The sequence below is a fragment of the Endozoicomonas sp. 2B-B genome, from assembly GCF_053470045.1.
Genome location: NZ_JBLZMU010000001.1, coordinates 6,507,398 through 6,621,991 on the forward strand (window position 1 = coordinate 6,507,398; position 114,594 = coordinate 6,621,991).

The 114,594-nt window shown below is 49.0% G+C and carries 110 protein-coding genes, 4 tRNA genes and 3 rRNA genes (1 of these 117 running past the window's edge); 34 read left to right on the top strand and 83 right to left on the bottom strand.

Annotation, left to right across the window (positions count from 1 at the left end; translation table 11 throughout):
• Positions 1–371: 371 nt before the first annotated feature.
• The 4 genes from ACOMHB_RS23070 to ACOMHB_RS23085 form a co-directional block, all read right to left on the bottom strand.
• On the bottom strand, positions 372–2,162 hold the full coding sequence (locus ACOMHB_RS23070; RefSeq protein ID WP_448218387.1) for a DUF2357 domain-containing protein: 1,791 nt from the start codon (positions 2,160–2,162) through the stop codon (positions 372–374).
• Between the two features lie 15 nt (positions 2,163–2,177).
• Positions 2,178–4,682 carry an ATP-binding protein gene (locus tag ACOMHB_RS23075; protein ID WP_448218388.1) on the bottom strand — a complete coding sequence of 835 codons (2,505 nt, stop codon included), beginning with the start codon at positions 4,680–4,682 and terminating at the stop codon, positions 2,178–2,180.
• A 385-nt stretch (positions 4,683–5,067) separates the two neighbouring features.
• Positions 5,068–5,985 (bottom strand): hypothetical protein, encoded by a 918-nt coding sequence (locus tag ACOMHB_RS23080; protein WP_448218389.1) that lies wholly within the window; start codon positions 5,983–5,985, stop codon positions 5,068–5,070.
• 16 nt (positions 5,986–6,001) lie between these two features.
• Entirely contained in the window at positions 6,002–6,238 is a 237-nt protein-coding gene (locus ACOMHB_RS23085) for a helix-turn-helix domain-containing protein (RefSeq protein ID WP_448218390.1), read from the bottom strand.
• A gap of 129 nt (positions 6,239–6,367) precedes the next feature.
• Here ACOMHB_RS23085 and ACOMHB_RS23090 point away from each other — a divergent pair, with 129 nt between their 5' ends.
• Genes ACOMHB_RS23090 through ACOMHB_RS23100 form a run of 3 tightly spaced genes read left to right on the top strand, consistent with a single transcriptional unit; the run spans position 6,368 to position 9,519 of the window.
• The gene (locus tag ACOMHB_RS23090; RefSeq protein ID WP_448218391.1) at positions 6,368–7,588 is read left to right on the top strand and encodes a DNA-methyltransferase; all 1,221 of its coding nucleotides are present in this window, start codon (positions 6,368–6,370) and stop codon (positions 7,586–7,588) included.
• Positions 7,589–7,639: 51 nt separating this feature from the next.
• Positions 7,640–8,665: a ParA family protein gene (locus ACOMHB_RS23095; protein WP_448218392.1), complete on the top strand. Its 1,026-nt coding sequence runs from the start codon at positions 7,640–7,642 to the stop codon at positions 8,663–8,665.
• Positions 8,662–9,519 carry an SIR2 family protein gene (locus tag ACOMHB_RS23100; protein ID WP_448218393.1) on the top strand — a complete coding sequence of 286 codons (858 nt, stop codon included), beginning with the start codon at positions 8,662–8,664 and terminating at the stop codon, positions 9,517–9,519. Before ACOMHB_RS23095 ends, ACOMHB_RS23100 begins: the two co-directional genes overlap by 4 nt.
• 36 nt (positions 9,520–9,555) lie before the next feature.
• Here the strand turns inward: ACOMHB_RS23100 and ACOMHB_RS23105 are convergent, their stop codons facing one another.
• From ACOMHB_RS23105 to ACOMHB_RS23135, 7 genes are all read right to left on the bottom strand, one after another.
• Positions 9,556–9,789, bottom strand: coding sequence for a hypothetical protein (locus ACOMHB_RS23105; protein WP_448218394.1), 234 nt, complete (start codon positions 9,787–9,789; stop codon positions 9,556–9,558).
• Positions 9,790–9,801: 12 nt separating this feature from the next.
• Positions 9,802–11,643 carry a hypothetical protein gene (locus ACOMHB_RS23110; RefSeq protein WP_448218395.1) on the bottom strand — a complete coding sequence of 614 codons (1,842 nt, stop codon included), beginning with the start codon at positions 11,641–11,643 and terminating at the stop codon, positions 9,802–9,804.
• A complete protein-coding gene (locus ACOMHB_RS23115; RefSeq protein WP_448218396.1) occupies positions 11,644–12,834 on the bottom strand; it encodes a hypothetical protein in 1,191 nt (396 codons plus the stop codon).
• Positions 12,834–16,382, bottom strand: coding sequence for a hypothetical protein (locus ACOMHB_RS23120; RefSeq protein WP_448218397.1), 3,549 nt, complete (start codon positions 16,380–16,382; stop codon positions 12,834–12,836). The genes ACOMHB_RS23115 and ACOMHB_RS23120 overlap by 1 nt, the downstream gene beginning before the upstream one ends.
• A gap of 81 nt (positions 16,383–16,463) precedes the next feature.
• A complete protein-coding gene (locus ACOMHB_RS23125) occupies positions 16,464–16,943 on the bottom strand; it encodes a hypothetical protein (protein ID WP_448218398.1) in 480 nt (159 codons plus the stop codon).
• Positions 16,944–16,998: 55 nt separating this feature from the next.
• Positions 16,999–17,388 (bottom strand): hypothetical protein, encoded by a 390-nt coding sequence (locus tag ACOMHB_RS23130; protein ID WP_448218399.1) that lies wholly within the window; start codon positions 17,386–17,388, stop codon positions 16,999–17,001.
• Positions 17,388–20,375, bottom strand: coding sequence for a tape measure protein (locus tag ACOMHB_RS23135; protein ID WP_448218400.1), 2,988 nt, complete (start codon positions 20,373–20,375; stop codon positions 17,388–17,390). Before ACOMHB_RS23135 ends, ACOMHB_RS23130 begins: the two co-directional genes overlap by 1 nt.
• A gap of 116 nt (positions 20,376–20,491) precedes the next feature.
• Here ACOMHB_RS23135 and ACOMHB_RS23140 point away from each other — a divergent pair, with 116 nt between their 5' ends.
• Entirely contained in the window at positions 20,492–21,268 is a 777-nt protein-coding gene (locus tag ACOMHB_RS23140) for a nucleotidyltransferase domain-containing protein (RefSeq protein WP_448218401.1), read from the top strand.
• Positions 21,269–21,324: 56 nt separating this feature from the next.
• Here ACOMHB_RS23140 and ACOMHB_RS23145 read toward each other — a convergent pair whose 3' ends face one another.
• From ACOMHB_RS23145 to ACOMHB_RS23180, 8 genes are read right to left on the bottom strand one after another with little or no spacing between them, the layout of a single operon-like run.
• A complete protein-coding gene (locus tag ACOMHB_RS23145; protein ID WP_448218402.1) occupies positions 21,325–22,068 on the bottom strand; it encodes a phage tail tube protein in 744 nt (247 codons plus the stop codon).
• A gap of 25 nt (positions 22,069–22,093) precedes the next feature.
• Positions 22,094–22,495, bottom strand: a complete 402-nt coding sequence (locus ACOMHB_RS23150; RefSeq protein WP_448218403.1) for a hypothetical protein — start codon at positions 22,493–22,495, stop codon at positions 22,094–22,096.
• On the bottom strand, positions 22,488–23,090 hold the full coding sequence (locus ACOMHB_RS23155) for a hypothetical protein (RefSeq protein ID WP_448218404.1): 603 nt from the start codon (positions 23,088–23,090) through the stop codon (positions 22,488–22,490). The genes ACOMHB_RS23150 and ACOMHB_RS23155 overlap by 8 nt, the downstream gene beginning before the upstream one ends.
• Positions 23,074–23,373 (bottom strand): hypothetical protein, encoded by a 300-nt coding sequence (locus tag ACOMHB_RS23160; protein ID WP_448218405.1) that lies wholly within the window; start codon positions 23,371–23,373, stop codon positions 23,074–23,076. The genes ACOMHB_RS23155 and ACOMHB_RS23160 overlap by 17 nt, the downstream gene beginning before the upstream one ends.
• Complete coding sequence (locus tag ACOMHB_RS23165) at positions 23,358–24,353, bottom strand: major capsid protein (RefSeq protein WP_448218406.1); 996 nt, start codon at positions 24,351–24,353, stop codon at positions 23,358–23,360. The genes ACOMHB_RS23160 and ACOMHB_RS23165 overlap by 16 nt, the downstream gene beginning before the upstream one ends.
• Positions 24,350–24,730 (bottom strand): head decoration protein, encoded by a 381-nt coding sequence (locus tag ACOMHB_RS23170; protein WP_422137686.1) that lies wholly within the window; start codon positions 24,728–24,730, stop codon positions 24,350–24,352. The genes ACOMHB_RS23165 and ACOMHB_RS23170 overlap by 4 nt, the downstream gene beginning before the upstream one ends.
• Positions 24,731–24,781: 51 nt before the next feature.
• Positions 24,782–25,768: a head maturation protease, ClpP-related gene (locus tag ACOMHB_RS23175; RefSeq protein ID WP_448218407.1), complete on the bottom strand. Its 987-nt coding sequence runs from the start codon at positions 25,766–25,768 to the stop codon at positions 24,782–24,784.
• Entirely contained in the window at positions 25,746–27,239 is a 1,494-nt protein-coding gene (locus ACOMHB_RS23180; RefSeq protein WP_448218408.1) for a phage portal protein, read from the bottom strand. Before ACOMHB_RS23180 ends, ACOMHB_RS23175 begins: the two co-directional genes overlap by 23 nt.
• Positions 27,240–27,278: 39 nt before the next feature.
• Here ACOMHB_RS23180 and ACOMHB_RS23185 point away from each other — a divergent pair, with 39 nt between their 5' ends.
• Positions 27,279–27,623 (top strand): hypothetical protein, encoded by a 345-nt coding sequence (locus ACOMHB_RS23185; protein WP_257287963.1) that lies wholly within the window; start codon positions 27,279–27,281, stop codon positions 27,621–27,623.
• Here the strand turns inward: ACOMHB_RS23185 and ACOMHB_RS23190 are convergent.
• From ACOMHB_RS23190 to ACOMHB_RS23200, 3 genes are read right to left on the bottom strand one after another with little or no spacing between them, the layout of a single operon-like run.
• Positions 27,620–27,820 (bottom strand): phage head-tail joining protein, encoded by a 201-nt coding sequence (locus ACOMHB_RS23190; protein ID WP_317146038.1) that lies wholly within the window; start codon positions 27,818–27,820, stop codon positions 27,620–27,622. The two genes, ACOMHB_RS23185 and ACOMHB_RS23190, sit on opposite strands and share 4 nt — an antisense overlap.
• A 3-nt stretch (positions 27,821–27,823) precedes the next feature.
• A complete protein-coding gene (locus tag ACOMHB_RS23195) occupies positions 27,824–29,671 on the bottom strand; it encodes a phage terminase large subunit family protein (protein ID WP_448218409.1) in 1,848 nt (615 codons plus the stop codon).
• Entirely contained in the window at positions 29,668–30,156 is a 489-nt protein-coding gene (locus tag ACOMHB_RS23200) for a hypothetical protein (protein WP_448218410.1), read from the bottom strand. The genes ACOMHB_RS23195 and ACOMHB_RS23200 overlap by 4 nt, the downstream gene beginning before the upstream one ends.
• 154 nt (positions 30,157–30,310) lie before the next feature.
• On the opposite strand from ACOMHB_RS23200, the gene ACOMHB_RS23205 reads away from it, so the two are divergent.
• The 3 genes from ACOMHB_RS23205 (at position 30,311) to ACOMHB_RS23215 (ending at position 32,138) form a co-directional block, all read left to right on the top strand.
• Positions 30,311–30,484 (top strand): DUF6900 domain-containing protein, encoded by a 174-nt coding sequence (locus tag ACOMHB_RS23205; RefSeq protein WP_257287957.1) that lies wholly within the window; start codon positions 30,311–30,313, stop codon positions 30,482–30,484.
• A 19-nt stretch (positions 30,485–30,503) separates the two neighbouring features.
• The gene (locus tag ACOMHB_RS23210; protein ID WP_448218411.1) at positions 30,504–30,983 is read left to right on the top strand and encodes a DUF3489 domain-containing protein; all 480 of its coding nucleotides are present in this window, start codon (positions 30,504–30,506) and stop codon (positions 30,981–30,983) included.
• A 507-nt stretch (positions 30,984–31,490) separates the two neighbouring features.
• Positions 31,491–32,138 (top strand): GNAT family N-acetyltransferase, encoded by a 648-nt coding sequence (locus ACOMHB_RS23215; protein ID WP_448218412.1) that lies wholly within the window; start codon positions 31,491–31,493, stop codon positions 32,136–32,138.
• On the opposite strand, the gene ACOMHB_RS23220 is transcribed toward ACOMHB_RS23215, so the two are convergent.
• From ACOMHB_RS23220 to ACOMHB_RS23275, 12 genes are all read right to left on the bottom strand, one after another.
• The gene (locus ACOMHB_RS23220; protein ID WP_448218413.1) at positions 32,135–32,503 is read right to left on the bottom strand and encodes a 3TM-type holin; all 369 of its coding nucleotides are present in this window, start codon (positions 32,501–32,503) and stop codon (positions 32,135–32,137) included. The genes ACOMHB_RS23215 and ACOMHB_RS23220 overlap by 4 nt on opposite strands.
• On the bottom strand, positions 32,500–32,943 hold the full coding sequence (locus tag ACOMHB_RS23225; RefSeq protein ID WP_448218414.1) for an N-acetylmuramoyl-L-alanine amidase: 444 nt from the start codon (positions 32,941–32,943) through the stop codon (positions 32,500–32,502). The genes ACOMHB_RS23220 and ACOMHB_RS23225 overlap by 4 nt, the downstream gene beginning before the upstream one ends.
• 16 nt (positions 32,944–32,959) lie before the next feature.
• The gene (locus ACOMHB_RS23230; protein ID WP_257276409.1) at positions 32,960–33,235 is read right to left on the bottom strand and encodes a flagellin; all 276 of its coding nucleotides are present in this window, start codon (positions 33,233–33,235) and stop codon (positions 32,960–32,962) included.
• Positions 33,201–34,478, bottom strand: coding sequence for a site-specific DNA-methyltransferase (locus ACOMHB_RS23235; protein ID WP_448218415.1), 1,278 nt, complete (start codon positions 34,476–34,478; stop codon positions 33,201–33,203). Before ACOMHB_RS23235 ends, ACOMHB_RS23230 begins: the two co-directional genes overlap by 35 nt.
• Positions 34,479–34,663: 185 nt before the next feature.
• Positions 34,664–35,044 carry a DUF6362 family protein gene (locus tag ACOMHB_RS23240; RefSeq protein WP_317144898.1) on the bottom strand — a complete coding sequence of 127 codons (381 nt, stop codon included), beginning with the start codon at positions 35,042–35,044 and terminating at the stop codon, positions 34,664–34,666.
• Positions 35,045–35,346: 302 nt separating this feature from the next.
• Complete coding sequence (locus ACOMHB_RS23245; protein ID WP_448218416.1) at positions 35,347–37,455, bottom strand: AAA family ATPase; 2,109 nt, start codon at positions 37,453–37,455, stop codon at positions 35,347–35,349.
• A 50-nt stretch (positions 37,456–37,505) separates the two neighbouring features.
• A complete protein-coding gene (locus tag ACOMHB_RS23250) occupies positions 37,506–38,159 on the bottom strand; it encodes a hypothetical protein (protein WP_448218417.1) in 654 nt (217 codons plus the stop codon).
• A 2-nt stretch (positions 38,160–38,161) separates the two neighbouring features.
• A complete protein-coding gene (locus ACOMHB_RS23255; protein WP_448218418.1) occupies positions 38,162–39,004 on the bottom strand; it encodes an ATP-binding protein in 843 nt (280 codons plus the stop codon).
• A complete protein-coding gene (locus ACOMHB_RS23260) occupies positions 39,001–39,468 on the bottom strand; it encodes a hypothetical protein (RefSeq protein ID WP_448218419.1) in 468 nt (155 codons plus the stop codon). The genes ACOMHB_RS23255 and ACOMHB_RS23260 overlap by 4 nt, the downstream gene beginning before the upstream one ends.
• Positions 39,465–39,734, bottom strand: a complete 270-nt coding sequence (locus tag ACOMHB_RS23265) for a helix-turn-helix domain-containing protein (RefSeq protein WP_317144893.1) — start codon at positions 39,732–39,734, stop codon at positions 39,465–39,467. The genes ACOMHB_RS23260 and ACOMHB_RS23265 overlap by 4 nt, the downstream gene beginning before the upstream one ends.
• A 165-nt stretch (positions 39,735–39,899) precedes the next feature.
• Positions 39,900–40,835: a hypothetical protein gene (locus ACOMHB_RS23270; RefSeq protein ID WP_448218420.1), complete on the bottom strand. Its 936-nt coding sequence runs from the start codon at positions 40,833–40,835 to the stop codon at positions 39,900–39,902.
• Positions 40,813–41,991, bottom strand: a complete 1,179-nt coding sequence (locus ACOMHB_RS23275; protein ID WP_448218421.1) for a hypothetical protein — start codon at positions 41,989–41,991, stop codon at positions 40,813–40,815. The genes ACOMHB_RS23270 and ACOMHB_RS23275 overlap by 23 nt, the downstream gene beginning before the upstream one ends.
• Positions 41,992–42,208: 217 nt before the next feature.
• On the opposite strand from ACOMHB_RS23275, the gene ACOMHB_RS23280 reads away from it, so the two are divergent.
• The 4 genes from ACOMHB_RS23280 to ACOMHB_RS23295 are packed head-to-tail and all read left to right on the top strand — an operon-like array spanning position 42,209 to position 44,627.
• Positions 42,209–42,412, top strand: a complete 204-nt coding sequence (locus tag ACOMHB_RS23280) for a hypothetical protein (RefSeq protein WP_448218422.1) — start codon at positions 42,209–42,211, stop codon at positions 42,410–42,412.
• A complete protein-coding gene (locus ACOMHB_RS23285) occupies positions 42,402–42,881 on the top strand; it encodes a DUF2924 domain-containing protein (protein ID WP_448218423.1) in 480 nt (159 codons plus the stop codon). Before ACOMHB_RS23280 ends, ACOMHB_RS23285 begins: the two co-directional genes overlap by 11 nt.
• Positions 42,850–44,211: a recombinase family protein gene (locus ACOMHB_RS23290; protein ID WP_448218424.1), complete on the top strand. Its 1,362-nt coding sequence runs from the start codon at positions 42,850–42,852 to the stop codon at positions 44,209–44,211. Before ACOMHB_RS23285 ends, ACOMHB_RS23290 begins: the two co-directional genes overlap by 32 nt.
• Positions 44,202–44,627: a hypothetical protein gene (locus tag ACOMHB_RS23295; protein ID WP_448218425.1), complete on the top strand. Its 426-nt coding sequence runs from the start codon at positions 44,202–44,204 to the stop codon at positions 44,625–44,627. Before ACOMHB_RS23290 ends, ACOMHB_RS23295 begins: the two co-directional genes overlap by 10 nt.
• A 349-nt stretch (positions 44,628–44,976) precedes the next feature.
• Here the strand turns inward: ACOMHB_RS23295 and ACOMHB_RS23300 are convergent.
• From ACOMHB_RS23300 to ACOMHB_RS23315, 4 genes are all read right to left on the bottom strand, one after another.
• Positions 44,977–45,053: transfer RNA gene (locus tag ACOMHB_RS23300), tRNA-Arg, on the bottom strand.
• Positions 45,054–45,072: 19 nt separating this feature from the next.
• Positions 45,073–45,160, bottom strand: a tRNA-Ser gene (locus tag ACOMHB_RS23305).
• A 103-nt stretch (positions 45,161–45,263) separates the two neighbouring features.
• Complete coding sequence (locus ACOMHB_RS23310; protein WP_448218426.1) at positions 45,264–46,097, bottom strand: SDR family oxidoreductase; 834 nt, start codon at positions 46,095–46,097, stop codon at positions 45,264–45,266.
• A gap of 204 nt (positions 46,098–46,301) precedes the next feature.
• A complete protein-coding gene (locus tag ACOMHB_RS23315) occupies positions 46,302–46,811 on the bottom strand; it encodes a lactoylglutathione lyase family protein (protein ID WP_317144884.1) in 510 nt (169 codons plus the stop codon).
• 99 nt (positions 46,812–46,910) lie between these two features.
• Between ACOMHB_RS23315 and ACOMHB_RS23320 the strand changes: the two genes are divergently transcribed.
• Positions 46,911–47,831: a LysR family transcriptional regulator gene (locus ACOMHB_RS23320; RefSeq protein WP_448218427.1), complete on the top strand. Its 921-nt coding sequence runs from the start codon at positions 46,911–46,913 to the stop codon at positions 47,829–47,831.
• On the opposite strand, the gene ACOMHB_RS23325 is transcribed toward ACOMHB_RS23320, so the two are convergent.
• Entirely contained in the window at positions 47,813–49,303 is a 1,491-nt protein-coding gene (locus ACOMHB_RS23325) for a DNA recombination protein RmuC (RefSeq protein ID WP_448218428.1), read from the bottom strand. The genes ACOMHB_RS23320 and ACOMHB_RS23325 overlap by 19 nt on opposite strands.
• A 160-nt stretch (positions 49,304–49,463) precedes the next feature.
• Here ACOMHB_RS23325 and ACOMHB_RS23330 point away from each other — a divergent pair, with 160 nt between their 5' ends.
• Positions 49,464–50,021: a DUF1415 domain-containing protein gene (locus ACOMHB_RS23330; protein WP_448218429.1), complete on the top strand. Its 558-nt coding sequence runs from the start codon at positions 49,464–49,466 to the stop codon at positions 50,019–50,021.
• Between the two features lie 64 nt (positions 50,022–50,085).
• Here the strand turns inward: ACOMHB_RS23330 and ACOMHB_RS23335 are convergent, their stop codons facing one another.
• Positions 50,086–53,220 (bottom strand): cytochrome c peroxidase, encoded by a 3,135-nt coding sequence (locus tag ACOMHB_RS23335; protein ID WP_448218430.1) that lies wholly within the window; start codon positions 53,218–53,220, stop codon positions 50,086–50,088.
• 229 nt (positions 53,221–53,449) lie between these two features.
• Here ACOMHB_RS23335 and ahpC point away from each other — a divergent pair, with 229 nt between their 5' ends.
• On the top strand, positions 53,450–54,013 hold the full coding sequence (ahpC, locus tag ACOMHB_RS23340) for an alkyl hydroperoxide reductase subunit C (RefSeq protein WP_422135518.1): 564 nt from the start codon (positions 53,450–53,452) through the stop codon (positions 54,011–54,013).
• 73 nt (positions 54,014–54,086) lie between these two features.
• Positions 54,087–55,676: an alkyl hydroperoxide reductase subunit F gene (ahpF, locus tag ACOMHB_RS23345; RefSeq protein ID WP_448218431.1), complete on the top strand. Its 1,590-nt coding sequence runs from the start codon at positions 54,087–54,089 to the stop codon at positions 55,674–55,676.
• Positions 55,677–55,810: 134 nt separating this feature from the next.
• Here the strand turns inward: ahpF and ACOMHB_RS23350 are convergent, their stop codons facing one another.
• From ACOMHB_RS23350 to msrP, 9 genes are all read right to left on the bottom strand, one after another.
• Positions 55,811–57,265, bottom strand: a complete 1,455-nt coding sequence (locus ACOMHB_RS23350; protein WP_448218432.1) for an NAD-dependent succinate-semialdehyde dehydrogenase — start codon at positions 57,263–57,265, stop codon at positions 55,811–55,813.
• 519 nt (positions 57,266–57,784) lie between these two features.
• Positions 57,785–57,900, bottom strand: a 5S ribosomal RNA gene (rrf, locus tag ACOMHB_RS23355).
• 203 nt (positions 57,901–58,103) lie between these two features.
• A 23S ribosomal RNA gene (locus ACOMHB_RS23360) occupies positions 58,104–61,196 on the bottom strand.
• Positions 61,197–61,527: 331 nt separating this feature from the next.
• A tRNA-Ala gene (locus tag ACOMHB_RS23365) sits at positions 61,528–61,603 on the bottom strand.
• A 17-nt stretch (positions 61,604–61,620) separates the two neighbouring features.
• Positions 61,621–61,697 (bottom strand) — tRNA-Ile (locus ACOMHB_RS23370).
• A 141-nt stretch (positions 61,698–61,838) separates the two neighbouring features.
• Positions 61,839–63,393, bottom strand: a 16S ribosomal RNA gene (locus ACOMHB_RS23375).
• The 16S, 23S and 5S rRNA genes sit together here with 2 tRNA genes alongside, the layout of an rRNA operon.
• Before the next feature lie 557 nt (positions 63,394–63,950).
• Complete coding sequence (locus ACOMHB_RS23380; RefSeq protein ID WP_422135521.1) at positions 63,951–64,529, bottom strand: hypothetical protein; 579 nt, start codon at positions 64,527–64,529, stop codon at positions 63,951–63,953.
• A gap of 90 nt (positions 64,530–64,619) precedes the next feature.
• Positions 64,620–65,198, bottom strand: a complete 579-nt coding sequence (locus ACOMHB_RS23385) for a protein-methionine-sulfoxide reductase heme-binding subunit MsrQ (RefSeq protein ID WP_448218433.1) — start codon at positions 65,196–65,198, stop codon at positions 64,620–64,622.
• 10 nt (positions 65,199–65,208) lie between these two features.
• On the bottom strand, positions 65,209–66,252 hold the full coding sequence (gene msrP / locus ACOMHB_RS23390) for a protein-methionine-sulfoxide reductase catalytic subunit MsrP (RefSeq protein WP_448218434.1): 1,044 nt from the start codon (positions 66,250–66,252) through the stop codon (positions 65,209–65,211).
• A 244-nt stretch (positions 66,253–66,496) separates the two neighbouring features.
• Here msrP and betB point away from each other — a divergent pair, with 244 nt between their 5' ends.
• Together betB and betA are read left to right on the top strand one after the other, a co-directional pair.
• Entirely contained in the window at positions 66,497–67,960 is a 1,464-nt protein-coding gene (gene betB, locus ACOMHB_RS23395; RefSeq protein WP_448218435.1) for a betaine-aldehyde dehydrogenase, read from the top strand.
• A gap of 23 nt (positions 67,961–67,983) precedes the next feature.
• Positions 67,984–69,654, top strand: a complete 1,671-nt coding sequence (gene betA, locus ACOMHB_RS23400; protein WP_448218436.1) for a choline dehydrogenase — start codon at positions 67,984–67,986, stop codon at positions 69,652–69,654.
• 59 nt (positions 69,655–69,713) lie between these two features.
• On the opposite strand, the gene pssA is transcribed toward betA, so the two are convergent.
• The 3 genes from pssA to cuyB form a co-directional block, all read right to left on the bottom strand.
• On the bottom strand, positions 69,714–70,538 hold the full coding sequence (gene pssA / locus ACOMHB_RS23405) for a CDP-diacylglycerol--serine O-phosphatidyltransferase (protein ID WP_422135526.1): 825 nt from the start codon (positions 70,536–70,538) through the stop codon (positions 69,714–69,716).
• A gap of 74 nt (positions 70,539–70,612) precedes the next feature.
• Positions 70,613–71,545, bottom strand: a complete 933-nt coding sequence (locus ACOMHB_RS23410; protein ID WP_448218437.1) for a LysR substrate-binding domain-containing protein — start codon at positions 71,543–71,545, stop codon at positions 70,613–70,615.
• A 43-nt stretch (positions 71,546–71,588) separates the two neighbouring features.
• A complete protein-coding gene (cuyB, locus tag ACOMHB_RS23415) occupies positions 71,589–72,290 on the bottom strand; it encodes a cysteate racemase (RefSeq protein ID WP_448218438.1) in 702 nt (233 codons plus the stop codon).
• A 222-nt stretch (positions 72,291–72,512) separates the two neighbouring features.
• On the opposite strand from cuyB, the gene ACOMHB_RS23420 reads away from it, so the two are divergent.
• The 3 genes from ACOMHB_RS23420 (at position 72,513) to ACOMHB_RS23430 (ending at position 74,157) form a co-directional block, all read left to right on the top strand.
• Positions 72,513–73,223 carry a phosphorylase family protein gene (locus ACOMHB_RS23420; RefSeq protein ID WP_448218439.1) on the top strand — a complete coding sequence of 237 codons (711 nt, stop codon included), beginning with the start codon at positions 72,513–72,515 and terminating at the stop codon, positions 73,221–73,223.
• 69 nt (positions 73,224–73,292) lie between these two features.
• The gene (locus ACOMHB_RS23425; protein WP_448218440.1) at positions 73,293–73,493 is read left to right on the top strand and encodes a YqaE/Pmp3 family membrane protein; all 201 of its coding nucleotides are present in this window, start codon (positions 73,293–73,295) and stop codon (positions 73,491–73,493) included.
• A 4-nt stretch (positions 73,494–73,497) separates the two neighbouring features.
• A complete protein-coding gene (locus tag ACOMHB_RS23430; protein WP_448218441.1) occupies positions 73,498–74,157 on the top strand; it encodes a DUF2959 domain-containing protein in 660 nt (219 codons plus the stop codon).
• Positions 74,158–74,398: 241 nt separating this feature from the next.
• Here the strand turns inward: ACOMHB_RS23430 and ACOMHB_RS23435 are convergent, their stop codons facing one another.
• The 3 genes from ACOMHB_RS23435 to ilvC form a co-directional block, all read right to left on the bottom strand.
• Entirely contained in the window at positions 74,399–75,307 is a 909-nt protein-coding gene (locus ACOMHB_RS23435) for a DMT family transporter (protein WP_422135531.1), read from the bottom strand.
• Between the two features lie 90 nt (positions 75,308–75,397).
• Positions 75,398–76,330, bottom strand: coding sequence for a DMT family transporter (locus ACOMHB_RS23440; RefSeq protein WP_448218442.1), 933 nt, complete (start codon positions 76,328–76,330; stop codon positions 75,398–75,400).
• Positions 76,331–76,657: 327 nt separating this feature from the next.
• The gene (gene ilvC / locus ACOMHB_RS23445; protein ID WP_422135533.1) at positions 76,658–77,674 is read right to left on the bottom strand and encodes a ketol-acid reductoisomerase; all 1,017 of its coding nucleotides are present in this window, start codon (positions 77,672–77,674) and stop codon (positions 76,658–76,660) included.
• 185 nt (positions 77,675–77,859) lie between these two features.
• Between ilvC and ilvY the strand changes: the two genes are divergently transcribed.
• Positions 77,860–78,723, top strand: coding sequence for an HTH-type transcriptional activator IlvY (gene ilvY, locus ACOMHB_RS23450; protein WP_422135534.1), 864 nt, complete (start codon positions 77,860–77,862; stop codon positions 78,721–78,723).
• Positions 78,724–78,746: 23 nt separating this feature from the next.
• Here ilvY and ACOMHB_RS23455 read toward each other — a convergent pair whose 3' ends face one another.
• The 11 genes from ACOMHB_RS23455 to ACOMHB_RS23505 all read right to left on the bottom strand — a co-directional run bounded on the left by ACOMHB_RS23455 (position 78,747) and on the right by ACOMHB_RS23505 (position 89,222).
• Positions 78,747–79,940: a hypothetical protein gene (locus ACOMHB_RS23455; protein WP_448218443.1), complete on the bottom strand. Its 1,194-nt coding sequence runs from the start codon at positions 79,938–79,940 to the stop codon at positions 78,747–78,749.
• A gap of 86 nt (positions 79,941–80,026) precedes the next feature.
• Complete coding sequence (locus tag ACOMHB_RS23460; protein ID WP_448218444.1) at positions 80,027–80,281, bottom strand: hypothetical protein; 255 nt, start codon at positions 80,279–80,281, stop codon at positions 80,027–80,029.
• A 124-nt stretch (positions 80,282–80,405) separates the two neighbouring features.
• A complete protein-coding gene (gene ilvN, locus ACOMHB_RS23465; protein WP_422135537.1) occupies positions 80,406–80,897 on the bottom strand; it encodes an acetolactate synthase small subunit in 492 nt (163 codons plus the stop codon).
• On the bottom strand, positions 80,897–82,615 hold the full coding sequence (locus ACOMHB_RS23470; RefSeq protein WP_448218445.1) for an acetolactate synthase 3 large subunit: 1,719 nt from the start codon (positions 82,613–82,615) through the stop codon (positions 80,897–80,899). The genes ilvN and ACOMHB_RS23470 overlap by 1 nt, the downstream gene beginning before the upstream one ends.
• A gap of 681 nt (positions 82,616–83,296) precedes the next feature.
• Positions 83,297–84,364, bottom strand: a complete 1,068-nt coding sequence (locus tag ACOMHB_RS23475; protein WP_448218446.1) for a hypothetical protein — start codon at positions 84,362–84,364, stop codon at positions 83,297–83,299.
• A gap of 138 nt (positions 84,365–84,502) precedes the next feature.
• A complete protein-coding gene (locus ACOMHB_RS23480) occupies positions 84,503–84,802 on the bottom strand; it encodes a hypothetical protein (RefSeq protein WP_448218447.1) in 300 nt (99 codons plus the stop codon).
• Between the two features lie 78 nt (positions 84,803–84,880).
• Positions 84,881–85,153 carry a type II toxin-antitoxin system YafQ family toxin gene (locus ACOMHB_RS23485; protein WP_448218448.1) on the bottom strand — a complete coding sequence of 91 codons (273 nt, stop codon included), beginning with the start codon at positions 85,151–85,153 and terminating at the stop codon, positions 84,881–84,883.
• Complete coding sequence (locus ACOMHB_RS23490; RefSeq protein WP_422135541.1) at positions 85,153–85,413, bottom strand: type II toxin-antitoxin system RelB/DinJ family antitoxin; 261 nt, start codon at positions 85,411–85,413, stop codon at positions 85,153–85,155. The genes ACOMHB_RS23485 and ACOMHB_RS23490 overlap by 1 nt, the downstream gene beginning before the upstream one ends.
• Positions 85,414–85,731: 318 nt before the next feature.
• Positions 85,732–85,917, bottom strand: a complete 186-nt coding sequence (locus ACOMHB_RS25765) for a hypothetical protein (protein ID WP_487247189.1) — start codon at positions 85,915–85,917, stop codon at positions 85,732–85,734.
• 198 nt (positions 85,918–86,115) lie between these two features.
• Positions 86,116–89,034, bottom strand: a complete 2,919-nt coding sequence (locus ACOMHB_RS23500; protein ID WP_448218450.1) for an ankyrin repeat domain-containing protein — start codon at positions 89,032–89,034, stop codon at positions 86,116–86,118.
• Positions 89,031–89,222, bottom strand: a complete 192-nt coding sequence (locus ACOMHB_RS23505; protein WP_448218451.1) for a hypothetical protein — start codon at positions 89,220–89,222, stop codon at positions 89,031–89,033. The genes ACOMHB_RS23500 and ACOMHB_RS23505 overlap by 4 nt, the downstream gene beginning before the upstream one ends.
• A gap of 109 nt (positions 89,223–89,331) precedes the next feature.
• On the opposite strand from ACOMHB_RS23505, the gene ACOMHB_RS23510 reads away from it, so the two are divergent.
• Positions 89,332–90,411, top strand: coding sequence for an IS91 family transposase (locus ACOMHB_RS23510; RefSeq protein ID WP_448218668.1), 1,080 nt, complete (start codon positions 89,332–89,334; stop codon positions 90,409–90,411).
• Positions 90,412–90,600: 189 nt separating this feature from the next.
• Here ACOMHB_RS23510 and ACOMHB_RS23515 read toward each other — a convergent pair whose 3' ends face one another.
• Positions 90,601–90,921: a hypothetical protein gene (locus ACOMHB_RS23515; RefSeq protein ID WP_448218452.1), complete on the bottom strand. Its 321-nt coding sequence runs from the start codon at positions 90,919–90,921 to the stop codon at positions 90,601–90,603.
• Between the two features lie 126 nt (positions 90,922–91,047).
• Between ACOMHB_RS23515 and ACOMHB_RS23520 the strand changes: the two genes are divergently transcribed.
• Complete coding sequence (locus ACOMHB_RS23520; RefSeq protein WP_448218453.1) at positions 91,048–91,251, top strand: hypothetical protein; 204 nt, start codon at positions 91,048–91,050, stop codon at positions 91,249–91,251.
• A gap of 12 nt (positions 91,252–91,263) precedes the next feature.
• Here the strand turns inward: ACOMHB_RS23520 and ACOMHB_RS23525 are convergent, their stop codons facing one another.
• Complete coding sequence (locus ACOMHB_RS23525) at positions 91,264–91,662, bottom strand: type II toxin-antitoxin system MqsA family antitoxin (RefSeq protein WP_448218454.1); 399 nt, start codon at positions 91,660–91,662, stop codon at positions 91,264–91,266.
• A gap of 229 nt (positions 91,663–91,891) precedes the next feature.
• Here ACOMHB_RS23525 and ACOMHB_RS23530 point away from each other — a divergent pair, with 229 nt between their 5' ends.
• Together ACOMHB_RS23530 and ACOMHB_RS23535 are read left to right on the top strand one after the other, a co-directional pair.
• Positions 91,892–92,059 carry a hypothetical protein gene (locus tag ACOMHB_RS23530; protein WP_448218455.1) on the top strand — a complete coding sequence of 56 codons (168 nt, stop codon included), beginning with the start codon at positions 91,892–91,894 and terminating at the stop codon, positions 92,057–92,059.
• Positions 92,060–92,567: 508 nt separating this feature from the next.
• The gene (locus tag ACOMHB_RS23535) at positions 92,568–92,987 is read left to right on the top strand and encodes a DUF4124 domain-containing protein (protein ID WP_448218456.1); all 420 of its coding nucleotides are present in this window, start codon (positions 92,568–92,570) and stop codon (positions 92,985–92,987) included.
• A gap of 50 nt (positions 92,988–93,037) precedes the next feature.
• Here ACOMHB_RS23535 and ACOMHB_RS23540 read toward each other — a convergent pair whose 3' ends face one another.
• The 9 genes from ACOMHB_RS23540 to ACOMHB_RS23580 form a co-directional block, all read right to left on the bottom strand.
• Positions 93,038–93,259 (bottom strand): HupE/UreJ family protein, encoded by a 222-nt coding sequence (locus ACOMHB_RS23540; protein WP_448218457.1) that lies wholly within the window; start codon positions 93,257–93,259, stop codon positions 93,038–93,040.
• A gap of 51 nt (positions 93,260–93,310) precedes the next feature.
• On the bottom strand, positions 93,311–93,976 hold the full coding sequence (ureG, locus tag ACOMHB_RS23545) for an urease accessory protein UreG (RefSeq protein ID WP_422135548.1): 666 nt from the start codon (positions 93,974–93,976) through the stop codon (positions 93,311–93,313).
• Positions 93,977–93,987: 11 nt separating this feature from the next.
• Entirely contained in the window at positions 93,988–94,656 is a 669-nt protein-coding gene (locus tag ACOMHB_RS23550) for an urease accessory protein UreF (protein WP_448218458.1), read from the bottom strand.
• On the bottom strand, positions 94,646–95,140 hold the full coding sequence (ureE, locus tag ACOMHB_RS23555; protein WP_448218459.1) for an urease accessory protein UreE: 495 nt from the start codon (positions 95,138–95,140) through the stop codon (positions 94,646–94,648). The genes ACOMHB_RS23550 and ureE overlap by 11 nt, the downstream gene beginning before the upstream one ends.
• Positions 95,141–95,254: 114 nt before the next feature.
• The gene (locus ACOMHB_RS23560; RefSeq protein ID WP_448218460.1) at positions 95,255–96,388 is read right to left on the bottom strand and encodes an RNA-guided endonuclease InsQ/TnpB family protein; all 1,134 of its coding nucleotides are present in this window, start codon (positions 96,386–96,388) and stop codon (positions 95,255–95,257) included.
• 133 nt (positions 96,389–96,521) lie between these two features.
• Positions 96,522–98,228 carry an urease subunit alpha gene (gene ureC, locus ACOMHB_RS23565; RefSeq protein WP_422139067.1) on the bottom strand — a complete coding sequence of 569 codons (1,707 nt, stop codon included), beginning with the start codon at positions 98,226–98,228 and terminating at the stop codon, positions 96,522–96,524.
• Positions 98,228–98,548 (bottom strand): urease subunit beta, encoded by a 321-nt coding sequence (locus ACOMHB_RS23570; protein WP_448218461.1) that lies wholly within the window; start codon positions 98,546–98,548, stop codon positions 98,228–98,230. Before ACOMHB_RS23570 ends, ureC begins: the two co-directional genes overlap by 1 nt.
• Before the next feature lie 13 nt (positions 98,549–98,561).
• A complete protein-coding gene (locus tag ACOMHB_RS23575) occupies positions 98,562–98,864 on the bottom strand; it encodes an urease subunit gamma (protein ID WP_422135553.1) in 303 nt (100 codons plus the stop codon).
• 65 nt (positions 98,865–98,929) lie between these two features.
• Positions 98,930–99,862 carry an urease accessory protein UreD gene (locus tag ACOMHB_RS23580; protein ID WP_448218462.1) on the bottom strand — a complete coding sequence of 311 codons (933 nt, stop codon included), beginning with the start codon at positions 99,860–99,862 and terminating at the stop codon, positions 98,930–98,932.
• 286 nt (positions 99,863–100,148) lie between these two features.
• Here ACOMHB_RS23580 and urtA point away from each other — a divergent pair, with 286 nt between their 5' ends.
• From urtA to urtE, 5 genes are all read left to right on the top strand, one after another.
• Positions 100,149–101,456, top strand: coding sequence for an urea ABC transporter substrate-binding protein (gene urtA / locus ACOMHB_RS23585; RefSeq protein WP_448218463.1), 1,308 nt, complete (start codon positions 100,149–100,151; stop codon positions 101,454–101,456).
• 245 nt (positions 101,457–101,701) lie between these two features.
• The gene (urtB, locus tag ACOMHB_RS23590; RefSeq protein WP_448218464.1) at positions 101,702–103,327 is read left to right on the top strand and encodes an urea ABC transporter permease subunit UrtB; all 1,626 of its coding nucleotides are present in this window, start codon (positions 101,702–101,704) and stop codon (positions 103,325–103,327) included.
• A gap of 63 nt (positions 103,328–103,390) precedes the next feature.
• Entirely contained in the window at positions 103,391–104,539 is a 1,149-nt protein-coding gene (gene urtC / locus ACOMHB_RS23595) for an urea ABC transporter permease subunit UrtC (RefSeq protein WP_448218669.1), read from the top strand.
• The gene (locus ACOMHB_RS23600) at positions 104,532–105,362 is read left to right on the top strand and encodes an ABC transporter ATP-binding protein (protein WP_448218465.1); all 831 of its coding nucleotides are present in this window, start codon (positions 104,532–104,534) and stop codon (positions 105,360–105,362) included. The genes urtC and ACOMHB_RS23600 overlap by 8 nt, the downstream gene beginning before the upstream one ends.
• A 37-nt stretch (positions 105,363–105,399) precedes the next feature.
• Positions 105,400–106,095 carry an urea ABC transporter ATP-binding subunit UrtE gene (gene urtE, locus ACOMHB_RS23605; RefSeq protein ID WP_448218466.1) on the top strand — a complete coding sequence of 232 codons (696 nt, stop codon included), beginning with the start codon at positions 105,400–105,402 and terminating at the stop codon, positions 106,093–106,095.
• 60 nt (positions 106,096–106,155) lie between these two features.
• Here urtE and ACOMHB_RS23610 read toward each other — a convergent pair whose 3' ends face one another.
• The 3 genes from ACOMHB_RS23610 to mrcB form a co-directional block, all read right to left on the bottom strand.
• Complete coding sequence (locus ACOMHB_RS23610) at positions 106,156–106,467, bottom strand: YqcC family protein (protein ID WP_422135559.1); 312 nt, start codon at positions 106,465–106,467, stop codon at positions 106,156–106,158.
• 135 nt (positions 106,468–106,602) lie between these two features.
• A complete protein-coding gene (locus tag ACOMHB_RS23615; RefSeq protein ID WP_422135560.1) occupies positions 106,603–106,905 on the bottom strand; it encodes a tetratricopeptide repeat protein in 303 nt (100 codons plus the stop codon).
• A 92-nt stretch (positions 106,906–106,997) separates the two neighbouring features.
• Positions 106,998–109,343: a penicillin-binding protein 1B gene (gene mrcB / locus ACOMHB_RS23620; protein WP_448218467.1), complete on the bottom strand. Its 2,346-nt coding sequence runs from the start codon at positions 109,341–109,343 to the stop codon at positions 106,998–107,000.
• Between the two features lie 215 nt (positions 109,344–109,558).
• Here mrcB and ACOMHB_RS23625 point away from each other — a divergent pair, with 215 nt between their 5' ends.
• Both ACOMHB_RS23625 and ACOMHB_RS23630 read left to right on the top strand, forming a co-directional pair.
• The gene (locus tag ACOMHB_RS23625) at positions 109,559–110,692 is read left to right on the top strand and encodes a P-loop nucleotide/nucleoside kinase family protein (RefSeq protein WP_448218468.1); all 1,134 of its coding nucleotides are present in this window, start codon (positions 109,559–109,561) and stop codon (positions 110,690–110,692) included.
• 152 nt (positions 110,693–110,844) lie between these two features.
• Entirely contained in the window at positions 110,845–111,105 is a 261-nt protein-coding gene (locus ACOMHB_RS23630) for a TfoX/Sxy family protein (protein ID WP_422135563.1), read from the top strand.
• A 5-nt stretch (positions 111,106–111,110) separates the two neighbouring features.
• Here ACOMHB_RS23630 and ACOMHB_RS23635 read toward each other — a convergent pair whose 3' ends face one another.
• Positions 111,111–111,869, bottom strand: a complete 759-nt coding sequence (locus tag ACOMHB_RS23635) for a HesA/MoeB/ThiF family protein (protein WP_422412359.1) — start codon at positions 111,867–111,869, stop codon at positions 111,111–111,113.
• 26 nt (positions 111,870–111,895) lie between these two features.
• On the bottom strand, positions 111,896–112,288 hold the full coding sequence (gene gcvH, locus ACOMHB_RS23640; RefSeq protein WP_448218469.1) for a glycine cleavage system protein GcvH: 393 nt from the start codon (positions 112,286–112,288) through the stop codon (positions 111,896–111,898).
• A gap of 277 nt (positions 112,289–112,565) precedes the next feature.
• Between gcvH and ACOMHB_RS23645 the strand changes: the two genes are divergently transcribed.
• A complete protein-coding gene (locus tag ACOMHB_RS23645) occupies positions 112,566–113,111 on the top strand; it encodes a DinB family protein (RefSeq protein ID WP_448218470.1) in 546 nt (181 codons plus the stop codon).
• 15 nt (positions 113,112–113,126) lie between these two features.
• On the opposite strand, the gene ACOMHB_RS23650 is transcribed toward ACOMHB_RS23645, so the two are convergent.
• Positions 113,127–114,594: the 3' portion of a bifunctional lysophospholipid acyltransferase family protein/GNAT family N-acetyltransferase gene (locus tag ACOMHB_RS23650; RefSeq protein WP_448218471.1), read on the bottom strand. The gene runs 311 nt beyond the window's last position; only the last 1,468 of its 1,779 coding nucleotides appear in the window; the start codon falls outside the window, past its right edge; the stop codon is at positions 113,127–113,129.

Sequence of the window (114,594 nt, forward strand, 5' to 3'; positions counted from 1 at the left end):
TACGTCGGGAGGTAGAAGTCATCGGGTCTTCAGTAATACGGAGGTCTACAGGGGCGGGAAAGGGAACGCATGTGCAGACGCCGGGTACTGCTTGACAAAGGGCTCCGAAGGGTATGATCTTAGCACTTAGATTGCCCTAGAAGATTTGAGCGCCTCTAGTATGGTGCTTTGCGAGTGATTCCTGGTAGTCTCGTTGCTGCTGATGCGATACCTCAATAGGACTTCCCCAGCGAAAAGCCTAAAGGATGATATCTTTGGGAAAATAACTACCAGAAAACATCATTCGCGAACACTCAAAAATGGCTAGGGATGAGGGTTCTTGATGGAGTGGCCTGAGTTTGCAATAGTATCGCAACACCTACGACACATCTTCAGCCCTCGCATATCTCCAAAAGTCGTTCAAGCAAAGCTTCAAACCCTATACCCCTAGTCGAACTTAAAGGTGATAGAGATAAAGCCTGTGCTCCCAAAGCTGGAATCTGTGAATGTTGACCAAAAACATTGAATGGGGCCACATGAAGATCCATAAATTCATCATCAACATCAGGATATAAAATTATCATAGCTTTAACAGCTTGCTTGTTGTCCCAATCGCAAAGTCCATGAACATATTTCATCGTACATTCTGGTAGGTATTGATTGAACGCAAGGCTTCTTGTTGTGTACTTAGCATCCAATACTAATAGTATGCTTGCCTTGCCCTCCTCCCTAACCTGAAGGACAATATCAGGCGACCTTCTAGAATATTCATAGTTTCTAGATTTTCCAAGTCTATCACTTCGGGAACTGAGCTCTGACCTATGCTCTGTATTAACTATCTTACCAGCATTTCTATGACCGACCATCCAATAAATCGGCTCGTAAAATAGAGAAACATCTTTATCATATATAATTCCTCTCCACATACTTCCGATAGGTCTATTATAGTACTCATCACTGCTGTCAATACACCAGCGCTTCACCCTTAAAACGGTATAGTACTCAAATATCTTGGGCATCGAGTTAATCGCCAGAAAAAGGTGATGTGACCTCCAATCAACTGAATTATTCTGATACCAACTTATAATCATTCTAAACAGCAATAAATAATGTCTGTTACCTCTGACTTTTGCTGTTATTTTTGGCATACCTTCTTCAGTAGGTTTTACAGGTAGATATCTTTGATAAATAGACTGTATTCTTGCAAGACGCCTTCGACAGTTTTGAATGGTTGTTATATGATGGCTATTAATTTTATGCATCCACGACTTCATGCAAGAATAAAAACTAACATAATCTTGATGCGAATTTTTTGACTTGGCCGTATCCACCTGGGTGTAGTTATCTAGAACTTCTTGGCTAAAATTCAATAGATTTCCAAGGTAATTATGAAGCACACGGTTTTCATATATATCAGTATGATCCTGCATCACTGCTGTTTGCAATTCAGCAGCGAAGTATGCTCTGTTATCAAATATCAAATGGGCTCTATCTCTATCATTAGTTTCCTCAAGTACAGATAGATTTTCAACTAACCAAGAAATACCTTGCTCATGCAAGACATCTACTTCCTTTCCCCCTTTAATCGCAAGATTAGATACTAGTGATTTCAAAGGACGATGCAGTATGTGCTGTGTTATCTCTTCAAGTATTTCAGTATCTTTCAATAATTGCTCAATTACCTTATGAGGTCTTTCTCCTCCTTCTGCAGCAGCAGCATGTAACTTTGTTGCCCCAAAGTCTTTATGAAGTTGTCCGTTAGTTTCTGTCAAAATGAAATCAATCATTTTTTCAGCTTGCTTAGCCGTAACTTTTCTCGCCAATACCTCTATGGGAGCCACTTCTATAACTTCTGCTTGCTCTTCAGTTTCAATATGCAATCCTAGAAAAGCCATGCCAAAATAGTTAAAAAATAAAGCCTCACGCTTACCATTTTTCCTGTACGCAGGAAGTAACTCATATTCTAGAAAATTGGAGTTTTTACTCTGTGAAAAAGCATAAGTCAACTCACCTACACACAGAGATACGCATTTGCATGGTTTATCTAATCTTAGAAAAAAAGCAAGAGCCTCAGTTTCAAGAATATAGGGTAAAGATTCTTTCACCACCTGGGCCTCACCCACAGGTAGTGTAAATCGAGTCCCCTTTCTCTTTCCATCCAGAACCTCTAAATAAAGTTCCATAATTAAATGAGCTCCCTAGAAGAAGTTATAACTTCCAACATAGTCATCACCTTCTATCAAAATGCCCTCTAAAAGCTCCGATGTTCTGGAGAGGTTGTTTTGCGCTGCATGGTCTCTCAATTTTTCCAAGCGATCCTTAAACTGCTTTCCATAACCATTTATCATAGGCAGAGCATGCTGAGAGATTGCAAAATCAGCTGCATATTTTCTATCGATATATTTGCAAGCAACCTCGTAATAAGCGAACATTGCATTTCTTTTTCGCTTACTAACGGTAATTGGATTACCGAAGTTTTTGTCTTTTTCCTCTAATATGTCATAAAAGCTAGTTAGCATAAGAGGTTCATCCTCTAGCAACTCATTTGGCACACCAAAGAAGGTCTCAAGTTGCACAAATGGAACAGCCCCATTTAAAGAAAAAGAATTACCTTCAGTTTGTGATGAAAGAAGTGGAATATCCATTGAGATCACTGGCACACGGTCACATAATCTAGGTGAAAGAGTTTCTGTAGTATGATCATTATTGATTGTTGCTACAAATCTAAGATTGTTACCGGGAGTTAGATACCGGTCTTCGCCCTGCATTCCTGTATCAATAAGTCGATTGCGCCCTTCACCATCACACATAGCTAAAAAGTCTGACCAATAGTGCTCAATAGGGCTAAGATTAGCTTCGTCAAGAAGAATCATTCTTAGGGAATTTTGGGCTCCTTTTTCTTTACTATGTTGTAAAAATTGGTAAACCCCTGTTTTAGATGGTTGATAAACTCCCTTCAAGCTGTTGTAAAAACCGATAAAGTCCCTACCCGATACCCATCCTCTACCAACAGGAACATTCAAGAAATTAGATGTGTCATTTTCAATCTCTAACAATCCATGAGCTTTCGCCAACCTGATTGCTGTAGATGTTTTACCAGCACCAGGCAAACCTTTAAATACAGTAAGAAAAGATTGTTGTATAGTAATTATAATATTTGCCATTTCTTCATAGGAAAACTCTCGACCTCGCTCATCAAATTTTTCTACAAAAGCCTGTATTAAATCACCTCCTTCACTTGGGAACTCACTTGCCATTTTTACCGTTAAATAATTTACTTTATTATTTTTTCTATTGTATGAATGCCCTTGTAAAAGATCTAGTATAGTTTTTATTTCAGTCATTTCTTTTGGTAAATCAGGACTCTTTAATTTTGCCTCTTGGGCTTTTACCGTATCTCTTAACTCACTTTCTCTTCGCGTCAGAAACTTCACTTCATCTTTAAGCGTGTGAGCTTTATCAAGAAGATCAATATCACCAAGCATTTTATCGTGTTTAGCCGACAAATCTTCTAATTTTTTATGTTTATCTTGGATATCCTTTTCTAGGTTTGCCATACGCTTCTTTCTTTCTCTTTTTAAATCATCATCAGACTTATCCTTGATACGTTTTATCTCCTCTTCAGCCTTTTGTTTGGCTTCAGCAATAAATAGTTCCGCCTCCTGCTCCTTCTTCATTTTTTTTGAAGATAAATCTCTGATTTCCATCTCCAAAGCTTCTTTTTTTGCACTCAACTCTGGAAGATAATTGTTTGCCATACTAGGATTTTTTTTGATATAACTTGTGAGAAATTCCTTTCCCTCAGCCCCCCTTAAGTAGTTGTCGACAATTTCTTCACCGGCTTCACTTGCTCCTAGATACTGATCTAATAGTTTTTTGAGCCTATTGATCCTTTCACTATTTTTAGCCTGCTTTTCTCTCCTTAAAACTTCAGCTATTGTCTTTTTTAATGTTTCTGCTGCTTTTCGGCTAATACTAGGACTACTTTTCCCAAATTTATTCTTTGAAAAAAATGTTATTAATTGCGTATCCGTTATGTAATCTATCTGACTAATCGACTCACTTAGCTTCTGTGATAACATTTTTATTGATAATAGATAACCTGCTGTAATTTGGGGATCTGATGAAAATCCAGGCTTTAAAAAAATACCTTTATTTATTAGCTCATCAAGATTAATTCTGGCAATATGATGCGTATGCAGTTTAAGCGCAACTTGTGAAGAGGGAGCCACAGTTACTTGATCATCAACAACATCAGCAGTGAAAGGCCCATAAACATTATTCTCACTCAATATAAAAAACGCACCTTGTGGAGGGGTACCTAAATAATCCCAAAGCCCTGTACTTCTTTCAGGGAGACTAGAATTGATAACTGGAATCATTTGATTTGTTTCAAGAGGCTTTGCTTCACGCCCTGTAGACCAATGAGAGTGGTGCCCATGAGATAATCCTTCAAGACTCCTATCTTCGAGCAAACTAAACCCTTCTAATAAGAAAAGTTCACCTTCTTTAAATTTTTGCTCGATATTCTCATACCCTTTACTTATCCATACTCCTCGCCTAGGAAACTCTTCTAAGTCTGGTAGACTGACGACCCCATCATGTCTATTTCTTGTAAATACTATTTTTACAGTCCCTTTATCAGGGGAGCCCAATGCAGTATCTTTAACAACAAGTAATTCTACATCCGCAGCTTCGTACATCCTACTCACCTTTTCTTACGATTTAAAATCTAAGTAACTGAAACCTAATTGAAAACTTCATTATTAATTCTTACTAATATTGTCTACTTGGACAATATTAGTAAGTGTATTTAAATTGAATAAGCCGCATATAGACTCCTTCTTTTCTTCAAAGAAATATTAAAAGTTAATGAATGAAAAGTAGACGAAAAACATGCATTCATCGAAACAGTCATTATTTTTTGAATTCAATGAAAATTTATACACGCTACCGCTCTTTGCACCATTTCTCAAAAACTAAGGTTTGACTCCTCACAATAGCCCGAAGTCGCCTACTATCTAGTTGAGAGTCTGGGTTAATACTAACTCTCCCAGAGCCCACGGTGACAGGTTAGTAGTAGCCACCTCAATGTTCCTTCGGCCTATCCTCTCCACAAGGGCCAATCTCATCTGCTATTAACTTCAGCAACTCCTCCCCATTCTCACCTCGATACACCTCAAACTGTTTTCTTTGCTTGTTGAGCGCTTCCTCGATAACCTGTTCAGTTTTTATTGGACAATACAGCCCTCCAGACTCACTCAGATACTCAACCTTTCTAGAAAAATCATCCGGTGAAAAAGCCAACTCAAGCATTGGCAAATTAATGTTATCCTGATACTTGCGTCGTTCAAGTTCCTGAAAACTTCCATTTCTGTTAGACGACGGCCAGATTCGAGAAGAACAGGAGTCCTTATCTATTGAAGTAACAAAAACACCCGCATCGATCTCCCCTTTTCGAAACAAGTTGTTGAGTTTGTTAAAGGCTCGATAGGCACTGGCTGTATTCCCAGTCTCAAACTCAACACCCACTTTGATCTCTCCCGAAAAAGCAGTCTTATGAAAAAAGTCGTGCAGATTTGTATCAATCGAATCCAAAGAGAAACATTGTCTTTGTACAAACATGCCATAGTACAGCGGGAAAAGCCTCGATAGCTCATATTCAGGAAGCTGGCTGAGCCTAATGTAAGCCTCCAAAAAAGGGACTACGTCGCTTTTCTCCAGGTGATATCCCAGACCTTCCCCTGGCAACACCCCAAACCCATCAATGTCCTGCCCATCAATACACGTTTCACCCTGCCACCCTGCATGCAAGGCCAGATTGCTCTGAAAGGCCTTGGAAATGAAGGAAGCGGAATTCACCACACAGGGTGACACCCCACCTTTGCGCTTGCGATAATACCAGGGAGAATCATTGATGATGAATTGATCTCCCTGCGTCACAATTCCTGTGAGAGCCGATGTGACTATAGTAGATACAGCTCTTTCAGCTTTCGCGTCGGCCAATGGGAGATTATTTCTTTTATGGACTTTCATTTTTCAGATAGTGAAGCGTTCGATCGAGTAGCAGGGAAGGGGTGAGGTCCAGCGCGTCAGCGAGGTGTATGAGAGTGCTCAGGGTGGGTTGGCGCAGGCCACGTTCCAATAGCGATATATAGGTACGGTCTACACTTGCTTTCTCAGCCAGTTTTTCCTGTGATAATCCTGCTGCTTTACGCGACTCCCGCAAAGCATCTGCGAATGCATCTTCAACACCCAAACCGTACAACCCCAACTATTTATAAGCATTGTAATAATGGTGTTGTGACGACTAAAGTACGACGGACTATAGTCTTCAGGACTCTTTATTTTTGTGTTACCCTTGGAAAAATATTTAACGAGCCGGGTCATGGGATACTCTAATCAATTTTTTAACGCTTTAGGGGTGAGCAGCCACTTACAAACAGAGATCAAGGCCCTCGCCAAAAGAGCGCATATCCCTGTCAGCCGCCTCAAGTATTACAATGATCATAATATTCTGCCCTCAGGTAGCGACCTCGATAATATTCTCCACACGACAGGCATAGACAAGCTTGAGCTGATGCTTAAGATGGGGCGTTTGGACAGAGAAACTATTGCAGCTCTGCAAGAGCATGCAAGCGGCATCTGCAGCCTTATTAAGGATAATCACGACAGTAACAGACAGCTGAAAACTCTCCCCTATGAAAAAACGCTCGAAACGAATTTGGGGACGCTTTACCAGGGAGACTGTCTATCAGTTCTAGCAGATTACGAAAGTGACTGCGCCGACCTTGTTTTCGCGGACCCTCCCTTCAACCTGAACAAGCTCTATCCATCAGGCATGGATGACAACGTCAAAACAGAAACGTACCTGGACTGGTGCCAAAAGTGGATCGAAGAATGCATCCGCATACTGAAACCGGGTGGTGCTCTTCTTATTTGGAATCTGCCCCGGTGGAATACAGCCCTTGGTGATTTTCTCGATGGCAGAATGACGTTCAGGCACTGGATAGCCGTTGACATCAAGTACACTCTGCCCATCCAGAAAAGGCTTTATCCTTCACACTACTCCTTGGTCTACTACATAAAAGGTGACAAGCCCAATGCCTTTCATGCTGACAGGCTTCCCATGCAAACCTGTCCCAAGTGTCATGGTGACTTGAAGGACTATGGCGGCTACAAGGACAAAATGAACCCCTTGGGCATCAATATTTCAGACGTCTGGTTGGACATCCCCCCAGTACGCCATACCAAGTACAAACGAAGGGCTGGAGCTAATGAGCTATCCCTCAAGCTACTTGACCGTATTATTGAGATGACCACCGATGAAGGTGATCTCGTTGTGGATCCATTCGCGGGTAGCGGCACCACGCTGATGGCAGCTGAGCTCAAAAAGCGTCGTTGGATGGGTATTGAATTAGGACCATCTGACGATGTCATTAACCGCTTTAATCATATTAAGCGGGAGCGGGAGATTCTTGAAGGGTATCGAGAAAACTTAAACGCCCTTTTCCCTGAGCCCATCAAGCGCCAACGGGAAGCTAAAGGCCTCTGGACATGCGAAAGCGTGAGAAAAGCGAAAGACAAACAGGCCTCTCTTGAGCTCTGATATACTCTCGATACTTCTGTCTGCGTGAGTCTACTTTTCAAAGGATGAGAGATGAAATCAATCGTTTTCTTCAATAATAAAGGGGGTGTGGGAAAAACCACCTTGGCATGCAATCTGGTCTCGTACCTCAATATCTCAAAATCAAAGCGAGTGCTTCTCGTTGATGCTGACCCTCAGTGCAATGCCACTCAGGCCATTCTTGATGATGACATTTCCGAAAGCATCTACCTGGGTAAAAATTCTAATCAGAGCACACTCTACACCTGCTTATCACCACTAGAAGATGGTGAACCAGCAATAAACCTTAACATTAAGCCCTTTCTCGGAACAAAAAACAATTTTAAAACTGATCTTATTCCAGGTCACCCCAAGATGTCGATCATTGAAGACAGACTCAGTGACGCCTGGTCTGAGCTCCGTGCTCGGGAAACACGGGGTTATCGTATTACAAACTGGTGTCATCAGCTGATACAACGCTTCGAAAGAGAATATGACCTTATTGTATTCGATGTTGGTCCTTCCTTAGGGGCATTGAATAGATCCGTCATACTGGCATGTGACTATGTCATCACCCCTTTTGGCTGTGACATTTTCAGCCTGTTAGGTGTGAAAAACATCGCAAGCTGGATTAAAGCCTGGAAGCATGAGTATGATAGCTCGATAAGTGAAACCAAAAGCCACAAACCTAAAATATTCGAAAAGTTTTCAATCATTGATGACACCGATGCCAAATTTCGATTTGCGGGGTACTCAGTTCAACAGTACGTCACCAGAAAGTTTAAGAATGGCCCTCGCCCTGTAAAGTCATATGACAAAATCATGTCCGAAATTCCCGATATTGTTAAAAAAAGCATGGCGTTTATAGCCTCAGATCGAAGCAATAAATCTTACGAACTCGGGCACATACCCTACTTGTACAGCCTTGTCCCTATGGCTCAAGCAGCAAAATCTCCTATTCACTCATTAAAAAGCTCTGATGGTGTGGTTGGCAGCCAATATGCCCAGGTTCAGTCGTATGCAGACCTTATGGAGACCCTTTCCAATAAGCTGCTTAGAAACGTAGGAGAGGACCATTGATCCATTGGCCTAAGAACCTCATACGTGAAATTGCCCATCGAAGGGTCGCCCTTTTTTTGGGAGCAGGGGTTTCATCTTCATCTACAGATAATCAAGACAACAACCCGAAGAGCTGGAGCGCTTTTCTCTCAGAGGCCTCAAGCCTCATAAAGGGTGACAGAGCAAAGAGAGAAGTCTCCGAACTGATAAAAAACAGGAACTACCTGCTCGCCCTTCAAGCTATCTCTGACGAATCAGATCCATCTGATTATCATGCGCTATTGAATGAGAACTTTAATAATCCAGGTTACACACCAAGCAAGCTGCATGAAATCATCATGAAGCTTGATTCCAATATTGTCATCACAACAAACTTTGACAAAATCTATGAAAATTACTGTGAGTCAACCTCACAAGAAGGCTACAAAGTAGTCACATACGACACAGGTAACCTAGGCGACCATCTCAGATCAGACCAGAGAGTTATTATCAAGGCTCACGGTACAATCAATGATTTCCAAAAAATGATTTTCACGAAGTCGCAGTATCATAAAGCCAAAGCTGATTACCCCCATTTTTACGAAATCCTAAAGGCCATACTGCTCACTAAAACCTGCATATTTATAGGTTGTGGCATGGACGACCCTGACATCTTACTGATGCTTGAAGATGTTAAAATCACATCATCCAGTACCTTTCCTCACTATGCCCTTATTAAAGCCAACAGCCACAGTAAATTTGCTATCCGCGATTGGCAAGAAACATACAACATCAGAGCACTAGAGTATGGGCCTGAACATACCAACTTGATAGATGATCTTGATGAACTATTTACCGAAGTTGAGGCAGTGAGATCAATAACACTTGGGACATAAGCTTTAGTTTTTATCGGAGAACTAAATCAAGCTTTGTCAAACAGACGCTTCGTAAAAAGGGAGATCCCCGGCAATGCCAACAATCTCACCGTTTCTGATAATGACTTTTTGACCGGGATTCGAGGGCTCCCCCTTGACTGTTATTATAGTTCCGTCTCTTAAGGCCGCACTGCTGGAACCATTGCCATGGTTCGCAGCGATGGTAGCTATGACTTTGCTTCCTCCCGGGATCAGTAATTTGAACTGCTGCCAGATGTTGGTAGTAGCCATATGCTTCTCCGGTTAAAAGTGGCGTTCGAGTTCGATGCTTTGACTGACTCTTCTCGGACTTGTAGTGATGCTGGAAGACAGGCATAGAGCTCTCCACTTACCAGGGACATCCTGCACCTCAACCAACTGTCCTGGTTCAATCAGCCCGGGAGCGTTATTGCTGTCTGTGAGCGGGATCTCCAACGTGATAATACTTTGATGTCCTCCTTTGGCCAGCTCGTTCCTACCGCGCTCGGTGTTTACCTGAGTTTCTGTCAGCCAGTCTTCCAGAATGTCTGGTGCCGGGTTGTCACCTGCAGTGCCCTGGCGTTTAACGTTGACTGCGACACCAGTGTGGGTGCCCGATACATAGACGGCATTGTATTCCGGCTCTGGCCGCCAGCTGGCGCTGAGGTTAATGACCATGCTGGCCGGTACGATCTTGTCCATGGTGGCAGTGTTCCAGCTCCAGGGGCTGGCCGGATAACGGGGTTTGATGTTCAGCTGGTCAGCATCCCTGGAAGGAATGATCACGGCACCTGCTGTGCTGGCCAGTCTAGCGATGACGGTCATGGCGGTTTCGCTCTGGTAGCTGAAGCTGCCACCGGGGATGATCCAGTCGGGTGTGCTGTAATCATCCAGTTCCGGATAAAGTGCAGAGAAGCCGGTGTTGGCGAGCTCTTCAGTGATCGCCTGTTTGGCATTGAGGTTGCTGCTGTTGGACTTGCTGCGCTGGGGTGCGTAGGGTGCTGCCAGCAGCTGTGTACGACTGGTTCCGTATATCGAGTATTTTTCTTGACCGAACGCTCTTGAGCCGGTGTAGCGCTCCACAATGAAGACCCACTTCCAGCCATTGATGTCGACCTCGATCTGTTTGGGGCCATCCTGATCGGGTTCTACTAATGCCAGGCTGCTGGCCCCCCAAAGCTCACCACTGAGTGCCCAGCTGAAGCTATCAATGTCGAGGCTGATGTCCATGTTGCTCATCTCGATCGGTGTCCTGTCGGGCAGTGTCACCACACTGATGGTGTTCATAAGCAGATAAGTCTCTCTGAGTTCTGGTTTTTCGGGTTTTGGCTTTTCGATGACATCGATCTCGCCGCCATAGTCACTGTCGACTGTGTCATCTTTGGCTTTTCTGCCGGGTCCCCATGGGATGATGACGGGTTCATCCTGAGTGCGGTTACTGCTGAAGGCTGACTGCTGCAGAGAGTCTCTTGGTTGGATGGCTTGATTCGGAGCACTCTCACCCAAATTGAAATACACCGCTGGGGTGGTCACTGGTGAGTAGCGTCGAGACTGAAAGTTGAAGTTCAGCAGTGCGGGTGCTGGTATCTGGTAGCCACTGATCGTGATCTGATGCGCTGGTCCGTACTCGTCACTGCGATCAAAGCGCTCAGTGTTCTGCCGATCTCTCTGCTTACCTTCCTGCCACTGTTCAGAGCTTTGCTGCTCTCTTGCCTGAATACTCTGATCCCTGGACTCATGGATGCTTAGATCGTTGGCAGGCGGTTGTTGCCAGAGAACCTGTTGCTGACTCTGGTGATCACAGACTTGCTGGTGACCAATTCTGACTGCTTCCTCCAATTCAGGCACCTTGCCCCAGAACAGTCCTAACTGTGAGGTTTCCAGAGTGTTGGCCTGATGACTACTTTGCTGAACACTGGCCTGAATCGTCATTGAGTGCTGGAACGGTCCCCGGGCAGATATCTGGCAGGCGTTACCTGTCTGCCACTGGCTCTGACAGACACTGACGACAGTGGGCGGTGGAATAAAGGCATAGGTTGGCTGCGGATAAAACTCAAAAAGGGAGGCGGGTTGATAAGCCTCCCGGGTAAAGCTGAAGTCTTGAGTCTTCTCAGGAAAGTAGGCCACTTAACTCTCCGGTACGATCTCGGGTGTCACCGGGCCATGAGCCAGGGGGCGAGTGTAGGGCTTCGCTTTGAACTGAGCGGTGCCAATGGCCTGAACACTGTCATCAAACCACCAGGTGGGTTCGGTGCTGTCACCTATACCGGACACTGTGCAGAGGTAAACATAACCCTGGAAGTCGGCCGGGCGGATAACGTCGCCTACCTCGTAGACCGCATCGCCTTGCCAAACTTCGCCATAGTTATCCGTGGCCACCACAATCACGGCTCCTTCATAGGGGCTGGTGTCCAGTGAGTAGCTGCCGCTGATGCTGTCGCTGAGCACACTGTTCAAAACGGCATGTTTTGTTTCCTGGCTGCCATCGACTGCCAGTTGTGCCTGAGTGATGGCAAAGACCTGGCGAGCTACTGGCAAATCGTCTTCCATAACGGTGCCCTGGATGCGGGTGGTGTTGCCATTGCCAGGGATGATGATGCCACCGGCTCTGCCTGAAGAAGGTGGAGCGTTTGTGTCGGTCCAAACGACGTTGGTGGCGTCGGTGTTAGTCCAGACTAGTTCGTATTCCTGACTGTTTGACTGGCCCTTAATCTTCAGTGGTGCATTGACATCTTCAAAGTCAGAAGTCCAAACTACCCCCGTACTATTAGGGATTAGTGGTGGTGCGACAGGTGGACTATCCCAGTCATCAGTGATGACCAATTTTGAGATCAGCACTCCCTTTGCATTCCCGGTCGCTGTCGTATCTCCGCCCAGAATGACCTGGGTATATCGGTCAAAAATGCTGTACCTCCCGAATTTGGAAGATACGCTTTGGGCGACACCGTTATAGTAAATATTAACTGCATTACTACCACCACCTGAATCTCCCTGAACCACTATTTCAACCAGTTCGTCCATTGGGATGACGTTATCGCAGTATCCTCTCAGCACTAATGTACTGTCTCGGGTGCCGTACACTTTGATCTGGCTATTCTCACAGTAGATTCGGGTCTTATAGCGGGACGGGCTATTGTTGGAATCAGACAAGGCGGTCAGCAACGGGATGTTCTTGTCAGCATTGCTGCTGTCTATATAAATCAAAGCGTAGAAATAAAGCCTCCTGTTTGAGCCAAAATAAATACCTGCATTCTTGTCTGTAACAGGACCTTCCAGCCGACCCAGAGTGTTCTCTTTAGCGAACCATATCCCTGCCATCAGTCAGCATCCCCCCGAATCTGCAGTGTGAACTGATCACTGGTTTCGGTGCCCTGTCCGGCCAGCACAGTTCGACAAATCCACACCGGAGCCAGACAACCGTCTGTATCAAAACGAATAACATTGCCCACAGCCCATCCGGTACCCCAACCCTCAGCTTTGATGGTGAAGTAGGGTGTACCAGTTTCCGGGTTAATCGGTGCGGCATCAGCGGCAGTAGTGGCCGTATCAATAATCCCGAGCTTCTCTTCCACAATCTGGAAGGCGGAGCCGGACGTGAAAATAATGGCCCACTTTCCGAAGATGGCTCCTTTGTTGGTCACCACCAATGGATAGTTAATGGTGTTGTACTGGGCAGTGGTATTATCGCCGATGCGCTCATCGGTCCAGTTGGGATCGCCACCGTCCCAGACTTTCTGACTGAAGAAGTTGTGAACCCTGGCCTGCAGGTCACCATAAACCACAGCACTGCTGACTTGGGTTTCATTGGCTGGTAAGTTCCAGGGCACCGGAGCGATGATGGTGATCTCGCCATTTATCTGCACGTCGCTGGCCACGCTCATATGCTCGACCCGATCCTTGATGGTAAACGGCGCTGTCAGACTGTTGCTCTCTGCATTCTGAAGCAGCAGTGGGTCGGCAAAGGTCACGGTGCCTGCTTCACGATCCGTCGTGTATTGGGCTGGATCGAGGGTTTGGCCCTGGCTGTCCTCCACAGTGATCTCTGCCTGATGATCACGGTTCAGGGTGACCAGTTGGCCCGCTATGGGTGTGCCTGCATCGGTATTCTGGGTGTGGCTGATGACCACAATATCCCCCGGCCGATAAATCGGTACTTGGCCATCGGGTGGCAGCCTTACCGGGTCCAGACCGATCAGCTCGGCATCCAATGGCAGGCTGGTTTCCACAATGCAGTTGTAGCGCACACTCTGTGGAATGACATAGATAGGATCGGTGCCATCGGTGAAGGTCAGCTCACACCAGCCGGTGGTGGCATCCATGGAGCCCTGAACCTCTGAGGTGACGATGTCGCCGTTAAAGTCGGCGCTGGCGGTAATGATCTCGGCATTATCCACACGCACTGCAGTGAGCTGCAGGCTTCCGGTCCGGATGGGTGCACCTGGTGTCCTGAAAGCCACTGCATCGACTTTAAAGCCACCGGAGATGGTGGCAGCTGCTTGCACTGTTGCTGTGTTGACGGTGCCAGAGGGATAGACGGCCAGTGTCGCCACGCCTCCGGTGTAATCTATGGTTCCCACAGATGATCCTGCATTAGTCTGACTGCTGACGTTTTTGTAGAGCACACCGTCACGATCAAAGTAGAGCTCACCGTTCCATTCCAGAATGACGCTGCCGGGCAGTAGTGGGTCTTCAATCAGAGGCAGCAGGTCAATGGTCAGCTCTGGCGTACTCAGGGTATCGGTATTCGCCTGATGGCTGAGGCTGTTGCTCTGGGCCTTGCTGGTAACTGTGCTGCCTGAGAAAACTTCGGTCTTGGTGGTGTTGGTGTAACTCAGTCGGTATTTGTAGACTTCTTTTCTGAGTGTGTATTCTGGGTAGCTGTAGTTCTCTATCGCCTGAAGAGTGAAGTCACCGGTCTGGTAATCAATCGTACCGGCAATATCACGCCAGTTACTGCTGCCATCGTCTGTGTAACTTTTAAATCGCTGAGACGTGGTCTGATAGGTGGTGTAGTCACTGCTGCGACTGCTGGCATGCTGTGGCACATTGCTTTGTCGATCCACCGAAAACTGAACCTGAACGGAACCCGGCAAGAGCGGTGCACCGGAAATGGTGCCTGTTATTAAACCGGAACCATCCACTGCCACATCCACAATACCGCCAGCCACTTCGCCTTCTTCGTACTGAATCTCGATCTCGGTGCCCTGGTCTGGCAAAGCATTCAACACAAAGCCCAGCTCACCCGAGGCGTAGTAGATACTGCCTGATCCATCGCCCGTCAACAGGCCGTTACCCTGATCGGTCAGGGTCTTGGTTTGCTCACTGGCCAGATAGGTGATGACGACACTGCCCGGCTTGATACCTGGCTTCGCAGTGGTGTGCCGAAACGAAAACTTATCCACTGCCACTGAGCCAGTTCGCAGAGTGATTTCGTCATCCGCCTGGGCGATATAACTGAACACCAGCTTGCTGTCGGGATCGGGCAAACCATCCAGAGTCACGGCCACGCTGCCAGTGCTAAAGTCCATAGTGCCTGAGCCTGAACCAGCCAGCAGACCATTGCCCGGATCGCTCAGGTCTTGCCACTTGCCCAGAGAGATATAGCTCACCATCAGGGTGCCAGGCTTGGGCTTGGCCCCGGCAAAGTTGAAGGTATAGTTAAAGCCACGGTTCTGGGAGGTGATGTCCAGGGTGCCACTGATGGCGGCTCCGGTGATGCCAGTGGCAGGCTGGTATAGGGCAGTAGCCGTACTGGTATAGTAACTGCTGTTTCGCCAGACGTTAAGCTCACCACTGTCATAGTCAATGGTCAGGTTGCTGTAGTTATTGGACCCGCTTTTGTGTACCAGCTGGCCAGTTTTGTCGTCTTCGAAGGTGCCACCTTCTAACGACAGAGTCACGGTTCCTGGCAAGGCTCCCGTCTGCAGAAAGGCCCTGCTCTGGTTGCCGGAAAGATGCACAAAAGAAAGGCTGACATTGCGTTGTGCGGCAGAGGTGGCCACCATCCTTTTGGCGGTGTAGCCCCCGTATTGATCGACCACCGGACTTTCAACCCGGGCGCTGGGCACCAGAGGTGAATAAACACTGTTGACCTTCAGGGTCAGATCGCCCTGGTTAATGGCTGCTTTGGTTGGCTGGATGCCGTAGTAGCGAGAGGTGTCTGCAATCTGTGTTGATTGCACTGAGGTCTTCGCTTCACTGGCTCCTTGTCCATCCACTGGCATGACGGTCCCTGCAGGTGTCACAGTGCCACCGGCAAAGCGATCAATCAGGGCCATACTGATTTCCATATCCAGCCGCCGACGTTCAAAGTCGACATAGCTACCTTCGCTGTAGGCATAGGTGAAGGTTTCGATGCGGTGCTCTACTTTGGTGATGCGGACGTACTGCTCTTTTTTACTGTCACCGTTGTACAGTCGATAAACTTCACCAATTTCCGGCAGGGCTTTTTCTTCTCGCTGAATGCCGACAATGCTGCGCTGGCCTACCAGCTGATCACCCAGCAGTTCAAAGCTGGCTGATGTGCCCGGCACCACATAGGCTTCGATCCGGTCCCGGGCAGCATTGCGCTCATCGGTCTGGCTGTCGGTGTTGAACAGCAGCACACTGACATTGTCGTCATCCGGTGCGTCGGTGAGGATGATATGACTGCCCAGATAAGCATCGTTGTTGTCGGTGCTGATGCCGATGTAGGCTTTACGCAGGGCGACATCGCCGATGGTGCGGTCAATCCGGGAGATGTCCTGAAAGAGGTTATTCACATTTCCGTCGATCACCACAGTGCCAGTGGCCCGGCCACCGCCATCCTCCTCGTCACTGAGACGCTGGCTTTCAAAGAGTTTCACATCATCGTTGTTAATGGGCATAGAAATTCCTTTTCTTTAGACGAAAAAAAACCACCCTAATGAGTGGTTTTTATGCTGGAGAAGGATTAAATAAGAATTCAATTACCAGTACGGAGACCCTTCCAAGTCTACTCCCTGCATTCTTATACGCATGGACGTACTCTGCGTAATAACTTTATTTTCAAGCAAAAATGCCATCACTTCTTCAGAGTTTTTATTGGATAAATATTCCAGAGAAAGCCCTTTACCTTTCATCCGATTAACAATTGAAGTGTACCAAACCTTATCCTTTCGAGCCCTTTCTTCGTCTGCATCCGAATTAGGATTTAACCTTGCCTCTGCTAAAGCAGTGTTGATTTCTTCCAGTTCTCTTTCCAACAACGATTTATCTGAAACAGATGTTGCAGTTGGCTGCAAGTTACTCTTTTTGGACTCTGGAGCTTCTTGTTTGGTTTCTTCTGGTTTTCTTTTGCAGGCTTTTTCAACTTTTCGAGATTCCCAAGAAGCATCATTTTCAGGCGCTTCAGACTTCTCGGGTTCAGAAAATGTAACCGACTTTCCCTCTGTTTTCCTTATATCCATCAGCTGACTTCCTTGTTCTGCTAGTCCTGACAGTATAGTTGTCGAGATAACCATTTCATGTGCCTTGAACTACCAATAATCGAAGAGAGAGTTGATAAAAATGATGGTCATCAGGATATGCAGAAGGTAGAACCTGCCTTGCTTCAATTGGGCTACCGTTAGTTCGGTCAAAAATGACAGTAAATTGACGCCCATCAGGAAGTTTCAGAAGCATGCTTTTATTGGCTAATTCACTGAGAGACTGCAGTTCAACGACTGTTGAACGATCTACCCAACCGGCGTCCAAACCTCCCGATAACTCTATGGGTCTACCCGATTGTTTTGACTGCTCCTGAACCAGCAAGCCTCCGGTCAGGCTGCGGTCCTGACTCTGCGCCACCGGATTCCAGTCGAACTCATTGATCCATAACAAATCGTCGGGCAGTATGATGCTATCCAGTGTCATCAGGCAGACCTCATTCCGGCATTTTTCAGAGCTTCCAGCAGTCGTTTTTCATCACCCGGCTTAACGCCAACATCCACCTGGCCGCCCGGGTATTCCAGACGAATGACTTTCTCTGGTGTTCTACTTTGGTTGAGCTGCCGTGGGCTTTGAATGCGTGATTTTTCCTGTTGAGTCAGCTGCTCCCTTTGCTTTTGTACTTTCTCTTGCTGCTGAAGCTCATACTGGCGCTGCTTCTCGGCCCGGATTGATTGGTTGAGCGAGAGCGCCTTCTGCAGATTACTTACCGCCTGAGCGTCTCCGTCTTGCTTGGCAATGGCCAGCTCCAGTTCGAGATCTTTTTTTCGGGCTTCATAGCGGCGTTGCTCGATATCGCCCTGTCTACCCTGGAGGCGGTCCAGTTCATCCTGAAGGCTATCCAGTGTGCCTTGGGTGCTGTCAGACAGCCGTTGCATACTGTCGTTGGCTTGCTCGATGGATTGATTCAAACGATCCAGGTCTTGCTGGTCGAGTAGGTTCAGACTGTCAGCCAGATTCTGACCATCGCTGGCCATCTGTTGGGCAGAGACAGAGCCGTTTTCATAGCTTTGTACCAGGTCTTCCAGGGCGATCTTCTGCTCATAAAATTCAGCTCTTACTGAAGCGGCGTTGGTGGCTGTATCCTTCATCCAGTGTCCGATGCCGGTGGTATCCAGTCCGACATTGGCAGTGGCCAGAGCCTGGACTTCCTCTTTGGTTTCAGCCAGTGTCGCTTTCAGCTGTCCCAGCTCACCCAGAGTGTCAGTGGTATCGATCTGAGTAGCGCCTTGCATGTTGAGGAAAGTGTCTTCTGCCTGTGCACTCAAACCATAGAGCTCAGAGGTGATGTTGTTGTAAAAACCCACTAAACCATTGAGTGTGCCGGATGCACGTTCTGCCCCTTGTGCTTGTTTATCACCGGCCTTATTCGCGGCATCGCCCAATGACCGGGCTGCATCTGCAGCTGAGTGGGCACCGTCTTCCAGCTCGGCCAGTTTCTCTCTGCTGGCTGCCAGTGCTTCGTTGTATTGCTCCTGGGTCAGGGTACCGTCAGCGAAGGCTTGAGACAGTTTCACGGCCAGATCAGCCAGCTCAGTGCGGGTTTCGGCGGCATTGATTTGCTTCAGGGCATCGGCGGCATCGGTAAAGACTTTCTTGGCGGTCTGGCCGGATTCAACGTAGACCGAGTTAAGCTTGACGACATCTTGTTCGACAGATGCTGTCGTTTTTTGGCTTTCATTACGGATGGCTTGCTGGGTACTTTGGCTGGATTGAACAATCGCTTCACCCAGCGACTGCCAGTTGTTGTTAATGTCCTGCACATCTTCTTTTACTGCTTCCCTGAAACCCGCCGACACTGCTTTCAGTGATTCACCAAAGGATTGGAGTTTTTGGGCCGACTCTGTCGCGCCTAATGCATTCAACAGACTGCCCATCCCTCGGGAAACGGATGAGATAACTTCGCTGAACACCAGTCCAAAAGACTTAACAGCCAGGGTAAAACCATTAAACAACAACTGGACAGCATTACCCGTCAGAGTGAAGGTATTGTTGAGACTGGCCAGTGTGGAAGCAATACGCTGGCTGGCAGACTGAATGCTGGCTACCACTCCTTCAAACGTAAGGCCAGTAAAGTTAGCCTTGATCGCCTCACCCATCTGCACAAACGCATCACTGATAGACTGAGCCAGTCGAGACAGACGACCATCTTCAGACATAATACTGATCTGGTCCGAAAGGCTTTTAAGTTGTTCCTTGGCATAAGACAATGCGCCACTCTGGGCCACTTCATCCAGAAAGTTCTGCCAGCTGTCTTTCAGGTTGCTGACGTAACCGGACAGCAGGGACATATTCTCAGCGGCAGCCCCGGCAGAGCTCTTGCCAATTTCCTCGATCAGCAGGGCAATGGTATCCCGACCCAGTTTGCCCGCTGTGGAAAGCTTCTGCAGTTCCTGAACATTTTTACCGGTGGCTTTTTCCAGCAACTCCCAAACCGGAACACCCCGCTCTACCAGTTGCAGGATCTCTTCGCCCTGCAACTTCTGCTTGGCCCAGGCCTGCCCAACCGCCAGGGAAATCCCATTCAGACGCTCCATGCCACCGCCCAGCTTGGAAGCCTGATCCACCATGGCCTGCATACTACCGTCCATGGGATCAAGACCGAACGCCTTTAGTCGTACAAAAGCCTCCGCCACCTGCTCCAGCTGATAAGGGGTTTCACGGGTAAACTGCTTGATCCACTGAATGGCTCGTTCACCCTCAGCCACCGAGCCCATCACAGCATTGAGTTGCACCCTCAAGCGTTCAAACTGATCACCTGTTCCCAGCAATCCCTGGATAGCCCGTTTGACGGTATACAAGCCGACACTGGCAGCCAGCAGAGCTCCCAATCGTTGAGACAAACGCCCCATACTGCCTGATGCCCGATCTGCATCTCGAGATAATTGCCTTATGCCGGAACGTTTAAAGGTGCGGGAGGATGTCTTAGCTTTGGCACCCACTTTCTGCAAAGCTGATGCGGTTTCTTTGAGTTCCTTTTGCAGACGCTGTTGTTGGGTAGTCAGATTCCGATTCGAAAGACCCGCCTGCACCAAACTGCCGCGCAGCTCAGATAACTTCTGGCGCTGAGCCTGGTAAGCCCGGCTGGCCGACACCACCGATTTACGGGCAGACTCCAGGGAACGCTGAAGGGATCGGGAAGGCTTCTCAGTCTGCTGAAACTCTCTGGCCAGTTTCTCGACTCTGGCTTCTGCTTCCCGGTAGGCTATACCAGCACCACGCACCACCGCCGCCTGCTTTTGGAAAGACGACAGCAGGCGATCCTGTTTCTGCAACTCAGAGAGTTTTTGCTTGAGGGTTTGGGCTTCTTTACGGAAGGACTCGAGAGAAGTGGAAGACCGGAGGACGGTTTTCGATAGGGTGTCTTTGGCTTTTAGTACCAGCCTCAGAGCTGACTGCTTGATGTAAGACATAGTCCCCTCCATGGGCATGATGAAAGAAAATTTATGATGTCGAGGGTATACTGCGTATGTATGAACTATCTGATATTTCTGATTTGACTTCTAACTTCTGCTAGCAGACTTAAATTATGATCAAAGAAAACATAAAGAAAGAAATCCTGAAAAGAATCAGTGACGCGGAAAAAGAACATAATGTAAGAGTACTTTATGCAGTCGAATCCGGTAGCCGGGCTTGGGGCTTTGAGTCCCAAAATAGCGATTATGACGTAAGGTTTATTTATGCACATCCAACAGAATGGTATATCTCAGTTGACTTGGAGTTTAAACGTGATGTTATTGAATACGAGATCGTAGATGAAATTGATATTAATGGCTGGGATATCAGAAAAGCCTTACAACTTTACTGGAAATCTAACCCCGCGCTTGTAGAATGGTTACAGTCACCTATCGTTTATTTTGATGATAAAATTTTTGCGGACGGTGCAAGAAAGCTTCTTGATGACATTTATTCTGTAGAGAGAGGAATTTATCACTATCGGAGCATGGCTAAAACAAACTATAGGGGTTACCTAAAAGAAGAAATAGTTCCACTCAAAAAGTATTTTTATGTTCTCCGCCCATTGCTGTCTATTATGTGGCTGGAAAAATACGAAAAACCAGCTCCAATCGAGTTTAATAAGCTTCGAACACTGATTCCCGAAGGTTCAAGCTTGGATAAAGCTATTTCTAACCTTCTAGAAAGAAAAAAGAGAAGTCTTGAAAAGGAGAACGCACCAGCTGTTCCAGAATTAAATTCTTTCATTGAATCAGAGCTTAATCGTTTAGAAAACTATCAAGGTTCTCCAGATATAGATAAATCACATATGGAATCATTAAATTCACTATTTCGTCTAAGTCTGAGCTAATCCTCACTGCGAGAACAAACTTATTAGCAAACGATGCCCATAGGTATCGGCTATTATCATCCTGCCAAATCCAACTGCATAAAAGAACTCAGCCCATTCCCTGAAATCGCCGTATCCGCCAGCACATCGACTTGTAGGGGAATGCTGGCGAAGTCATCCGAGATAAAACCCAGATTCTGTACCGGAGAGAACTTCACCCGATGCACCCGGATATTGAAGGGCAAGCCCTCCTGAGCATCATTCAATCCTTCCATAAACAAGGTAAACTCCCGCCCGGACTCTACGAGTGCTTGAACCATATTAGCCTTGAGCGGGGTGTAACTAACCTTGATGCCCTGGTCATCAATACCTCCACCTTCAATGACCTGAATGCCAGACTTCATCAGTTGGTAGTCATCACCTTCTACCAGTATGGTATCCAGACTGTCTTTTACCGTGATAGCCTGACTCAAATCAGGTAACCGCTGGAAAGGAATCAATTCACCTGCCACACCATAGGTTTCTTGCGCTTCATCAGTCACCGGGGTGATCGCAGCCTCTGTGACACTGCCTCGTAGTGCCAGGGAGATATTGCTGGCGGTAAAATCATGAGCTACCAGATTGGCAGTAATACCCGACACTCGGCTGATAACATTGCGATTGCCACCACCGCCCAGATAGTTTTTCAGCTCTTTACGATCTTCTTCAAAGCTGAAGTTAAACTCACTGACATTGCCGATGGGCAAGAGTGGTGCGGATTTGTCGTAGGGTTGAATATGGATACTGCCTGCGCCGATAAAGCTGCGGTCGATAGTAGACATAGAATTCTCCTTCCTTGAAGAGGATTTAAAAGACGGTTTCGAGGGTTAGGGTGATATCTGCAAAGGACAATTGTCCCTGACTGGGAGCAATATCAAACTGGGTTTCAGAGAAGGTCAGCTTGCGGCAATGTTCTGACAGGGCTTTATCATTGCTCAGGGCTTGGCGAATCGTTCTGGAGAGCTCCAGCAAGGCATAAGTTGCCCGGTCATTGGTCGGCACCACAGCACTGAGATTAAACAGCCACTGATCTTTACGACGGCTGCCCTGTCGTTGTAACTCACTGATCGACTCCAGCTGCACCAGTACGGCTGGCGGCTTCAGACCCTGTTCAATGCCGGTGGCAGCATAGCCCAACAATACCTGATTACACACTGTCTCCAGAACACCTACCAAAAGGCTAACCAGTTGTTGTTCTGGGTTAAGCATGACCGGCTCCGTTGACGATGAAATTCAGTTCTTGCTGCATCAGGGTGGCAAACCGCTCCAGTAAAATGGGCTGAAGCTTTTCCAGTACCTGAATGGCACTGTTCAGGATCGGCAAAGTCTTCTTTTCCAGAGGCAAGCCCATCCACATCATGCGACCGGATTTTTTGGACCGCTGGTATTTATGCCGCCAGTTGGCTTTTCGCCTGAAGACCATAGGGTGTTTAGCGTTCACTGGTTGCATTAAGAAAGCGCCTTCCCAGAAATGCTTGCCGGTTCTGACGCCTTGTTTCGTCTGTCTGGGTCTGCCCAGATAATGAGCCGGTATACCCCAGGCACCGATCCAGATCACCAGACTGTAGCCTTCACTCCCTCGCTCACCCGGTTGCAGGAGATTGACCTTGACCCGGCCCAGCTCTTTCAGCTTCTTTTGAGTAATGCCTTGCTCTCGAGCTAATGCTCTCAGGGTTCGTCGTTCAGCAAACCGGGATAACTTCCTCAATGATCTTCGAATGGCGAGCTGGAGAGTTTCCGGAGTATTCTTGAAGTAATGGATCAACTCGTCAATGCTGTCATCCAGCTCAAGCTCCAGCTTCATGGAGTGACCACCAGTTCATTTGACCATCGCCTTTCAGTTTCCGGTCAATGGTCCATTGTTGTGCTGCAGAGATCACCTCATCACCTCGACTAACTTTTACATCCATGTCCAATGCCAATGTGGTGACCTCTTGCAACACCTGTTCATAAGGACCCGTAGGCACCAGCTCGCGAGTCAGAATGCCCGTCACTTCCAGCCTGCTGTCATCTGACTTTTTCAGTGTGATCACCTCCCCAAAGGTGGCCAGCACCTGCCGATTCAGATCACTTAGCTCATCTTGCATTTGATTACGGCTCTTGGCTTAAGACAGATGGGCAGCGGGTTGGACTGGGTGTGAACCTGCACACCCTTATCGAAGTCGAGAATCTTCTGCTTTGCATACCGTGGCAGACCAATGGTATTCACAGTTTCGATAAAATCCGCCGGAGCAAACCAGGTGCGGAAGATGCCAGTTCCTTCAGGGATTACATAGGCTTCATCCGGTTTAATGAAAGGAATATCGCCCACCTGTCCACGATACTCTTCCCAATCGATATCACCGAACCGGAATCCGGTCTTGGGATCATTGCGCAGTAAAGCGCTGTCCTGATAGCGATGGTAGGCATCTTTGACGTAGTCGTGTCCGACCAGAGCATCATAAAAATCCGCACCACAGAAGGCCCTTAATCCCGTGTAAGGCTGAGCGCCCAGAGCTGTGTCTACCTTCCTGCGCAGAGCCACACACTCTAACCGGATATCCGTTTCAGCCGCACTGAATTTAAAGGTATGGGTTTGCTGGGTGACACCGAATTCCTGAAACAGGTCGTAAATAACACTGGAGCCATCGGCATCGAGAATCTGTCCCTTGATGGCTCCCAGTCGCAAGTGCTCCAGGGTCACTTCATGATTGGCATTCATGGACGACAGTCGATCATTAACCACCGTTTTCACCCCTTCCAAAGCACTCTCAGAACCAAAGGCCCGGACATTGCGCACCTCATCAGCAATGATGGTGGAGTCATAGGGAATATGAGGGATCACAAAACTGCGTACCTTCCGCTTGCCTCCGCGAGCCTGGGCAGCCGGAGCACCGCGCTCGGAAGTGGGCAGCAGGATCAGCTCACCATTCCTTGACTCCACAATGGCCGTGGTGGTGTTAATGCCACTTTCAGTAAACAACCCCAGTTCACCGATACGCCCCGGCTTATAGGGCATATCGTTCAGAGTTGCAGTCAGGCTGGTAAGACTGAAGGCATCGTTGTTAAAAATATCCAGCAAGTTCATCCCTGCTCTCCTGTCCTGAGAATGATATCCAGTGACGACAGCTCCTCAACCGCCGTCGTTTTTTCTTCGTCAGTGATGCCTTCCGGCCAGACCAGTAACTCCTGATCCACTTCTGCCAGTCGGGCAATGATGACGCCCTCGCCGCCTGTGGCATCGGTAATGACATGATCCCAAAGCACTCCAGCCGCCATTTGCAAACCTGTGACAGCTGCCGGATCAATAGGGCCATAAACATCTGTAGAGGTATTCTTGCCAAGAATGGTTCCGGGCAGTAGCGCCAGATCTGGAGCCAGTTCGACCAGCTCGCGGCTGATGCTGTTGTTTCCTTCGGACACGATAAATTCGCCAGCATGCACCGGCTCTGTCATCACAGGCATGGTTCAGTTCCTTTGAGTGAGAAAGGGAAAATTAAGAAAGGGTGAGTGGTTTCAGGCTGCCGATTGACCGTTACGCTTGCGGTAAACGGCCTGGGTATCCACCAGAGGCTGGATTTTTTTATCCTGCTGATTGGGTGTCAGCTGGTTATTGATGCTGTCGTCATCCTGCAAGAGCAGATCAAACAGCTCAGTGCGTACCTGAGCTTCCGTCTTGCCAGACTGGATAAACTGTCCGGCTCGATCTTCACAGTGCGCTGCTGCACACAGGGATTTGATCGTTTCACATTCCGCCAGGCGAGCTTTGACGTCTTCGACACCCTGTTGCTGGCGGACAAAAGTTTCAGCCATTTCCGGGTAACCGGCCTGATTACACAAGGTCATCACTGCCAGGGCATGAGCGCCTTTATCCCCATTTTCAGATTCAGAGTTTGCGGGCTGAGGTGGATGCATAAAGCTGGAAAGATCAAAATGGGCCGCCATTTTTACCGGCGCTTCCACCTCATCAATCAGGCCATGGCCTTGGGCTTCAGTGGCGGTGAACCAGGTCTCCTCATCCATTAGTTTCAGCATGGCTTTCAGATCCAGTTCACAGCGATTGCAGTAGGTCTGGGCAATGACCTCCGTGGTTTTGTCCAACGTATCCGCCATTTTGCGCAGCTCACCGGCATCACCTCCGACCCAGCCGAAAGGATTGTGAATCATTAGCAAGGCATTTTCAGCCATATGTATGGTGTCGCCTGCCATAGCAATGACACTGGCGATACTGGCCGCCAGCCCTTCAATCCGGACATGGATGTTAGCCTTGTGGTAACGCAGGGCGTTGTAAATGGCGACTCCGTCAAACACTGAGCCACCGGGGCTGTTGATCCGAACGGTAATGTCATCCGTGTCCAGATCTTTCAGGCTGCTGACCAGTTGCCGGGCAGATAAGCCTGCCCAATCGCCAATTACATCGTAAATCAGCAACTCCGCCGGTTGGCCGGACTGATTTTTCAACGTGAACCAGGCCCGGTTCTTATTGAGCGGCTTTTTGTTCATCGTTCTCGGGTTCCTCTTCCATGATGGTGTTGTTTATTCCCTGAGTTCTGGGATCACTGTCGTATTGCAGCTCCAGCTCGTCGGCTCGCTGGTTATCTGCTGCGATCTCATCGTCAATTTGTTCGCTGTCGTAGCCTTGTTCAGACACCACTTCCGAGCGAGATTTAAAACCGCTGCGGACTGCCAGATTCTGGGACTGCACATCCTGAACCGGATGAATATAAGCCCAGCCCTGGGGAATCCATTTCACCTTGCGATAGTGCGTTGGGTTTCGATGAAAGTCCGGGGCTGAAATCGCCCCACTGAGTACGGCCAGTTCCAGCCATCGTTTCCAGACCGGGCGACAAAGTTGGAATACCATCAAATTATGCTGGATCTGTTGAATACGACGGCGGAACTCATTAAGCACCACCCGTAAAGCCCGGTCACTGACGCCTTTCATATCGCCGGACAGGATCTCATAAGGCAGGCCAATACCCGCCGACACCGCCATCAGTTGCTGACGGATAAAGTCTGGGTAATTGCTGGCCGCTCCCGGTGGTGTGTTAAACGTTATTTCTTCACCCGGTGACAGCTCCTGCATGGTGCCCGGTTCCATCGCTACCATAGGAACACCTTGCAGGTCATAGACAATGGGCCGACCAGTCAGCGGATCGACCTTTTCCGTTTCCGGAGCCGGTTTGGTGATAAAGCCGGTGAACAGGTTGGCGATTTCCTGCCGAAGCAGCGTGGCATCATCGAATTTGTCCAGGTGATACATTCGAAGCAGTACCTGGCTCAATAAAGGTTGACCACGCAGCTGGCCTGGCCGCAGCAGTTCATAAAGATGCAACACCTGATCGGCAGGCACCCGTCGCAGGTCGGCAGTATCCAGTGTGGTGTAATCCGAAGGATGCTGCTTGTGCATCCAGTAAGCGACACGCTGCCCGATGGCATTAAACTCAATGCCTGCACGGATCTTATGACCCTTTTTCAGATCATCGTGGTAATCCCAGGGGACAAACTCCGCTTCCAGCAATTGCAGCTGCAGCGGCACACTCAAACCATTGCCGGGTTTGCGAGGACGGAAGCGAACAAAGCACTCTCCGGCCTCCAGTACCGAGCGCATGGCCAGAGCCTGCTGGCCATAAAAATCGAGCTGGCCATCGGCATCGGATTCATCGGTCCAGTCCAGAAACAGGGCCTGTAACTCTTTACGAAACCCATCATCCCGGGCTTCTGACTTGGGCTTGATGCCAGTGCCGACAATATTAGCGACCAGCTTTTCCAGCCCGGAAGCGGCCCAGGGATCATTACGAATCGCAGCCCGAGAGCGGTTGATCAGGGTTCCAAGATTTCCGGTCAGTGAATTATTGGGGCCGGTAGAAGGCGCAATCCAACTCTGACTTCTTCGCCCCTGACCTGCCGAGGTATAAGCCAGGTTTTTCAGTTCGGGCAGTAGCCAGCCTGCAATACGTTGTTTCAAGCCCATTCAATCATTCCCGAAAGCTGTGCTAATGTAAAAATCACTATGAAAAAGAAAACAGACACCGACTGGAAACGCTTGGAAGCAATGTCAGATGAAGACATTGACACCTCTGATATCCCTGAGCTGGGCGATTATTTCTTTGATCACGCTGAACAACATTCCTTCCATGATGAACCGCTGACTTGGAGGCAAAGGTTCTGCCTTTCACTTCGCCTATGGTTTATGTGGCTACCAGCTCTCATTGTATTTTTAGGAACCTGCTACTTTTTGTGGGCCGAATCCACATTATGGTTAACAGACCCCATACTGGCTTTTGCTTGTGCAGCCTTCATAGCTCTTTTTGCCACCGTCATTTGGTTTTGTATCCTTTTCGGCTTGGGAAATTAAATACCCTTTGACGAATAGACCCCATATTGCCGGGGTCGCTTCTGTTGCTTAATCAATTCCCGCTCAATGGCCTGCAGTCGCCTTTCCATTTCTGAGAAGCTGGCATACTCCACCTTGCGACCTTCAAATTCCACTGTGCGGGTTTCTCTTAGTAATACCGCACGCTTCAGGGCTTTATATTCAGCATCCGTAATCATTGGCTACCCATTCAGATAAGAGCTGCGAGAGAATCGTCGGGATCGGGCTTGAGTGAAAGCGTCGGGTTCAGAGTCATCAACCATAACTTCCGGCTCTGGACGTTGAGCGGCCAGTTGCTCCAGATTCAATCCACGGTGTTGCTGCAGAATACGCACCGCAGTCAGGGCATAAACCCGACAGTCCAAAGCTTCATTCCGCTTCTTGCGGGCATCCCATTCAAAGTAAGCGACCCCGTGTTTGTATTTGCGCACCTTTTCTTCTGCCGTAGCCTGTTTGAAGTAGTCTTCATCAAAGCTGTCCTTCACCGGCCAGTGGCAGTAACCTGCACCAGGCTCCAGAATTCGGTAACGCTGATAGATCAGTTCTTTGGCCGTGTCTGTACCCACCAGAGTCAGGTAGACACCTTTCTTGTTGCGAGTTTTCGGGAAGGTAGCGATGGGTTTGCCAGACTGGGAAGCCCCCTTGATTGGAATCAGCCAGTCGGCCCCCTGCTTACGGGAAAAGGCATACACCTCATCGGTAAAGTGACCACCGGAGTCCATACAAATCTGGGCGAGGTTCATCAATACCCCATCCTGCCGCCGATAAGTCGTCCTCAGTTTATCTGCCAGAATCTTCCAGATTTCCGGGCGACTCAGATCGCCATAGAGCCGGATGTAATCAATAGACCAGCTCTCTTCACCGGCACCCCAGCCCACTACTTCATACTCCACTCGGTCATCTTGAACATCGATACCGCAGGTCAGCACTTCTACTGGCCAAGGTACTTCAGCAACATAGTGCTCACGACGCTGGTAAAGTAATTCGTAATCGACGGTTTCTCCGGCTTCCTGCCAGGTCTGGCCCAACACGGTATTGGTCCAGTCTTTCAAGAGAACCGGATCATCTTTGGCTGCCAGAAAATCTGCCACGGCATCTTTCCAGCTGTACCAGCCATTAGGGCTGTACAGTGAATTCAGATGGTAGCCCCGTATTTTGCCATCACTCTCTGGATTCTGAGGCTCCCACTGCCCATTCTCCAGTAATTTGGGTTTGTCATGTTCCTGCATTTGGTTCTGACACTGGATGCATTCAAAACAAGCCGTTTCCGGGTTCTGGTTTTCAAACTTTATTTGCTGCCACTCAATAGGCTGCATGTGCCCACAGTTCAAACAAGGCACGTAGTATTGCCGCTGGTCGCTGGCCTGATAGGCCGATTCAACCTTGCTGGCCCCGGCAATATTGGGTGTCGACACCATCAGGATTTTTCGATTACGGGAAAACGTCGCCGTCCGTTTAATGGCCAGATTAATAGGACTGCCTTCCCCATCCACATCATCTTCATAAGCATCTATTTCATCCAGAAAAAGAAAACGGGCAGGCATGGAGCGCAACCCTGTGGCGGAGTTGGCTCCGGTGATGATCAGTACACCGTTAGGAAACTCCTTCACCATTTGAGTATTGCCAGAATCCCGGGAACGAGGGTCTTTCACCCGCTCCCGCAAGATCGGCATCTCTTCAATCATCGGCGCTATGCGCTGCTTGGAGGTTCTCTTGGCCATATCCAACGTCGGCAGCACATACATCATGGGACCGGGCGTATGATGGATCACATAGCCCAGCCAATTATTGCCACATTCGGTGCCACCGACCTGTGCACCTTTCATAAAAACGACACGTTCCACATCCGAAGAGGGTGACAGGCAATCCATAATTTCTTTGAGGTAAGGTGTCCGAGCGGTTCGCCAGCGACCGGCTTCTTTGGCCGCTTTCATGGGCAGAATGCGGTATTCATCGGCCCACTCTGAAACGGTCAGTCGTGTGTCAGGTTTCAGACCTGCAAAAAAACCATCCAGATAAGGTGAATTCATGGGCCACTCAGCTCAGAAAGGATTGCTTCCAGTTCATTCATCAACAGCTGTCGTACTTTACGAGGATCGGTTTCTGCCGCCAAGACATCCGCTTGTCGATCCGGGATGCCCAACAAAGCATCCCTCAGCATTCGTCCCGCCCGGTATGCATCTTCTCGAACTTTGCTGGCTTCGGTGAGCTTTCCGGCCTTTTCCTCGTACTCCATCTTCGCCATCTTGGCCCTGAAAGCTTCCCGCATGGTTCGAGCCGTAACGAAATCCACCGCCTGTCTTGAATCAGTGGGGACCACTGGCAGGGTATCTCGGGAAGCAGGTTTTCTCAGCACAGTCGAGGGCTCAGCCTGGGCCTGGATGGCCTTCAGGGCCTCATCCGGGTTGACCTTGCCCTTGTGCAGACGAATCTTGCCGGACTTGACCAATTTGGCCACATATTGGCGGCTCCAGCCTTGACGTTTGGCGAATTCTGATTGCGAGATGAGTGTCATAGCGATCTGTATAACCTCCTCTGTCCCGCTTTGGCCGGATGCGCCCTCCTTTTTCCGACAAGCTATTGATTATTAATAGTTTTTTCCTTGATAACCACCGGTTATAGAGCCTTACTGTACATAACGCAAACAAGCATCAAAAAGGAAACAGGCCATGAATAAGAAGACCGAACAAGCCCTGGAAACCATCGCCCAAAAGACCCTGCTAATGGACACCCTCAAAACCCGAAACACCTCGGAAGACTTCGAGGAAGTCGCCGTCTGGCAAGTCAGAAAGGCTTTGGAACAGGCTTATCAATTGGGCCTGAAACAAGGCCAAAAACAATAACCCCAAAAGGAGAAGCACCATGAAAACAACAAAACTCACTGCTACCCAAGAGACTGTTCTGAAGCAAGCCGCTGAGACAGGAACCCTTGACGCTTCCGAGCTCACCCTGAAAGGAGGTGCCCGGAAGAAAGTGCTGGACAGTCTGACCAGCAAAGGCTTTCTGATCCCCATGAAAAAGGCTGACACCTACGACATCAGCCCTCAGGGCAAGACGGCTATCGGCCTCCCGGTAGACGACCAACCCGCCCAGAAAGGCAAGATCCGCACCGGTACCAAACTCCACAGGGTGATTGAGCTGCTGAGCCGACCCGAAGGCGCTGAGATCCACGAAATCATGCGCGAGACCGGATGGCAACAGCACACGGTTCGCGGCACTCTGGCCGGAGCCTTAAAAAAACGACTGGGACTGACCATTGAATCAGAGAAGCCTGAAGGCAAGGATCGCATTTACCGGATCACCGCCGGACTGGAAGCGCTCTTTCAGGGTGAGACTGCATAAGTAACCGCTCTCACATTGCAAGGCGGCTGGCTGACGGCCGCTATTGCTCCATTCTACTGGCCATTGAACTCAAGTTTTAGTGGTACCTCAAATCTGTCAACCAGGTTGACAACCCTGGCCGCAAAGGCTGACAGTTTGGTTGACAAAATCCCTGGCTGGTTGACACCGGAAAGCCTCGCCATTACTGGGCTGAAGCCCAATCTGTCAACCTGAGTGTCAACCCCGATTTTCACTCTGTCGCTGGCGCTATTCCGCGCTGATGCATACCCGCACTAGAAGACGCCTCCCAGGGACCCCGGAAAAGCCGTCAGAAGATGTTTATCAAGCGTTCTCTTCGATCCCGAGACGCTCCCTGTATTTAAAAAGAAGCTCTCAGAGCGGCTTAAATTAAGCCTCAGCCTTTCCATGTTCTTGTCACCTTTCTTCCTTTAGCAAACACAACTACCACTGAACTTATTTGTAGATTTATTGTCAAAAGTTACCGATACAGGCAATGAGGAAACAGGGATGATCTCAAGCATTGATACAATGGTTAAACCACTCCAAAACAAACAGCTATCAACGGAGCTTTTAGAGCGAGCCAAATACAAAGGCTTTCGTGTTGAAGCTATCAAAGGTCTTTCTGATGAATCCTATTCTGTTAACTTTGGAAGGTCTGAAAACTACAAGATTCCACGATCTCATAGGACTTTCATGAAAACTTTTCTTCGTGATACCCAATCACAAAGGATTTCGGATAGATATAAAGATGACGTGATATTTGAATTACACAGCATTAGAAATAGAAAGCTGGCCGGTTTCGTTTCTTTAAAAAAGACAGCAGACTGTAAGCCTTCTGAGCTTTGGCTGAGCAAGCTTGCTGTCACTCCCAGTTTCCAGGGTAAAAAGCTGGGTTCATACCTTTGTGACTGCGCTATGGATTACGCAAAAAATGCAAATATCTCAACACTGAAGCTACTGGCAGCAAGAGATGTTGTTGGCTTCTACCAAAAAAAAGGCATGAAAGTAGTGGCTGGCGGTTGTTCATCCTTGTCAGAGGTACACGCTTATATCAAGCCTGTATCGAAAATAGAAACCTCTGCTTCATCCTATTTGGACTTACACATCCCAACTAACCGAACGACCAGACACGTTCCATTAAAAGAACTCAGTTAGTGTTTAATTGTGCTGACCACCTTTTCCAGTCCCCGGCTGGCTATGTATCCGCCAATACCCATCTGGATAATGCTGAACAGTTTCAGTTCCACTGTCTCAGTTAGATTCGGTGCTGACCAACCCATCCAGCGACACACGACTAATGCCGTAAAGACCAGCATCACCATGGGTCGCCAGTTCCTTTGCAGCCAGCTTTCACCCTGAGCTTCGGCTTTAACAACGCCAGCCTTTTGCTCCAGTTCATTCAGCTCACCGTTGAGCAGCATCTTGCTCAATTCCGCTCTGGCTTCCCTGGCTTTGTTAGCATCAGGAAAAAGCTTGTCGATGACCTTCCCGATCACCGGGATGGCAGCCACCAGACTCACCGTTTGCCTCCCAGCAGTCCTTCCTGTCTGAGCCACTGGTGCACATCAAAGTTGGGACAGGTCTTCACCTTACTAAAGTGATGATGACCATGCACGACAGCGTTTGAATAAATAGATTGATGGCCAGCCACCAGAAGCTTCAGCACTCGCTTCTGTTCCGGAGTGAAGTTATCTTCTGGCTCATTGTGTTCATTCAGGCCACCCACCAAACAGATACCCACACTTTCATGGTTGTGGTATTTCACATGAGCACCCCAGTCTTCAATGGGACGACCCTGCTTTACGGAACCATCCCTCTCAATCACCCAATGGTAACCAATATCGAGAAAGGCCCGCTCCATGGTGTGCCAACGTTTGATGTCGTCAAAAGTAACGTGTTGGTTGGCTCGGGTGTCCGAGCAATGAACGACGATGTAATTAGTTTCCTTACGCTTGCCCATGACTCATCCCCTGAGTTTATGTTTTAAGAAAGTAAGCCAACAGGCCAATAGCAGCAGTCAGCACGATCCAACCGAAGCGCTCGATATAGCCCAGCATCACACCCCGGCGACTGGCCTGAAACTCCAGTTTTCGGATGCGTTTCTCCTGCTCGTCCAGGCGTTCATCCTGACGGGTAAGGTTGTTGGTCTGGTGAGTGATTCGTTCCTCGATCATGGACAGACGGGAAACGGCATCGCTCAGTTTGTCGAGCTTGGAATCAATCTGATCCAGTCGCCTTGAAAGTTCTTCCATGTCTTTCTTCTCTGGTTTGTTCAAAGGTCAGATGATTGGATTCAAGATAGGCCTCCTTGCCTGTGTACTCCTCCCATCGACGCACGATGACATCCACGTATTTGGGGTCCAGTTCGGTGAGCCGGGCACTGCGGTGTGACTTTTCGCAGGCAATCAGTGTGGAGCCGGAACCGCCAAACAGATCCAGCACAATGTCGTGGGTTTTGGAAGAGTTGCGAATAGCTCGCTCTACCAGCTCGACGGGTTTCATAGTGGGATGAAGGTCATTCCTGGCAGGCTTGCTGAAGAACCAGACATCACCCTGATCTCTGGCTCCACACCAGAAATGTTCGTTGCCTTCCTTCCAGCCGTAGAGGATTGGCTCATACTGTCGCTGATAATCGGAGCGCCCCAGGGTGAAGGTGTTCTTGGCCCAGATGATAAACGTGGACCACTTGCCACCGGCTTCCCGGAAAGCTTTCTGGAGCGTATCCAGTTCAGACGACGACATGCAGATATAAATCGCCCCCTTGCAGACTCCGAGCAGGTTGGTCATGGCGGCCAGCAGGAAAGCGTGGAACTCAGAGCCGAGATTGTCGTTTTTGATCCGGCGATCTTTTTTGGCTTGGGTGTTTTTCTCGGGATTGGCGTAGTCGACGTTGTAAGGTGGATCGGTGAACACCATATCCGCCAGCTGGCCTGCCATCAGGGTTTCCACATCGGCCTGTTCGGTAGCACTGCCGCACAGCACACGGTGATTTCCCAGAATCCAGACATCACCCAGCTGGCTGACGGGATGCTCTTCCGGTTCAGGAATTTCATCATCATCGGTCTGCCCTTCTGGTTCGTCCACCAGCAACAGACCTTCCAACTCCTCATCGGAAAAGCCCATCAGGTCCAGGTCAAAATCCAGGGCATCCAGTTCTGCCAGTTCCTGCTTGAGCAGTGCTTCGTCCCAGCCTGAGTTGGCCGTGATCTGGTTGTCGGCAATGATCAGCGCCCTGCGCTGGGTTTCACTCAAGTGCCCCAACACAATCACCGGCACGGTTTCCATACCCAGCTGCTTCGCCGCCATCAGACGACCATGACCGGCTACGATGACATCGTCACTGCCCACCAGCACCGGATTGACAAACCCGAACTCCTCGATGGACCGGGCAATCTGGTCCACCTGCTCATCGGAGTGAGTGCGAGCGTTGTTGGCGTAGGGCACCAGGGTGGCGACGGGGCGATGTTCTATGGCTTCGACAAGGATTCTGGCCATGGTTCTTCCGTGATTTCCAGACGTAAAAAAACCTCAGACCGGGGAGGTGTGAGGTTCAGGTGCACTTCGCTTCGAGCTTAGCGTTAATTCTTGTCAAATTTGGCAAAAGTGTCCAATCCTCCATATACGGACTTTAAGCGACAACGACAGACAAACGCCTCTTTAAACACTCTACACGGGTCAAATTACCCTGAATTTTTTTGTAAAATGTGGATAGAAATCCGGTTTATGGCCTTGCACCAGTGCCCATAGGCTGTTTTTCGATTCACCCCGAGGTCGTCAGCAATCACTCGCCAGGGCAATCCCGAAGCACGAAGCCAGATCAGCTTGCGTTCCTCCTCGCTGACCCATCGCAACCAGCGCATACACTTCACCATGCGATCCACTTCGTCTTCCGAGGGCTCAGGCAGTCTCAGGATTTTGTTTTCTCCCTGGTAGACCTCCCAGCGGTTGGGATTGATCTCCGGCCAGAAAGCGGAGTACCGGAGATTAATACCTGACGACACTCGTCGTGCCACCAGCCAGGCTTCCCGATAGCGATGGGCCAGTTCATCCTTGCACTCCATGACTTCAGCTCCTGTGGTTTTGTTATACAGGCAAGGCCGACCTGAAGGAGGCTCGCCTGTATATATTTATATATACGGTGTTGTTGAATTCTGAAAACTAGAAAATATTGCTTAATAAACAATCACTTACAGACTTCGGATTCCAGAATTCGGAAAAGCTGAGTTGAATTCTAAAAAGCCCACATAACCGTTTGAAATCCTTTTAAAAATAAGTTCTCAACCAGATTTCAATTTTTTTGAATTCTGCGAATTCTGAAATCTGGCCGAATTCTGAAAGGCCATTTTCAGTCGGTTTCTGACTTCTACAGGGCGTCCTGGTAAACCCAAACATCCGGATTTTCGACAGGCAGCAATGTGCCAGTATTGGGGCATTTGAAATCCGTTGGCCTGATGCTGCATAATGCCTCGCCATCCACGCCATAGGCCATGCCATCAACACATAAATACCCCAGTTTGCTGCGCTTTGGAGCAGGCAAATTATACTCGTCATAATCCCGGAAAAACTTGATATAGCCTTTGGTAGCCAACACCTGAATTCGATCATAGATGGTCGTTTTGCCACCCAGGCCCAGCTGGTTTTCAAACTGCTCAGAGAACTGGTTAACGGTGAACACCCTGCCTTTCAGTGCTTCCTGGTAGAGCAAGTTAACGATCACTTCCCGCTTCCTGATGCGCTCTGCATCGTGCTTCTTGCCTAACTCTTCACCCGCCAGACGCATACTGTTGGGAGGTGCTTCCCGCCATTGCCCATCTCTTTTGATGATCCTCTGAGCTTTCGGTGAAGGACCATTTCTCAACTCGTAATACAGCATCCGCTCGGGCTCCAGCTCTTCCGGCCTGAACAGCAACATCCCGGAGGTGTAGTAACCTCTTAGGCTGCCAGCCCCGGAAAGCGCCTGAAAAGGATCTTCCTCAAGCTGTCGTTTACTCATCTTTCGGGTGTGGTGAACGAGCACTATGCCTGCGTCCGGGTTGACGATATCCCGCAGTTGCTCCACTCGCTCCTTGAGAAAAAATAGCATAGCGTTGTTATCATTTTCGCTGCTGCCGTCCGGCCCCGGATCGAACACATTCCTGATGGGGTCAATAACAATGACATCAGGTCCTTCAGAAAAAGCCTGCTGAATCGCTCTGGCGATGATGGGCAAGCCCACCGCATTAAGGATCAGTTTTAACCGGGCTGTCATCACCAGGTTCTCTCGAACCCGGTTAAGCTGGAAGTCCTTGAGAGGTAATTGCTTCACCCGCTCACGCAGATAGTGGTATTGCACCTCGGCCTGTAGATAGAACACCTTCAGGGGACGACTGGGGCGCATATCCAGGAAGGTCAAGCCTGCCGACATATGCGCGAGAAGGTTAAGCAGGAAGTCACTCTTGCCTACCTTCGGAGCACCACCCAGCACCAACATGCCACCAGGCGTCAATATCCTCGGAGACAACAAATCCTCTGGCATGGGGGATTCATCATCCAGCAACTCACCAAAACGATAGACGGGCACAGACTCCTTGATCGTCTTTCGTCGTGTGGTAATCATCCATTGACGAATATCGAATGCCTCTGCCACAGCATCTGCTGCGTCCCACTTCTCAGGTTGCTGCTCAGGTGGTTTTAAGATAATGACGGAGGCCGCACCAGCATCAGAAATAGCCTGTGCCGCCTGCTGGGCGTAAAGCAATCCAGCCTCATCATGGTCGGGCCACACCAGCACTCGTTTGTTTTTAAGCGGAGACCAGTCCGTTTTATCCGTTGGAGCCTTGGCACCGTTCATGGCAGTTGTAGCACAATAACCAGTATCAATCAGTGCCTGAGCTGCTTTCTCACCCTCCACCAGCAGTACTTCGTCCGCTACCTTGATGCCCGGCTGGTTATAAAGCGGTCTCGGATTAGGAGCTTTGGTTTTACGGGTCTTGACGTCCCAGGGTCTGAACTCCTTTCCATCTGGTGTGTCATAACGGTAAACACAAGCAATCAAATTGCCTTCGGCATCTTGGTAGTCCCACTTGCCTGTGTGATGACCCAAGTCTTCATATTCTTCCTGGTGACTAACCGTAGCTGGTGGCGTGAATGACGGCATACCCAGCCACTCCGCCATGAGCTCTACAATTTCTGGAAAGTCCCTTTGAGGATCAAGAGACTGATGCGCTGCGGTCAGACTGATAATGTCACCGCCTTCACCGCTTTCAAAGTCGTGCCAAAGTCCACTGCCCAGCTTCACTTCCAGGCTCTTGCCCTTCTTGCCCTGGACGTTGCCCAATACAAACTTCTGACCTCGTTTTTTGCCATTGGGAAAGAGCCAGGCCAGGTACTCTGGCATTCGTTCCTGAATACGACGCTTAACGTCTTCCGCATCCCGTTTCTGCATCGTGCCCTGCTCTTGGGCATCGTTAAAATCAAGCCATTCGTTTTTCATTGTCACAGTCCCTGTAGGGAAAAGCCCACCCGCAGGTGGGCGTGAGGGCCTTAATCCCACTGGTTGTTGTAGCTTTCAGCCGGGTGAGGCGCTGAGTCCGGAGGACTGTAGAGCTGGGATTGCAGTTGAGCCTGAGGGTGGCCACCCAGCTGATTAGCAGGTGGATTCCCCTGAGGAGCAACCTGACCAAACATCAACTGGGCATATTGCTTGTGCTCCGGTGTGATGGCCTGCTTGATGACATTTTTGGGGTCGTCATACTGATCCTTTTCAGTACTGATTTTGGCGACGAACTCAATACCATCCAGCTCTGACAACGATTTCAACTGTCGGGCTTTATAAGCCGGTGGACTGTTATCCTCGGCCTTGATATTGCGGGCGGATTGCAAAACACCCCGGACAAAAGACCGGCCCATGTTTTCCCACTCCGGACCTTTGGGGCTGTGCATCCCGATCAGTGACCAAATCTTGCGCCTGGCGTACTGGCCTTCCAGCACAGTGAACTCAGCATTGAGGTAGATAGCTCCGGTATCGCCGCAAGTAGCATAACCACCGGTCCAGCCCATTTCGGGCTTGTCGTAGCCTCCTGGCTTGAGGGTCATACGTACCTTGACCAGAGTGCCTGAAGGAATGACATCGTAGCTGCCCTGATCGGTAGCATCGTTAAAGTCGTTCCAACGTGTCATAGCTCTTTGTTGGCTCATGGTTATTTCTCCGTTCCTTGAGGTTGAGTTTCAAACTGAACAGGCTGCCTTGACCCACTGCGGATCTTGGTAAACAGCTGTCCGAGATGGGGCGGTTCGTATACATCCAGACGACCGCTGCGATCCTTGGCCGGGTAGCCATAGGGGTTAAGGGTTTGGCAAACAAAAGTACGACGCAGGTTGCCTTCTTCATCGGGCAGACTACCCAGGGTGATCACTTGGTCAACGATGCCGGGAAGCTCCAGACCGGTTTTACTGCCTTCAATCTGCGGCTGGTGGAGCTTGCGGTTAAAGTCGTCCACCCGCTCCTCGAGGATGGCGACAAAGACCACATTCTTTCCCCTTGCGTGTTGCAGGTGGGTCAGGGCTGCAATCATCTCCTGACCGTGGAGGCCATAAGCGCCCCGAGTATCCGGCTTGCCGGTTTTCTCGGAGAACGCCTGGGGCTGGCCTTTGCACCACTGGAAGCAGAGTCGGCCCAGAACTGTGATGGAGTCGATAAAGTAGGTGTCGTATTTCTCCAACGACTCAGGGTCACCATACTTGCGACACACAGCCTCATAATGTGCTTTCGAGTACACCTGGTCGTCCCGAAGCGCTGGGTTAGGACCCGCCAGATAGACGGCAAAGTTTCGGAACTCCGGCCAAGTGGCTGGTCGAAGGGCATCACCGGGCCATTCCTGCACCGCCAGATCACCCGCTTCCAGATCCACAAACAAAGTGGTGTCCGGGTTAAGGCTCAACAGCTGGGTGGTTTTACCCACCCCACTGTTGCCCAGCAGCACGCACTTGATGCCCTTATGCTCCTCGCTGCGCTGGTCTGCATTGAGAATGGGAAGGCTCATTTCACACCTCCCACCAGCCGGTAAGTGCAACGACCTGGCTTCACTTGCAAAGCTGGCTCGAAGGATCGACGAATCTCTTGGGGCCAGAGATCAAACTTCTCCTGAGGCACCGAGTAGTGAACATCCAGGAACTCAGATGGGTCTTCACCCTGTTCCTGAATCCGCTGGGCTATTGTCTTCAGTTTCTGCTGATCCCAGTTGACTTCTCTGGGCAAATCCACCAGCACACGCGTTCCTTCGTCATCAAAACTGATGGTTCCGAAGTCCTGCTGCAACTGAGCTCGAACCTGGGAAGCCTTGTAGACATACTTGTAGGCGATCACTGACTCCAGCCAGTCTTTTTGCAGCTGGAGTTGCGCCAGGGCTTTATCCGTATCCCTGACCAGCGTCGCCAACTCCGCTCCGGAACGAGCTGCCAGTTCTGCGATTCCCATATTCTGGATGTTTTCCAGCTCACTGCTCATGACTCACCCTCCTGTTCCATCACCGGTGAGCCCACTGCGTTATAGAGCCGAGACTGCTCGTACTCCAGAACATCCGACAGGCGATACAGGATTCTGGCTCCGATCCGCATAAAGCGGGGACCGGTGCCGTCCTGTCGCATTCGGGCCAGAGACTTGATGCTGATATTGAGGCGTTTGGACAGCTGGAGTGAGTCCAGATGAACCACCTGATTTTCAGGTGTAGGACAAAGTGTAGGAGCAACGGCTCCCGGTAGTGTGTCTTGCATGATGACCTCCGTGCTTTTCGTGTTCATGCAAGACTGATACTGGGGGAATTACTGTAGGAGAAGTGTAGGAGCTGTAGGAGAAACTGTAGGAGGAGGTTTTTTGCTGAAATTAATGCAAAAAAAACCGGCTCAGGGGCCGGTATTAATGTCATTGTGATTTATTGATCAAGCTTCAGATGTTTGAAACATCTCCAGTTCTTCAAAAGCCTTTAACCAACATCGTCCTGAAGCTCCTGGCTCGTAGCCGATAAAATCTCTCCAGCGAGGTTCCTTGTGGAAGAACTGGCTGAGATTACTGGAACTGGACTCTTCCAGGAGTAACTGGGTCAGAATTCGAGGAGCCCCTCTTTTACCGGCCTGCACCAACTGATTCACCAGCTGGCAACGGGCTGGCCCACCTTTCAGTAGCCAGGGATCAAGGCCCAACACTCTCAGTATCCCGTTATGCTCATCCCAGATAATGCCTTCCCGCTCCAGTCTTGCCTGATCCGGATCAACATACGAAAGAAAGCGATTATAGTCGACAGCGACCGGACCTTTCGGCAATAACTCATCCAGAGGCAGTAACTGAAACCCAGGAGGTAAAATCATATAGCGGGACTTGGGCTTTTGGCTGGAAATCACTACACAGGAGGATAAGGATTGTGCAAACAAACAGTCAGCAATGTCATCAAAATTCGGGTTCAGCTCTCGAACCAGTAATACAGTGACGCCTTTGATCTCTCCCAGCTTCCAGACCCGGTCGTCCAGTATGGGTACTGCCTGATCCAGATTGAGCTTTTCAGCCAGCCACTCAGGGAACCATTCCATTCGGAATTTGTACATCCTCAACTCATCGTCTGTGACCTTTTGGCAGCCGTTGTAATAGTAGACAAACTCATCCTTGACCCTGTGTACCTGACGATAGCCGTCCTGCAAGTCATCAGGATAATCCACCATGATCAGCCGGTCATCGGCAGGGCCTTTCGGGATAAAGGCATTATTGCCAATGATGTCTTGCCAGCACTCAGGGTAATAGAACTTCAGCTCACTGATTCGCTCTTTATCCGTAGCTGCCTCAAAACAACTTTGTAAAAAATCAAACGCTTGTCGCTTCATCATCCTTGTCCTCCAGAAGAACCCCCATCTGCACCAGCAGATCATGATTCAAGTAGCGTTCTCGTTGAGACAGATCCCGTAATGAACAACCGTTGGGGGCTCTCAACTTAACCGTGATCGTTTCTTTCGGCAGGCTGCCCACAGCTTCACAAAGGAATGCCAGAGTCACGCCCCGAATACGGAGCTTGTTCGGATTCAGAAGGTTGATCCCAAGGTCTTCGATGGTTTGATAGGCATCCTTGTCAAAGAATTTTCTTGAAGTGGCTTTTAAGATCGCACCACCCCGCCCGGGCAATGTCTGAATGTCAATATTCTTGACTGTCACTTCCATGACTCCGTGCTTCAGATCAAAGCTATCTTCAAAATCAGGTCGCTGGCGAAAGATCTCCAGGTTGATCTGCCTAAGCTTCAGCTTTTCAGGGCTGTCTTCCTGTTCCAGAACCGACTCACAGAAGGCTTTCTTCAGCAGATTACGAATGGCTACCTGCTCTGCGTAGAGCTCAATAACACCGGTCTCCGGCTCATACGTCACTGCGTATTCACGAGCGGGGTGAATGGTTTTCAGTACTACATCCTTGCCTTCTTCATCGAGCACTTCGAAGCTGACCGGTAAGCCTTCCCGATAAATGATGAACTGCAACACAGTGACCAAACCCTGATGGTCACTATGACGCTGTCGCTTCTGCCGCCTGATCACCAGCTTGTCATTGTTGAACTGATCTCTGAGCTTCTGCACAAAGTCAGTCAGATCAACGTCTTTATCCAGAGGCATCGGAGTGGGAAGGTAATAGCCATCCCACATGCGACCATGATGTCGGTGATACTCCACATAGCGGATCTCTTCGGCTTTCCTGAAGTCGCTTTCATTCGCTGCCAGAAGCCGAAGGGCATTGTCGTATGGATTGCTGATGAAATTATGAGATAAGTCACTCATAACCTGTTGTCCGACCTCACAGGCCAGACCAACAATCCGGATAGCCACATACTCCAAACGAGCCTGGTCTTGCTCATCCAGCGTCAGAATATTTTTGTAGACTTCTTTGGGAGTAATGATGCGGGTCGTACCCGGAGAGACGGCGTTGAGGTCAATCTTGCAGAGTTCAAAAAAGGTATCTGACTCCAGATCAGCGCCTTGCAGTACTTGTTGGACTGCTTTCATACTGGCTCCTTGCCATGGCGTGAGTTAACCCTTAACTTCGTACGGATTAAACACTGTATAAATAATCAGCTATTCGGTCAATAGAGTACATTCAAAGACAGGGATAACAGATAGCAGATCGGAGGGTACAAACGGGGTCAAATTGCCCTTTTACAAAAGCTTCAGAGCTTCCGACAATAATCAATAAATCCGCACCACCCAGGGATGGGAGCCCAACATGAACAAAACCCCATCAAGCCACCAGCCGCACCCCAATACCCTGGCTATCTGCCAGATTCTGGCTGTCGCTATTGAACGTCGCCATATAAAGCAGCAGGAGCCGGAAAACACCGAAAGAGAGAAAGATAACTGGACTAATGCCGGAACCAGAGTCTGTATGTCTCATACGGTTCAACGACAGGAGTCCAACAATGAAGAATGAATTATCTGAACAGTCAAGTCTGGCGGCCAAGGTGGCCGCTATTCAGAAGATGTCCACCAAGGCACTGCTGGAACTCTGGCCAAAGCTCTATGGCACCAAAGCCCCCAGGCTCAATAAACGACTGCTGCGACAAAGATTGGCCTTTCGGGTTCAGGAGCTGGAACTGGGCAGCCTTTCCGAGAAGCACAAGAAGCAATTACAGCGACTGCAAAAGCCATCGACTAAAGACAAAGCTGTGCCCAAGGCCAGGGTCAACAAACCACCCGCAGGCACCCGGATTGTTAAGGAGTATGAAGGTGAGACCCATGAGGTGATTGTCACCAGGGAAGGTTTCGAGTACCGGGGGCAAATCTACCGGAGTCTTTCCGGGATCGCCAAGCTGATTACTGGAAGTCACTGGTCTGGGCCGGTGTTCTTCGGACTGAAAGGAAGCAGCCATGAGCGGGGAAAAAGCCATGGGAAAAAGTAAAAGCAAGATCAAGGACATCAAGCGCTGTGCGGTCTATACCCGCAAGTCTTCGGAAGAAGGTCTGGAGCAGGAATTCAATTCACTCCACGCCCAAAGGGAAGCGGGTGAAGCTTATATCACCTCCCAGAAACAGGAAGGCTGGATTCTGGTGCCGGATGAATACGACGATGGCGGCTTTTCCGGTGGCAATATGGAACGGCCTGCGCTTCAGCGATTAATGAAAGATGTGGAAGCGGGAAAGATTGATGTAGTGGTTGTTTATAAAGTGGACCGCCTCTCAAGGTCGCTGGCTGACTTTGCCCGGCTGGTGGAGGTGTTCGACAAGCATAAAGTATCCTTCGTCGCTGTCACCCAGCAGTTTAATACCACCAGCAGCATGGGACGACTGACGCTTAATATTCTATTGTCCTTTGCCCAGTTTGAAAGAGAAGTCACTGGGGAGCGCATCAGGGACAAGTTTCTGCTCTCCAAGAAGAAGGGTAAATGGATGGGTGGGACGCCACCGCTGGGCTATGACGTGGTGGATCGCAAGCTGATCCCCAATGAAGGAGAGGCGGTGATTATTCGGGAGATCTTCAAGATCTTTATTGAAACCCGCTCACAGGTTGAAACCGCCGAACGGATTAATGAAATGGGCTTCCGAACCAAGCGATTGCCACGCAAAGGTGGCCAAGTGGTCGGAAGCAAGAAGTTCACCCGCACCGCCATCTACAAACTACTTAAGAGCCGCCTCTATAAAGGTGAGATCGGACACAAGGGTGAATGGTACCCGGGTGAGCATAAAGCCCTCATCAAACCGGAGGTCTGGGCGAGGGCGGAGGCCATTCTCCAGAGCAACAGCTCGAACCGGCAGTCAGACAGCCGACACAGGCACAGTCCTTCCTTTCTGCGGGGGTTTCTGTTCGGTCCTGAACAGGAAGCCCTGATACCTACGGCCACCCGCAGCAAGGGCAAATTGCACCGTTACTACGTCAGTAGCGTGGCCCGGAGGCACGGCCACAAACATTCACACCTGCCTACCTTGCCCGCGAAGGAAATCGAGTTTTTGGTGGTGGAAAGTCTACGGGATTTACTGAAGCAGCCAGAGATTATTTTCACCACGTGGCAGATGCTGACGGATCAGGAAACGTTCAATGAAGATCAAGTCAGGGAAGCCCTGAACGACCTATCGGATATCTGGAATCTTCTGTTTCCCCAAGAGCAGCGCCGTTTAATGAAACTGCTGGTCAACCGAATAGACGTCCATCAGCAGGGCATTGAGATTCGGTTCCACCAGGAAGGGATACCCACCATCACCCATGAGTTACAAGGAGAAGTGACATGGCCATAAAAGTAACCGGCAAAGCGACCCGCACCTATCTCGAAGATGAGAACTGTATTCTGGTGCATATCCCCATCAAGTTCATCAACCGCAAGGGCAAGAGCCAGATCATCACACCGGATGGTCGTCCGGCACTGGAAGAGGTCGATCCGGCTTTGAGGAATGCTTTGGTCAGGGCGCATCGGTGGTTGAAGGCATTGGAAACAGGAAAAGAGAAGCACCTGAAAGTGTTGGCCAAAAAGGAAGGAATCAACAGTGAAAGCTATGCCTCGAAAATCCTCCGGCTGACCACTCTGTCGTCAGAGATTCAGGAAGCCATTATTGATGGTCGCAGCCTGGGAGGTTTGGTACTGGCTGATTTTATGAAGCCTTTTCCACTCTTGTGGTCGGAGCAGAAGAAGGCATTGGGTATACCGGAGGATTGATGTACTCCCTCCTTTTTACCCCTCGATTTTTAATCATAAAGTTCGCCGACCGTCCCCCACACATATCGCTAATAAAGTGCAAACCCAACACCCGTCCAAACACCCTGAAACCACTGATATCCAACTGTTTTTAAAGGGAAAATCAAAGTACGCACAAGAATTTTGAAAAGTGCGGATTTAAGAGAAGAGAAAGAGAAAAAGGCCTCAAAATGGCCAAAAATGGGCATTTTTACGGTTTTTGCCAGTGCGAAAATTAGACGACCAAAAAATGATAAAAGGCGAGATAGGCAGGGCAGAAACCACCCCCCAAAACGACAAAAAGCCCTATAAAAATAGGGCTTTCTGAAGATGGCGCGCTCGGTAGGATTCGAACCTACGACCGCCTGGTTCGTAGCCAGGTACTCTATCCAGCTGAGCTACGAGCGCGTAATACTAAATTGTTCACTGGCGGTGAGGGAGGGATTCGAACCCTCGATACGTTTCCGTATACACACTTTCCAGGCGTGCTCCTTCGGCCACTCGGACACCTCACCATTGTCGTCGCCCGCATCTGTTGCTGCGAACGGAGCCGTACTTTATAGCAGGACCGTCTGAAAGGCAAAGCCAAAATGCACTTTTTTTCTACTTTTAGGACAATTACTTAACTGTTAAACGGCTAAGTCCGAACTTGCGTTTGAGAATAGCCTCAAACCATGAAACAGGCAGACATCTTTTTAGCCCGGGCAGCGCCCAACTGCCATTGCCCACTCTTAAAATGCCCTGCTGGTTTGATGACTCCAGCCATGAAGCAATCTCTGATGCTACTTTTTTGGCAGGGGTGGGCCTATCCTGAGAGGCATTCGCTCGAGCTCTGACTCCCTCTTCGATAGGAAAATACAGGGAGTCTTCAGAAAAAACCCGGTCAAGAGCTTCATTGGCATTCTCTGCAAAACGGGATTTGATCGCTCCGGGCAATACGGTCAGAACTCTTATGCCAAACGGCTGAAGCTCCATCCTCATAGCATCGGAAAAGGCGTTGAAGGCAGCTTTTGAAGCGCAGTAAAGCCCTGAGAAGGGCGTGGTAACTTCTCCTGAAACACTGCCAATATTAATGATTGTTCCTTCCTTATTAGTACACATTTTCTTGATAACTTTATTGGCTAACAACACCGGTGCAAATACATTGGTCTCAAATTGCTTCAGAAGTTCTTCTCTGGGTAATTCAGCCACTGCTCCCATTCCGCCATAGCCTGCATTATTGATCAGAACATCCAGCTTACCCTCTTCTTCCTGAATCTCTTTCAGTATCCTGCCAACCTGATTTTCATCGGTAACATCCAGCTCTGCTGTCCTGATACTTCTATCTGACAGATGTTTGATTGATTCCAGCTTTCTTGCTGTAGCCCAGACTTTATACCCCCTCTGATCCAACTCCAGGGCCAACGCCAGACCAATACCGGATGAACAGCCGGTAATCAGTACATTTTTCATTGCTTCACTCCATAAACCGGGACTTCTGGTCTATTAAACGGCTGCAGACCACAGGACACCAATCATCTCAGGCAGGTCATCTATAACAACTCGACAGTCATCATATTAACTTTTCGGCCCAATCTTGACCCGGTAAAAAATAATCAGATCCTTGGGCAGATTATTCTTTACCGGCTAAAAAAATCAGAAGCAGTGAACCCAACGTCAGCTCTTGGTGTAAGCACCGGAAGAGTATATAAGCTCGTAGCTGTGGCTGTAGATTTCCAGAATATTGCCGAACGGGTCTTCCATATAAACCATGCGATAGGGCTTTTCGTCCGGGTAGTAGTATCTTACCGGCATGCGCTGCTTACCACCTGCGGCAACGATTTTATCTGCCAGACCTTCAACATCCGGGTCCTGAACACAGAAGTGAAAGACACCGGGTTTCCAGTATTCAAAGTTATTGTCGCGCTCTTCGTAGTTCTTGAATTCGAAAAGCTCTACACCGATTCTGTCGCCTGTTGACAGGTGAGCGATACGGAATGATCCCCACTCAGGACCAAAAACATCAGTACACATGACTCCAATAGCACTATCATCTTCTACAATCTCAGTGGGCTCCATAATCAGGTACCAGCCCAGCACTTCGGTGTAGAACTTAACGGCTTTCTCCAGATCCGGTACTGAGATACCTATGTGGGAAAAGGTACGAGGGTAAACTGTATTAGACATTGAACAAACTCCATCCGTTTTTCATCAATGGCTGCAGTTTAAAAAGCTCACCAAAAAACGTAAAATTATCATTTATGATATTTTTGATAATATTTTATTATGGTAAATCCCGCCTGGCTGAGAACCTTCATCACTCTGACCGAACAGGGCCACTTTACCCGAACCGCAGACCTTCTGGCTATGACCCAACCCGGAGTCAGCCAGCACATTAAAAAGCTGGAAAGTCACTATCAGACAAGTCTGATCAACCGCCAGGGCAAACACTTTGAGCTGACTCCATCCGGTGAAATGGTGTATCGCTTTGCCCTTAAAATACTTGAAGGTGAAGAAAACCTGAGGGAGACTCTGAACAAGGACGACCCCCATTCCGGCTTATGTCGTCTATCTTCACCCGGGGCTCTGGGTCTGGCTCTTTACCCGAAACTCATCAACGCCCAGAAAAAATACCCTGGCCTGAAAATATTTTTTGAGATTGCCCCGAACCACCGGATTGAATCTGAATTGCTGAACAACCGTCTGGACTGTGGGTATATGAGCCAGAAGCCCGAATCCAGCAGCCTGGAAGCTGAATCTGTCATGACTGAACAAGTCTGTCTGGTCGTGCCTGCAAACTTCCAACTTCAGGAATATGAACAGTTGCAGACACTGGGCATGATTCATCACCCGGACGCAGAACATCATGCCAGCCTGCTGCTTCAGGAAAATTTTCCTGACGCCTTCAGGGGCATCTCTGACTTCCCTGCCCAAGGCTACATCAACCAGATTAACCTGATACTTGAACCGGTAGCAGCGGGACTGGGGTTTACGGTGCTGCCTGAATCAGCCGTCAGATCTTACGCTTTTCCTGAAAGAATCAAGGTTGTCACGCTGCCTCAACCTGCTTATGAAACAATCTACCGGGTTTTTAAAAAGCACCGGCTACTCCCTTCCAGATTCCAGTTTATCCAGGAAACGCTTTTTTCGAATCCAGTGTCGATGCAGAAAACCGATAAACAGTTTTATCAAACTTCATCACCCTGAATAGATTGCTGATCAGACTCAATGACTCTATCGCTTCCCAGGTCAGCTGTTTCCAGCGTCTGTCTGGGCAGCTCTTTTTTAACACGCACTCCCAGGGTTAGGAACTGATCCGCCTGAGATATCAGATTCCCCCGACCATGCTTCAAGTTTCCCATAGCGTCATCATAAGTGCTTCTGGCACTGGTCAGTTGTTGATCCAGCTTTTCCATCTTTTCAACAAAAACACGAAGCTTGTCGTACACCTGACGAGCCTTGTCAGCCAGTTTTCGGGCATTGGCATTCTGTCTTTCTATCGTCCAGAGATTAGACACTGTCCTGAGCGTGGCCAGCAGCGTGGTGGGTGTCACAACCACAATACGCTTCTCAAAAGCCTCATTGAATAGTTGTTGGTCATGCTGGAAGGCCACCATGAAAGCGGGTTCAACAGGCATGAACATAAAGACGAAGTCAGGAGCTTTAACCTCTGGCAGCGAGGGATAATCTTTTTCGTTAAGACTCCGGATGTGATTCCGGATGCTTTGTATATGTCGCTTCAGAGCAGCTTCGCGCTCAGCATCGGTTTCGGCATTGACATAACTCAGATAGTCCACCAGTGAAACTTTGGAGTCAATGATCAGATGCTTTTGTTCCGGTAGATAGACGATAAAGTCAGGCCGCTTGTTCTGGCCTTCTTCATCCCTGAAATTGGCTTCCCGCTCGAACTCCTGCCCTTTAATCAGGCCACTGCTTTCCAGAATCTTTGCAACCTGCAATTCCCCCCAGTTGCCCTGCAACTTTTTATCACCTTTGAGGGCTCTGGCAAGGTTGCCTGCTTCATTGGTGATCTTCTGGTTCAGATTATGCAGGGTTTCCAGCTGTTGTTTGAGTGCAGCGCGACCTTCATTATCCGCTTTTCTGGCTTCTTCGACCTTGTTGCGAAACTCACCCAGTTGTTCTTTAAAAGGTTTTAGCAGATTTTCCAGACCTGCCTGATGCTGCTGTGAAACCGATTGACTCTTGGCTTCCAGAATCTCGTTAGCCAGATTGCCAAATTCTTCCTTGAGCGCCTGTTTATTGTCTTCCAGCTGCCGCAATGACTTTTCATTTTGCAACTGCTGCTCTTCCAACCTGACCTTCAGCTCCCTGACCTGCTTTTCTGCACTGAACCTGGCCTCCTGCTCATCCTGCTGTTTAAGCAGACCTTTCCTGATCAGCTCTTCCTTTTCTTCAACTCTGCGCTTTTCATTACACAACAGAGTTTCCAGTTTTCCTTTTAAAATGTGCAGGTCACGATTGTCGTGTTGCAGCTTTTCTCTGGCAATGGAATGCTGTTCCTGCTCTGCGACAAGTTCAGAAATTCTGTGATCCTGCTGCTGGATTTGTGCAGCCAACTTTGCCAATTCGGCGGCCGCTCTCTGTCTGGCAAACAGCCAGGATAATCCGGAACAGACCAGAACTAAAAGAATGGCCACAGCCATTTCACTTGCAGACATGCACGCTCTCTCATCAGCACAGGTTAGATAATTACTGGTGAACATTACGGTATTTTTACTGAAATCAACAGCGCAGCACTGTTGTCTATCCCTGCCACTTTCGTGCTCAGAAACGTGCTTTCTGCCATACTTCGTAACACATTAACCCGGACTTCACCCCATGAGTAAAGAGATTGAAGCAGTCAGCCAATGGCTTAAAGAGGTAGTGATCGGCCTGGATCTCTGCCCCTTTGCGGCCTGGCCAGAGCAGCACAACCAGATTCGTATCACCCTCTCAAGGGATACCTCGGAAGAAGCCCTGCTGGAGACGTTGCAGTCTGAACTTACGCTGGCTGCCGAAACACCGGCCAGTGAACTGGAAACCACCCTGATTGTCATTCCGGACATGCTTCAGGATTTTGATGACTACAACCAGTTTCTGCATCATGTGGATGCCCTGCTTCGCGGCTTCCACTGGGAAGGTCAGTTCCAGGTAGCCAGTTTTCACCCAAACTACTGCTTCGCCGATACCAACCCGGATGATGATGAAAACCTGACTAACCGCTCCCCCTACCCTCTACTGCATATTATCCGGGAAGACAGTCTGGAAAAGGCTCTGGCCAGTCACCCGGACCCCGATGGCATTCCCGATAGAAATATTAAACAGATGAATAACCTGACTGCCGATGAGAAGTTAAAGTTGTTTCCTTATCTCTTTGTTCGCAAAACTTGCTCTTAGACCTGCTTTTAAAAAGAATACCGAGAGATAAGATAACTGGAAAAGTTTTTGAGTCTCTCGGGTCTCACCTGTTCGTGCCCGATGGAGGCTGCTGATTTAATACTGGATGAAAAACAAGGTGTCGCTGATTAATTCGGGGGTTTTCCAGAACCGTCCTGGCTGAATAAGGCTTTGGCCAGTCAATGACTAACCGATCTACCTTTTCTAATTGTTTTAATCCAAAGTGCTGCTGCCTGGGATTGGTAGAAACGAAGTTATTTTCAAAACGGACTTCACGGAACTGTGTCCCATCCTGGCTATACAGCCTTATTTTAGCCCCAAGCGCTTCCGTATTACCGTGAGGACCGATGAGTCGCACAGAAAGCCAGTGATGATTGTCCGGATTTGAATTGACAAAAAAATCGGGAGAACCTTCCCAGTTACTCACTACGATATCAATATCGCCATCCTGCTGGTAATCAAAACAACTGATTCCCCTGCCATCCATAGCCTTTTCAAGCCCGGCTTCCAGAGCCTGCTCTTTAAAGGTCATCTCACCCAAATTAATAAATAGTCGTGCTCTGGATTGCTGAAACTCACTGTGGTTATTCAGAATTTGCGTGGCCAGTGTCTTATAATCTTGGCTGGGATAGGTCGCTGTTTCCGGAATATTACCGTAGCCAGTGGCATGAAAGATATCCAACAGACCATCATTATTAAAATCCGCCGCACAGCTTCCCCAGCCCCAACCGCCTTCGCGAAGGCCGGAATTTTCCGTGACATTCCGGAATTGATAGTCACCTTCATTCTGATACAAGCGGTTGCCCGTATAACTGCTGCTTTGACTAAGGCTGAAAATACTGCTTTCAAACCAGTCCAGATCGCCATCATTATCAAAATCCGCAATCGCTGCTCCCATACCAAAACTACCATGGATCTCCCTGATATCGGTGACATCCTGCAACTCAGTGCCGGTATTCTTCCAAAGCTGCGTGGTAAAAAAGTCGGCTGTCATCAGAATATCAGAAATACCATCCTGATTAACGTCAGCAAAATTAGGGGTAAAGGTAAAGTCGTCCCCACCGAATACTGGCGCTTCATGTTTCTGATGAATCAGGCCATCATTTAAAGTAACCGGCCCATAACTTTCTCTTAATTCAGGAACTTTAGAATCAGCAGGCTGCATCTGACGATAACCAGAATTGCGCCATATTTGCGGTTGCCTGACCGACTTGTAAGTGCGCCAGAATGCCATCACGGCATCCAGATCACCATCCTGATCCAGATCACCAAAACTGGCATTCAGTGCCGGTCCCGAGACATCAGAAAAGACCAGAGACTCAGGGGCTCGAGTAAAATCATAAACCACCTGTGGATAAAATCGTCCATCATTACCCAGGAAAAGATCCGGCTGGTAATCGCCATCAAGATCCCCTACCAGTGGAGTAATCACACCCTTAAGCTCTACCCCCTTCAAAAGGATGTTTTGCTGCTTGAACTGGCCATCGGACTGCTGGTAATAAACCCAAACTCTATTATCGTTATCAGCGAAGACCAGATCATCCAGACAGTCTCGATTCAAATCTGCGGCGCTCACTCCTCCCCAGTTAATCACATCCATGATCCATCCAGGCTTTATCAGACCGACTTTGCGCCTGTGGTCAATGCCCTTTTCAGCACCTGCTTCTCTAAACCAGAGCCTGTTCTGATTAGTTTTTGCTGCCGGGATAACCGCCGGAGTGGCAACACACTTCTCAAACGACGGAGTACGAATTTCGATTTTATCAACGGTCTGTCTGGGTACAGCTGATAACTTTTCTGCTGAAGACTCTTCTAAAGAAACTGGCCTGGTAAAAGGCGTCACGATCGGCTGATCATCAATAAACACTTGAAAGCAGGACTCATCGAGCAAACAGGGGTCCGTCAGCGTCTCCAGGAAGGCTGATAGTTGATCTACTTGTTGATCGGAGAGCGCTTCGGGTAAAAGCTTCTGAAAGGGAGATTGCACTGCTTTTTCCCGAATCATCGTCAATGAACGCTTCATATAAGCGACATCACTCCTATTACTGTCACCCTTATTGCTATCAGACAGGCTCTTTTCAGGCTTGTTTCTGATATGAGCTTTAATGGCTTCAGAAAGGGTCGCTGCACTGCCGTTGTGAAAATAAGGGGCTGTCCGTGAAATATTCAAAAGGCTCGGCGTCCTGAATGAAAAAGTGTCACTGTCAGGTTCGATATTGCTTCTACCGTAGTCCAATCCCCTGCCATTCACCCCGGGACCTGAAGGTTCTATGCCCAGATTGTAGAATTGTTCATCCGCGAAATGACTCCCTGAATGACAGCCTGAACAACCAGCCCCACCCTTACTGACCGCAGTGAAGAACAGTCGGGCGCCCTTCATTTCAGATTCTGACAGCTTATTTTTATTATTGAGGAATCCAAAGAAGCGGTTTTCAATCAATACCAAGTCTGCCTGAAAAGCCGCCAGAGCCTCTGTCAATGTGTCAATTTGAACCACCGCTTCACAGGAAACATTGGCGTCTTGCGGAGAAAAAACGCTTTTGAATTGTCTGCACCACTCATCACTTGAAGCCAGCCGACTCACAATGAGCTGATGTATCTCCAGGTTATTATGACTGGCATCGGACAGCCCCTTCATTTCAAAAGGTGACACCATCGGCAGCCTGGCCTGAGCCTGGAGCAGGCTATGGGTCTGATAACGACTGGTGGGAAGTTCGGAATAACCACCACCGACTTTTATCTTTCGACTGGAAACGTCAGAATCCACATATTGGACCCTACCGTCCCAGAACAGATTCTTTCGATAAAGAGAGACATTGAAAACCGTGGGAGAATTACGTGGAATCAAATGACGAACGTAGTCGTCCGGACTGAGCTTAATTAATTGATCCAGCCTCGGCTGCCCGGTCAGAAAAGGATCATCAACGGTCACTCCAACGGGCAGAGCCAGACTGTCTGCCCCACCCAGCCTCGGGTGATGACAGGTCGAGCAAGCCACTTTGCCATCAAGGCTAAGATCGGGGCTGAAGAAGAGTTTTTTCCCAAGTTGACTGAGGTCTGAATGAATCCCGGGTCCTTCAATATCCACAGTGGGTCTGTCTGATAGCTGATAAGTTTTAAGCCAGTCTTTGAGTACCTCGCCAGGTTGATGATCTTGAGCACCGAGTACGCTTACTGATCCCAATATCAGCGTCAACATGCATCCCTGTCGCACCATAGCCTTCCCTGAGCTGTTTTAAATCGACTCCTTCAAAGATACTGGAACGGGCGAAGAAATATAACCCGACAGCCATTTAATAGATTAATACTATTAACAGCATTTGAATGATTAATTATACCAATCAACCAGATCAACATATTCTTTCCATGTCGCCACCGAAAACGGCTGACTAAAAAACAAAATGACTATCAGTAAGAAGGAATAAACCATGTCTCTCATTAATACTCAAATCAAGCCGTTCAAAGCCACTGCTTTTCACAATGGCGACTTCGTTGAAGTGACCGAAGAGAGCCTGAAAGGCAAGTGGTCTGTTGTCTTCTTCTACCCGGCAGACTTCACCTTTGTTTGCCCCACTGAACTGGGCGACCTGGCCGACCACTACGAACAGCTTCAAGCCATGGGTGTTGAAGTCTACTCTGTCTCCACAGACACCCACTTCACTCACAAAGCCTGGCACGACAGCTCTGAGACCATCAACAAGATCAAATACCCAATGATCGGCGACCCAACAGGTCAGATCACTCGCAACTTTGAAGTCATGATCGAAGAAGAAGGTCTGGCTCTGCGGGGCACCTTTGTCATGAACCCCGAAGGTGAAATCAAAGTCGTTGAAACCAACGATTCAGGTATTGGCCGTAACGCTGGAGACCTGGTTCGCAAGATTCAGGCGGCTCAGTTCATCGCAGAAAACCCTGGTCAGGTATGCCCGGCTGCGTGGCAACCAGGTGAAGAAACACTGGCACCTTCCCTGGACCTGGTCGGCAAAATCTAAAACGCTCGGGCTCCCTGCCATCATTCAATAACAGGGAGCTTGAACCCAATCGAAACGATCAAGCGAGTCAATCATGTTAGATGCAAACATCAAAAAGCAATTGGAAGCTTACTTTCAGAGCCTGAAAAAACCTGTTGAGATCGTTGTGTCTCTTGATGACTCTGCGAAATCACAGGAAATGGCTTCACTGGCTAAAGACCTTGAATCACTCTCCAGCCAGATCACGTTAAGTAAAAACGACAACGATCTGGTAAGAAAACCTTCCATGGCCATTCAAGGTCAGGACAATCGCCCTGCAATCCGCTTTGCCGGGCTGCCTATGGGGCACGAGTTTAACTCATTGATACTGGCCATTCTCCAGAGTGGCGGTCATCCAGCCAAACTGGAAGCTGGTTTGCTCGATCAGATCAAACAATTGCAAGGCGAGTTCAATTTTGAAACCTATATTTCCCTCTCCTGCCAGAACTGTCCTGAGGTCGTGCAGGCTCTGAACCTGATGGCTGTGCTGAATCCTGGTATCCAGCACACCATGATCGACGGAGCCTTGTTTCAGGATGAGGTGGATGGAAAACAGATCATGGCCGTACCTGCCGTATTTGTTAACGGCAAGCCATTTGGTCATGGTCGTATGAGTACCGCAGAAATCGTTGCCAAACTGGACGTGAACGCTGAAAAACGTGCGGCAGAGGCCATTAACAATAAAGATCCTTATGACCTGCTGATTGTAGGTGCCGGTCCTGCCGGGGCGGCCGCCGCTATCTATGCCGCTCGCAAAGGCATTCGCACCGGTCTGGTGGCCGATCGCTTTGGCGGGCAGGTTATGGATACCATGGCCATAGAAAACTTTATCTCCGTTAAGGAAACAGAAGGTCCGAAACTGGTGGCCAATCTGGAGCAGCACGTTCTTGCCTATGATGTGGATGTTATGAGTAACCAGCGCGCCAGCGCCCTGATTGAAAACAACCGCAGTGCCGGAGAACTGATAGAAATCCAACTGGAAAGTGGCGCCAGCCTGAAAAGTAAAACGGTACTGATGGCAACCGGTGCCCGCTGGAGAGAGATGAATGTGCCGGGCGAGCAGGAATACCGGGGCAAAGGAGTGGCTTACTGCCCTCACTGTGACGGGCCTCTCTTTAAGAGCAAACGTGTTGCGGTGATTGGCGGTGGTAACTCAGGTGTTGAAGCGGCTATTGATCTGGCAGGCATTGTTGCCCAGGTCACTCTGATTGAGTTTGACAGCCAGTTAAGAGCTGACGAAGTACTCCAGCGCAAACTGCGTTCTCTAAAGAATGTCACTATCATTACCAGCGCACTGACGACAGAAGTACTGGGCGACGGCAATAAAGTAAATGGCCTGACTTATAAAGATCGTAATACTGACGACGAAGTCAGTTTAGAACTGGAAGGTATTTTTGTTCAGATTGGTCTGGTACCCAATACCGAATTCCTTAAAGGAGCAATGGAATTAACCCCACGCGGCGAAATTGTTGTTGATAGCCGGGGCGAAACATCGATTCCAGGTGTTTTTGCGGCCGGTGACGTGACAACCGCACCTTACAAGCAAATTATTATTGCTATGGGCAGCGGCGCCAACGCCTCGTTGGGTGCTTTTGATTACCTGATCAGAAACAGTTTTGAAGGCGATGCTGCTGTGGCCGCATGATTGACTATGGATTAATCCATTCAATCACTTCTTGCCAGATCGGGCTTAAGCCCGACCGCCAACCTCGGGCTTCCTGATCTGGCACCTTAATCTTCTCTAAACCACCTTTGATGATGTAAGGCTTCTGACTGCTCTCAGGAAGCGTTGATGCCTCCTAACAGTACATATTTCATTTCCAGATACTCGTCCAGACCATACTTTGACCCTTCCCGACCAATACCTGACTCCTTGATGCCCCCAAACGGAGCTACCTCTGTGGATAACACACCCTCATTAACAGCCACCATACCATACTCCAGTGCCTCGGCTACCCTGAATACACGACTAATGTCACTGGCATAAAAGTACGCAGCCAAACCATATTGACTATCGTTAGCCATTTTGACCACGTCCTCTTCGTACTGAAACCGAAAGACAGGGGCTATGGGTCCAAACACCTCTTCCTGATAGCACTTCATCTCTATGGAAGCATCCGTGAGAACAGTTGGCTCGTAGAACAGGCCACCAAGATTATGAGAGCGACCACCTGTGAGCAATCGAGCTTTTTTGGCCAATGCATCATCGACAATACTCCTAATCTTCAGCATTGCAGCCTCGTTGATTAATGGCCCCAGATCAAAGTCTCCGTCCGTTGCGGAACCTACTGTAAGTCTGGAGACTGCCTCGGAAAACTTTTCAACGAACTCATCATAGATACCGTCCTGCACAAAGAGACGATTCATACAAACACAGGTCTGGCCTGAATTTCGATACTTGGAGGCTATGGCCCCCTGAACCGCCTGATCAATATTGGCATCATCAAAAACGATGAAAGGCGCGTTACCACCCAGCTCCATTGAGATTTTTTTAACAGAATCGGCGCATTGCTTCATCAATAACTTGCCCACAGCTGTCGAGCCTGTAAACGACAGTTTTCGTATTATAGAACTACCCGTTAACTCAGCACCAATTGCTTTGGCATCTCCTGTGACAATATTAATGACACCTGCTGGAATACCCGCGCGCTCTGCCAGTTCTGTCAGGCCAAAAGCCGAGAGAGGCGTCAGCTCGGAAGGCTTGATAATAATGGTACAGCCTGCAGCCAGGGCCGGAGCTGCTTTTCGGGTGATCATGGCATTGGGAAAATTCCACGGCGTTATTGCAGCGACCACGCCTACCGGTTCCCGTTTGACCATAATTCTCTGGCTGTTTTTGGTAGCAGGAATCAGATCACCATAAGCTCGTTTGGCCTCTTCGGCGTACCATTCTACGTAAGAAGCCCCGTACGCCACTTCGCTCCTGGATTCTGACAGCGGTTTACCCTGTTCTGCGGTCATCAATGTGGCCAGATCTTCCTTATTATCCAGAATCAATTGGTACCACTTGCGAAGTAAACCCGAACGCTCTGCTGCAGTTTTTGCTCGCCATTCAATAAAGGCTTTTTCTGCAGCCTTTATTGCACTTTGAACATCTGAAGCGCTCAGCATCGGAATGTGGGCAATCACCTTGCCTGTAGCCGGGTTATCAACGGGGAGCGTTTCTATGGCGCTGAGCCAATTTCCATTGATGTAAGCCTGCTGTTTAAAAAGACCAGAGTCGTTCAGGTTCATGGCTAACTCCTTGAAAGTGAATCGTGCATCTAAGCACTGACATACAGACACGATCTTGATTGGGCGCTCTGATTATCCTTTCAGAGACCGGGATCTCAGCAACTCAGACATGGATGAACTGTTTGAGCGGAAAGAATAGCCAGACAATCCGTTTTTTTACGGATAGTCTGGCTCAGCTCAACTAAAACAGATACTGAATGGCAACCCAAATTTCTCTTCCGAACCCATTGATTTGCTTTGCACCGGGATAGAATGGATTATGACTGGCAAGGTTCACATGCTAGGAACAGGCTTTATCGAATAAACGAAAGCCCTTTACTTTTAAAAGGTGCCAACAAACAGGTTCTGAACACCGGCTTCCAGATTGTTCCCGACGATTATGTTACATGGGGAAGTCTCGCGCTACCATCGGTAATGCAGCCCGGGCATGTGTCGTTCAACGACCAGTTCTTTTGCAATTTTATAGGGCAAAACAAAAACCCCGGTCAATCTCTCAACCGGGGTTCTGCTTTATTCAATGCCTGGCGATGACCTACTCTCACATGGGGAAGCCCCACACTACCATCGGCGATGTGTCGTTTCACTTCCGAGTTCGGGATGGGATCGGGTGGTTCCAACACTCTATGGTCACCAGGCAAAACTGGTCGAGCCGTTGGCTCTCGAGCTGGAAGCTTTAAGCTGGAGGCTTGAAGCTGTTTCTCGAAAACTAAGGCTCTGGAATCCAAATCTCTTTTAAGCTGTGTCGCCTATTCTTGCTCAACACTCTCGTTCACTGTGTACGGCTTCAAGCTTCCAGCTTTTGCTGGCAGCTTCGCTGCGCAAATCGCTTTGGCGTTATATGGTCAAGCCTCTCGAGTCATTAGTACGGGTTAGCTCAACGCCTCACAACGCTTACACATCCCGCCTATCAACGTCGTAGTCTTCAACGTCTCTTATGGGCCTTGCGGCCAGGGAAGTCTCATCTTGAAGGGGGCTTCCCGCTTAGATGCTTTCAGCGGTTATCCCGTCCGAACTTAGCTACCGGGCAATGCGTCTGGCGACACAACCCGAACACCAGTGGTTCGTCCACTCCGGTCCTCTCGTACTAGGAGCAGCTCTCCTCAAACTTCCAACGTCCACGGCAGATAGGGACCGAACTGTCTCACGACGTTCTAAACCCAGCTCGCGTACCACTTTAAATGGCGAACAGCCATACCCTTGGGACCGGCTTCAGCCCCAGGATGTGATGAGCCGACATCGAGGTGCCAAACACCGCCGTCGATGTGAACTCTTGGGCGGTATCAGCCTGTTATCCCCGGAGTACCTTTTATCCGTTGAGCGATGGCCCTTCCATTCAGAACCACCGGATCACTATGACCTACTTTCGTACCTGCTCGAGATGTTCCTCTCGCAGTCAAGCTGGCTTGTACCATTACACTAACCGCACGATGTCCGACCGTGCTTAGCCAACCTTCGTGCTCCTCCGTTACTCTTTGGGAGGAGACCGCCCCAGTCAAACTACCCACCACACAATGTCCCCGATCCTGCTAAAGGACCTGGGTTAGAACCTCAATATTGCCAGGGTGGTATTTCAAGGTTGGCTCCATGCAGACTGGCGTCCACACTTCAAAGCCTCCCACCTATCCTACACAAGCAACATCAAGATCCACTGTGAAGCTGTAGTAAAGGTTCACGGGGTCTTTCCGTCTAGCCGCGGATACACTGCATCTTAACAGCGATTTCAATTTCACTGAGTCCCGGGTGGAGACAGCGTGGCCATCGTTACGCCATTCGTGCAGGTCGGAACTTACCCGACAAGGAATTTCGCTACCTTAGGACCGTTATAGTTACGGCCGCCGTTTACCGGGGCTTCGATCAACCGCTTCTCTTGCGATAACAGCATCAATTAACCTTCCGGCACCGGGCAGGCGTCACACCGTATACGTCCACTTACGTGTTAGCACAGTGCTGTGTTTTTAATAAACAGTCGCAGCCACCTGGTATCTTCGACCACCGCCAGCTTACGGAGCAAGTCCGGTCACCGGCAGCGGCGCACCTTCTCCCGAAGTTACGGTGCCATTTTGCCTAGTTCCTTCACCCAGGTTCTCTCAAGCGCCTTGGTATTCTCTACCTGACCACCTGTGTCGGTTTCGGGTACGGTCCCTTTTGACCTGGTGCTTAGAAGGTTTTCCTGGAAGCCTGGCATCAACCACTTCCCCACCTTGGTGGGCTCGTCATCAGTTCTCGGCTTTGTGGACCCGGATTTGCCTGAGTCCACAGCCTACGACCTTAAACAGGGACAACCATCGCCCTGCCGGCCTAGCCTTCTCCGTCACTCCATCGCAGTCAAAAGGGGTACAGGAATATTAACCTGTTTCCCATCGATTACGTCTTTCGACCTCACCTTAGGGGCCGACTCACCCTGCGCCGATTAGCGTTGCGCAGGAACCCTTGGTCTTCCGGCGAGGGAGCCTCTCACTCCCTTTATCGTTACTCATGTCAGCATTCGCACTTCTGATACCTCCAGCCCACCTTCCGGTTGACCTTCGACGGCTTACAGAACGCTCCTCTACCGGTTGCAGTGGTCAGTTTTCAGTGGTCGGTTGTCAGTCTACTCATACTGACAACTGACCACTGAAAACTGACCACTGAACCCCGTAGCTTCGGTGAATAGTTTGAGCCCCGTTACATCTTCCGCGCGAGCCGACTCGACCAGTGAGCTATTACGCTTTCTTTAAAGGGTGGCTGCTTCTAAGCCAACCTCCTGGCTGTCTGGGCCTTCTCACATCGTTTCCCACTTAACTATTACTTTGGGACCTTAGCTGACGGTCTGGGTTGTTTCCCTTTCCACGACGGACGTTAGCACCCGCCGTGTGTCTCCCGTGATTGCACTCATCGGTATTCGGAGTTTGCATGGGGTTGGTAAGCCGGGATGGCCCCCTAGCCCAAACAGTGCTCTACCCCCGATGGTGAGACACGAGGCGCTACCTAAATAGCTTTCGAGGAGAACCAGCTATCTCCGGGCTTGATTAGCCTTTCACTCCTATCCACAAGTCATCCCCTGGCTTTTCAACGACAGTGGGTTCGGTCCTCCAATCAGTGTTACCTGATCTTCAACCTGCTCATGGATAGATCGCCCGGTTTCGGGTCTATTCACTGCGACTGGACGCCCTGTTAAGACTCGCTTTCGCTACGGCTTCCCTATACGGTTAACCTTGCCACAGAAAATAAGTCGCTGACCCATTATACAAAAGGTACGCAGTCATCAGTGGCCAGTTGTCAGTTGTCGGTGGTCAGTTTTGTTCAGCGTCAATTTCAACACCTCTGCAAATCTGCCCGTATTTTCCAACTTGACGACCTGGTAATCAGTCATCTGCTGTCGCTTGCCTACTGGCAACTGACAACTGACAACTGACCACTGACTCCCACTGCTTGTACGTACACGGTTTCAGGTTCTGTTTCACTCCCCTCAACGGGGTTCTTTTCGCCTTTCCCTCACGGTACTGGTTCACTATCGGTCAGTCAGGAGTATTTAGCCTTGGAGGATGGTCCCCCCATGTTCAGACAACATTTCACGTGTGCCGTCCTACTCGATTTCACAATCACTGGCTTTTCGCGTACGGGGCTATCACCCACTATGGCCACACTTTCCAGAGTGTTCCGCTAAACCAAAAATTGCTTAAGGGCTACTCCCCGTTCGCTCGCCGCTACTGGGGGAATCTCGGTTGATTTCTTTTCCTCCGGGTACTTAGATGTTTCAGTTCCCCGGGTTCGCCTCCTGAACCCTATGTATTCAGGTTAAGGATACTCACTTGTGTGAGTGGGTTTCCCCATTCGGACATTCCTGGATCAACGCCTGTTTATCGGCTCCCCAAGACTTTTCGCAGATTACCACGTCCTTCATCGCCTCTGACTGCCAAGGCATCCACCGTGTACGCTTAGTCACTTGACCATATAACCCAAAGCGATCTCTTCGAGATCTCAGTTGTCAGTTGTCGGTGACCAGTGGTCAGTCGATTCGTGGCAACTGATGGTTATAGGCAATAACTACCTTAACGATCTTCAGTTCATCACTGGCCACTGTTAACTGACCACTGACAACTGAACGCCCTACACTTGAGAGTGTCTCAGCAAGAATTTCATTAAAAGACTCACGTCTTTTAAATCAACTCAGCTTAATTTAAGTTTGGATTCCACATTGTTAAAGATCGCATTGTCCGCTTTCTGTTAAAGAAGGGGACAATGAAGCAAAATACGCTTAATGAATGAGTCGTTCGGATTAATGGTGGAGCTAAGCGGGATCGAACCGCTGACCTCCTGCGTGCAAAGCAGGCGCTCTCCCAGCTGAGCTATAGCCCCATATTCCGAATCATGATTGGTGGGTCTGGGCAGACTCGAACTGCCGACCTCACCCTTATCAGGGGTGCGCTCTAACCAACTGAGCTACAGACCCAATCCTGCTGGTTCAGCGCAATGCTAAAACAACCGATTCATTAAACACACTTTTTTAAAGAACAAAACAAAACCAGACGACTTTCGTCGTTGGTGTTATCAAACAATTCGTGTGAACGCTTATGGAAGGTCGGTCGTCGTTTAAGGAGGTGATCCAGCCCCAGGTTCCCCTAGGGCTACCTTGTTACGACTTCACCCCAGTCATGAATCACTCCGTGGTAACCGCTCTCCCGAAGGTTAAGCTAGCTACTTCTGGAGCAACCCACTCCCATGGTGTGACGGGCGGTGTGTACAAGGCCCGGGAACGTATTCACCGTGACATTCTGATTCACGATTACTAGCGATTCCGACTTCATGGAGTCGAGTTGCAGACTCCAATCCGGACTACGATGCACTTTCTCAGATTAGCTCCACCTCGCGGCTTGGCAACCGTCTGTATGCACCATTGTAGCACGTGTGTAGCCCTGGCCGTAAGGGCCATGATGACTTGACGTCGTCCCCACCTTCCTCCGGTTTGTCACCGGCAGTCTCCCCAGAGTGCCCACCCGAAGTGCTGGTAACTGAGGATAAGGGTTGCGCTCGTTGCGGGACTTAACCCAACATCTCACGACACGAGCTGACGACAGCCATGCAGCACCTGTCACTGCGTTCCCGAAGGCACCCCTCTATCTCTAAAAGGTTCGCAGGATGTCAAGGCCAGGTAAGGTTCTTCGCGTTGCTTCGAATTAAACCACATGCTCCACCGCTTGTGCGGGCCCCCGTCAATTCATTTGAGTTTTAACCTTGCGGCCGTACTCCCCAGGCGGTCTACTTATCGCGTTAGCTGCGTCACCAGAAATGCAAGATCCCCGACGACTAGTAGACATCGTTTACGGCGTGGACTACCAGGGTATCTAATCCTGTTTGCTCCCCACGCTTTCGTACCTCAGCGTCAGTGTCAGACCAGAGTGTCGCCTTCGCCACTGGTGTTCCTTCCTATATCTACGCATTTCACCGCTACACAGGAAATTCCACACTCCTCTTCCGCACTCTAGCTTGCCAGTTTTGGGTGCCGTTCCCAGGTTGAGCCCGGGGCTTTCACATCCAACTTAACAAGCCGCCTACGCACGCTTTACGCCCAGTAATTCCGATTAACGCTCGCACCCTCCGTATTACCGCGGCTGCTGGCACGGAGTTAGCCGGTGCTTCTTCTGCGAGTAACGTCACAGCTCAAGGGTATTAACCTTGAACCTTTCCTCCTCGCTGAAAGTGCTTTACAACCCTAGGGCCTTCTTCACACACGCGGCATGGCTGCATCAGGCTTGCGCCCATTGTGCAATATTCCCCACTGCTGCCTCCCGTAGGAGTCTGGGCCGTGTCTCAGTCCCAGTGTGGCTGATCATCCTCTCAGACCAGCTACGGATCGTCGCCTTGGTAGGCCTTTACCCCACCAACCAGCTAATCCGACGCAGGCTCATCCGATAGCGCAAGGTCCGCTCTTTAAAAAAGAACGGGGCCCCTGCTTTCCCCCTTAGGGCGTATGCGGTATTAATCCGGATTTCTCCGGGCTATCCCCCACTACCGGGCAGATTCCTACGTGTTACGCACCCGTCCGCCGCTCGTCAGCAACTAGCAAGCTAGTTCTGTTACCGCTCGACTTGCATGTGTTAGGCCTGCCGCCAGCGTTCAATCTGAGCCATGATCAAACTCTTCAGTTTAAATCGTTTTGCTTCCTGTCCGAAAACAGTCCGCTGCTCAATCATTTGCAATTAAACGTACATGAATTACAGGTATGTTCGCTTGCTTGATCAGCATTTAAATCATTTCAGAGCAAAGCTCTGTTGACCGATGCCATTCGCACAAGCGCCCACACGAATTGTCTGATAATTTGTTAAAGAACTGGATTAAAACAAGAAGGTTTTAACCGGCTGAACCAGCGGTCAGCGCTGTTCAGCGAGGCCGCTATCTTACCGCGACCGTTTTTGTTGTCAAGTGCTTGTTTTCTAAGTCACTTTTCAACTTACCAAGACCGCATTCGTTCACTCAGTGAGGGTTGCGTTTCCGTCTCAGCGGCGGTGCATTCTACGCTGTTCGATCCGATTGTCAATCACCGTTTTAAACGTTGTTGCAATGGATCGTTGCGTGCCCGTTAAGAGCCATGCCCCGATCAGTGGAGGCGCATTATACGCAGATGAGGAAGGCTGACAAGCTTCGTAAACTACCTACACGACAAAAATCATATAGAGTAAGTTTGGAAGCTGCCAGAAACTAATTTTCACTCTGGAGATGGGATGACCATATAGGCCGGTGTGTAGTATTCAAAACGCCAGGCCTGCCAGAACCGGCCCGTTGTATCATCTTGCACGACAGGTTGAACGTAGTAACTGATATCGTTACCCTCCTTTAACTCAACCTTAACCTCTCCCAGCTTTATTTCGCTGCAGATTCCTTTGGTAATTCTATATTTAGTCTGATTCACCTGACCTGCCTGGGAAACAGTTAACTCGAAATCGACAGGATCCGAAAACGGATACAACCTTGTGAACTCGTTAACGCCTGTGGATTGCCTGACGTGCAGTAATCCACCTCCAAGTTGTGTTGGAAAAAACAGCCCTTTAGTCTGCTGCTCGGCAAATTGAAACTGATTTTGAATAGTACCTTTATTGAGCCTTACCTGCTCAATACTCCAGCCATCCTTAACTTCTACGATAATAGAACCACAGAGAAAGTCATTCGCCTGATAAGGTTTTGTGATGCTTTCTTCGGTCAGACCATAGTCACCTGGCATAAGATGACTCAAACAAACAGGACTGAATAGAACCATCAGAAGCACAAGAAGAGATTTCTGTTTCATCACACCTGTATCCTTTGTAACCGTAACTCTCAATATAGCGAAAGGACCTGTGCGAAATTTCTTCATTGATAAAAGGTATAAAGCCTGCTACTAGCGGTGGCCCCTGACGGGCAATCTAAACAGCATCAGGCCTGCCATTACAGAACCAAATATTACCGCTTCGGTATAGTCACTTTTTGAAAGCCAGACAAAATGCAGAACCGCCAGACCTGCAGCCAGATAGACCAGCTTATGCAGCTTCACCCACTTTTTCCCTAACCGGCGCATCATGGCCCTGGTGGATGTGACACCCAGTGCTGAGAGAATCAGGATCGCAACAGCACCCACTATTATATAGGGACGCTGATATAGATCTTCCAACAGTGTTTGCCACTGCCAGCCCAGCATAAAGGCAACATAAGCCACCACATGCAACAGTGCATAAAAAAGCGAGAAGAGTCCGAACATTCTCCGAAACCGGATCAGCTTGTTAACACCTGTAATTTTTCTTGCCGGGGTAACCGCCAGACTAATGCAAAGGAAGATTAAAGCCCACTCACCCAAATCACGGGTCACTGTATTTGCCGGGTCGGGTCCCAGTTGATGAGTGATAACAGCATTGATCAGCCAGACCAATGGTGCCAGACAGAGTGGAAAAACAAACCACTTTAACTTTGCAACCCAGTCCATAACATCACCTTTAATAAAGCTTCCTGAGATCCATTCCCTTATAGAGTTGGGCCACTTCTTCGCCATAACCATTGAACTTTTGAGTTTCAATCTGGTTTGGCTCCCAGATGGAGTTAGGCAATCTGCGCTCTTGTTTCTGGCTCCAGCGCGGATGATCGACTTCGGGATTCACATTGGCATAAAAGCCATATTCGCTGGGGCCTGATTTAACCCAGGTGGTTCGTGGCATGGTTTCAGTAAAACAAATTTTAACAATGGACTTGATACTCTTGAAGCCATACTTCCAGGGGACAACCAGTCTTAGAGGGGCTCCATTTTGCGGTGGCAGAGTCTTGCCATAAACACCAATCGCCATAAAAGACAGTGGATTCATAGCTTCATCCATTCTCAGCCCTTCGACATAGGGGTATTCGATGGAACTGAAACGGGAGCGTTGACCCGGCATCTGTTCAGGATCATAGAGTGTTTCGAACTGAACATACTTTGCCCTGGAAGTAGGTTGAAAACGCTTCAGCATGTCGGCCAGTGACACGCCGATCCAGGGAATGACCATAGACCAGGCTTCTACACAACGAAGACGGTAGATTCTCTCTTCAACATCATGGGGTCTGAGCATATCTTCCAGCGTGTATTTCCCGGGTTTCTCAACCTCTCCGTCAACCACTAACGACCAGGGATCAGTTTTCATATTTTTAGCGTGTTTGGCAGGGTCGTCTTTTGAATAGCCAAACTCGTAAAAGTTGTTGTAGCCAGTCACACTGGCATAAGGGGTTAAAGCTTCATCGGTGGTAAAACGACTGGATTGATAGCTGGCTACTTTCTTTTGCAGCCAATCCGGAGCAGAGAGCTGTGGAACCTTATCATCGTTTGCACCCCCTGGTTTCCTGGCTGACCTGGGATCTGCAGCATCAGTACAGCCAGTCAGAGCCAGCCCCATACCGGCAAAGGCAAACTGCCCACCCATTTTCAAAAAACGACGACGCTCCCTGTAAACACTTTCTGAGGTTATTTCACTGCTGCGAATGTCTCCTGACTTTCTGGTCTTGATCAGCATCGATACTCTCCCGGGAAATTCTCTTTTTTACCATTTACGTTGGTTTCAATGGCGCAGATTCACATTTCGAAAATGAAAATATAGACGTCATATCAGCTGCAAATATTACATTCCCATAGCCACTTGATCACTTAGCAGCTTTTTTGTCATTTTCACATAAAATTAAATCGGTGTTTCTACTGTCGTTCCCTGAGAATTACAGAGTCCTTAACTTTGCACCTCTGCATAAACAAGGGAGTTAGCTGTGTTATCACCCTGCTATCAGAATTTTGTTGACGGCCAATACCTGGCCAATGAGACCGGAGAAACATTTCCGGTGATCAATCCCGCAACTCGTCAAACCATTTATACCGTGGAGAAAGCCGATAACAGCATTCGCCAGGCTGCGGTTGTCAGTGCTCAAAAAGGCTTTGAAATCTGGTCAGAAATGACGGGTATGGAGCGCAGTCGAATCCTGAAACGTGCTGTCAGTCTTTTGCGTGAGCGCAACGATGAACTGGCTCGAATTGAAGTTCTCGATACCGGTAAACCCTGGCAAGAAGCCAGCGTAGTTGATGTGGTTACAGGCGCAGACTCCATTGAGTTTTTTGCTGGATTGGCCCCTTCCATTGAAGGCAATCAGCAGTGCCTGGGTGATGACTTTTATTACACTCGCCGCGAAGCACTGGGCATCTGTGCCGGAATAGGTGCCTGGAACTACCCTCTGCAAATTGCCTGCTGGAAAGCTGCACCCGCATTGGCCTGCGGCAACAGTATGATTTTCAAACCCTCTGAAGAGACGCCTCTGGGTGCCTTGAAACTGGCTGAGATATTTGTCGAGGCAGGCATGCCTGCTGGCGTCTTCAATGTCATTCAGGGCGACGGGGAAGTCGGTGCCTGGCTGGCTCATCATCCGGAGATTGCCAAGGTCTCTTTCACAGGAGAGGTCAGCACCGGTAAAAAAGTCATGACCGGTGCGGCCTCTTCATTGAAAGAGGTCACCATGGAGCTGGGCGGAAAGTCCCCTCTGATTATCTTTGAGGATGCTGATCTTGAGAATGCCACCTCCGGAGCCATGCTCGGTAACTTCTATACCCAGGGCGAAGTCTGCACAAACGCTACACGGGTTTATGTTCACAAGAGTATCTATCCCGAATTTATAGAAAAACTACGGCAGCGTACTGAAGGCAATATTGTGCTGGGCGACCCTATGGACCCGTGCACCAACATGGGTGCGCTAATATCAGAAAAACACCATCAACGGGTTCTTAACTACATCCACCAGGGCATTATGGAAGGCGCCACTTTGTTGACCGGAGGCAAAGCAGTCAGTCCTTCGACAGCAGCCGATGGCCTTTTTGTTGAGCCCACCATTTTTACCGATTGCCACGATGATATGACCATTGCCCGCGAGGAGATTTTCGGGCCCGTAATGACGGTATTCACCTTCGAAGATGAAGCAGAGGTCATTGCCCGCGCTAACGACACCGAACTGGGCCTTGCAGCCGGAGTCTTTACTCAGGATATCACCCGTGCCCACCGGGTTATTCGGCAGCTTCAGGCAGGTATCTGCTGGATCAACCATTACGGTACCTCACCGGCTGAAATGCCAGTAGGTGGTTATAAGCAGTCCGGTATAGGTCGTGAAAATGGTGTTGAAACAATGAGGCATTACACCCAGGTCAAAGCAGTGTATGTCGGTATGACACCTCTGGAGAGTCCTTTTTAACTTCGCATTCAAGGTGCACGAGCATGACAAAATATGACTATGTCATAGTCGGAGCCGGTTCTGCCGGATGCGTTCTGGCCAATCGCCTGACAGAAGACGGCAAAAGTCGTGTTCTGCTAATTGAAACCGGTGGCAGTGACAAGAGCATCGTTATTCGAATGCCTGCGGCTCTGTCCATTCCCATGAATACCGAAAAGTATGCCTGGCAGTTTATAACCCGGCCTGAACCCTTTCTCGACAACCGTCGTATGCACTGCCCCCGGGGTAAGGTGCTGGGTGGTTCCTCTTCCATCAATGGCATGGTCTATGTTCGGGGCCATGCTAAAGACTTTGATGAATGGCATCAGCACGGAGCTACCAACTGGGATTACCGCCACTGCCTGCCCTATTTTCGTAAAGCAGAAACCTGGGCTTTCGGTGCCGATGACTATCGGGGAGGCAGTGGTCCATTAGCGGTCAATAATGGTAATGAAATGAAAAACCCTCTCTACTCCACCTTTATAAAGGCCGGGGTAGAAGCAGGCTACCTGGAAACCACTGACTGCAACGGTGCTCGACAGGAAGGTTTTGGAGCCATGCACATGACTGTTAAGAACGGTATACGCTGGTCCACTGCCAACGCCTATCTTCGCCCGGCAATGAAACGAAGTCATTTAACGGTGGTTACCCATGCCCAGGTTCAGCGTGTCCTGCTGGAAGGCAAAAAGGCTACAGGCGTCGAATATAAACATAAAGGTCTCATCAAAAAAGTGCAGGTCACTAAAGAAATCATTCTTTCGGCAGGCTCTATTGGCTCACCTCATATTCTTCAATTATCAGGAATAGGCCCTCGCAAGGTATTAGAAGACGCAGATATAGCAGTTCAACACGAATTGCCTGGTGTAGGTGAAAATTTGCAGGATCATCTGGAATTCTACTTTCAGTTTCGCTGCAAAAAGCCCATTACTCTCAACGGCAAACTCGACCCGCTCAGTAAATTATTCATTGGTGCTCGCTGGTTGTTCATGAGAGACGGGCTGGGTGCGACCAATCATTTTGAATCTTGTGGTTTTATCCGTTCAAAAGCAGGCGTTGAATGGCCTGATATGCAATACCACTTCCTGCCAGCGGCAATGCGCTATGATGGCAGGAGTGCTTTTGACGGGCATGGTTTCCAGGTTCATATCGGCCACAACAAACCCAAAAGCCGTGGCTGGGTGAGAGCGGTGTCAGCCAATCCAGATGTTCACCCCGGTATTCGGTTCAACTATCTGTCCCACGAAGAAGACCGGGAAGGCTTCAGACAATGCGTTCGTCTGACCCGGGAAATCATCAACCAACCGGCGTTCGATGAATACCGTGACTCAGAAATACAGCCGGGAGAAAGCATTCAAACCGATGAACAGATTGATGCCTTTGTTCGGGAATCCGTTGAAAGTGCCTATCATCCATCCTGCTCCTGCAAGATGGGAACGGATAACATGTCTGTGGTCGATCCAAAGACAAGAGTTATAGGACTGGAAGGACTGAGAGTAGTGGACTCCTCCATCTTCCCAACCATTCCCAATGGCAATCTGAATGCCCCTACGATCATGGTGGCAGAGAGGGCGGCAGACCTCATCCGGGAGGCAGATATCTTGCCTCCGTCTTCTGCCCGAGTCGATTTGGATACTCAATGGCAGGAGAGACAGAGAAAAGGAACCACTGTGCGCTGATCAACTTGTAGCCACACTCTGCAGGATGGGAACCAGAGTAAAACCGCGTGGCTCTTGAGTCATTCAGGAGCCGTTTGTTTTCTGGTTTTTCCTACCAGGAACATAATGGGTCCGGAGCAGGCATAACTCAGAAAAATCAGCATCAGCACTCTGGGTGGATCGGTAAAGACGACGGCAAAAGCCAAAACCATGACAATCATAAAAATGAAAGGCACCCGTCCTTTCAGGTCCAGTTTCTTGAAACTGTTGTACTGAAAATTACTGACCATCAGCACACCAGCCAGACCTGTAATCAGAGCGCCCAGCAATGCAATACCCATCATGTTGCCGTCGATACCAAAATCACTCAGCGCCCATACCATACCAATGACCAGTGCTGCTGCAGCGGGGCTGGCCAGACCGGTGAAATAGCGGCTATCTGTTACTTCCAGCTGAGTATTGAAACGGGCCAGACGCAAAGCAGCACAGGCTGCATAAATGAAGGCAACCATCCAGCCCACTTTACCCAGATCATTCAGGGCCCAACTGTAGGCGACCATGGCAGGCGTTACACCAAAGGTCACCATATCTGCCAGACTGTCGTACTCCGCACCGAACTTGCTCTGGGTGTTGGTCATCCGGGCAACACGACCATCGAGGCCATCCAGAATCATAGCAACAAAGACTGAAATACAAGCCTGGGTAAAAAAACCCGCCTGGGCACTGATAATGGCGTAAAAGCCACAGAACAGATTACCTGTTGTAAACAGGTTAGGCAGTATATAAATGCCTCTGTGGCGAACTGTCTCCCCACCTTCGACCACCTCTTCAAAGTGCTCATCGACGGGAAACAGACCGTCCACTGCATCTTGTTCATTTTCGGGTCGTTTCGGTTTATCGCTCATTTCAGCATCTGCTCATCGACATAAAGGTGAAAAAAACACACTCTATCATGAAAGGTATGGATACTGCATAACCGCTAGGAGCCTGACAGGGAATAGACTTCCATCAGTTGCCATCCTGACTCACAACGCTGGCTCAACTCAGTCCATAACCTTTCAGCTCTGGCATGCAGCCGAACTGTGTTTCGGTAAAGCAGAATTTCTATAGAGCCCGTCCAGTCAGCTCTTTCAGAATAGGGAACCAGCTGACCAGACTTCAGCTCATCCTGTACGGAATAATCCGGTAACCAGGCAACCCCTTTGCCTTTAAGAGCCATTTCCTTGAGCAGGTTGGTCAGGGAAGACTCCATTACCGTCTGAAAGAGTACGGGAACGTCCGATGCACTCAACAGACTATTGACCTTGCGCCCCATAAAAGCATTGGGGCTATATCGGAGTAAGGGTACAGTGTCAGGATCACTATCAGAAAACATTGGTTTTCCCTGAGCATCAGGCAGACAAACGGGCAAAAGACGCGTCATCCCCAGTTTCAGATATTCAAAGGGCGGCTGCATTAAAGCGTCAACATTGAACGCCAGGAGAAAATCACAATTACCTTCCTGCAGCGCCTCTACCGCGAGATCAACATCAATGCTTTCTACTCTGGTTTGCAGTAATTGCTCATCTTCACTCACCTGCTGAATCAATTCCGGTAACAAAGTCACCGACAGGGAATGAGCTGCAGCAAAGTCAATGGCCTGCCCGGAGACGACACCCTGTAACTGACCCAGACCCTCTTCCATTTGACGAAGCAGGTTCCTGGCCGTTGTTCTGAACAAACGCCCTTCCGGAGTCAGTTTGATGGGAACCGTTCCCCTGTCTACCAGCTCAAAACCGACCGTCTGTTCCAGAGAACGAACTCTTCGACCAAAAGCAGGTTGTGTGATGTTTCGAAAATCAGCAGCACGGGAAAAATTTCTCAGCTCGGCCAATGCCAGAAAATCTTCCAGCCACTTGGTTTCCAGATTCATTCAAGCACGACTCCCAGACTTCAGTTCAACTTACCCCCGCTCCTCAAGCAGCTTCTTTCTCTTCCTGCTGACTGTACCAGCCAACACAGGCTCCGGCTAACAGCGCTGTTGCATCAATGTACTGTCCGGGATTTGTTTTCATAACGTCGGCAAGACCTACAGGAATTTCTGTGCAGCCCAGAATAACCGCTTCAGCGCCCTGACTAACCAGATCATCAAAAACCATTTTCATACACTGACTGCCCTGCTCCAGACGCCCTGCCTTAATATCGTAGATGGCATCCATCATCAGCGTTTGCATTCCCTGATCAGGTATCAGACATTCACGACCATCGTTCTCTATCTGCCGTTGGTACATTATGGCTGAAACCGTAGCGCTGGTCGCCATAACACCTATTTTGCGCAGATTATTTCGTCGGATATGTTGTTCAACACAACTCAGGATACTGATCATTGGAATCCGAGCCTGTTTTTGCAGCTTATCAAACCAGAAATGTGCAGTATTACAGGGAATCACTGCACACTGGGCACCGCCTCGCTCAAGACTTCTCAAACCTCTCAGCAAGGCCGGAAAAGGGTCCTCGCAACCTTCAAGAATGCAGGCACTGCGATCTGGAATCTGAGGGACATTATGCACCAGCATGGGCAGGTGCTCCTGATCCTTACTGGCTTGTGTCAAAGCAATGATTTTCTGCATAAAGTCTACGGTAGCCAGAGGCCCCATTCCGCCCAGTACTCCTAACACGACATACTCCGTTTAATTGGTGACTGCAAGATTAGCAATATCACTAGAAACTATGGTCATATAATTACGACTCCCAGGGAGCTTGTGAAATGCCTAAAGCGAAGGATTAATGCCGAAATGGCATGGGGAGAAAGGCAGATAAAAATATAAGGTTTTACTTATTGGAATTAACTTCTTATAACAGGAAACTATAGAATTTCATTACCAACCAAATTGATAGCTATGAAAAGAATTACAATGGTTGTGGCCATGAAACAGGAAGCAGCGCCACTCATTGAGAAACTGGGCCTGGCCGAAACAGACGACATAAATCCCCTGCTACCCTGCAAAACCTTTGCGGGTGAGTATAAGAATCTGAACATCAATCTGATTACCAACGGTTCCGACTCAGTTCACGGTGTAGAAAATGTCGGTACCCAGCCAGCAACCCTGGCGGCATACGAAGCACTTCGCCTCTTGTCACCGGACCTGGTCATCAATGCCGGAACCTGTGGAGGTTTTTCCGACAAGGGCTGTAAAGTTGGTGACGTTTATATTGGCGAGCGTATTCGTTTCTTTGACCGTCGTATCCCCATGGGCGAACATTACGAAGCCTACGGCGACGGTAATTTTCAGTGCCAAGTGGCAGTGGATCTGGCCCGAAAACTGGATTTGCCCACCTCTGTTGTCTGCACCGGCAACTCTCTCGATATGAGTCCGACCGATGAAGCCATTCTGCGTCAGGAACCTATGGTCAACAAAGAGATGGAAGCCGCAGCCATTGCCTGGGTAGCTTCCCATTACCAGACGCCAGTGGTTGCGGTAAAATCGGTGACAGACCTGATGGACAGTAAGCATGGCACAGCAGAAGAATTCGCTTCCAACCTGGCCCTGGCCTCCAGAAATCTTCAGGAAGAAGTGCTGAGACTGCTTGATCTTCTTGCTCAGCAATAAACTACTAAGTACCTGGCCAGTTGGTTTCGCATATTCTGGCTGCAACCAAAACACACTCAGGGAGACGTTATGCGTTATTTTCTGGCAATACTTTTGCCACCGATAGCCGTTCTTTTATGTGGCAAGCCGGGTCAGATGATCCTTAATATTATTCTGACCCTGCTGGGTTGGATTCCCGGAATCATTCATGCCCTGTTTGTTGTTAACAGTCACCTGGCAGACAAGCGCAACCAGAAAGTCATTGACGCCATTAAAAATCAGGAAGATTAGCGCTATGTTCTCAGCATTCCGGGCAGGAATACCCGTCCTGCTGCTTATTTTGTCGGTCTTTCTGACAGGCTGCCAGAGTACTTATTACAGCGCCATGGAAAAGGTAGGCGTTTACAAGCGCGAGATTTTGGTGGACCGCATCAAGAGCTCTCAGGCCGCTCAGGAAGAAGCTCAAGAGCAATTCAGCTCAGCGTTGGAACAGTTTCGCAGCGTCGTCAATTTTAATGGTGGTGATCTGGAGGCGCTTTATGATCAGCTTAATGCTGAGTTCGAGGACAGCGAAGCTTCTGCAGATAAGGTTCGTAAGCGCATCCGGGACGTTAAAGATGTCTCGGATGCACTCTTTGAAGAGTGGGAAGCAGAGCTGGAACTCTATTCCAGCGGCAGTCTTCGTCGTGCCAGTCAACTGCAGCTGAATGAAACCCGTCATCAGTACAAAAAAATGCTGGCCAGCATGGAACAATCAGAAAAGCGCATGCAACCGGTTCTGAATGCCTTCCGGGATCAGGTTTTGTATCTGAAACACAACCTCAATGCACGGGCTATTGCGGCACTCAAGGGTGAATTTGGTGCCATTAAGCTGGACATTGATCGCCTGCTAAGAGATATGCAGCGCTCCATTGATGAGTCACGCAAGTTCGTTGCCACCTTGCAACAGTCATGAGTGATCGAAGCAATCTTGCTTCACTTTGGGTGGGGAAAGATTGCTCGGGAGTCTAACCCGGACTGTCTGTTGAAGAATATTATACCAATCGTGCTTTCTAACTCCCGTGATGAGCATGGAGATTTGAGCCTTAAGACAAGGCGGCGTGAGGAGTCATAGCCTTAGCTATGGCGACGATCGCCAACGCAGGATTAAGGCTCAAATCTTCAGCGCAATAGGGAGTTAGAAAGTTCGATTGGTATTACCTACTGCTTATCCACAACCCCATAAAGATCAATCCTGCCCCTATCAGGTGGAACTGATAAAGCGTCTGCCCAAGAATGGGAATAGCGAGCATAGCTGAAAACACGGGTATCAAAAAGTGAAACATGGCTGCAGTGCTTGGTCCCAGCACAGACACGCCGAAGTTCCAGAAAAGAAAGGCGACCAGAGTAGCAAACAAAACCTCGTAAATGATTACATAAAGTGCATCCTGGCTAATGGAGAAGCTGCGCTCAGATGCAGGCTCCCAGAGATAGAAGGGCAAAAGGAACATCGCCCCAATTCCGATTAGTGTGGTTAGCAGCTGAGCCTCGGATAAAGGCAGTTCAAAACGCTTGAGCAAAACGGTATAAAGACCCCAGCAGCACATAGCAAGAAACATGATCATGTCTCCTCTGCCAAAATCAAGACTGACCAGCATTGACCACTCTCCTTTACTTAAAATCGTGAGTAGTCCGGGAATTGCCATTCCCATACCGAAAAGCTGCCTTTTTTTAGGAAAAACATGCAGCAGAGGAACCGCCAGGATCATTGTAATGACGGGCAGAATCATCTCAATCAAGGCCAAAGTCACTGCCTGTGTGGATTCAGCAGCGATGTAAAGCAGTGTGTTAGCGCAGAAAATGCCGAGGAACCCCAGGACCAGCAGTTGATAGCGACCTTGAAAGATTACCTTTCTCTGTTGAATCAGTTTCTTGCCGGTAAACGAAAACAGGATCAGAAAAGCCAGAGTCCACCGCCAGAATGACAATGCGATGGGAGGAATGCCTTCTACACTCATCTGGTTTGCAACAAGATTCTCTCCCGCCCAACAGAGAGTCGCTAACACCACCGCCAGTATTGCCAGAATGTTAGAATGAGCAATCAAATGGACGATTTTTTCTCTCAAGTTACTGCTCCAAAAAAATATGTCTGTGATCTTTTAAACCTCTTGAATCATTGGCAATGGCTTAAGCCCTTATCTATTCACATAGGGAGTCTAACCCGGACTGTCTGTTGAAGAATATTTCCTGTTGGTTATCCACAATCCTGTAAAGATCAACCCTGCCCCTATCAGGTGGTACTGGTAAAGCGTCTCTCCAAGGATGGGAATAGCGAACATGGCTGAAAACACAGGGATCAGGAAGTTGAACATAGCCGCATTATTTGCCCCGAGTAAAGACACGCCGAAATTCCATGACATATAGGCGACCAATGAAGCAAAAAGAACTGAGTAACTGATCAGAAAAAGTGCTTTCGGACTCACGGTAAAGCCACCTTTCATCGATAGCTCCCAGAGGTAAAAAGGCAAGAGGATCACCACCCCAATCCCGACCATTATGGTCAACAGATGAGCCCCGGACAAAGGCAATTCAAAACGCTTGAGCAAAACCGTATATGAGCCCCAGCAACAGGTAGCGAAAAGCATGATTAAATCTCCCCTGCCAAAGTTCAGGCTGGCCATCGATGACCATTCTCCCTTACTGAAAATCGTCAACAGTCCCGGAATAGCCATTCCCATACCAAACAACTGCCTTTTTTTAGGAAAAGTCTTCAACAGAGGAATAGCGAGAATCATAGTAATCACGGGCAGTGCTATTTGTATCAGGCCCAGGTTTACCGCCTGTGTGGATTGAGCTGCGATATAAAGCAATGTGTTAAAGCAGGTAATGCTGAAGAATCCCAGGATCAGTAATTGATAACGACTCTGAAAAATCAGCTTTCTCTGCTGAATCAGTTGCTTTCCGGTAAACGAAAACAGGATCAGAAGAGTCAGAACCCACCGCCAGAATGACAGCGCGACGGGAGGGATATCTCCCACACTAATCCGGCCCGCAACCAGGTTGCCCCCCCAACAGAGTGTCGCTAAGACCAACCCCAGTATTGCCACAATGTTAGGTTGGGTCTTCAAATGGGCAATTTTTTTTCTCAAGGTACCGCTCCAGAAAATTTGCCGACTGTCTCTTAATTCACAACCATCGCAACTATTGTAAAATGCGCTCCGGAAATAAAGAGACTAGAGCTTTAACTGTATCTCTGCCCAAAATAATCATCATCTGTTAGCCATTATTCAAAATTCGATCATGAATCGATTTATGGCTGGCTTCCTATGCCTGGCAGGCATTGTTCGTTTCCCGGGAGCTTCCATAGTCGCAAGGTAAACTAGTTTACGAACAGCGTCATCAATCAGAAAAATCTTGTGCTTTTTAAACTAAAAAAGGCGCACAAGGCGCCTTTTTTGAAAAGTTGTTTTTAACAATCAGTTCTTATCTTTATCAACCAGCTGATTCTCGGTGATCCAGGGCATCATTTCACGCAGCTTGGCACCGGTCTTTTCGATTGGGTGAGCAGCATTGTTACGACGATAAGCAGTCATGGACGGATAGTTCATTGCACCTTCAGTGATGAATTTCTTGGCGTACTCACCGTTCTGGATGTCTTTCAGGGCTTCACGCATAGCCTTACGAGATTCATCGTTGATGACTCTTGGGCCGGTTACATACTCACCATACTCGGCATTGTTGGAGATGGAGTAGTTCATGTTGGCGATCCCGCCTTCGTACATCAGGTCGACAATCAGCTTCAGCTCATGCAGACATTCAAAGTAAGCCATTTCAGGAGCATAACCTGCTTCGGTCAGTGTTTCGAAACCGGCCTTAACCAGCTCTACCGCACCACCACACAACACAGCCTGCTCACCAAACAGATCGGTTTCGGTTTCATCTTTGAAAGTAGTTTCGATGATACCGGTACGACCACCACCTACACCACAGGCGTACGACAGGGCCAGATCTTTAGCCTTTCCGGAAGCATCCTGATAGATAGCAACCAGATCAGGGATACCGCCGCCTTTAACAAACTCGGAACGCACAGTGTGACCCGGTGCTTTAGGGGCAATCATGACAACGTCCAGATCGGCGCGAGGAACAACCTGGTTGTAGTGAATAGCGAAACCGTGAGCAAATGCCAGGGTTGCACCCTGCTTCAGGTTAGGCTCAATTTCGCTCTTATAAAGCTGAGACTGGAATTCATCCGGAGTCAGGATCATGACCAGGTCAGCCTGGGCGACTGCAGCAGCCACGTCCATTACCTTTAGGCCTGCAGATTCGGCTTTGGCAACAGAAGCGGAGCTCTTACGCAGACCAATGGTGACATCTACCCCGGAGTCCTTGAGGTTATTGGCATGGGCATGACCCTGAGAGCCATAGCCAATAATGGATACTTTCTGACCACGGATGAGGGAAAGATCACAGTCTTTATCGTAATAAACTTTCATGATGGACTCCTGAATAAAACGCCCTGGATTATCTTTTCTTGTCCGGGCTGAAAACGTTGATTTGGAGATTAAAGCAGACAGATCATTTCGTAAAATGATATATTTGCAATATAACGTTTCATATTACGAAACAGCCTTGAGCAAAGGTGAAAAACCGCCATAAGTGAGGGTGAAAAACGATCATTATGGATCTGAAACCACTGAGGCATTTCCTGAGTCTCGCTGAAACGCTCCATTTCGGCCGTGCCAGTGCAGCCTGTCATGTCAGCCCATCTACCCTGAGCCGAAGCATTCAGCATCTGGAAAATAATTTGGGAGTATACCTGTTTGAACGGGACAATCGCAGTGTCAGTCTTACCGCAGAAGGCATTAAGTTCGAAAGATATGCCCGGGAAACCCTGATTCAGTGGTCAGCGATTCGCAACGAATTGATAGCCGAATCGAAAGAGTTGAAGGGTGAGATCAGTGTATATTGCTCCGTAACCGCCAGCTACAGCTTTCTTTATGACATTCTCAAGCGCTTTCGACAACGCTATCCGAGCATTGAAATAAAGCTTCATACCGGCGACCCTGACTCAGCCATTGACCTGATCACCTCTGGAAAAGAAGATATAGCCATTTCTGCCCGCCCGGATAATTTATCCTCGGAGATTCAGTTTCACAGCATCGGACTTTCCCCGCTGGTCTTCATAGGCCCTGCTTCGGGAGAAATTTCTACCCCAGGGACGGTTGAAGAGTGGAGCAGAACGCCCATGATCCTGTCAGAAAAAGGTATTGGGCGACAGCGGGTTGATTACTGGTTTTCAGCCAAAGGCATCAAGCCAAAAATATATGCCCAGGTCGCTGGTAATGAAGCCATTGTCAGCATGGTCAGCCTGGGATTTGGAGTCGGCGTAGTACCGCAGATTGTATTGGATAATAGCCCACTGTCTGACAAGGTTAAGATTCTGAATATCACCCCCTGGCTGGCTGCTTATGATGTGGGACTCTGTGTGCTGGACAAGAAACTCAAAAGTCCATTGATTCGGGCCTTCTGGGAGCTGCTTTAGTCGATTTTCTGAGAACAGCCCTATCAGTTCGATGTCCCGCCTGAGTCCAGATCAAAAGCCTCCATCAGGTCCAGTTCAAATCGATTGTTTTTTGCTTTCTTCATGACCACTTTATTTTCGGCAATCCAGGGCTTGCCCAGACACCAGGCTACAAGGGTCTCTCCGTGATGAAATATAAGAATCTTGCTTCCTGTATTATGGTTACTCAGAAGGTAGGGAGTCACTTGTCCTGCACTCCAGGAAAAATTTTTGAAACGACAGCCCCCGGTCACTGAGTCACAAGGTACATGCTCAGTCCAGACAAGCTTCTGATGTTCTGGCAGGAAGATGTCGTATTGCCGCGGCGGCCACCAACTAATCCTCTTCAGTTTATAACCGGGTTGATCCGTTACCACTATTAATTCCTGATCAGAGTCGCCATAAAGAGAACTCAACATGCGAAAGTCATAATTGGCATTAAATAGATAAGCGACACTGCTTTGTAAATGACCACCAATCACTGTACTTGGTGTCGATTCGTCAGAGGTAATTCCTTTTGCTTCTCGCCAGTCGGGCACCAGAACCACCGGGATTGACCTATTGTAGTAAGCGGCAAAATAGGAATGCCAGTCAATAAAGCGGTCCAGCCAGTTCTGACAGACTGCGCGGCTATCAAGATAATCGTCTGCAGATTTATGGAATGCCTTGAAGGTTCTGCTACCAGTATTTATGGCTTCACAGTTGCTGGCGATCAGGGATGAGTAGTGCAGAAAACCAGAAGGCACACCTGCCGGTTTGGCCTGAGTGAGATTCTTCCATCTCTGAAAATCCTTTTCAAGATGACTGAACAGGCTATTCAGTCTCTGCTCAATCACTGCCTTAGGGCCATTCCCCCAGTACTCTACATCAGACAGCTTAACGAACTCTGGTTCTTCTGTATTACCGATCACCTTACTGGTAACAATCCAACGGTTAGTTTGATAATTTACCACGCCTATAAATAAAGGGTGGGCAGGGTGGCCCGTAGCTACCTGTTTTTTACTGACATAAAAAATGAATTCATCTTCCCTGAACACATAATACGATATTCCTATTGTCACTCCTGCCAGAATCGCCAGCCCCACGATAGTGTCTTTGTATAACCTCATCCCGGCCTGAAGATGAGTGTGCCCGGAAAGCGCAAAAAATACGACGAATGCCTTTAAAATATTCTTCCGTCCAACCAGATATCCAGCCATCGATATTTCCAGTGCATGATTTAGAATGCCATCCAGTATAGATAATTACAGAACAACTTCTGTTTAAAGAATACGGTTCAAGAATGCTACTTGAAAAAGAGTCTCTGAAATTGAGCAGACCATCCCGACTGGGGGATGTTATAAACGGCTGAGTTCGTCGTGTCGAGGTCAAACGCTTCGGTCAGGTTCAGCTCAAATGGATTGTTTTTTACTCGCCTGGAAACCACCTTATTTTTGGATGACAAGGGTGTACCCAGATGCCAGGCGACAAGGGTCTCACCATGATGAAATATAAGAATCTGCTTTCCTGTGTCGGGGTGACTCAGCAGGTAAGGAGTCACCTGATCTGCACAGCCGAAAAAATCTTTAAAGCGACAGCCCCGACAGGGTGGGGAGCATTCACAAGAGAAAGTCTCTCCGGTCAGAGCCGGAGAGCTATCAATATGAGAGGAGTTAAAAGAAAGGTTACAAACTCAAAACTTTCTCGCCACGGGCAATGCCCGTAGTACCACTACGAACCACTTCCAGCACCTGAGCCTGGCCGATGGCGGCAATGAAGCCATCCAGTTTCTCTTGGGTACCGGCCAGCTGAATGGTATAAACCGAGCTGGTGACATCGACTATCTGACCTCTGAAGATATCCGCTGTGCGTTTCACTTCAGCTCTCAGCGGACCGCTTGCACGAACCTTGATCAGCATCAGCTCACGTTCAACATGGTGACCTTCGGTCAAATCCACCAGCTTGACCACATCAATGAGCTTGTTCAGCTGCTTGGTAATCTGTTCAATCACCTGTGGATTACCGGAAGTGGTCACTGTCAGACGAGACAGTGTCGCATCTTCCGTAGGTGCAACGGTCAGGGTTTCAATGTTGTAGTTACGCTGGGAAAACAACCCGACAATGCGTGACAGAGCACCCGGTTCGTTTTCTACCAGTACAGAGATAATCCGTCTCATCAGGTTCTCTCCGTCTTGCTGAGCCAGAGGTCACACATGCCACCATCCTTGATTTGCATCGGATAGACATGCTCATCGGGATCTACCTGAATATCCATGAATACCAGACGATCTTTCAGAGAGAAGGCTTTTTCCATCGCAGGCATCAGCTCCTCCGGGCGGGTGACTCTTATACCCACATGGCCGTATGACTCCGCCAGTTTAACGAAGTCAGGCAGAGACTCCATGTAGGAGTGAGAGTAACGGCTGTCATACTGCATATCCTGCCACTGTCGTACCATACCCAGTGCCTGATTATTGATATTGATCACCTTCAGGTGTAAATCGTATTGCAGGCAGGTTGACAGTTCCTGAATATTCATCTGGATACTGCCTTCACCGGTCACACAGGCAACCTGTTCTTCAGGGAAGGACAGTTTGATACCCATGGCCGCTGGCAGGCCGTAGCCCATGGTGCCAAGACCACCGGAGCTGATCCAGCGATTTGGCTTGTTAAACCGATAATGCTGGGCAGCAAACATCTGATGCTGACCTACGTCGGTGGTCACAAAGGCATCACCTTTGGTGACTTGATAAAGGGACTCAATGACCTGCTGGGGCTTGAGAATGCCGTCACTTTTTTCATAAGTGAACAGACCTTTTTCTCTCCAGGAATCAACGCTTGCCCACCATTCGGCAAGAGCAACACTGTCCTGAGAGCCCTGATATTCGTCTATCTGGGCAAGCATGTTTTCCAGAACAGCATCGACCGGACCCACGATGGGGATGTCAGCCACAACGTTTTTGGAAATACTGGCCGGATCAATATCGATATGGATGATCTTGGCATTCGGGCAGAACTTTTCAGTGTTATTGGTTACCCGGTCATCAAAACGGGCACCCACCGCCAGAATCAGGTCGGACTCATGCATGGCTTTGTTGGCACAATAGCTGCCGTGCATTCCCAGCATCCCGACAAACTGACGATCAGACCCCGGAAAACTTCCCAGACCATTCAAAGTATTGGTTACTGGTACGTCCAGCTTTCTGGCCACTTCTGTCAGCAGCTCTGAAGCCTGACCCAGAACCACACCACCACCGGCATAAATAACCGGCCTGCGAGCCTTCATAAGCAGTTCAACCGCTTTGCGAATCTGCCCGTTGTGACCCTTGGCGGGCGGGTTGTAAGAACGGATTTTGACCTTTTCCGGATACTTGTATTCGTATTTTTTGGTCAGGTCGGTGATGTCCTTGGGAATATCAACCACCACAGGACCGGGTCGTCCGGTCTGGGCGAGATGAAACGCCTTGCGGATAACCTCCGGAATATCTTCAGCTTTCTTCACCAGGAAGCTGTGTTTAACGATAGGTCTGGAAATACCTACCATATCCACTTCCTGAAACATGTCAGTCCCGATAAAGGTGGATGGCACCTGACCTGAAATCACCACCATGGGAATAGAGTCCATGTAGGCTGTGGCAATACCGGTAATCGTATTGGTAGCCCCCGGCCCGGATGTCACCAGTGCTACTCCGGGCTTACCTGTAGCCCGCGCATAGCCGTCAGCCATATGGGTAGCCGCCTGTTCGTGGCGCACCAGAATATGGGTGACTGCTTTTTGTCTGAAAATCGCGTCATAGACGTGCAACAGGGCTCCACCAGGATACCCATAGATGTACTCTACCCCTTCATCAGCCAATGAACGGACTACCATGTCCGCGCCGGATAAAAGCTCCACGTTTGCTTACCCTCGGCAGTACTAATTATTAGAAATGAATCGGCTTGACGCCGCTGAGCTAATGCTCATATACAGCCCATGCTGCCTGAGCGGTTAGGGACTCCGGCCTCTCTTTTTTGACAGCGTACAAAGCAGTACACACTGTATTCAAGGCCTCAACATTCCTGTATGGGTAGGGTCAGGAATCTGACAGACGACGCCCGGCAAGGCTCATCTGCCAGCATTCCAAGGAATGCTCTTATCAGGGAATGGATAAGTCCCCCGGATTGTCGCATAAACCCCTGAGTTCACCTGATCAGGTAGTCCCAGGAGGACACATTCTTTACCTTCAATGAAGCAGAGTCAATAGCCCGACAGAGCAGAATTACGGAAATTGCTTACATTTTAGTGGTAAAGATAAGTAGTCAGGATAATCACCACCCTGTCACTCACCCTCTGGCTTTAGCTCAACATCCAGACTCGAACGACTGCGAACGTCCAACCTCAACTTCTTCTTATCTTTTAGTCTGAGAACCTGGCCATGCCCATTTTCATAGTGATCGTCAGCAGAACGACCCGAAGTATATCGCCAGAATTCGTAAGTCAGGTCCCTCCTGTTAAGTCGAGCCGCCAAAGGCGCGGGTGAGCGAAACGAACGAACTGGGAGTATTTGTGATGCGGCATTGCCCCTGTTTGTTCTGATCAATGAACAGACTGATAACCTTGTCGTTTATATCGGTGATAAAAATAGCAGGCTGCTCCGATGACTGACGCCGTTCCAACAAAAACGACACTTCCAATTACAGCAGGAATAATGATTTCATTATTATCAGAGGGAAAATTAATGGATTTGCCCATACACCCTTCCGGAAAGTCGTAAAACTGCGGTCTATTAGGCATATTCCAGCTGGCGACACAATCACTCTCTTCACAGTTAATTATCCCGCAACTTTCAGCACCAGTGTCGCAAACAGAACTTATGCTGACAGTGCATTTTTCTGGTATATCTAGAAAAATATTTGTACATTGTCCAGCACCATCGCCTTTTGTACAAAAGTCCCATAATAACCCTTTGCATTTAAAGTGCGGAATGGCACATGATCCGTCATTAGGTAACAATGGCCGGGAATCGCTTGTTACACAGATTCCAAGAAACCCATTATAGTCCCTACCATAATTACAATAGCCTTCACCCCAAGATGGGCACACAAACGAACCTCTGCTTCCCCAAGATTCAACAATCATTCCACAAACTTCTTTATTCTCTGGGTTAGTAAAAGTGCCAACCGCATAACCCTCATGACAGGACATCCAAGTCAAATTTTCATGTCTGACGTATAAAAAAGATGCAGGGCAATTTTTGTCAATAACGTACGGGACGCATGGATCCGTAGGCAGAAAATCGTCATATGAAAGAAAATCAATTTTACACTTACAATCATCTACACAATCAGACGGGCAATTCGCAGATATTTCAGATCCATCAACACCTATGTCGCATTTTGTCTGTGTGCGTGGAATAATACATGTAGCATAGGTACATGCTCCATACATGGGATACCACGTTAGATTTTTACAATCAAAAAAAACATTATCACTGAACGTCCCAACTTCCCAAGCAAAACTAAATGAAAAGTAAGATGGACATTTTGTAACTCCATCTTTGGTTGTATTAACAGATTGATAAGACTCATCAGCAAGCAATGAGGTAACTGCCTGTGAGCTAATAATTACAATTTGTAATAAAACATAGAGACAAGAAGTTTTCATAATAAATGCCCTGATCAACTACAAACAAGCCATGAAAAATAATCAGGATTGACTTGCCGGGCTCAGTATAGCCGCATAACCCCTTAAATCAGTGGTTGCCGACGGGCAATCCACTGGATTTTATTGTTAGGTGGCGTGTTAGTTGTTGGGGAGGTGTTGACGGATGAGTAATTCTAGTTGATCTATTTTTTCGTCGCTACGTTTAAAGCCTGCATAGGTGGCTTGAGTAAGCGCACCAATGGCAGTTTTAATTTCTGAGAGTTCACGGTCATGCTGTGCAAAGCGCAACCGATTTTCCTGCTGGTACTCTCGCATCTCCCGTCTTGTTGCCAGTATCTCTTGGTGTGTATCACCAGTGATCTCAATGAGACTACGAACTGCACTATCCAGTGAGTCAAAATGTGACTCAAGTTGCTCTATCCTGACTTCTAACGACATCGGGACTACTCTCGTTGTGAATGGAGTAACCAGCGTAGCAGAGACTGGTACAAAGACACCTAACATAGGGTTATGTTGCTACCTAAACAATTCAGAATCTGACTCCAGACGCTCAAAGAATATTTTATCTTCTACCACTGCATAGATTAATAACCAGTCTGGCTCTATGTGACATTCTCGATAGCCGCGATAGTTACCAGTCAGGGAATGGTCTTTGTATCTCGCTGCAAGTGGTCTATCTTCTATGAGCTGATCTGTGACTTTCTTTAATTTTGAGCAATCTTTACCCTGCTTCTTTGCTTTTTTAACGTCCCTTTTGAATTGATTCGTACTGACTGGCTTTAGCATCATTAAATATCCAAGTCATCGTACATTTCCTGAGCGTTTTCGTAGTGCGTTAAACCTACTCCTTTCTCTGTGTCGTCAAAGGCTTTAAGGGTTTCTTCATTAGGTATACGAACATCAAAAGGTAATCCATTGCACAAACCTACTTGCTTATAAAACAAGGTGATTGCATCTGTTGCGTTCAGCCCCAGTTTCCTGAATATCGCTTCTGCATGTTCCTTCACATCAGGCTCTATTCTGGCTCGGATCATTGCGCTTTTGCTCATTTTTAAGTACCCCATGCGTCATATTGTTCTGTACAGTGTCATTGAAGATCATTTGGGGTACAGTGCAAACGCAACATACCAAACGCTTCCAATTCGTGGCTTCGCCACCCGACCGCCCTTCGGTCGGCGTCCGAAGCTGAGGGATATACTGCACACTCGGTATAATATCATTAACAACCGTACCACGAAGCATACTATCATGGCAGGGAAGCAACTCTCGGAGAAATCGCAAAGGCCGACCATAGCATACGCATGGCCAAAGCTTATACGACATTGCTAGCCCACCCTGACAGTGTCATACAGCAGCGAGGCCGTGACCTAAAGCTCTATGAAGAGATCCTGCGTGACGGCCAGGTAAAATCCTGTTTCCAGCAAAGACGTTTGGCTGTCACACATTCTCTGTTCAAGCTCGACAACAAAACGTTTTGTCAGCGCTTGAGCCTGACAGACGACGGACAATACCATTAACAACAGTGGTGCTGCATAGAGTGAGTGTTTAATCATTCTATCCCTGCATTTTGGCATAGAGAGAGGAAGGATAGATCAAGGAAATAACGCAAGTTATGCAGTTAACCGTTCTCTCAACTGCCCCGGAGAAACATTCAGCCCTGCCGCATAAACTGTGGTGCTGAGGTGAAAGTGATCCAACTTCACTTTCTCTATGACCCTGAATTCGTATCATAAGTGCATAACCTCTGTTACCTACCTTGCACCGGCCTCGGTCAGGAGTTTCACGATGTCGGTATGACCATTCTGGGCAGCCATGAACAGCGGGGTGATGCCATTGTTATTCTGGGCGTTGAGATCCGCTCCGGCTTCGATCAAGATTTTCACACAGTCGGTATTGCCTTCCGCAGCAGCAATGAGCAGCGGGGTCGCGCCATTCGACGTGGCAGCGTCAATATCCACCCCGGCGTTAATCAGGACTTTCACACAGTCAGTGTTATTTTCCTGGGCAGCGATGAACAGTGCGGTGCCGCCACTATTACCCCAGGCGTTGAGATCCACTTTGGCCTCGATCAGGAGTTTCACGATGTCGGTATGGCCATTCTGGGCAGCAATGATCAGTGGGGTGGTGCCATTTTTATTCCGGGCGTTGAGATCTTCCCCGGCCTCGATCAGGAGTTTCACGATGTCGGTATAGCCCTTCCCGGCAGCAATGATCAGCGGGGTGGAACCATTCTTATTCCGGGCGTTGAGATCCGCTCCGGCTTCGATCAAGATTTTCACACAGTCGGTATTGCCTTCCGCAGCAGCAATGAGCAGCGGGGTCGCGCCATTCGACGTGGCAGCGTCAATATCCACCCCGGCGTTAATCAGGACTTTCACACAGTCAGTGTTATTTTCCTGGGCAGCGATGTACAGCGCGGAGGTGCCATCTTTGTTTCGGGCGTTGAAATCCGCTTTGGCTTCGATCAGGAGTTTCACGATGTCGGCATGGCCATTCTGGGCAGCCTTGAACAGCGGGGTGGTGCCATTGTTAGTCTGGGCGTTGAGATCCGCTCCAGCTTCGATCAGGATTTTCACACAGTCGGTATTGCCTTTGGCTGAAGCAATGATCAGCGGGGTGGTGCCATTCGTCATGGCAGCGTCGAGATCCGCCCCGGCGTTAATCAGGACTTTCACACAGTCGGTATTGCCTTTGGCTGAAGCAATGATCAGCGGGGTGGTGCCATTCGTCATGGCAGCGTCGAGATCCGCCCCGGCGTTAATCAGGACTTTCACACAGTCGGTGTTATTTTGTTGGACAGCGATGAACAGTGCGGTGCCGCCATTCTTAGCCCGGGCGTTGAGATCCACTTTGGCCTCGATCAGGAGTTTCACGATGTCGGTATGGCCATTCTGGGCAGCAATGATCAGTGCGGTGGTGCCATTCTTATTCCGGGCGTTGAGATCAGCCTCGGCCTCGATCAGGAGTTTCACGATGTCGGTATAGCCCTTCCCGGCAGCATTGATCAGCGGGGTGGAACCATTCTTATTCCGGGCGTTGAGATCAGCCCCGGCCTCAATCAGGAGTTTCACGATGTCGCCATGGCCATACTGGGCAGCGATGGTCAGCGGGGTGGCGCCATTGTCAGGCCGGGCGTTGAGATCCGCCCGGGCTTCGATCAGGATTTTTACGCAGTCAGTGTTATTTTCCTGGGCAGCGATGTACAGCGGGGAGGTGCCATCTTTATTTCGGGCGTTGAAATCCGCTTTGGCTTCGATCAGGAGTTTCACGATGTCGGCATGGCCCCTCTTGGCAGCGATGATCAGCAGGGTGGCGCCATTCATGGTCCGCTCATTGAGATCCGCACCGGCGTTGATCAGGCATTCGACGACGTCCCTGTGCCCCCGGATGGATGCCAACATCAAGGCAGTACGACCATTATTCATAACGGCATTGACATTGACTCCTTCTGCCAGTGACTTCTCCACCTGATCCAAATCCCCCTCAAAACAGCCACGATAAAACGCCGGATCGGGAAAAAATTTATCCGGGTGAGATTCACCGGTGTTCTCATTCACCATAGGCATCGGATTTTGCCGGCACATTGCACACCGGCGAGAGCCGATGGGGCGTTGAACAAAACACCTCGTAATACAGTCCAGATCGAAGCGCTTGCCACAACATTGGCTTTTGACGACCACAAGCGCTACATCACGGTAATGGAAGTGAATCATACAAATAGGACAGGGATCGGACTCCGGCGGTAAGTCAGTGTCCACGGAGACGGCGGGGCGGGGAATGCCATCCATGAGTAGTACATCTGTGTTATTCACATGGCCTGCGCACTCCGGGCAGTGTCCATTGTCCAAATGTGGGCATGAGCTTTGTCCGGGCGTTGCTGCTGTGTGGCCTGTCGAATTTGCTGCGGAATTCATCGGCCATTCAGCAGACTCACTGCTATCGGATGATGGTCGGAATTGACAGACGCCATGACAGGGAGAGACAAAACAATCTAAACCCAAAGTATGCTGATGCTGCTGTGAGCCTCCGCTACCATCGGCAGAGTCAGAATCAGAATAAAGGAAGTTGCTGAAAGAGCCTGTAGGATCGGCGGTGGCTTCCTGAGCCTGCTGCCCAGAAGACTCTGATGGCGGGTGTTGTTGCTGGTTATTGCCAGAGCCGGGCACCGTAATGATGGCTGCCAACGGGTGATCCTGACGCAGCCCTTTTAGTTTCATCGTATTATACGACGGCGAGTACATATCCAAATAACTTTTTAAAAGCGAACCGAAAGCGACAACCATTTCTACAGGTAGCCATGAATGCGAGGTGGAGCTCAGTGGGGTATTTCTGGTGGTCAGGATCAGTTCGTAACTCACCAGCAGATAATTGGCGTAAAGCCATGGCCACGGAATTGATTCAATGACCTTTGTTTTTAGCTCGTAGCCGCTTAGTCTGCCTTGTTTCTCATCAGACGATAAATCTGATCCTGCATAGCCTTTTGTGTGGGCAATGTCTGAGATGATACACGACAATGTATGAAGGCCAGGTGTTACAGAAAAGTTCTGGTTTGGAGAACCTGTTTTCTGTTCAAGCTCGATAACAAAACGTTTTGTCAGCGCTTGAGCCTGACAGACGACGGACAATACCATTAGCAACAGTGGTGCTGCATAGAGTGAGTGTTTAATCATTCTATCCCTGCATTCTGGTCATCCACCGCCTCTACTCCCCACAGTGCCCCGGCATTGATCAGCAGGTTCATGCAGTCAATATAGCCCAGCCTGGTTGCGATGGGCATCAGGGTGTCGCCATTTGACAAGACGGCAGTGACATTCGCCCCGGCGTTGATCAGGAGTTGCGCGCAGTTGGCATCGCCCATCTCGACTGCGATGAACAAAGGGGTGGCGCCACCAGAAGGCAAGGCGGCGTTTTATACCCGCCCGACAGAAACCGTGGAAATCAACAGCCACCGGATGATCAACCACCTGATGGACGACCTTGGGCTGGGGGAAAATAATCATGACCCTCGCTGTTATTGCCGATCACTACGGCCAGATTTGAAAAAGTACCGGCATAAACTACTGCCTGGCCACCAGAAAGCCTTTAAATCCATCCGAAGTTGCCGGACACCTGCTGCCGGAATGACACTGCTGGAATGCACTGCCTGCCAGCGCCGTGATCAACGTCCGATGTCCTGCGGTCACCGTAGCTGCAATCGCTGCCAGAATACCGATACCACTGAGTGGCTGGCAAGGCAGCGGCAAAAACTGCTCCCTGTTGAGTATTTCATGGTGACTTTTACTCTGCCTGCACAATTGCGGCAAATCGCATGGCAACACCAGCGTCAAGTCTATGACCTGTTGTTCAGGAAAGCAGCTGAAACCCTGAAAAGCTTTGGCTGCAATCACAAAAGTCTGGACGGGCAGCTCGGAATGACCGGCGTATTACATACCCACAGTCGTCGACTTGATTACCACCCTCATGTGCACTTTGTAGTTCCAGGTGGTGGTATTAATACCCGCCGTCGTGAATGGCGAAAGCTCAAGGGTAACTACCTGTTCAACAGTAACAACCTGGCCAGAGTCTTCCGGGGACGATTGTTGAAAGCTCTGAATGAAGCGGCTTTACTGACACCAACGCTTAAAAAATCGCTGCCCGAACTCTGGGTGGTGAATTGTCAGCACGTCGGAAAAGGCGAACCTGCTTTGAAATACTTGTCCAGATATCTCTACCGGGGCGTTATTGCTGACCGGCAGATTACAGGTCATGATGACGGACAAGTGACTTTCATCTATCGGAACAGTAAAACCGGTGCAAAAGAGCAGCGAACCATAAAAGGAGAAGGCTTTCTCTGGCTGGTTTTACAGCATGTTCTGCCCAAAGGATTGAGACGAGTCCGTGACTACGGATTCCTGCACTGTCGGGCTAAACGCAGACTTAACCTGATTCAGCTGATCTTGCAAGTCATGCTGAAACCTCTGGAACCTATCATCCGACCAAAACACGCCTGCAGAACCTGTGGCTGCGATATGAAAGTCATAGCATTCCGGTTCACAGGTTTCACCTGACCGATAAAAAAGGGCTTAAATTCACTCAACAGGGGAGAGCCAGCACAATCTGAATACATATTTTTACGACAATGCTCAATTAATAGCTTGGGCAGGGACGCGCTCATAACAAAAGCCAAAACCAACCTGCATCAGCTATAAAGGCTGCCAGAGAAAAAGCTATTTCCCATAAACCATTCCGAGTGGCTGTCAAATCCGGGCTTGTTCAACAACCGGATAAGATTGCGGCTGCGCGCAATCTATCCTTATTCGTTCTATTTTTTTGTCGCTACATTTAAAGCCTGCATAGGTGGCTTCAGTAAGCGCACCAATCGCAGTTTTAATTTCTGAGAGTTCACGGTCATGCTGTGCAAAGCGCAACCGATTTTCCTGCTGGTACTCTCGCATCTCCCGTCTTGTTGCCAGTATCTCTTGGTGTGTATCACCAGTGATCTCAATGAGACTACGAACTGCACTATCCAGTGAGTCAAAATGTGACTCAAGTTGCTCTATCCTGACTTCTAACGACATCGGGACTACTCTCGTTGTGAATGGAGTAACCAGCGTAGCAGAGACTGGTACAAAGACACCTAACATAGGGATATATTGCACACGCAGTATAATATCACTAACAGCCGTACCAAGAAGGATACTATCATGGCAGGGAAAGCAACTCTCGTGGAAATCGCAAAGGCCGACCATGGCATACGCATGGCCAAAGCTTATACGACATTGTTACTGCCCAACCCTGACAGTGTCTTACAACAACGAGGCCGTGACCTAAAGCTCTATGAAGAGATCCTGCGTGACGACCAGGTAAAATCCTGTTTCCAGCAAAGACGTTTGGCTGTCTCACAGTAACTAGAAAGTATTTCAGCTACGAATTTCAGACAAAAGCTCTGGATGATTGTTCAGCAGTCTGAACAGTTTTACCAGTGAAAGTGGTGGTTTGGTTTTGCCATTTTCGTATCGGGAAAATGCGTTACCCCCTCCACCAAAAATCTCTCCGGCCTCTTTCTGGTCAAGAGTCAGCTTTTTACGGACATTCGCAATAAAGCCCGGGTCGACTATGGAAGCGTTTACCTGTTTATTAAAAGCAACCATCGCCGCACTAACCCGCTCTGATTCTCTGGCGTCAAGAACGACCTCTCCACAAGCCGGACAATAACCTCCGGTAACATCCGGGATAGAAGTACTTTCACCTTTGTAACTGTGAGGCAAATCACGAGTGTCACGCACCAGATCGGCCCCAGAACATGCTGGACATTTCATCGTCTATAGCTCCTTAAAGGACACGACGAGTACATCATCAGTAACCGTCAGTTTCAGTTGACATCCTCCCCGCCCAAAACGACGGGCATTCATACAGCTAGACGGTCACGCCCGACCGCAGTGTATACCCTACTCAATATCGGGATGCACCTTATTCGACAACCTGCTCTACCTTTCAGATTGTCTGGGCGACTCACTGATCCCGGAAGGGGCAAAAACCATCGTCACAGTGACAGCAAAAAATGGTAATGGAACCAGCAAAGTGACCCTCAGAGATGGCAGTCAGAACACTGTCCTGGGAGAAGGTGTGGATGTGAGAAGCAAAGCCCTGGTAGAGGCTGGCGCCATTAAAACAGAGGTGCCTGATTGGCCTGTTTATGAGTCCTCTGTTTATTGAGGCTGTCGCAAAACTTCAACAGCTCCTTCTCACGCTCTGAAGTCGTCATTCCCGCGAAGGCGGGAATCCAGCGCCAACAGTGGGTCTCTGCCTTCTCGGGGATGACAAAGCCAGGGGGGCAACGGGCAGTATAGTTCTGGTGGTGAGTCAGTGTGGATTCCCGCCTTCGCGGGAATGACGAGAATGAAGCCGTGAATAACGGGAGTCAACTCGTTCTCACGCTGGAGAGAGTTTCGCGACACCCTCTAATGGCTTGGGGCTATTTTGAGGGTTTTTAGGGTATATCAGAGGGTGTATTCATTGAAATACACTTTTCCTTGATAAAAATAATTAAAATAAATCAACAAGTTAAAGCTTTTTCAATATTCTGCCAGAAATTGCTTACATTTAGAATAATGACTGCAAACAATCATGAGCCAGAAAAACAGCTTTAGCTCACTATCATCAGGCTAAAAGCCGGGCTCGGTGATGTTTCCAATAATAAATCAAGCACTTAAGGATAATCAGCATGAAAGCAATACAAGCTCTGGTTTTACTGCTCCTGATGGCTTGCCTGAGCCTACCCGTTCAGGCAGAAAAAATTTACAAGTGGATTGATGAAAAGGGCACAGCTCACTACTCCTCCAGACCGCCACTGGTTAATGTTGATACCGAGATCATTTCAACGGTGAACGAGCATAAAGAAGAGCCTGGAGACCCGCCCCCTTCCGCTGAATCTGAGTCCACCCCGAAGAATCCTTCTGAAACCCGTCAAAATCCCGAAGTTCTGGCTTACTGTAAGACTCTTTCAGCCAACCTCGAGACACTCGACAGTGATGATCAGGTACGTCTGGACAAAGCCGATGGCAGTTTTGAAATACTGAATGACGAAGACCGGGAAAGGGAGAAGGAGAGAATTCATCAGCAAATGAAACAGTTCTGTTTCTGAGCAGGGCCACAATAACCACCGGGCAGGCTTAACTGCCCGGCTTCGTTCATTTAACTCTGACGTTTTTTACCTGTAATCTTTTTATAGATACGGTAGGAAAAACACGCCAGGGCACCGGTGACGCCGATAAAGACCATATGATCGGGCTCAGTCAGAAAGTGCATCAGCAATGAGAAAACACTTCCCTCTGAATGGTCTCCCGGATGAGCAAAGGCCTGAGAAGAGGCCAACACGGCGGCAGTGGCTATAGAAACAGCTCTCAGTTTTTTCATATCGTACTACTCCTGTCTATTTTTATTACCGCAAACGGTGAATATGCGACATTATACGCTCACGGCAGTGGGTTCGTGATCCTGTTTTTCAGGCATTTTCGCTTCCAGCATGCCTTTGTCAACGATAAAGTCGATCACTTCACGGACACCCTGCTCCGCTTTCAGGTTGGTGAACAGGAAAGGACGATCTCCGCGCATCTTTTTTGCATCCCTGTCCATGACTTCCAGAGAGGCTCCAACGATAGGTGCAAGATCGGTTTTATTGATGATCAACAGATCAGAACGGGTAATACCCGGCCCTCCCTTACGAGGAATCTTGTCTCCTGCGGAAACATCAATGACGTAGATGGTCAGGTCGGACAGCTCAGGGCTGAAGGTTGCACTGAGGTTATCTCCACCAGACTCCACCAAAACCATTTCCAGTCCCGGATGTCTCTGACAAAGCTCATCCACCGCTGCCAGATTCATGGATGCATCTTCACGAATAGCCGTATGAGGGCATCCACCGGTTTCAACGCCAATGATGCGATCTTCTTCCAACGCCTCATGACGAATCAGAAACTGCGCGTCTTCTTTCGTATAAATATCATTAGTCACCACTGCCAGATTATAATGCTGGCGCATGGATGCACAGAGTTTGGTAAGCAGTGCTGTTTTACCGGACCCCACAGGACCACCGACACCAACGCGGAGGGTTTGAGTCTGCTTGCTAGTCATATTTCTTCTTCCTAGGATCTGAACAATCTTGAATACTGGTGCTCATGCCAGCTGCTGGCCATGGCGAAATGCACCAGGTTATTCCCCAATTCGTGATCATGAATCGTCTTGGCGCTCTCGATCACAGGGCCAATTTCACTGGCCAGATGGTGCAAAATTTTCTGGGCATCGGTCTGTCCCAGGGGTACCGCCTTGGTTGCTGCTGTCACCTGGTTTTCGCACCATGACCAAAGCAGTCCGATAGCGGCAATGTCTTTCTCCATACCGTGACATAAACTCGATAAAGCAAACATAGCTGCCTGGGAGGGTATCTCCAGCCAGTCCGCTCTGGATTCTTGCGGGAATAAAGACTTCAGCCAGGTTTTGAATGCCCTGCCCACCTGACAGTCTTCATCATAAAGCTCTCGAGTTTCTCGAAAGGCGAGCAATTGACGGTTCCAGTGCTCAACTGATGGCCTGTCGTCAGACCGGAAAGCGTCGTAAAGTCGAAAGAATACCGGAACATCAAGACGACCCATTCCCTGCCCGAGCAACTGAGAGACCCAATGGCAGGTGGACTCACGATCAAAACACCATTGCCGATCAATAGCGGTTTCCAGACCCTGAGAGTAAGCAAAAGCCCCAACAGGCAGGGCTGGACTGGATAGATGCAAAAGGCCAAGTAATGCCTCAGTATTCATGGTTTTCTACCGGCTCATGGCTGTGCTCACCAGGGTGATGATGATGGTGATGACTATGCCCCCTGGCGTAAGCACCGCTTTCGGGCTCAAAAGGAGCTTCCGTGTGATCTACCGTCAGCCCCAGTAACATCACCATTTCATCCAGAACGTGATCTTTCTGGAATCGAAGCCAGTTATTACCTATCTGTAACGGAACATGGCGATTGCCAAGGTGATAGCAGGCTTTGGCAAACGTCAGGGCATTCTCACAACTGGCGGTTGTGACCTCTTCATCGCTGGCTCGAATCAATACGACTTCACCGCTGTCTGCCTGAAGCAGGGTGCCGTCTCTTAAAACATCGCCGCGCTCGATGAATATTCCCGCTGCTCTTCCTCCTTGGGTGGTCGCTTTTAAACGACCTCTCTTGCGCTCATCAAATGGCAGCAATAGCTCATCATTGTGCTGAACATCAGTTTCCTGCAGGCGCCTGGTTAACTTCAGCATTTCTTATTTTCCTTTGCTTGATTGGCTTTGGGCTATTTATTCTGACACTCCCCGCCCTATCGGGCGAGGGTTCTTAGATCGCTCCAAGAACCTTCCTGCTTCGTCACGCCTTCCCTAGATGGTTGCTTTCGCAGCCATCCCCGTTCCAGTCGCTCCACAGGCTAACTCCGCCAGCCCGGCGGTTTTGATATTCTTTGCTGCGTTAATGTCCCGGTCGTGATGAGTGCGGCACTCTGGACACTCCCATTCACGAATAGACAACGGCAAGCTTTCATGGACAAACCCACAGCCGGAGCAACGCTTGGAGCTTGGAAAGAACCGGTCAATCTGAACAACCTTTCTTTCTGCCCACTCCGCCTTGTATTGCAACTGTCGGACAAATTCTCCCCAGTTTGCATCGGCTATGTGCTTGGCCAGCTTTGGATTTTGAATCATACCCTTCACGTTCAGAGACTCTACGCAAACAACTTGGTTCTCGTCTATAAATTCGCGGGATGCCTTGTGAGTAGCATCCATCCGGCAATCGGCAATTTTTGCATGGATACGAGCAACCTTGAGCTTTGCTTTAGCTCTGTTGCTGCTGCCTTTCTGCTTTTTCGACAACTGACGCTGAAGGTAGGCGAGCTTTCGCTCGTAGCGTTTGGTGTGCCTTGGATTACCGGATTTTTCACCGTCTGAAGTGATGAACAGATCATTCAAACCTAAATCAATGCCCACTGTCTTATTTCTAATAGGCATTGCTTTAGCTTCAAATTCGCACAACATAGAAACAAAGTACCGGCCTGCCCGATCTTTGCTGATAGTGACACTGGAAGGCTCAGAAGACAGTTCTCTGCTCCAGCGGATGTTCAGAGGCTCTTTGCTTTTGGCTATAAACAGGTGACCGTTTTTAACGCTGAAAGCAGCCTTTGTCAGCCGCATACTTTGTCTTGAATGTCTTTTTTTGAACTTAGGGTATTTCGCCCTGCCAGCCCAAAAGTTCTTGAAGGCTTCCTGCTGATCCCTGAGTGTTTGTTGTAGGATGACACTGGATACATCTGCCAGAAATGGGAACTCTGTCTTGAGCGACACAAGCCGCTTTTCTGCCTCGGAATGGGAGATAGATTGCCCGTCTTTGTAGTAGGCATCAGTGCGAAAACGGAGGGTGTTGTTATAGACAAAACGGGCGCAACCAAACGACTGGGCAAGAAGTATTTCCTGTTCCGGCGTTGGGTAGAATCGTTCTTTGTAGGCACATTTAGTTTTCATGGCAGGAATATTACAGAAACGATAAGCGCCTGTAAATAATTAAGGATTCCGGTTCTGCAAGCCCTACACGGGCTTGTTGCTTATATCACCGCCCGATTGGGCGATGCTTTACGCAGGTTCAGGTAAAAAATGATTAAAAAAGAAAGTAGCGCTGTGCCAGAGGTACGACTTTGGCCGGTTCACAGACCAGCAGCTCGCCATCGGCACGCACTTCATAGGTCTCTGGATTCACTTCCATATGGGGCTGCCAGGTGTTCAGCAACATATCTTTCTTGCGAATCGTTCGGGTATTTTTTACCGCAGAAACGACTTTATTCAATCCTAATTTACGGCCAATGTCGTTTTCAAAAGCGGCCTGCGAAACAAACGAAAGAGAGGTAGCAGAAACGGTTTTACCCAGAGCCCCAAACATGGGTCGGTAATGAACCGGTTGTGGTGTCGGGATAGACGCATTGGGATCACCCATAGGTGCCATGGCAATCGCTCCACCCTTTAATACCAGAGAAGGTTTAGTGCCAAAGAATGCCGGTTTCCAAAGCACCAGGTCAGCCAGCTTACCCGGCTCGACAGAGCCCACTTCATGAGAAATACCATGGGTTATTGCCGGATTCATGGTGTATTTCGCCACATAACGGCGTGCCCTGAAGTTATCCACACCCGCCGATGAGTCTTCAGGCAATAATCCCCGTTGAACTTTCATTTTATGAGCCGTCTGCCAGGTACGACAAACCACTTCACCGACCCGCCCCATGGCCTGGGAGTCCGAAGCAATCATCGAGAAAGCGCCCAGGTCATGTAGAATATCTTCTGCTGCAATGGTTTCTCGACGAATGCGGGAGTCGGCAAAAGCCACATCTTCAGGAATGTTCGGATCGAGATGGTGACAAACCATCAGCATATCCAGATGCTCATCAACCGTGTTGATGGTGTATGGACGTGTCGGGTTGGTAGACGACGGAAGGACAAAGTCTTCACCACAGGCCTTGATAATATCGGGAGCATGTCCGCCTCCGGCACCCTCGGTATGATAGGTGTGGATAACTCTGCCCTTAAATGCGGCAATAGTATCTTCAACAAAGCCGGATTCATTCAGGGTGTCGGTGTGAATAGCTACCTGAATGTCGTATTTCTCTGCCACTCCAAGGCAACAGTCAATAGAGGCTGGAGTGGTCCCCCAGTCTTCATGAAGCTTGAGCCCCATGGCTCCCGCCAGAACCTGCTCTTCCAGTGCTGCGGGTATGCTGGCGTTGCCTTTGCCAAGAAAACCGATATTCATAGGTAAACTGTCCACAGCCTGCAGCATGGAACTCATATGCCACTCACCGGGTGTACAGGTTGTCGCATTGCTCCCTGTAGCAGGTCCGGTGCCGCCACCGAGCATGGTGGTGACCCCGGAAGCCAGGGCTTCTTCTATCTGTTGGGGGCAGATGAAGTGGATATGGGCATCAATCCCCCCCGCAGTGACAACCTGACCTTCGCCGGCAATCACTTCGGTGCCGGGACCAATAATGATGTCGACTCCGGCCTGCACGTCGGGGTTGCCGGCCTTGCCTATCTTTTCTATCCGGCCGTTTTTAATGCCAATATCCGCTTTTACGATGCCCCAGTGATCCAGAATCAGAGCATTGGTGATGACCGTATCCACAACATCAGCACCTGTTCTCTGACTCTGGCCCATACCGTCACGAATAACCTTGCCGCCTCCAAACTTCACTTCGTCGCCATAAACGGTAAAGTCTTTCTCCGGACTGATGAACAGATCCGTGTCACCAAGACGTACTTTGTCGCCTACAGTCGGACCAAACATGTCCACATAGGTTTGACGTTCCATTCTGGCCATTATTTATCTCCCTGCTCAAGCTCACCCATGACATCACCACGGAAACCATAGATTTTGCCTTCTCCGGCAAAACGCACCAATTCAACCTGTCGATCCTGACCAGGCTCAAAACGGACAGCGGTTCCTGCCGGGATATTCAACCGGAAACCGAGAGTGGATTCCCGATCAAAAGCCAGTGCCGGGTTCACTTCATAGAAATGATAATGAGAACCAACCTGTACTGGCCTGTCGCCAGTATTGGCCACGGAGACAACGCAGGTCTCCCGCCCTTTATTAATCTCGATTGCCTCTTCGCAGGCAATGACCTCTCCTGGAATCATAAAACCTCCTGCTCTACGCAATGGGATTGTGAACCGTCACCAGTTTGGTGCCGTCCGGAAAGGTGGCTTCTACCTGAACTTCATGAATCATCTCGGGAATGCCTTCCATGACATGGTCACGAGTCAGGATTTCACGCCCTTCATTCATCAGCTGAGCAACTGTCTTGCCGTCTCTGGCGCCCTCCATTATGTGCATCGAAATCAGCGCAATGGACTCCGGGTAATTCAGCTTTACTCCCCTGCCAAGGCGACGTTCAGCAACCAGTGCCGCTGTGTATAACAGCAATTTGTCTTTTTCTCTGGGGGTCAGCTCCATGAGAGCCCTCCAATTTATCCTTGTGGTCTTTTAATGCGCTATTGGTAGGTTATAGGCATCAACAATCAGGTATTCCAGATTCTGGGCTTGCAACCTTTCCGGCCATTCAATTGGCCACGAAGCTCATTCCAAAGCCAGGTAAACAGTGTTCTGGCCTGTTCAGGTGAGCTGCCCAGATAGCGAGCAATAAAAACCCCGTTTCGCCAGGTAATGGCTGTACATTTAGAGCCTCCGCAGGCTTCCAGCCTTTCATGCAGATGATCACAACCGGGGTCTTGTTCAAAGGTCATGAGCAGTGTACCGAATACATGCTGGCCATTAAGACCAAGAACGGACTGAGCAAGAGGTGAGCCCGCTGCCAGCTCCAGCCTTTCTCGATAAAGTGGCTGATCGTTACGAGTGAGGTGAAGATTCTGGATCACCCTGCCCTGCTCAAAGGCTTCGCCACTGGCTTTACGACCAAGACAAACGATATCCCAGCCTGCGTAGCAGCCATTGCCGTTCAACTCAATGGATGTATTCAGTTCCGCTTCTGCACCATTGAAAATAATAGTTTCCTGAGGCAACCATTCAAGACAGGCATTGTCTTGAACGACCATGGACGTCAGCTGTTTCTGAAGACGGCCATTACCATTAAAGTAGACTTTCCCTGCAGCAGGAGTAGTCACCAGTCCGGATGCACCAGAGTGGGCTTCAAAACTCTGAATCAGCTCATCACCGGCCACCAACCCTCCTGGCGGGTGAAGAATATAGAGATGCGCCAGGTCTTTACCTTCTGGCCAGAACGGACGTTGAATCCGCAGGGGACCATAATGGCGCGTGCGGCCCATGCGGGTATGGCCGTCCATGTATTTCAGCTCCACAGCAATTCCGGCACGCCAGCCGCTGTCTCCGGACGCAACGTCACCCTGATCGGAATCAGTATCCGGGTTGGATCGCGGGATAGAGTGTCGATTGAATGCCAGCCCCATACTTCTGCCCTTACTGTTAAAGGTCATCTCTGGCCTGCAAAAGATGTTCCATTTTATTTTTATACGACTGCTGACATTCTTGACCATAAAGTCAGCTTAAATAGCACCAAAAAAATACATAGGCACCATATTGGTGATCGAGGATGTTCTGAAATAAGGCATCTACTGTCAAGACGATATTAAGAAATTAACTCTAACTCAACTGTTAGAAGTGAGAGCTTTTCCTAATGAACGACAGTTACATAATATATTGGCATGCACATTGCTGTCACACTGTCGCACATAAGGATAAAAAACAGGATTAATAAAAACTATGAAGAGCTCCCTCAAAAAACTCTCGAAGGGCCTGGTTGTAGCTTCTGCAGCAACCGCCGCCCTCTCTTTTTCGGTCATATCCCAGGCTGCAGAGACCATCAAGGTAGGTGTTTTACATTCTCTGTCAGGCACCATGGCGATCAGTGAAACCACATTAAAAGACACTGTTTTAATGATGGTGGACGAGCAGAATAAGAAAGGTGGACTACTGGGTAAGAAACTCGAAGCGGTTGTTGTTGATCCTGCCTCTGACTGGCCTCTGTTTGCAGAAAAAGCGCGTGAGCTGCTGGCAAAAGAAAAAGTCGATGTCATTTTTGGCGGTTGGACTTCCGTATCCAGAAAATCAGTTCTGCCAGTGGTTGAAGAGTTAAACGGCCTGATGTTCTACCCGGTTCAGTATGAGGGACAAGAGTCATCCAAAAACGTTTTCTACACCGGCGCAGCGCCTAACCAGCAGGCTATTCCTGCGGTTGATTATCTAATGAGTTCAGAGGGCGGCAGCGTCAAACGTTTTGTTCTGGCCGGTACTGATTACGTCTACCCGAGAACCACCAACAAGATTCTGGAATCCTACCTGAAGAGCAAGGGTATCAAAGAGTCGGACATCATGATCAATTACACGCCTTTTGGTCACTCTGACTGGCAGACCATTGTTTCTGATATCAAGAAGTTTGGTAAAGCTGGTAAAAAAACGGCGGTTATTTCCACCATTAATGGCGACGCCAACGTACCTTTCTATAAAGAACTGGCTAATCAGGGCATTGCTGCTGAACAGATTCCGGTGATTGCCTTCTCTGTTGGTGAAGAAGAGCTGTCAGGTATAGATACTGCACCTCTGGTAGGCCACCTGGCAGCCTGGAACTACTTTATGAGTGCCGAGAGTGATATCAACGATGAGTTCATCGAAACCTGGCAGACCTTTACCAAGAATGAAGAGCGTGTTGCCAATGATCCAATGGAAGCCACTTATATTGGCTTCAACATGTGGACAAAAGCCGTTGAAAAAGCAAGAACCACCAGCGTTGATGCCGTCCGTTCGGCCATGTATGGCATCACTGTTCCCAACCTGACGGGTGGTATTGCTGTGATGAACACCAACCATCACCTGACCAAACCGGTATTGATTGGCGAAATTCAGGACGATGGCCAGTTTGAAATTGTCTGGGAAACCAAAGGGGGCGTCATTGGTGATGCCTGGACTCAATATCTGCCCGAAAGCTCGAAAATTGTTGCTGACTGGTCAGCCCCGATCAAGTGTGGCAACTACAACCTGGAATCAGGTGTCTGCTCTGGTCAGAACTACTGATTAGTCGTCTTTTGTTGAAGTCATAGCAATCGTGCTCTCTAACTCCCGTAATGAGCATGGAGATTTGAGCCTTAAGACAAGGCGACGATCGCCAACGCAGGATTAAAGCCCAAATCTTCAGCGCAATAGGGAGTTAGAAAGTTCGATTGGTATCACATGGCATGAGAAGTTAGTTTTTTCATGCCATCACCAAACGCCTGTCCAATACAAGACAGGCCAACACATAGTTATTCACTGGAAATTTTATGACCTGGAGACTCTGGCAAGTATTGCCTTTAGTATGCCTCTGTCTTCTTTTTGTCTTTGTCTCATCCTCACAGGCTCTGGCCAATAGCAACACCACAAGCAATGAAGAGCTGGCCAGACAATTGAGTGAGAAGTCATGGGACAAACTGGAGACCACCGTAACCCATCTCTCTGCCAAAGGTGATGATAAAAGCCAGAAACTGTTAACCCTCTGGTTATCTGGCCAACTGTTTATTGAAAAGAGCACGGGTCGTCTGGTCACGGGCAATAAGTCAGGTCGACTGTATCTCATTGCTGACCCGATTACCGATGAAGCCCTGGGTGAAGTCAAAAAGCGCAGCTTGAAAAAAATCAGAATCAATAACTGGCTGCGAAACTCCATCAGAACCGCTCTGGCTCTCTGGGACCTCAAGTCTGAAGACCCGGAAAAGCGCCTTCAGGCAGTTAAGGAAACATCCAGAAACCTTCAGGCTGACACATTGGCCATTCTCAAAACCATGCTGGAGAAGGAGTCCGATGAGGATGTTCATTCAGCTCTGACAACAGCGGTTGCCTTATATCAGATCCAACAGGGTAGTGATGAACTCAAGCTCCAAAGCCTTGAAATTCTGTCTGAGTCTGATGACCCTTTCGTTCGTTCAGTATTGGAATCAGCGAAAACAGAGACTAAGAACAAAGAAATTCTTCTGGGCATAGACACCGCACTGGCCGACATGGATCGAAGACAGGAATACTACTCCGCAATAGAAAGTGTTTTCTTTGGCTTGAGTCTGGGTTCGGTATTACTTCTGGCTGCCATTGGTCTGGCGATCACTTTTGGTGTTATGGGGGTTATCAACATGGCCCATGGCGAAATGATGATGCTTGGCGCTTATACGACTTTTGTCATTCAATCAGCTTTTCCATCATTCTTGGAACAATCTCTGTTTATTGCCATTCCTGCCGCCTTTGTTGTTGCTGGTACCGTCGGTATTTTGATTGAGCGACTGGTCATACGTCACCTTTATGGTCGCCCACTGGAAACGCTTCTGGCCACTTTTGGTATCAGTCTGATACTGCAACAGGCCGTAAGAACCGTCTTCTCTCCCCTGAACCAGGCAGTCTCAACACCGGAATGGTTAAGCGGCTCCTGGGTGATCAATGAAGCTTTATCTCTGACCTGGAACCGAGTCTACATCATTGGCTTCAGTCTGGCCGTCTTTCTGACTCTGTTGTTTATCCTGCGCTACACCCGATTTGGTTTGAATGTGCGGGCAGTTACCCAGAATCGCGCCATGGCCAACTCTATGGGTATTCCCACCCACCGTATTGACGCACTGACCTTTGGCCTTGGTTCCGGTATTGCCGGCGTTGCTGGTGTTGCCCTGTCCCAGTTAACCAATGTGGGTCCAAATCTCGGCCAGAACTACATCATCGACTCTTTCATGGTGGTGGTCTTTGGTGGTGTTGGAAATCTCTGGGGCACACTGGTGGCAGCCATGAGCCTGGGTGTCGTCAATAAGTTGCTGGAACCCTGGGCAGGTGCAGTCGTTGCCAAAATCCTGGTACTGATTTTCATTATTCTGTTTATTCAGAAAAGACCCAAAGGCCTGTTCGCCCTCAAGGGTCGTGCGGTGGAGGATTGATCCGTGAGTTCTGTAACATTGTCGTCAAAGAGCCATGAGCCAAAAAACAGCCATAGGCAAAAGATGCATGGAAAAGGTCCTCTCAGTCGTTTTCTTCTGGACGACCCAGCAGGCAAATGGCTTTTGATAGCGGTTTTTGTCATTAGCATCATGGTCTCCGGGCTCAACCTTCTGGCACCTGAAGGCTCTGCCCTGCATGTCAGCAGTTATACCGTCACACTGCTTGGAAAATATCTCTGTCTCGGCCTTCTGGCCTTGGCTCTCGATCTGGTCTGGGGTTATTGCGGCATCCTCAGTCTCGGCCATGGTGCCTTTTTTGCCCTCGGTGGCTATGCCATGGGGATGTACCTGATGCGTCAGATTGGTGACCGTGGTGTCTATGGCAATCCTGAGCTGCCGGACTTCATGGTGTTTTTAAGCTGGCAGGAACTGCCCTGGTACTGGCAGGGTTTTGATTCTTTCTTGTTTACTATTGTGATGGTGGCTGTGGTTCCCGGCATTCTCGCTTTCCTGTTTGGCTGGCTGGCATTCCGTTCCAGAGTCACCGGCGTCTATCTGTCCATCATTACTCAGGCACTGACTTATGCCCTGATGCTGATGTTCTTCCAGAATGATTTCGGTTTTGGTGGCAACAATGGCCTGACCGACTTTAAAGATATTCTGGGCTTCAGCCTGCAAAGTGATACAACCCGTGTCGCTCTGTTGATGTTTTCAGCGCTGGCCCTGGGACTGGGCTACCTGATTTGTCGATGGCTGGTGAATTCCCGTTACGGAAGAGTTCTGATGGCTGTCAGAGATGCCGAAAGCAGAACCCGCTTTATGGGTTATCGGGTTGAACATTACAAGCTGGTTGCTTTTGTGGTTTCTGCTGTGTTGGCCGGCATTGCAGGCGCACTTTATGTGCCACAGGTAGGCATTATTAATCCGGGTGAGTTCTCCCCCGTCAACTCTATTGAACTGGTGATCTGGGTGGCCGTTGGTGGCAGAGGAACACTCTATGGTGCAATCATAGGCGCACTGCTCGTTAATTATGCCAAAACCTGGTTTACCGGAGCGATGCCCGATGCCTGGCTGTTTGCACTGGGTGCACTGTTTGTCGTCACAACACTCTGGTTACCCAAGGGCGTTGTTGGTTTATTCAGTCAAGTTCGTGAAAAGTTTTTGAAACCATCAGCCCGGACTCGGGAACAGGAGGTAGCCGATCGTGGTTGATAAGCATATATCGGATAACACTCTTCTCTATCTTGACAATGTGACAGTCAGCTTTGATGGCTTCAAAGCCCTGAACAGCCTGTCTTTTTTAATCAACCAGTGTGAACTCAGGGCCATCATTGGCCCTAATGGTGCCGGTAAAAGCACCATGATGGACGTCATCACTGGTAAAACCCGACCTGATAGCGGAGAGGTGCTCTTTAATAAGAGCCGCTCAAGGCTGCTTAATAAGAGCCGCTCAAGGCTGCTTAACAAGAGCCGCTCAAGGCTTTCAAGAGGTTCTATCAATCTCACACAACACGATGAAGCAGAAGTGGCCAATCTGGGAATTGGCCGAAAGTTTCAGAAACCTTCTGTCATCGAGAGCCTGACGGTCTGGGAAAATCTGGAGCTGGCTCTTAAAGGTCGTCGTTCACCTTTTGAGTCTATGTTCAAAGCACTTTCTGCAGAGGGTCATAGAAAGATTGACAAAACACTCGGCAGAATCCGCCTTCAGGATCGCCGTGACTTTATTGGAGCATCCCTGTCTCACGGTCAGAAGCAGTGGCTTGAAATCGGTATGTTATTGCTTCAGGACCCCGAGCTTCTTCTGATTGATGAGCCTGCAGCCGGTATGACAGATGAAGAAACCTTCAGAACCGCTGACCTGCTTCGAGAATTGTCTGAAGAGCGAAGCGTCGTGGTCGTCGAGCATGACATGGCCTTTATCAAAGCGCTTGACTGTAAGGTTCTGGTACTTCACGAAGGCAGTGTCCTGGCAGAAGGGTCGCTGGATCATGTTCAGCAAGATCAAAAAGTCATCGACGTCTATCTGGGGAGATAGCCTGAGGCCAAAAAGCAGCGCTGTGCTGGAGAATAATATGCTTGAAGTTCAGAACATAGATGTTTTTTACGGTGCCAGTCAGGCACTGAAGTCTGTCTCCCTGACAGCGGATAAAGGTCAGGTCACCAGTATTATGGGTCGCAACGGTGTGGGTAAAACCACATTAATGAATACTGTTGCCGGGCGAGTTTCAGCCTCGTCCGGGCAGATACTCTGGAAGGGTCAGTCCATCAATAATCTGACTTCACACCAGCGGGCCCGTCAGGGAATTGCTTACGTACCCCAGGGTCGACAGATTTTCCCTCTGCTCACGGTTCAGGAAAATCTGGAAACAGGATTTGCCTGTCTGCCGCGTCCTCAGCGGAGAGTTGATCGGGAAATATACGACCTTTTTCCTGCCTTGCTGGAGATGAGACATCGTCGTGGAGGCGACCTCTCGGGTGGCCAACAACAGCAACTGGCTATTGCCCGGGCACTGGTCACCCAACCGGAGTTATTAATTCTTGATGAACCAACCGAAGGCATTCAGCCTTCCATCATCAAAGATATTCAATCCGTCATAGGAATGCTCAGGGACAGGGGAGAAATGGCCATACTGCTGGTAGAACAATACTTTGAATTTGCCCGGGATCTGGCAGATCAATATGCCGTACTGGATCGTGGTGAACTGGTACTGTCAGGGGTAGGCAGTGAGATGAATGAAAAGGAAGTCAGACGACTGATGACGGTTTAAAGTCCTTCAGATGAATACTGTCTCCCGCTTTGTCTGTATTCATCTGACCTGCGATCCAAATCAATTCATCAAACAGTCAAACCGCTCCACCAGCACCAGTAAATGAGTGGCTTCTATTTTCTCCACCATCAGAGCTTCTTCTGCATAAGGCTTGATGTTCGAGCCTTTTGGCAAGTCAGCCCCCTGATCAAGAATGGCATGGACCCGGGGAATAAACAGCCATTGCAGCCACTGAGTAAATCCCATGGTATCCATACAAAAAGGCGTTGTACTGGCCAGCGCCTGAGCTGAAGGTGGCGAAGCCTGCCAGCAGTCCAGTCTTTTTAACTCTGCTTCAAGAGCTATCAATAGTTCTCTTACTTCTGTACTCATCAACTGTCTTTTACCATGAAAACCCAAACCGTATTTTACTATGAAAATTGATTGACATCCTCTCCGCTCCAAAGAGGGTTATGCAACGGTGGATTCAAACGATAAGTGCACGCGACTTCCCTGAATACGTTCGCTTTAATCGAGTGAAGTCAGAAAGCTACTAATCTGTCGTCTAAGACCTGATTCCGGCCCCAGACTCAGAGCTCTGTCTGCCAGCTCTCGGGCCTGACCATAATGTCCCTGTTTTTTCCTGAGTTGCGCCAACAGGAAATACACCGATGGATCGGTTGGACTGATTCTCATGGCTCTGGACAGGGAACTTTCAGCAGTGTTCAGATCATTTTCCGCCATGGCACTCGATGCCTGATCCAGCAGAATACCAACAGCATCCGTTCGACTCCCATGAGGAGAAGTAGTTTCTACATCTGAGGGTGGCATATACGTCACATGACCCATACCAGAACACCCTGTTAAGAGGACTGCAAAGAGCAGAGGTATTAATCGTTTCACTTTTGTCTCGCTACAGGCATTCACTCAAACCATGATTTTATAGAATCAAACAGAGTTTTGGCGGGCTCAATCACAGTTCGACCACAGCCCTGATAATCCTCGGGCTCTGAACCCTTTATATAAGGGACTTTTACCGCTCCCTCACAGCTCTTCCCTGTTCTTACATTTTCTGCCGGTTTTGTCCAGACGTACTCAATCTGTTCACTGTTCAAAGGCTGCACCGACTTGATTGGCACCTGTTGCATAAGACGTGTCCAGACTCTGAGAGCACCACTACTGCCAGTCAGGTTGGTCGGACTGTTGTCGTCATTCCCTAACCAGGCCACTGCCATCAGATTTCCGGTAAAACCCGCAAACCAGCTGTCTCTCAGGTCATTGGTGGTGCCACTCTTTCCTGCTAACTGAATATCCTGACTGATACTCCAGTATGCACGACGCCCGGTACCTTCTCTCATGACCTGACCCATGGCATGTCGCAAAAGCTCCATAGGAGCAGAGTCGAAAGCTCTCTCAACCGAGAGACTGTAGCGCCTCAGGGGTTGTCCACGGGCATCCACTACCGCATCAATGGCCCGCAATGGCATCCTGAAGCCGCCACTGGCGATGGTCTGGTACATGGAGGCGACATCCATAAGGGAAAGGGATGCGGCTCCCAACATGACGGAGGGATAGGGTGGCAGGTTTTTCTCAATCCCCAAACGCTCAATAGTGTTCAGAACATTATTCAGACCCAGAGCCATACCGGTCTGGATTGCCGCCTGATTGTAAGACCTGGCCAGTGCCTCTTGCAAAGGCACTATGCCTCTGGACTTGCCATCGTAATTGGCAGGCTTCCAGAGTCCGCCCTGTCCGTCATCTACCTGGATAGGAGAATCATTGACAGGTGTCGTTAACGTATAGCGCGAAGGCTGCTCCAGCCCCGTCAGATAGATTGCTGGCTTAAGCAATGAGCCTACAGGGCGCCGTGCATCCAGAGCCCGGTTAAAACCGACATAACCCGGATTTTTGTCGCCTACTACCGCCAGAAGATCGCCGGTCTGGGCGGAGGTCACCACCATGGCTCCCTGCAGATCAGGATTATCTTTTTCAAGTTGATCCACAGTATCAGTCATACTTGCCTGCGCAAAACGCTGGATAATGGGGTCCATATTGGTAAAAATTCTGAGGCCTTCCGAGGTAAGATCACGTTCGTCGTAATCTTCCCTGAGCTGTTTTTTCACCATATCAATGTACGCGGGATAAGCACTGGTATTAAGCTGTTCACGGGTCACAACGCCCAAAGGCAGTTTTTTGGATCGTTCAGCTTCAGAGCGAGACACAACGCCTTCATCTGCCATCACATCGAGTACCAGATTTCTGCGCTCCTTTGCTCTTCCGGGAAAACGTCTTGGATCGTAATAGGAGGGACCTTTAACCAGCCCCACCAGCAGAGCAACACGGGCAGTACTTAGCTCCTGAATGGGCTGAGCAAAGTAGAAATGACTGGCCAGACCAAAGCCGTGAATAGCCCGCCGACCGTGCTGCCCCAGGTATACTTCATTCAAATAGGTTTCCAGAATGTCATCTTTAGAATAATGAAAGTCCAGTAGCACCGACATGATCGCTTCATTGATTTTTCGGGTCAGGGTTCGTTCATTGCTCAAATAAAAGTTTTTGACCAGCTGCTGAGTCAGTGTGCTCCCACCCTGTATGACCCCTCCTGCTCTCAGATTGACCAGAAATGCTCTGGCTATCGAGCTCGGTGAAATCCCCCAGTGGTCATAAAAATTCTTGTCTTCTATCGCTAACAAGGCTTTGGTCAGATGCTTTGGTGCCTGGGATTCTCGGATAAGAATGCGATCCTCAAAGGTTGAGGGATAAATGCCTCCTATCAGTTGAGGGTCCAATCTTAGCAATGGAATATTTTCGGCGGCTTTTCCTCTAAGACTGACGACTTCATTACCAGAAAATACGACACTGGCATAACGGGAAGGTTCAGCACCATCCGGGAAATGAAAACCCCTGCTGTAAATAGTGAAACGATTCCCGGAGCGGGCAAAGGTACCGGGTCGCCTGACATCTCTGACGGCCTGATAACCCTGGCGGCGAAGTTGAGCCTGCAGCTCATTCGGGTTGAGGAGCTGTCCCTCATAAAGCTCCAGAGGGCGAGAATACACCTGGGCAGGAATCGCCCATTTCTTGCCTTCAAACTTTTGAGTAACAACAGCGTCCAGATAAACCGAATAGGCAGCAAGCAAAATCAGGCCGACTACTCCCAGCTTTACCAGAACCGGAAACCAGCGCCTGAGCCCCCCTGCATTCTGGGCTTTCTTCTTTCGTCCTGACGACTGCTTGCCTCGGGACGGTGTTTTTTTCTTTGTGACCATGGTGCGAGATTATACGCCATAGCTTTCCGCAATAGCTCTATGGTTTGCCGTGTTTTTATCTCGGATTACTTTCCCACGGCGCAATCAGTAAAAAGTATTGCTTCCAGTTATGATGTTTACCACAACCCCTGCGTTTAATTTTCCTTTATTGAGGCTTTAATCAAGCCCTCTGCCTATACTCAGTGACCATTCCCAATCTATCGAATGTTATAGCGATGCCCCCATTTCTAAAGGAGAACTGGCTGGACGCCCTCAGCTTATCGGGACAATTAACTCTCGAACCTTTGCTGGATATGGCCGTGCAACTGGCTTATTTTCATCAGGAAATTGAAGTCATTACTACCCATCAGCACCCTGGCTCTGAAGAGCACGTCTGGTTTCCGGTAGCTCAAAACTTCGATCAGATAAGACCTTTGCTGGATCAGGAAGAAGATATTGCGCAGCTTGCCAGAGTGGAAAAGTGGTCCTCGGACCGCTATCAAGCATTGCGGCCCCTGATTCGAGAACGGGAGGGCGGCACCGACTCCATGGCTGATCTTGGCTTCCTCTGTGTGAATATGGATGCCAGAGGGCTCTGTGAGTTAACTTTTTTTGTCGTTAATAAATATATGGATATCAGCGGGGACTTTCGGGGCCTGGGTTTATTAAGTTTTTACAGGGTCTACCAAGCACTGGTTCAAGCCAGGATCGTCTTGCTCCGATCGTATGATGATCTTAACGATCAACTGACATCACAAGCGCTTGCTGAATATCGCCTGTATGCCAATTTGGCTGAAAGCTATTGCCAGACTAAAAAACCATTTCTTGCCATTATGCAGGGACTATCGGGTTCCGGAAAAACATCAGCAGGTCGGGAACTGGTGAAACACGCCAACTGCATCATGCTGAGAACAGATATCGAGCGGAAAAGATTATTTGGTCTCAAGCCTGAAGCATCGAGCCATGAAGCCGGGCTGAGTATTTATACACAGGACGCCACCCAAAAAACTTATTTAACCATTCAGGAAGCCGCTCGCTCTCTGTTAAGTCAGGGTATTTCTGTTGTTATTGATGGCGCTTCTCTCAAATTTAAGGAAAGAGCGTTATGTTGCCAGCCTGCCATCGAACTTCAATACCCTTATTTTATTGTCAAATGCATGGCACCCGATGATGTTCTTAAACGCCGAATTATTAAACGTCAATTCAACAACACCGATGCTTCCGAGGCGACCATAGGTCTGATCAAACAGCAACGTCAGTGGGAGGAACCGCTCTCGGATCAGGAAAAAGAGCACACTATAGTACTCAATACAACCTGTAAGCATTGGCGTGAAAAACTGCTCACTGACCTGTCGATTCAATTGAATTGAATTGATCTATTTTTCCTTCTTCGGCTGCCGTTTTCTGAGCAGCTTCAAAGACTCGTCTATCATTAAACTCATTAAAAGAAATTTCCCTCTGACTTTCAGAAAAATATCAAGCACACCCTCCATGGACGCTTGGGACGATTTGGAAAACCGGTATGGCAACTGACCTGATCGAATTAAAAAATCTTGGTAAAACTTCAGTGCAGTGGCTTAACGCTGTGGGTATTCGAACTCTTGAACAGCTTCATGAAGTAGGCGCCGTGGCAGCCTACTGCAAAGTCAGAGACAGAGGCTTTAAAGTATCAAAAGTACTGCTTTATGCAATGGAAGGTGCTTTAATCGGGGCCCACTGGAATGAACTTGACAATGAGCACAAAAAACGTCTGCTCAGTGAAGTGAAAAACTATCAGGGCTGAAACTCTCAGCCCTTCTTCTCTCCCTGGCCACACACCGGACAATCCGGATCGGCAATCAGCTGAAGGCTTTGCCATTCCATACTGGCAGCATCAAACATCAACAGTCTGCCATTCAATGTTTTACCCGCTCCTGTTAGAAGCTTGACCGCCTCCAGTGCCTGCATGGTACCGATCGTTCCCACTACAGGTCCCAGAATGCCTGATTCCGAACAGCTGAGTTCTTCAGCTACCTTTTCTGGGTAAAGGCAACGATAACAAGGTGCATTTTCCTGCCAGCGATCAAATACCGTTAACTGGCCATTAAGGCGAATAGCTGCACCCGTGACCAGTGGCACTCCCAAACGAACGCTGCAACGATTCACCATGAATCGGCTGTCAAAGTTATCAGTAGCATCAAGAACCAGATCGCTGTTCTCCAGCAGACTCAGTAATTCCTGCTCTGTAAGCTTTTTGGGAATGAGGTCTAGTTCAACACCCGGGTTCATGGCGCTGATTCTTGCCGCCGCTGCATGCACTTTAAATTGTCCGATATCATCGGTAGAGAAGGCAATTTGTCTTTGCAGGTTGGTGGCATCCACCACATCCGGGTCAATAAGAGTCAGTCTTCCGATTCCGGCTGCTGCAAGATACATGGCTGCCGGACAGCCCAACCCGCCAATACCAACAATCACTATATGGGCGTTGAGCAGGCGCTCCTGCCCCTCAATATCGATCTGAGGCAAAAGTATTTGTCGGCTGTAGCGCAGCAGCTGATCATCATTCATTTTGAAACGTCAAACCCGGCCCTGTATCAGGCCTCGGACTCTACGAATTCTGAGTAGGCTTCAGCATCCAACAGTTCGCTCAGCTGACCTTCGTCGGTGATCTTGACCTTGAAGAACCAACCTTCATCGTAGGGTGCGCCGTTCACTGTTTCAGGTGCCTCTTCCAGCGCTTCGTTAATGGCAATAACTTCACCAGAGATGGGTGCATAGAGGTCAGAAGCGGCTTTTACGGACTCAACCACACCCGCTTCATCTTCAGCAGCCAGAATAGACCCCACTTCTGGCAGCTCAACGAACACAACATCACCCAGAGCTTCCTGGGCGTGATCGGTAATACCGATGGTGGCAGTACCGTCTTCTTCGATTCGGATCCACTCATGGGAACGTACATAACGCAGTTCGGATGGAATGCTGCTCATCGAAAATTCCTCTGGTCACTTAACAATTTGATTCTTCTCAGCCGCTACCAGTCACAAGGCTGGCCACTGACTGACGGCAACGCACAACTATCTGAAGGTAGTCGAAAAGGCTGTTGTTTTTATCAGGGTAGGCATTCTAACCAGAAACTATGGCTTCGCCAATGTTTCATTCAAGACGAATACATTCTGTTGGCATGACCCATGTTTGGAACCTGTACAAAGAGCTTGTCACTGTGACAGACTGACTGAATCCGCGACAAAAAAATCTGGAATCATCATGACACTAACCGATGCCCGCCAGTTTAATATAAACACGCTCTCCGAGCTGGAGTCAGTGCTCCTCCATCTCTCCGAAGAGCAATATAAAAAGAGCACATCGCTTTCGTCGAGTTCAGTAGGTACCCATGTCAGGCACATTATTGAGTTCTATCATTGCTTTTTCAAAGGGCTCGATTACGGTGCTATTGATTATGACAATCGTCCCCGGAATCAGCTGCTGGAAGAATCAATAGAGCAGGCCATGGACTACCTGAAAAATCTCCGCATCCTGCTCGGTAGCCAGAATATGTCACATTACCCCGAAACCGTATCAGTGGTGGCTGTCACGAACTCGGGAAGTCCCATTGAAACCAGCAGCAGTATCATCAGAGAGCTGCTCTTTCTGCAGAATCATACCACCCATCATCTTGCCCTGATCGCCCTGATACTGACGCAGGAGGGCGTCAGTTTGCCCGTCAATTTTGGTGTAGCTACCTCCACCAGACAGCATCGAGCCCGCACTGAAGAATCCACCCAAACAATGACTGATTCACAGCACCCGTGAGCGAAAGTACAGGCCTTATGCCGCAGGCCGGTTATATTCGAGGAAAGCTTTAGCGCCTGCGGCTCCCATGTATTTATTAAGCGTTCTTTCGTCCACTTTCAGAAGATCGACAATAATCAATCCATCCAGGGCATTGTTAAAGTCGCGATCAACATTGAAAGCTGCCAGCTCACCGCTCAGTTTCAAATAGTGCTTTAACAGGATCGGTATACCTTTCTTGTCTTTCTCAATTTGCTGAACCAGAGAAGAGAGGGTTTCAAAATCCGTCAATCCCATCAAATCGGACTGATTCCAAAAGCGCTCTTTACCCGGCTTCAGAGGGGTTGTCGGTTGAACCAGATCACGAAGCACAGTGTCCGAGTTATTCACAGACAGGCAGCCCGCCATTAACTGACGGGAAACCTCTCTGTAATCACTGCTGATGCTGACGGGTCCAAACAGTACCTTGTAACATGGATTGGCAACTACATAGGCACCAATCCCTTTCCAGAGCATCATCAGGGCACTCAAACTCCTCTGATATTCAGGCACTACAAACGACCGCCCCATCTCCAGACAACTGCCCAGCTTGTGAATAAACTCAGCGTGGTAGCGGAATAAACTGCGGGAATAAATGCCATGGATGCCTCTGGAGCGAAGGACCTGATCAACTTGGCCGATCCGATAAGCTCCCATAATTTTTTCTTCTTTCTGATTCCAGAGAAACAGATGCAGATAGTCCTCATCATACTGATCAAGATCTCTGGGTTTACCGGTACCTTCTCCCACGCCTCTGAAGGTCACCTCTCTGAGACGGCCAATTTCCGGCAAGACTTCAAGCAGCTGCTCCGCACCGGCACAATAAACACTCATTTCACCCTTTTCCAGCAGCAGGCACTCCTCTGGCAACTGTTGAACATTGGCTTTCACCTTTTCAGGGGAAACAGGATCGACAATGGGCTGCATTTTTCGTTCTTTTGGAGGCATGGAAACCCGTTTTGTCTGTGCCGGATCATGTGTGGATAGCAGGTATGTATTCAAACGCAGATAATTGGTCAGTGCCGAGTCAGAACTCATGGATTGATAGTCTGAATAATCCAGTGTTCGACCTATGCGAAAGCTCAGGGTTGAACCTCTTTTGTTTAGAAGCTCCCTGATCAATCTGGCCGTTCTCAAACGGGGATGAATCAATCCCATGGCCTGAAATAACCAACCATTCTGGCCTTCGATGAATACCGGTGTCACTTTGGCCATTGTTTGCCGGATAATTCGGGCAGCGGTATTTCTCCACCTGGGATCGGTGACCTGCCTCAGAGAGAGATCCAGACTGGACACTTCTCCGGCAGGAAAAATCAGCAGCTGATGACCCTCTTCCACCCATTTTCGGGCTTCTTCGATGGCATTTACATTTTTCATTCGGGCATCGGTGCTGATGATGTCCACGCCTATGAACAGCTCTTTCAATTCATGAATTCGACACAGCAATTCATTCGTCAGCACTTTT

Excerpts from the sequence above, each read along its gene's own strand:
- ACOMHB_RS23575 (WP_422135553.1), bottom strand. The coding sequence starts at position 98,864 with ATGGAGCTGACCCCCAGAGAAAAAGACAAATTGCTGTTATACACAGCG.
- urtE (WP_448218466.1), top strand. The coding sequence starts at position 105,400 with ATGCTTGAAGTTCAGAACATAGATGTTTTTTACGGTGCCAGTCAGGCA.
- ACOMHB_RS23475 (WP_448218446.1), bottom strand. The coding sequence starts at position 84,364 with ATGAAAACTTCTTGTCTCTATGTTTTATTACAAATTGTAATTATTAGC.
- ACOMHB_RS23150 (WP_448218403.1), bottom strand. The coding sequence starts at position 22,495 with ATGCTTAACCCAGAACAACAACTGGTTAGCCTTTTGGTAGGTGTTCTG.
- ACOMHB_RS23135 (WP_448218400.1), bottom strand. The coding sequence starts at position 20,375 with ATGTCTTACATCAAGCAGTCAGCTCTGAGGCTGGTACTAAAAGCCAAA.
- ACOMHB_RS23280 (WP_448218422.1), top strand. The coding sequence starts at position 42,209 with ATGAACAAAACCCCATCAAGCCACCAGCCGCACCCCAATACCCTGGCT.
- ACOMHB_RS23245 (WP_448218416.1), bottom strand. The coding sequence starts at position 37,455 with ATGAAAAACGAATGGCTTGATTTTAACGATGCCCAAGAGCAGGGCACG.
- ACOMHB_RS25765 (WP_487247189.1), bottom strand. The coding sequence starts at position 85,917 with ATGATTAAACACTCACTCTATGCAGCACCACTGTTGTTAATGGTATTG.
- ACOMHB_RS23560 (WP_448218460.1), bottom strand. The coding sequence starts at position 96,388 with ATGAAAACTAAATGTGCCTACAAAGAACGATTCTACCCAACGCCGGAA.
- ACOMHB_RS23570 (WP_448218461.1), bottom strand. The coding sequence starts at position 98,548 with ATGATTCCAGGAGAGGTCATTGCCTGCGAAGAGGCAATCGAGATTAAT.
- ACOMHB_RS23320 (WP_448218427.1), top strand. The coding sequence starts at position 46,911 with ATGGTAAATCCCGCCTGGCTGAGAACCTTCATCACTCTGACCGAACAG.
- ACOMHB_RS23645 (WP_448218470.1), top strand. The coding sequence starts at position 112,566 with ATGACACTAACCGATGCCCGCCAGTTTAATATAAACACGCTCTCCGAG.
- ACOMHB_RS23510 (WP_448218668.1), top strand. The coding sequence starts at position 89,332 with ATGGACGACCTTGGGCTGGGGGAAAATAATCATGACCCTCGCTGTTAT.
- ACOMHB_RS23550 (WP_448218458.1), bottom strand. The coding sequence starts at position 94,656 with ATGAATACTGAGGCATTACTTGGCCTTTTGCATCTATCCAGTCCAGCC.
- ACOMHB_RS23315 (WP_317144884.1), bottom strand. The coding sequence starts at position 46,811 with ATGTCTAATACAGTTTACCCTCGTACCTTTTCCCACATAGGTATCTCA.
- ACOMHB_RS23325 (WP_448218428.1), bottom strand. The coding sequence starts at position 49,303 with ATGTCTGCAAGTGAAATGGCTGTGGCCATTCTTTTAGTTCTGGTCTGT.
- ACOMHB_RS23270 (WP_448218420.1), bottom strand. The coding sequence starts at position 40,835 with ATGATGAAGCGACAAGCGTTTGATTTTTTACAAAGTTGTTTTGAGGCA.
- ACOMHB_RS23580 (WP_448218462.1), bottom strand. The coding sequence starts at position 99,862 with ATGACCTTTAACAGTAAGGGCAGAAGTATGGGGCTGGCATTCAATCGA.
- ACOMHB_RS23335 (WP_448218430.1), bottom strand. The coding sequence starts at position 53,220 with ATGTTGACGCTGATATTGGGATCAGTAAGCGTACTCGGTGCTCAAGAT.
- ACOMHB_RS23330 (WP_448218429.1), top strand. The coding sequence starts at position 49,464 with ATGAGTAAAGAGATTGAAGCAGTCAGCCAATGGCTTAAAGAGGTAGTG.
- ACOMHB_RS23120 (WP_448218397.1), bottom strand. The coding sequence starts at position 16,382 with ATGCCCATTAACAACGATGATGTGAAACTCTTTGAAAGCCAGCGTCTC.
- ACOMHB_RS23630 (WP_422135563.1), top strand. The coding sequence starts at position 110,845 with ATGGCAACTGACCTGATCGAATTAAAAAATCTTGGTAAAACTTCAGTG.
- ahpC (WP_422135518.1), top strand. The coding sequence starts at position 53,450 with ATGTCTCTCATTAATACTCAAATCAAGCCGTTCAAAGCCACTGCTTTT.
- ACOMHB_RS23175 (WP_448218407.1), bottom strand. The coding sequence starts at position 25,768 with ATGAACAAAAAGCCGCTCAATAAGAACCGGGCCTGGTTCACGTTGAAA.
- ACOMHB_RS23615 (WP_422135560.1), bottom strand. The coding sequence starts at position 106,905 with ATGCCACCCTCAGATGTAGAAACTACTTCTCCTCATGGGAGTCGAACG.
- gcvH (WP_448218469.1), bottom strand. The coding sequence starts at position 112,288 with ATGAGCAGCATTCCATCCGAACTGCGTTATGTACGTTCCCATGAGTGG.
- ACOMHB_RS23410 (WP_448218437.1), bottom strand. The coding sequence starts at position 71,545 with ATGAATCTGGAAACCAAGTGGCTGGAAGATTTTCTGGCATTGGCCGAG.
- ACOMHB_RS23500 (WP_448218450.1), bottom strand. The coding sequence starts at position 89,034 with ATGATTAAACACTCACTCTATGCAGCACCACTGTTGCTAATGGTATTG.
- ACOMHB_RS23255 (WP_448218418.1), bottom strand. The coding sequence starts at position 39,004 with ATGAGCCTTCCCATTCTCAATGCAGACCAGCGCAGCGAGGAGCATAAG.
- ACOMHB_RS23295 (WP_448218425.1), top strand. The coding sequence starts at position 44,202 with ATGGCCATAAAAGTAACCGGCAAAGCGACCCGCACCTATCTCGAAGAT.
- ACOMHB_RS23140 (WP_448218401.1), top strand. The coding sequence starts at position 20,492 with ATGATCAAAGAAAACATAAAGAAAGAAATCCTGAAAAGAATCAGTGAC.
- ACOMHB_RS23190 (WP_317146038.1), bottom strand. The coding sequence starts at position 27,820 with ATGATTACGGATGCTGAATATAAAGCCCTGAAGCGTGCGGTATTACTA.
- ACOMHB_RS23195 (WP_448218409.1), bottom strand. The coding sequence starts at position 29,671 with ATGAATTCACCTTATCTGGATGGTTTTTTTGCAGGTCTGAAACCTGAC.
- ilvN (WP_422135537.1), bottom strand. The coding sequence starts at position 80,897 with ATGAGACGGATTATCTCTGTACTGGTAGAAAACGAACCGGGTGCTCTG.
- ACOMHB_RS23185 (WP_257287963.1), top strand. The coding sequence starts at position 27,279 with ATGAAAAAGAAAACAGACACCGACTGGAAACGCTTGGAAGCAATGTCA.
- ACOMHB_RS23265 (WP_317144893.1), bottom strand. The coding sequence starts at position 39,734 with ATGCAAGACACACTACCGGGAGCCGTTGCTCCTACACTTTGTCCTACA.
- urtB (WP_448218464.1), top strand. The coding sequence starts at position 101,702 with ATGACCTGGAGACTCTGGCAAGTATTGCCTTTAGTATGCCTCTGTCTT.
- ACOMHB_RS23260 (WP_448218419.1), bottom strand. The coding sequence starts at position 39,468 with ATGAGCAGTGAGCTGGAAAACATCCAGAATATGGGAATCGCAGAACTG.
- ACOMHB_RS23200 (WP_448218410.1), bottom strand. The coding sequence starts at position 30,156 with ATGACACTCATCTCGCAATCAGAATTCGCCAAACGTCAAGGCTGGAGC.
- ACOMHB_RS23290 (WP_448218424.1), top strand. The coding sequence starts at position 42,850 with ATGAGCGGGGAAAAAGCCATGGGAAAAAGTAAAAGCAAGATCAAGGAC.
- ACOMHB_RS23240 (WP_317144898.1), bottom strand. The coding sequence starts at position 35,044 with ATGGAGTGCAAGGATGAACTGGCCCATCGCTATCGGGAAGCCTGGCTG.
- ACOMHB_RS23130 (WP_448218399.1), bottom strand. The coding sequence starts at position 17,388 with ATGACACTGGATAGCATCATACTGCCCGACGATTTGTTATGGATCAAT.
- ilvC (WP_422135533.1), bottom strand. The coding sequence starts at position 77,674 with ATGAAAGTTTATTACGATAAAGACTGTGATCTTTCCCTCATCCGTGGT.
- ACOMHB_RS23235 (WP_448218415.1), bottom strand. The coding sequence starts at position 34,478 with ATGGCCAGAATCCTTGTCGAAGCCATAGAACATCGCCCCGTCGCCACC.
- ACOMHB_RS23125 (WP_448218398.1), bottom strand. The coding sequence starts at position 16,943 with ATGGATATAAGGAAAACAGAGGGAAAGTCGGTTACATTTTCTGAACCC.
- ACOMHB_RS23380 (WP_422135521.1), bottom strand. The coding sequence starts at position 64,529 with ATGAAACAGAAATCTCTTCTTGTGCTTCTGATGGTTCTATTCAGTCCT.
- ACOMHB_RS23520 (WP_448218453.1), top strand. The coding sequence starts at position 91,048 with ATGGCAGGGAAAGCAACTCTCGTGGAAATCGCAAAGGCCGACCATGGC.
- ACOMHB_RS23180 (WP_448218408.1), bottom strand. The coding sequence starts at position 27,239 with ATGGGCTTGAAACAACGTATTGCAGGCTGGCTACTGCCCGAACTGAAA.
- betA (WP_448218436.1), top strand. The coding sequence starts at position 67,984 with ATGACAAAATATGACTATGTCATAGTCGGAGCCGGTTCTGCCGGATGC.
- ACOMHB_RS23170 (WP_422137686.1), bottom strand. The coding sequence starts at position 24,730 with ATGCCTGTGATGACAGAGCCGGTGCATGCTGGCGAATTTATCGTGTCC.
- ACOMHB_RS23455 (WP_448218443.1), bottom strand. The coding sequence starts at position 79,940 with ATGGCTGGATATCTGGTTGGACGGAAGAATATTTTAAAGGCATTCGTC.
- ACOMHB_RS23625 (WP_448218468.1), top strand. The coding sequence starts at position 109,559 with ATGCCCCCATTTCTAAAGGAGAACTGGCTGGACGCCCTCAGCTTATCG.
- ACOMHB_RS23070 (WP_448218387.1), bottom strand. The coding sequence starts at position 2,162 with ATGGAACTTTATTTAGAGGTTCTGGATGGAAAGAGAAAGGGGACTCGA.
- ACOMHB_RS23515 (WP_448218452.1), bottom strand. The coding sequence starts at position 90,921 with ATGTCGTTAGAAGTCAGGATAGAGCAACTTGAGTCACATTTTGACTCA.
- ACOMHB_RS23090 (WP_448218391.1), top strand. The coding sequence starts at position 6,368 with ATGGGATACTCTAATCAATTTTTTAACGCTTTAGGGGTGAGCAGCCAC.
- msrP (WP_448218434.1), bottom strand. The coding sequence starts at position 66,252 with ATGCTGATCAAGACCAGAAAGTCAGGAGACATTCGCAGCAGTGAAATA.
- ureG (WP_422135548.1), bottom strand. The coding sequence starts at position 93,976 with ATGACTAGCAAGCAGACTCAAACCCTCCGCGTTGGTGTCGGTGGTCCT.
- ACOMHB_RS23105 (WP_448218394.1), bottom strand. The coding sequence starts at position 9,789 with ATGGCTACTACCAACATCTGGCAGCAGTTCAAATTACTGATCCCGGGA.
- ACOMHB_RS23310 (WP_448218426.1), bottom strand. The coding sequence starts at position 46,097 with ATGAAAAATGTACTGATTACCGGCTGTTCATCCGGTATTGGTCTGGCG.
- ACOMHB_RS23485 (WP_448218448.1), bottom strand. The coding sequence starts at position 85,153 with ATGATGCTAAAGCCAGTCAGTACGAATCAATTCAAAAGGGACGTTAAA.
- ACOMHB_RS23230 (WP_257276409.1), bottom strand. The coding sequence starts at position 33,235 with ATGGAAGAACTTTCAAGGCGACTGGATCAGATTGATTCCAAGCTCGAC.
- ACOMHB_RS23285 (WP_448218423.1), top strand. The coding sequence starts at position 42,402 with ATGAAGAATGAATTATCTGAACAGTCAAGTCTGGCGGCCAAGGTGGCC.
- ahpF (WP_448218431.1), top strand. The coding sequence starts at position 54,087 with ATGTTAGATGCAAACATCAAAAAGCAATTGGAAGCTTACTTTCAGAGC.
- ACOMHB_RS23425 (WP_448218440.1), top strand. The coding sequence starts at position 73,293 with ATGCGTTATTTTCTGGCAATACTTTTGCCACCGATAGCCGTTCTTTTA.
- ilvY (WP_422135534.1), top strand. The coding sequence starts at position 77,860 with ATGGATCTGAAACCACTGAGGCATTTCCTGAGTCTCGCTGAAACGCTC.
- ACOMHB_RS23225 (WP_448218414.1), bottom strand. The coding sequence starts at position 32,943 with ATGGGCAAGCGTAAGGAAACTAATTACATCGTCGTTCATTGCTCGGAC.
- ACOMHB_RS23165 (WP_448218406.1), bottom strand. The coding sequence starts at position 24,353 with ATGAACTTGCTGGATATTTTTAACAACGATGCCTTCAGTCTTACCAGC.
- ACOMHB_RS23215 (WP_448218412.1), top strand. The coding sequence starts at position 31,491 with ATGATCTCAAGCATTGATACAATGGTTAAACCACTCCAAAACAAACAG.
- ureE (WP_448218459.1), bottom strand. The coding sequence starts at position 95,140 with ATGCTGAAGTTAACCAGGCGCCTGCAGGAAACTGATGTTCAGCACAAT.
- ACOMHB_RS23535 (WP_448218456.1), top strand. The coding sequence starts at position 92,568 with ATGAAAGCAATACAAGCTCTGGTTTTACTGCTCCTGATGGCTTGCCTG.
- urtC (WP_448218669.1), top strand. The coding sequence starts at position 103,391 with ATGCATGGAAAAGGTCCTCTCAGTCGTTTTCTTCTGGACGACCCAGCA.
- mrcB (WP_448218467.1), bottom strand. The coding sequence starts at position 109,343 with ATGGTCACAAAGAAAAAAACACCGTCCCGAGGCAAGCAGTCGTCAGGA.
- ACOMHB_RS23095 (WP_448218392.1), top strand. The coding sequence starts at position 7,640 with ATGAAATCAATCGTTTTCTTCAATAATAAAGGGGGTGTGGGAAAAACC.
- ACOMHB_RS23160 (WP_448218405.1), bottom strand. The coding sequence starts at position 23,373 with ATGCAAGATGAGCTAAGTGATCTGAATCGGCAGGTGCTGGCCACCTTT.
- ACOMHB_RS23635 (WP_422412359.1), bottom strand. The coding sequence starts at position 111,869 with ATGAATGATGATCAGCTGCTGCGCTACAGCCGACAAATACTTTTGCCT.
- ACOMHB_RS23155 (WP_448218404.1), bottom strand. The coding sequence starts at position 23,090 with ATGAAGCTGGAGCTTGAGCTGGATGACAGCATTGACGAGTTGATCCAT.
- ACOMHB_RS23480 (WP_448218447.1), bottom strand. The coding sequence starts at position 84,802 with ATGTCGTTAGAAGTCAGGATAGAGCAACTTGAGTCACATTTTGACTCA.
- ACOMHB_RS23525 (WP_448218454.1), bottom strand. The coding sequence starts at position 91,662 with ATGAAATGTCCAGCATGTTCTGGGGCCGATCTGGTGCGTGACACTCGT.
- ACOMHB_RS23540 (WP_448218457.1), bottom strand. The coding sequence starts at position 93,259 with ATGAAAAAACTGAGAGCTGTTTCTATAGCCACTGCCGCCGTGTTGGCC.
- ACOMHB_RS23610 (WP_422135559.1), bottom strand. The coding sequence starts at position 106,467 with ATGAGTACAGAAGTAAGAGAACTATTGATAGCTCTTGAAGCAGAGTTA.
- ACOMHB_RS23350 (WP_448218432.1), bottom strand. The coding sequence starts at position 57,265 with ATGAACCTGAACGACTCTGGTCTTTTTAAACAGCAGGCTTACATCAAT.
- ACOMHB_RS23505 (WP_448218451.1), bottom strand. The coding sequence starts at position 89,222 with ATGGGCGATGCCAACTGCGCGCAACTCCTGATCAACGCCGGGGCGAAT.
- ACOMHB_RS23250 (WP_448218417.1), bottom strand. The coding sequence starts at position 38,159 with ATGAGCCAACAAAGAGCTATGACACGTTGGAACGACTTTAACGATGCT.
- ACOMHB_RS23275 (WP_448218421.1), bottom strand. The coding sequence starts at position 41,991 with ATGAAAGCAGTCCAACAAGTACTGCAAGGCGCTGATCTGGAGTCAGAT.
- pssA (WP_422135526.1), bottom strand. The coding sequence starts at position 70,538 with ATGAGCGATAAACCGAAACGACCCGAAAATGAACAAGATGCAGTGGAC.
- ACOMHB_RS23490 (WP_422135541.1), bottom strand. The coding sequence starts at position 85,413 with ATGAGCAAAAGCGCAATGATCCGAGCCAGAATAGAGCCTGATGTGAAG.
- ACOMHB_RS23205 (WP_257287957.1), top strand. The coding sequence starts at position 30,311 with ATGAATAAGAAGACCGAACAAGCCCTGGAAACCATCGCCCAAAAGACC.
- ACOMHB_RS23145 (WP_448218402.1), bottom strand. The coding sequence starts at position 22,068 with ATGTCTACTATCGACCGCAGCTTTATCGGCGCAGGCAGTATCCATATT.
- ACOMHB_RS23420 (WP_448218439.1), top strand. The coding sequence starts at position 72,513 with ATGAAAAGAATTACAATGGTTGTGGCCATGAAACAGGAAGCAGCGCCA.
- ACOMHB_RS23210 (WP_448218411.1), top strand. The coding sequence starts at position 30,504 with ATGAAAACAACAAAACTCACTGCTACCCAAGAGACTGTTCTGAAGCAA.
- ACOMHB_RS23075 (WP_448218388.1), bottom strand. The coding sequence starts at position 4,682 with ATGTACGAAGCTGCGGATGTAGAATTACTTGTTGTTAAAGATACTGCA.
- ureC (WP_422139067.1), bottom strand. The coding sequence starts at position 98,228 with ATGGCCAGAATGGAACGTCAAACCTATGTGGACATGTTTGGTCCGACT.
- urtA (WP_448218463.1), top strand. The coding sequence starts at position 100,149 with ATGAAGAGCTCCCTCAAAAAACTCTCGAAGGGCCTGGTTGTAGCTTCT.
- ACOMHB_RS23430 (WP_448218441.1), top strand. The coding sequence starts at position 73,498 with ATGTTCTCAGCATTCCGGGCAGGAATACCCGTCCTGCTGCTTATTTTG.
- ACOMHB_RS23115 (WP_448218396.1), bottom strand. The coding sequence starts at position 12,834 with ATGGCAGGGATATGGTTCGCTAAAGAGAACACTCTGGGTCGGCTGGAA.
- ACOMHB_RS23385 (WP_448218433.1), bottom strand. The coding sequence starts at position 65,198 with ATGGACTGGGTTGCAAAGTTAAAGTGGTTTGTTTTTCCACTCTGTCTG.